Source organism: Sulfitobacter sp. PR48 (assembly GCF_028807335.1).
Taxonomy (GTDB): Bacteria; Pseudomonadota; Alphaproteobacteria; order Rhodobacterales; family Rhodobacteraceae; genus Sulfitobacter.
Genome location: NZ_JARAMM010000015.1, coordinates 1 through 110549 on the forward strand (window position 1 = coordinate 1; position 110549 = coordinate 110549).

General features: G+C 62.6%; 115 protein-coding genes and 2 tRNA genes (1 of these 117 running past the window's edge). 62 read left to right on the forward strand and 55 right to left on the reverse strand.

The features are described from left to right. Nucleotides 1-91: 91 nt before the first annotated feature. Entirely contained in the window at nucleotides 92-484 is a 393-nt protein-coding gene (locus PVW51_RS18115) for a RidA family protein (RefSeq protein ID WP_274576492.1), read from the reverse strand. A gap of 103 nt (nucleotides 485-587) precedes the next feature. On the opposite strand from PVW51_RS18115, the gene PVW51_RS18120 reads away from it, so the two are divergent. From PVW51_RS18120 to lpxB, 7 genes are all read left to right on the forward strand, one after another. Next, on the forward strand, nucleotides 588-713 hold the full coding sequence (locus PVW51_RS18120; protein WP_268873838.1) for a hypothetical protein: 126 nt from the start codon (nucleotides 588-590) through the stop codon (nucleotides 711-713). Nucleotides 714-965: 252 nt separating this feature from the next. Then, nucleotides 966-3215 (forward strand): outer membrane protein assembly factor BamA, encoded by a 2250-nt coding sequence (gene bamA, locus PVW51_RS18125; protein WP_274576505.1) that lies wholly within the window; start codon nucleotides 966-968, stop codon nucleotides 3213-3215. A gap of 4 nt (nucleotides 3216-3219) precedes the next feature. Further along, nucleotides 3220-3798 (forward strand): OmpH family outer membrane protein, encoded by a 579-nt coding sequence (locus PVW51_RS18130; RefSeq protein ID WP_274576508.1) that lies wholly within the window; start codon nucleotides 3220-3222, stop codon nucleotides 3796-3798. A 65-nt stretch (nucleotides 3799-3863) separates the two neighbouring features. Further along, entirely contained in the window at nucleotides 3864-4334 is a 471-nt protein-coding gene (gene fabZ / locus PVW51_RS18135) for a 3-hydroxyacyl-ACP dehydratase FabZ (protein ID WP_269366309.1), read from the forward strand. Continuing rightward, the gene (gene lpxA / locus PVW51_RS18140; RefSeq protein ID WP_274576521.1) at nucleotides 4331-5113 is read left to right on the forward strand and encodes an acyl-ACP--UDP-N-acetylglucosamine O-acyltransferase; all 783 of its coding nucleotides are present in this window, start codon (nucleotides 4331-4333) and stop codon (nucleotides 5111-5113) included. The genes fabZ and lpxA overlap by 4 nt, the downstream gene beginning before the upstream one ends. Next, nucleotides 5110-5910 carry an LpxI family protein gene (locus PVW51_RS18145; RefSeq protein WP_274576524.1) on the forward strand — a complete coding sequence of 267 codons (801 nt, stop codon included), beginning with the start codon at nucleotides 5110-5112 and terminating at the stop codon, nucleotides 5908-5910. Before lpxA ends, PVW51_RS18145 begins: the two co-directional genes overlap by 4 nt. Nucleotides 5911-5963: 53 nt before the next feature. Next, the gene (gene lpxB / locus PVW51_RS18150) at nucleotides 5964-7052 is read left to right on the forward strand and encodes a lipid-A-disaccharide synthase (protein WP_443288417.1); all 1089 of its coding nucleotides are present in this window, start codon (nucleotides 5964-5966) and stop codon (nucleotides 7050-7052) included. Nucleotides 7053-7152: 100 nt separating this feature from the next. Here the strand turns inward: lpxB and mnmA are convergent, their stop codons facing one another. Beyond that, nucleotides 7153-8295: a tRNA 2-thiouridine(34) synthase MnmA gene (gene mnmA, locus PVW51_RS18155; RefSeq protein ID WP_274576530.1), complete on the reverse strand. Its 1143-nt coding sequence runs from the start codon at nucleotides 8293-8295 to the stop codon at nucleotides 7153-7155. A gap of 120 nt (nucleotides 8296-8415) precedes the next feature. Between mnmA and sciP the strand changes: the two genes are divergently transcribed. The 5 genes from sciP to PVW51_RS18180 all read left to right on the forward strand — a co-directional run bounded on the left by sciP (nucleotide 8416) and on the right by PVW51_RS18180 (nucleotide 14023). Beyond that, entirely contained in the window at nucleotides 8416-8694 is a 279-nt protein-coding gene (gene sciP / locus PVW51_RS18160) for a CtrA inhibitor SciP (protein WP_114274495.1), read from the forward strand. A 96-nt stretch (nucleotides 8695-8790) separates the two neighbouring features. Continuing rightward, nucleotides 8791-9498: a response regulator transcription factor CtrA gene (gene ctrA, locus PVW51_RS18165; RefSeq protein WP_269366298.1), complete on the forward strand. Its 708-nt coding sequence runs from the start codon at nucleotides 8791-8793 to the stop codon at nucleotides 9496-9498. A 98-nt stretch (nucleotides 9499-9596) separates the two neighbouring features. After that, on the forward strand, nucleotides 9597-11711 hold the full coding sequence (gene ligA, locus PVW51_RS18170; protein ID WP_274576536.1) for an NAD-dependent DNA ligase LigA: 2115 nt from the start codon (nucleotides 9597-9599) through the stop codon (nucleotides 11709-11711). After that, nucleotides 11708-13798 (forward strand): ATP-dependent DNA helicase RecG, encoded by a 2091-nt coding sequence (gene recG, locus PVW51_RS18175; RefSeq protein WP_274576539.1) that lies wholly within the window; start codon nucleotides 11708-11710, stop codon nucleotides 13796-13798. The genes ligA and recG overlap by 4 nt, the downstream gene beginning before the upstream one ends. A gap of 96 nt (nucleotides 13799-13894) precedes the next feature. Then, the gene (locus tag PVW51_RS18180) at nucleotides 13895-14023 is read left to right on the forward strand and encodes a hypothetical protein (protein WP_269366327.1); all 129 of its coding nucleotides are present in this window, start codon (nucleotides 13895-13897) and stop codon (nucleotides 14021-14023) included. Between the two features lie 229 nt (nucleotides 14024-14252). On the opposite strand, the gene PVW51_RS18185 is transcribed toward PVW51_RS18180, so the two are convergent. Continuing rightward, nucleotides 14253-15650, reverse strand: coding sequence for a methyl-accepting chemotaxis protein (locus tag PVW51_RS18185; protein WP_274576542.1), 1398 nt, complete (start codon nucleotides 15648-15650; stop codon nucleotides 14253-14255). A gap of 50 nt (nucleotides 15651-15700) precedes the next feature. Beyond that, nucleotides 15701-16162 carry an iron-sulfur cluster assembly scaffold protein gene (locus PVW51_RS18190; protein ID WP_274576544.1) on the reverse strand — a complete coding sequence of 154 codons (462 nt, stop codon included), beginning with the start codon at nucleotides 16160-16162 and terminating at the stop codon, nucleotides 15701-15703. 74 nt (nucleotides 16163-16236) lie between these two features. On the opposite strand from PVW51_RS18190, the gene hisI reads away from it, so the two are divergent. Next, entirely contained in the window at nucleotides 16237-16593 is a 357-nt protein-coding gene (gene hisI, locus PVW51_RS18195) for a phosphoribosyl-AMP cyclohydrolase (protein WP_274576548.1), read from the forward strand. 58 nt (nucleotides 16594-16651) lie between these two features. Next, entirely contained in the window at nucleotides 16652-17425 is a 774-nt protein-coding gene (locus PVW51_RS18200; RefSeq protein WP_274576550.1) for a hypothetical protein, read from the forward strand. A gap of 9 nt (nucleotides 17426-17434) precedes the next feature. On the opposite strand, the gene gluQRS is transcribed toward PVW51_RS18200, so the two are convergent. The 5 genes from gluQRS to PVW51_RS18225 form a co-directional block, all read right to left on the reverse strand. Next, nucleotides 17435-18274, reverse strand: coding sequence for a tRNA glutamyl-Q(34) synthetase GluQRS (gene gluQRS, locus PVW51_RS18205; RefSeq protein WP_274576551.1), 840 nt, complete (start codon nucleotides 18272-18274; stop codon nucleotides 17435-17437). Further along, entirely contained in the window at nucleotides 18271-18882 is a 612-nt protein-coding gene (locus PVW51_RS18210; protein ID WP_274576552.1) for a class I SAM-dependent DNA methyltransferase, read from the reverse strand. The genes gluQRS and PVW51_RS18210 overlap by 4 nt, the downstream gene beginning before the upstream one ends. A gap of 9 nt (nucleotides 18883-18891) precedes the next feature. Continuing rightward, on the reverse strand, nucleotides 18892-20244 hold the full coding sequence (trmFO, locus tag PVW51_RS18215; protein WP_274576553.1) for a methylenetetrahydrofolate--tRNA-(uracil(54)-C(5))-methyltransferase (FADH(2)-oxidizing) TrmFO: 1353 nt from the start codon (nucleotides 20242-20244) through the stop codon (nucleotides 18892-18894). Nucleotides 20245-20513: 269 nt separating this feature from the next. Next, entirely contained in the window at nucleotides 20514-21776 is a 1263-nt protein-coding gene (locus PVW51_RS18220) for a cytochrome-c peroxidase (RefSeq protein WP_274576555.1), read from the reverse strand. A 148-nt stretch (nucleotides 21777-21924) separates the two neighbouring features. Continuing rightward, a complete protein-coding gene (locus PVW51_RS18225; RefSeq protein ID WP_274576557.1) occupies nucleotides 21925-22710 on the reverse strand; it encodes an enoyl-CoA hydratase in 786 nt (261 codons plus the stop codon). Between the two features lie 56 nt (nucleotides 22711-22766). On the opposite strand from PVW51_RS18225, the gene PVW51_RS18230 reads away from it, so the two are divergent. After that, a complete protein-coding gene (locus PVW51_RS18230; protein WP_274576558.1) occupies nucleotides 22767-23198 on the forward strand; it encodes a PaaI family thioesterase in 432 nt (143 codons plus the stop codon). A 126-nt stretch (nucleotides 23199-23324) separates the two neighbouring features. Here PVW51_RS18230 and PVW51_RS18235 read toward each other — a convergent pair whose 3' ends face one another. Further along, nucleotides 23325-23555 (reverse strand): DUF1127 domain-containing protein, encoded by a 231-nt coding sequence (locus PVW51_RS18235; RefSeq protein ID WP_269366273.1) that lies wholly within the window; start codon nucleotides 23553-23555, stop codon nucleotides 23325-23327. A gap of 99 nt (nucleotides 23556-23654) precedes the next feature. Here PVW51_RS18235 and PVW51_RS18240 point away from each other — a divergent pair, with 99 nt between their 5' ends. Both PVW51_RS18240 and PVW51_RS18245 read left to right on the forward strand, forming a co-directional pair. Next, complete coding sequence (locus PVW51_RS18240; protein ID WP_274576560.1) at nucleotides 23655-25067, forward strand: aminotransferase-like domain-containing protein; 1413 nt, start codon at nucleotides 23655-23657, stop codon at nucleotides 25065-25067. Nucleotides 25068-25146: 79 nt separating this feature from the next. Next, nucleotides 25147-26148 (forward strand): LCCL domain-containing protein, encoded by a 1002-nt coding sequence (locus tag PVW51_RS18245; RefSeq protein WP_274576561.1) that lies wholly within the window; start codon nucleotides 25147-25149, stop codon nucleotides 26146-26148. Nucleotides 26149-26152: 4 nt separating this feature from the next. Here the strand turns inward: PVW51_RS18245 and PVW51_RS18250 are convergent, their stop codons facing one another. Beyond that, on the reverse strand, nucleotides 26153-26893 hold the full coding sequence (locus PVW51_RS18250; RefSeq protein ID WP_274576562.1) for a FadR/GntR family transcriptional regulator: 741 nt from the start codon (nucleotides 26891-26893) through the stop codon (nucleotides 26153-26155). A 90-nt stretch (nucleotides 26894-26983) separates the two neighbouring features. Between PVW51_RS18250 and PVW51_RS18255 the strand changes: the two genes are divergently transcribed. The 19 genes from PVW51_RS18255 (at nucleotide 26984) to PVW51_RS18345 (ending at nucleotide 46353) form a co-directional block, all read left to right on the forward strand. Beyond that, nucleotides 26984-27784 (forward strand): DUF2182 domain-containing protein, encoded by an 801-nt coding sequence (locus PVW51_RS18255; RefSeq protein WP_274576563.1) that lies wholly within the window; start codon nucleotides 26984-26986, stop codon nucleotides 27782-27784. Nucleotide 27785: 1 nt separating this feature from the next. Next, nucleotides 27786-28493, forward strand: coding sequence for a DUF1326 domain-containing protein (locus PVW51_RS18260; RefSeq protein ID WP_269366265.1), 708 nt, complete (start codon nucleotides 27786-27788; stop codon nucleotides 28491-28493). Further along, nucleotides 28490-28999: a DinB family protein gene (locus PVW51_RS18265; protein WP_274576565.1), complete on the forward strand. Its 510-nt coding sequence runs from the start codon at nucleotides 28490-28492 to the stop codon at nucleotides 28997-28999. Before PVW51_RS18260 ends, PVW51_RS18265 begins: the two co-directional genes overlap by 4 nt. After that, nucleotides 28999-29439: a hypothetical protein gene (locus PVW51_RS18270; RefSeq protein WP_274576566.1), complete on the forward strand. Its 441-nt coding sequence runs from the start codon at nucleotides 28999-29001 to the stop codon at nucleotides 29437-29439. The genes PVW51_RS18265 and PVW51_RS18270 overlap by 1 nt, the downstream gene beginning before the upstream one ends. After that, nucleotides 29439-30542: a dimethylsulfoniopropionate demethylase gene (locus PVW51_RS18275; RefSeq protein ID WP_274576567.1), complete on the forward strand. Its 1104-nt coding sequence runs from the start codon at nucleotides 29439-29441 to the stop codon at nucleotides 30540-30542. Before PVW51_RS18270 ends, PVW51_RS18275 begins: the two co-directional genes overlap by 1 nt. A 108-nt stretch (nucleotides 30543-30650) precedes the next feature. Then, entirely contained in the window at nucleotides 30651-31634 is a 984-nt protein-coding gene (gene acuI / locus PVW51_RS18280) for an acryloyl-CoA reductase (RefSeq protein ID WP_269366256.1), read from the forward strand. Beyond that, nucleotides 31631-32119 (forward strand): hypothetical protein, encoded by a 489-nt coding sequence (locus PVW51_RS18285; protein WP_274576570.1) that lies wholly within the window; start codon nucleotides 31631-31633, stop codon nucleotides 32117-32119. The genes acuI and PVW51_RS18285 overlap by 4 nt, the downstream gene beginning before the upstream one ends. Before the next feature lie 51 nt (nucleotides 32120-32170). Next, the gene (locus tag PVW51_RS18290; RefSeq protein WP_269366253.1) at nucleotides 32171-32590 is read left to right on the forward strand and encodes an HIT family protein; all 420 of its coding nucleotides are present in this window, start codon (nucleotides 32171-32173) and stop codon (nucleotides 32588-32590) included. A gap of 256 nt (nucleotides 32591-32846) precedes the next feature. Then, nucleotides 32847-34511, forward strand: coding sequence for a BCCT family transporter (locus tag PVW51_RS18295; RefSeq protein WP_274576571.1), 1665 nt, complete (start codon nucleotides 32847-32849; stop codon nucleotides 34509-34511). Nucleotides 34512-34633: 122 nt separating this feature from the next. Beyond that, nucleotides 34634-36280 (forward strand): BCCT family transporter, encoded by a 1647-nt coding sequence (locus PVW51_RS18300; RefSeq protein WP_274576572.1) that lies wholly within the window; start codon nucleotides 34634-34636, stop codon nucleotides 36278-36280. Between the two features lie 94 nt (nucleotides 36281-36374). After that, complete coding sequence (locus PVW51_RS18305) at nucleotides 36375-37601, forward strand: aminotransferase class V-fold PLP-dependent enzyme (protein ID WP_274576573.1); 1227 nt, start codon at nucleotides 36375-36377, stop codon at nucleotides 37599-37601. 87 nt (nucleotides 37602-37688) lie between these two features. Continuing rightward, nucleotides 37689-39113 (forward strand): cryptochrome/photolyase family protein, encoded by a 1425-nt coding sequence (locus PVW51_RS18310; RefSeq protein WP_274576574.1) that lies wholly within the window; start codon nucleotides 37689-37691, stop codon nucleotides 39111-39113. Between the two features lie 57 nt (nucleotides 39114-39170). Next, nucleotides 39171-40382, forward strand: coding sequence for an SAM-dependent methyltransferase (locus PVW51_RS18315; RefSeq protein WP_274576575.1), 1212 nt, complete (start codon nucleotides 39171-39173; stop codon nucleotides 40380-40382). 15 nt (nucleotides 40383-40397) lie between these two features. Then, complete coding sequence (locus PVW51_RS18320) at nucleotides 40398-40838, forward strand: TrgA family protein (RefSeq protein WP_274576577.1); 441 nt, start codon at nucleotides 40398-40400, stop codon at nucleotides 40836-40838. Between the two features lie 4 nt (nucleotides 40839-40842). After that, a complete protein-coding gene (locus PVW51_RS18325; RefSeq protein WP_274576579.1) occupies nucleotides 40843-41976 on the forward strand; it encodes an NUDIX domain-containing protein in 1134 nt (377 codons plus the stop codon). Nucleotides 41977-41991: 15 nt separating this feature from the next. After that, nucleotides 41992-43026 carry a cysteine synthase A gene (locus PVW51_RS18330; protein ID WP_274576580.1) on the forward strand — a complete coding sequence of 345 codons (1035 nt, stop codon included), beginning with the start codon at nucleotides 41992-41994 and terminating at the stop codon, nucleotides 43024-43026. Further along, nucleotides 43026-45476, forward strand: coding sequence for a DUF3772 domain-containing protein (locus PVW51_RS18335; RefSeq protein ID WP_274576582.1), 2451 nt, complete (start codon nucleotides 43026-43028; stop codon nucleotides 45474-45476). The genes PVW51_RS18330 and PVW51_RS18335 overlap by 1 nt, the downstream gene beginning before the upstream one ends. Further along, complete coding sequence (locus tag PVW51_RS18340) at nucleotides 45473-46192, forward strand: alanyl-tRNA editing protein (protein WP_274576583.1); 720 nt, start codon at nucleotides 45473-45475, stop codon at nucleotides 46190-46192. The genes PVW51_RS18335 and PVW51_RS18340 overlap by 4 nt, the downstream gene beginning before the upstream one ends. Nucleotides 46193-46263: 71 nt before the next feature. After that, nucleotides 46264-46353: transfer RNA gene (locus PVW51_RS18345), tRNA-Ser, on the forward strand. A gap of 461 nt (nucleotides 46354-46814) precedes the next feature. Here PVW51_RS18345 and PVW51_RS18350 read toward each other — a convergent pair. From PVW51_RS18350 to PVW51_RS18375, 6 genes are all read right to left on the reverse strand, one after another. Beyond that, the gene (locus tag PVW51_RS18350) at nucleotides 46815-47684 is read right to left on the reverse strand and encodes an alpha/beta fold hydrolase (protein ID WP_274576584.1); all 870 of its coding nucleotides are present in this window, start codon (nucleotides 47682-47684) and stop codon (nucleotides 46815-46817) included. After that, on the reverse strand, nucleotides 47681-48748 hold the full coding sequence (locus tag PVW51_RS18355; protein ID WP_274576586.1) for a branched-chain amino acid ABC transporter permease: 1068 nt from the start codon (nucleotides 48746-48748) through the stop codon (nucleotides 47681-47683). Before PVW51_RS18355 ends, PVW51_RS18350 begins: the two co-directional genes overlap by 4 nt. A gap of 10 nt (nucleotides 48749-48758) precedes the next feature. Continuing rightward, the gene (locus PVW51_RS18360) at nucleotides 48759-49748 is read right to left on the reverse strand and encodes a branched-chain amino acid ABC transporter permease (protein WP_114277095.1); all 990 of its coding nucleotides are present in this window, start codon (nucleotides 49746-49748) and stop codon (nucleotides 48759-48761) included. Continuing rightward, a complete protein-coding gene (locus PVW51_RS18365; protein ID WP_274576587.1) occupies nucleotides 49748-50452 on the reverse strand; it encodes an ABC transporter ATP-binding protein in 705 nt (234 codons plus the stop codon). Before PVW51_RS18365 ends, PVW51_RS18360 begins: the two co-directional genes overlap by 1 nt. Then, nucleotides 50449-51216, reverse strand: a complete 768-nt coding sequence (locus PVW51_RS18370; protein ID WP_274576588.1) for an ABC transporter ATP-binding protein — start codon at nucleotides 51214-51216, stop codon at nucleotides 50449-50451. The genes PVW51_RS18365 and PVW51_RS18370 overlap by 4 nt, the downstream gene beginning before the upstream one ends. Nucleotides 51217-51285: 69 nt before the next feature. After that, a complete protein-coding gene (locus PVW51_RS18375; protein ID WP_269366233.1) occupies nucleotides 51286-52491 on the reverse strand; it encodes a substrate-binding domain-containing protein in 1206 nt (401 codons plus the stop codon). A 98-nt stretch (nucleotides 52492-52589) separates the two neighbouring features. Here PVW51_RS18375 and PVW51_RS18380 point away from each other — a divergent pair, with 98 nt between their 5' ends. Beyond that, complete coding sequence (locus PVW51_RS18380) at nucleotides 52590-53192, forward strand: helix-turn-helix domain-containing protein (protein WP_274576589.1); 603 nt, start codon at nucleotides 52590-52592, stop codon at nucleotides 53190-53192. A 465-nt stretch (nucleotides 53193-53657) separates the two neighbouring features. Here the strand turns inward: PVW51_RS18380 and PVW51_RS18385 are convergent, their stop codons facing one another. From PVW51_RS18385 to PVW51_RS18415, 7 genes are all read right to left on the reverse strand, one after another. Beyond that, nucleotides 53658-55001: a sensor histidine kinase gene (locus PVW51_RS18385; protein WP_274576591.1), complete on the reverse strand. Its 1344-nt coding sequence runs from the start codon at nucleotides 54999-55001 to the stop codon at nucleotides 53658-53660. After that, entirely contained in the window at nucleotides 54992-55648 is a 657-nt protein-coding gene (locus PVW51_RS18390; RefSeq protein WP_274576592.1) for a response regulator transcription factor, read from the reverse strand. Before PVW51_RS18390 ends, PVW51_RS18385 begins: the two co-directional genes overlap by 10 nt. Further along, entirely contained in the window at nucleotides 55629-56393 is a 765-nt protein-coding gene (locus PVW51_RS18395; protein WP_274576594.1) for a CDP-alcohol phosphatidyltransferase family protein, read from the reverse strand. Before PVW51_RS18395 ends, PVW51_RS18390 begins: the two co-directional genes overlap by 20 nt. Beyond that, nucleotides 56390-57082, reverse strand: a complete 693-nt coding sequence (locus PVW51_RS18400; RefSeq protein ID WP_274576595.1) for a phosphatidylserine decarboxylase — start codon at nucleotides 57080-57082, stop codon at nucleotides 56390-56392. The genes PVW51_RS18395 and PVW51_RS18400 overlap by 4 nt, the downstream gene beginning before the upstream one ends. Nucleotides 57083-57092: 10 nt before the next feature. Further along, on the reverse strand, nucleotides 57093-57497 hold the full coding sequence (locus PVW51_RS18405; protein ID WP_274576596.1) for a diacylglycerol kinase: 405 nt from the start codon (nucleotides 57495-57497) through the stop codon (nucleotides 57093-57095). Beyond that, nucleotides 57494-59155 carry a phosphoethanolamine transferase gene (locus PVW51_RS18410; protein WP_274576597.1) on the reverse strand — a complete coding sequence of 554 codons (1662 nt, stop codon included), beginning with the start codon at nucleotides 59153-59155 and terminating at the stop codon, nucleotides 57494-57496. Before PVW51_RS18410 ends, PVW51_RS18405 begins: the two co-directional genes overlap by 4 nt. Nucleotides 59156-59322: 167 nt before the next feature. After that, entirely contained in the window at nucleotides 59323-59892 is a 570-nt protein-coding gene (locus tag PVW51_RS18415; RefSeq protein WP_269366325.1) for a YcbK family protein, read from the reverse strand. 315 nt (nucleotides 59893-60207) lie between these two features. Here PVW51_RS18415 and PVW51_RS18420 point away from each other — a divergent pair, with 315 nt between their 5' ends. From PVW51_RS18420 to PVW51_RS18435, 4 genes are read left to right on the forward strand one after another with little or no spacing between them, the layout of a single operon-like run. Then, nucleotides 60208-61821, forward strand: coding sequence for a L,D-transpeptidase family protein (locus PVW51_RS18420; RefSeq protein ID WP_274576599.1), 1614 nt, complete (start codon nucleotides 60208-60210; stop codon nucleotides 61819-61821). Between the two features lie 32 nt (nucleotides 61822-61853). After that, complete coding sequence (lpxD, locus tag PVW51_RS18425) at nucleotides 61854-62945, forward strand: UDP-3-O-(3-hydroxymyristoyl)glucosamine N-acyltransferase (RefSeq protein ID WP_274576600.1); 1092 nt, start codon at nucleotides 61854-61856, stop codon at nucleotides 62943-62945. Nucleotides 62946-62977: 32 nt separating this feature from the next. Next, nucleotides 62978-63235, forward strand: a complete 258-nt coding sequence (locus tag PVW51_RS18430) for an acyl carrier protein (protein WP_269366218.1) — start codon at nucleotides 62978-62980, stop codon at nucleotides 63233-63235. A 6-nt stretch (nucleotides 63236-63241) separates the two neighbouring features. Further along, nucleotides 63242-64450: a beta-ketoacyl-[acyl-carrier-protein] synthase family protein gene (locus PVW51_RS18435; protein WP_274576602.1), complete on the forward strand. Its 1209-nt coding sequence runs from the start codon at nucleotides 63242-63244 to the stop codon at nucleotides 64448-64450. A 25-nt stretch (nucleotides 64451-64475) separates the two neighbouring features. Here the strand turns inward: PVW51_RS18435 and PVW51_RS18440 are convergent, their stop codons facing one another. Together PVW51_RS18440 and PVW51_RS18445 are read right to left on the reverse strand one after the other, a co-directional pair. Continuing rightward, on the reverse strand, nucleotides 64476-64934 hold the full coding sequence (locus PVW51_RS18440; protein ID WP_274576603.1) for a GNAT family N-acetyltransferase: 459 nt from the start codon (nucleotides 64932-64934) through the stop codon (nucleotides 64476-64478). A gap of 77 nt (nucleotides 64935-65011) precedes the next feature. Beyond that, nucleotides 65012-65650 carry an invasion associated locus B family protein gene (locus PVW51_RS18445; RefSeq protein ID WP_269366214.1) on the reverse strand — a complete coding sequence of 213 codons (639 nt, stop codon included), beginning with the start codon at nucleotides 65648-65650 and terminating at the stop codon, nucleotides 65012-65014. A 456-nt stretch (nucleotides 65651-66106) separates the two neighbouring features. Between PVW51_RS18445 and PVW51_RS18450 the strand changes: the two genes are divergently transcribed. Continuing rightward, the gene (locus PVW51_RS18450) at nucleotides 66107-67678 is read left to right on the forward strand and encodes a helicase HerA-like domain-containing protein (RefSeq protein WP_274576605.1); all 1572 of its coding nucleotides are present in this window, start codon (nucleotides 66107-66109) and stop codon (nucleotides 67676-67678) included. Nucleotides 67679-68502: 824 nt separating this feature from the next. On the opposite strand, the gene PVW51_RS18455 is transcribed toward PVW51_RS18450, so the two are convergent. The 8 genes from PVW51_RS18455 to PVW51_RS18490 all read right to left on the reverse strand — a co-directional run bounded on the left by PVW51_RS18455 (nucleotide 68503) and on the right by PVW51_RS18490 (nucleotide 75422). Then, a complete protein-coding gene (locus PVW51_RS18455; protein WP_274576606.1) occupies nucleotides 68503-69807 on the reverse strand; it encodes a branched-chain amino acid ABC transporter permease in 1305 nt (434 codons plus the stop codon). Continuing rightward, nucleotides 69804-70814: a branched-chain amino acid ABC transporter permease gene (locus PVW51_RS18460; protein WP_274576608.1), complete on the reverse strand. Its 1011-nt coding sequence runs from the start codon at nucleotides 70812-70814 to the stop codon at nucleotides 69804-69806. The genes PVW51_RS18455 and PVW51_RS18460 overlap by 4 nt, the downstream gene beginning before the upstream one ends. After that, nucleotides 70814-71278 carry a GNAT family N-acetyltransferase gene (locus PVW51_RS18465; RefSeq protein WP_274576610.1) on the reverse strand — a complete coding sequence of 155 codons (465 nt, stop codon included), beginning with the start codon at nucleotides 71276-71278 and terminating at the stop codon, nucleotides 70814-70816. Before PVW51_RS18465 ends, PVW51_RS18460 begins: the two co-directional genes overlap by 1 nt. A gap of 1 nt (nucleotide 71279) precedes the next feature. After that, nucleotides 71280-72098: an ABC transporter ATP-binding protein gene (locus PVW51_RS18470; RefSeq protein WP_269366203.1), complete on the reverse strand. Its 819-nt coding sequence runs from the start codon at nucleotides 72096-72098 to the stop codon at nucleotides 71280-71282. 7 nt (nucleotides 72099-72105) lie between these two features. Next, complete coding sequence (locus tag PVW51_RS18475; protein ID WP_274576611.1) at nucleotides 72106-72681, reverse strand: hypothetical protein; 576 nt, start codon at nucleotides 72679-72681, stop codon at nucleotides 72106-72108. After that, nucleotides 72678-73325, reverse strand: a complete 648-nt coding sequence (locus PVW51_RS18480; protein ID WP_274576613.1) for a hypothetical protein — start codon at nucleotides 73323-73325, stop codon at nucleotides 72678-72680. The genes PVW51_RS18475 and PVW51_RS18480 overlap by 4 nt, the downstream gene beginning before the upstream one ends. After that, nucleotides 73322-74104, reverse strand: a complete 783-nt coding sequence (locus PVW51_RS18485) for an ABC transporter ATP-binding protein (RefSeq protein ID WP_274576614.1) — start codon at nucleotides 74102-74104, stop codon at nucleotides 73322-73324. Before PVW51_RS18485 ends, PVW51_RS18480 begins: the two co-directional genes overlap by 4 nt. Nucleotides 74105-74228: 124 nt before the next feature. After that, complete coding sequence (locus PVW51_RS18490; RefSeq protein ID WP_269366199.1) at nucleotides 74229-75422, reverse strand: ABC transporter substrate-binding protein; 1194 nt, start codon at nucleotides 75420-75422, stop codon at nucleotides 74229-74231. Between the two features lie 244 nt (nucleotides 75423-75666). Here PVW51_RS18490 and PVW51_RS18495 point away from each other — a divergent pair, with 244 nt between their 5' ends. Together PVW51_RS18495 and PVW51_RS18500 are read left to right on the forward strand one after the other, a co-directional pair. Next, a complete protein-coding gene (locus tag PVW51_RS18495; protein WP_274576662.1) occupies nucleotides 75667-76704 on the forward strand; it encodes a PQQ-dependent sugar dehydrogenase in 1038 nt (345 codons plus the stop codon). Between the two features lie 8 nt (nucleotides 76705-76712). Then, nucleotides 76713-77132 carry a hypothetical protein gene (locus PVW51_RS18500; RefSeq protein ID WP_274576616.1) on the forward strand — a complete coding sequence of 140 codons (420 nt, stop codon included), beginning with the start codon at nucleotides 76713-76715 and terminating at the stop codon, nucleotides 77130-77132. 127 nt (nucleotides 77133-77259) lie between these two features. On the opposite strand, the gene PVW51_RS18505 is transcribed toward PVW51_RS18500, so the two are convergent. Beyond that, nucleotides 77260-78264: a GlxA family transcriptional regulator gene (locus tag PVW51_RS18505; protein ID WP_114277121.1), complete on the reverse strand. Its 1005-nt coding sequence runs from the start codon at nucleotides 78262-78264 to the stop codon at nucleotides 77260-77262. 203 nt (nucleotides 78265-78467) lie between these two features. Between PVW51_RS18505 and PVW51_RS18510 the strand changes: the two genes are divergently transcribed. After that, nucleotides 78468-79838: a class II 3-deoxy-7-phosphoheptulonate synthase gene (locus PVW51_RS18510; protein WP_269366194.1), complete on the forward strand. Its 1371-nt coding sequence runs from the start codon at nucleotides 78468-78470 to the stop codon at nucleotides 79836-79838. A 527-nt stretch (nucleotides 79839-80365) separates the two neighbouring features. On the opposite strand, the gene PVW51_RS18515 is transcribed toward PVW51_RS18510, so the two are convergent. Further along, nucleotides 80366-81082: a PAS domain-containing protein gene (locus PVW51_RS18515; RefSeq protein WP_274576618.1), complete on the reverse strand. Its 717-nt coding sequence runs from the start codon at nucleotides 81080-81082 to the stop codon at nucleotides 80366-80368. A gap of 234 nt (nucleotides 81083-81316) precedes the next feature. Between PVW51_RS18515 and PVW51_RS18520 the strand changes: the two genes are divergently transcribed. The 12 genes from PVW51_RS18520 to PVW51_RS18575 all read left to right on the forward strand — a co-directional run bounded on the left by PVW51_RS18520 (nucleotide 81317) and on the right by PVW51_RS18575 (nucleotide 92149). Beyond that, nucleotides 81317-82207: a YicC/YloC family endoribonuclease gene (locus PVW51_RS18520; RefSeq protein WP_274576620.1), complete on the forward strand. Its 891-nt coding sequence runs from the start codon at nucleotides 81317-81319 to the stop codon at nucleotides 82205-82207. Nucleotides 82208-82210: 3 nt separating this feature from the next. Continuing rightward, entirely contained in the window at nucleotides 82211-82861 is a 651-nt protein-coding gene (gmk, locus tag PVW51_RS18525; RefSeq protein ID WP_269366190.1) for a guanylate kinase, read from the forward strand. Further along, nucleotides 82858-83379 (forward strand): gamma carbonic anhydrase family protein, encoded by a 522-nt coding sequence (locus tag PVW51_RS18530; protein WP_274576622.1) that lies wholly within the window; start codon nucleotides 82858-82860, stop codon nucleotides 83377-83379. Before gmk ends, PVW51_RS18530 begins: the two co-directional genes overlap by 4 nt. Nucleotides 83380-83383: 4 nt before the next feature. Further along, nucleotides 83384-84439 (forward strand): sensor histidine kinase, encoded by a 1056-nt coding sequence (locus PVW51_RS18535; RefSeq protein ID WP_274576623.1) that lies wholly within the window; start codon nucleotides 83384-83386, stop codon nucleotides 84437-84439. Nucleotides 84440-84586: 147 nt separating this feature from the next. Beyond that, nucleotides 84587-85627, forward strand: coding sequence for a substrate-binding domain-containing protein (locus PVW51_RS18540; protein WP_274576625.1), 1041 nt, complete (start codon nucleotides 84587-84589; stop codon nucleotides 85625-85627). A gap of 91 nt (nucleotides 85628-85718) precedes the next feature. Beyond that, nucleotides 85719-87191: a phosphate ABC transporter permease subunit PstC gene (gene pstC, locus PVW51_RS18545; RefSeq protein WP_274576627.1), complete on the forward strand. Its 1473-nt coding sequence runs from the start codon at nucleotides 85719-85721 to the stop codon at nucleotides 87189-87191. Beyond that, nucleotides 87191-88525 (forward strand): phosphate ABC transporter permease PstA, encoded by a 1335-nt coding sequence (pstA, locus tag PVW51_RS18550; protein WP_269366183.1) that lies wholly within the window; start codon nucleotides 87191-87193, stop codon nucleotides 88523-88525. Before pstC ends, pstA begins: the two co-directional genes overlap by 1 nt. A gap of 12 nt (nucleotides 88526-88537) precedes the next feature. Beyond that, on the forward strand, nucleotides 88538-89335 hold the full coding sequence (gene pstB / locus PVW51_RS18555; protein ID WP_114277131.1) for a phosphate ABC transporter ATP-binding protein PstB: 798 nt from the start codon (nucleotides 88538-88540) through the stop codon (nucleotides 89333-89335). Nucleotides 89336-89339: 4 nt separating this feature from the next. Next, nucleotides 89340-90047, forward strand: coding sequence for a phosphate signaling complex protein PhoU (gene phoU / locus PVW51_RS18560; protein ID WP_274576630.1), 708 nt, complete (start codon nucleotides 89340-89342; stop codon nucleotides 90045-90047). Nucleotides 90048-90049: 2 nt separating this feature from the next. After that, nucleotides 90050-90739, forward strand: coding sequence for a phosphate regulon transcriptional regulator PhoB (gene phoB / locus PVW51_RS18565; RefSeq protein WP_114277133.1), 690 nt, complete (start codon nucleotides 90050-90052; stop codon nucleotides 90737-90739). A gap of 217 nt (nucleotides 90740-90956) precedes the next feature. Next, nucleotides 90957-91397: a type II 3-dehydroquinate dehydratase gene (aroQ, locus tag PVW51_RS18570; RefSeq protein WP_274576633.1), complete on the forward strand. Its 441-nt coding sequence runs from the start codon at nucleotides 90957-90959 to the stop codon at nucleotides 91395-91397. Continuing rightward, nucleotides 91394-92149, forward strand: a complete 756-nt coding sequence (locus PVW51_RS18575) for a helix-turn-helix transcriptional regulator (protein ID WP_114277135.1) — start codon at nucleotides 91394-91396, stop codon at nucleotides 92147-92149. Before aroQ ends, PVW51_RS18575 begins: the two co-directional genes overlap by 4 nt. A gap of 406 nt (nucleotides 92150-92555) precedes the next feature. Here the strand turns inward: PVW51_RS18575 and tsf are convergent, their stop codons facing one another. After that, nucleotides 92556-93431 carry a translation elongation factor Ts gene (tsf, locus tag PVW51_RS18580; RefSeq protein ID WP_269366177.1) on the reverse strand — a complete coding sequence of 292 codons (876 nt, stop codon included), beginning with the start codon at nucleotides 93429-93431 and terminating at the stop codon, nucleotides 92556-92558. Nucleotides 93432-93518: 87 nt separating this feature from the next. Then, the gene (rpsB, locus tag PVW51_RS18585; RefSeq protein WP_269366175.1) at nucleotides 93519-94406 is read right to left on the reverse strand and encodes a 30S ribosomal protein S2; all 888 of its coding nucleotides are present in this window, start codon (nucleotides 94404-94406) and stop codon (nucleotides 93519-93521) included. A 229-nt stretch (nucleotides 94407-94635) separates the two neighbouring features. On the opposite strand from rpsB, the gene PVW51_RS18590 reads away from it, so the two are divergent. Further along, nucleotides 94636-95199, forward strand: coding sequence for a PA14 domain-containing protein (locus tag PVW51_RS18590; protein WP_274576635.1), 564 nt, complete (start codon nucleotides 94636-94638; stop codon nucleotides 95197-95199). Between the two features lie 21 nt (nucleotides 95200-95220). Here PVW51_RS18590 and PVW51_RS18595 read toward each other — a convergent pair whose 3' ends face one another. The 3 genes from PVW51_RS18595 to PVW51_RS18605 all read right to left on the reverse strand — a co-directional run bounded on the left by PVW51_RS18595 (nucleotide 95221) and on the right by PVW51_RS18605 (nucleotide 97151). Next, a complete protein-coding gene (locus tag PVW51_RS18595) occupies nucleotides 95221-96054 on the reverse strand; it encodes a lysophospholipid acyltransferase family protein (RefSeq protein ID WP_274576636.1) in 834 nt (277 codons plus the stop codon). Continuing rightward, nucleotides 96051-96815 (reverse strand): GNAT family N-acetyltransferase, encoded by a 765-nt coding sequence (locus PVW51_RS18600; RefSeq protein ID WP_269366169.1) that lies wholly within the window; start codon nucleotides 96813-96815, stop codon nucleotides 96051-96053. The genes PVW51_RS18595 and PVW51_RS18600 overlap by 4 nt, the downstream gene beginning before the upstream one ends. Nucleotides 96816-96965: 150 nt before the next feature. Continuing rightward, entirely contained in the window at nucleotides 96966-97151 is a 186-nt protein-coding gene (locus PVW51_RS18605; protein WP_114277577.1) for a DUF3553 domain-containing protein, read from the reverse strand. A gap of 30 nt (nucleotides 97152-97181) precedes the next feature. On the opposite strand from PVW51_RS18605, the gene PVW51_RS18610 reads away from it, so the two are divergent. Continuing rightward, the gene (locus PVW51_RS18610; protein WP_269366166.1) at nucleotides 97182-97781 is read left to right on the forward strand and encodes a histidine phosphotransferase family protein; all 600 of its coding nucleotides are present in this window, start codon (nucleotides 97182-97184) and stop codon (nucleotides 97779-97781) included. A gap of 123 nt (nucleotides 97782-97904) precedes the next feature. Here the strand turns inward: PVW51_RS18610 and PVW51_RS18615 are convergent, their stop codons facing one another. The 10 genes from PVW51_RS18615 to PVW51_RS18660 form a co-directional block, all read right to left on the reverse strand. Continuing rightward, on the reverse strand, nucleotides 97905-99170 hold the full coding sequence (locus PVW51_RS18615) for a glutamate-5-semialdehyde dehydrogenase (RefSeq protein WP_274576638.1): 1266 nt from the start codon (nucleotides 99168-99170) through the stop codon (nucleotides 97905-97907). Nucleotides 99171-99203: 33 nt separating this feature from the next. Continuing rightward, nucleotides 99204-100310 carry a glutamate 5-kinase gene (proB, locus tag PVW51_RS18620; RefSeq protein WP_274576639.1) on the reverse strand — a complete coding sequence of 369 codons (1107 nt, stop codon included), beginning with the start codon at nucleotides 100308-100310 and terminating at the stop codon, nucleotides 99204-99206. Next, nucleotides 100298-101332 carry a GTPase ObgE gene (gene obgE, locus PVW51_RS18625; RefSeq protein ID WP_274576640.1) on the reverse strand — a complete coding sequence of 345 codons (1035 nt, stop codon included), beginning with the start codon at nucleotides 101330-101332 and terminating at the stop codon, nucleotides 100298-100300. The genes proB and obgE overlap by 13 nt, the downstream gene beginning before the upstream one ends. Nucleotides 101333-101354: 22 nt before the next feature. Then, complete coding sequence (locus tag PVW51_RS18630; protein WP_443288412.1) at nucleotides 101355-101897, reverse strand: GNAT family N-acetyltransferase; 543 nt, start codon at nucleotides 101895-101897, stop codon at nucleotides 101355-101357. A 20-nt stretch (nucleotides 101898-101917) separates the two neighbouring features. Beyond that, nucleotides 101918-102523 carry a LysE family translocator gene (locus PVW51_RS18635; RefSeq protein ID WP_114277146.1) on the reverse strand — a complete coding sequence of 202 codons (606 nt, stop codon included), beginning with the start codon at nucleotides 102521-102523 and terminating at the stop codon, nucleotides 101918-101920. Then, nucleotides 102523-103080, reverse strand: a complete 558-nt coding sequence (locus PVW51_RS18640) for a GNAT family N-acetyltransferase (RefSeq protein ID WP_274576643.1) — start codon at nucleotides 103078-103080, stop codon at nucleotides 102523-102525. The genes PVW51_RS18635 and PVW51_RS18640 overlap by 1 nt, the downstream gene beginning before the upstream one ends. A 93-nt stretch (nucleotides 103081-103173) precedes the next feature. After that, nucleotides 103174-103443, reverse strand: a complete 270-nt coding sequence (rpmA, locus tag PVW51_RS18645; RefSeq protein WP_067295692.1) for a 50S ribosomal protein L27 — start codon at nucleotides 103441-103443, stop codon at nucleotides 103174-103176. An 11-nt stretch (nucleotides 103444-103454) separates the two neighbouring features. Further along, nucleotides 103455-104183 (reverse strand): 50S ribosomal protein L21, encoded by a 729-nt coding sequence (locus PVW51_RS18650; RefSeq protein ID WP_114277578.1) that lies wholly within the window; start codon nucleotides 104181-104183, stop codon nucleotides 103455-103457. Between the two features lie 194 nt (nucleotides 104184-104377). Further along, entirely contained in the window at nucleotides 104378-105190 is an 813-nt protein-coding gene (locus tag PVW51_RS18655) for a DUF2059 domain-containing protein (RefSeq protein ID WP_274576650.1), read from the reverse strand. Next, nucleotides 105190-106035, reverse strand: a complete 846-nt coding sequence (locus tag PVW51_RS18660) for a DUF2059 domain-containing protein (protein WP_114277149.1) — start codon at nucleotides 106033-106035, stop codon at nucleotides 105190-105192. The genes PVW51_RS18655 and PVW51_RS18660 overlap by 1 nt, the downstream gene beginning before the upstream one ends. Nucleotides 106036-106179: 144 nt before the next feature. Between PVW51_RS18660 and PVW51_RS18665 the strand changes: the two genes are divergently transcribed. Beyond that, a tRNA-Ser gene (locus PVW51_RS18665) sits at nucleotides 106180-106269 on the forward strand. A 524-nt stretch (nucleotides 106270-106793) separates the two neighbouring features. Then, a complete protein-coding gene (locus PVW51_RS18670) occupies nucleotides 106794-107051 on the forward strand; it encodes a hypothetical protein (RefSeq protein WP_274576652.1) in 258 nt (85 codons plus the stop codon). Here the strand turns inward: PVW51_RS18670 and PVW51_RS18675 are convergent. The 3 genes from PVW51_RS18675 to PVW51_RS18685 form a co-directional block, all read right to left on the reverse strand. Beyond that, nucleotides 107017-107589, reverse strand: a complete 573-nt coding sequence (locus PVW51_RS18675; protein WP_274576654.1) for a hypothetical protein — start codon at nucleotides 107587-107589, stop codon at nucleotides 107017-107019. The two genes, PVW51_RS18670 and PVW51_RS18675, sit on opposite strands and share 35 nt — an antisense overlap. A 134-nt stretch (nucleotides 107590-107723) precedes the next feature. Continuing rightward, nucleotides 107724-108446: an RlmE family RNA methyltransferase gene (locus tag PVW51_RS18680; protein WP_274576656.1), complete on the reverse strand. Its 723-nt coding sequence runs from the start codon at nucleotides 108444-108446 to the stop codon at nucleotides 107724-107726. Between the two features lie 57 nt (nucleotides 108447-108503). After that, entirely contained in the window at nucleotides 108504-109160 is a 657-nt protein-coding gene (locus PVW51_RS18685) for a winged helix-turn-helix transcriptional regulator (RefSeq protein WP_274576658.1), read from the reverse strand. Between the two features lie 94 nt (nucleotides 109161-109254). Here PVW51_RS18685 and PVW51_RS18690 point away from each other — a divergent pair, with 94 nt between their 5' ends. Next, the gene (locus tag PVW51_RS18690; protein ID WP_269366143.1) at nucleotides 109255-109602 is read left to right on the forward strand and encodes a DUF1428 domain-containing protein; all 348 of its coding nucleotides are present in this window, start codon (nucleotides 109255-109257) and stop codon (nucleotides 109600-109602) included. A 132-nt stretch (nucleotides 109603-109734) separates the two neighbouring features. Here PVW51_RS18690 and PVW51_RS18695 read toward each other — a convergent pair whose 3' ends face one another. Further along, nucleotides 109735-110549, reverse strand: the 3' portion of a protein-coding gene (locus PVW51_RS18695) for a Ppx/GppA phosphatase family protein (RefSeq protein ID WP_274576660.1). The gene runs 307 nt beyond the window's last position; the window shows 815 of its 1122 coding nt (coding positions 308-1122); its start codon lies beyond the right edge, outside the window — the gene reads right to left on this strand; it ends in the stop codon at nucleotides 109735-109737.

The following is a 110549-nucleotide window of genomic DNA, read 5'->3' on the forward strand; positions in this document are numbered from 1 at the left end:
CTGGCTATTCCTGCGCTCTCTTGCCTGGAACTGAGCAATTTTGGACTGAAACGGGTGGGCGACAATGAATGTCAACACGACCTAGAGGTGCTCAGCCCTCCAGCGACGCGATGATCCTGATTTCCACAACCGCGCCGGGACGCCGGATGCCTGCCACCTCCACAGCGGTCCAGGCCGGGTAGGGCGCGGCAAAGATCTCGCGCCGGACCTTGTCGAAGAGGTCGAAGTGGTCGCGCAGGCCGACGTGATAGCTGGTCATCTCCACCACGGCATTCAGATCGACCCCGGCATGGCCCAGAACAAAGCCGATCTTTTCGAATGCCGCGCGAAACTGCGCCTCGGCAGAGGCGGGCATTTGGCCATCGGGGCCCGATCCGGTGGTGCCGGTGAGAAAGATCAGGTTGCCGGAGACAATGCCGGGTGACATCTGCAGCGCCTCGGCGGCGGCCTGGACCTGAGGTGGTATCAACGCATGTTTTGTCACGGGCTTTCCTTTGCGGTTTTCGAATGCCCCGAAAAAGCCGTAATTCGCCCAAATCGGGTCATATTCATCTGTTAAGTGTATCGGGCAATCAAAGGAATGCCCCATGCAAGCCATTCAACGTTCCTATCGCGGCCTGAGCCTTTTGATGGATCTTAACTGGGACCGCGCGCTTTATGTCAGCACAATTGTGCTCGCTCTTGCGGCCGGTGCCTACGTCGGGTCTCTCTGATCTCGGCCATCCCACCACTGAATGATGTTACAACTTTGAAATGCACTGCATGATGTGGTGCATTTTTTGGCGCTGTGCTTTTGACAAAGGCGGATAATCTACGTACTCAGGTTTCCAATGATGTCGCAAAATTGGGTTTGAACCATGAGACTGAGGACGAGGGGCGGTGGTCCTGGCAAGCGGACAGGGGCAGGGCGTGTAGGTGCGTTTTTGCGCGGGGCATCGGTTTATGCCCTTTTGTCAGCAGCTTGGATGGCGCCAGCCGCGGAATTGACCGCACAGGAATACCGTTTCGATTCTGTCGTGATCAACGGCAACGAACGGATCGGTGACAGCGCCATCATCGCCCGGGCCGGAATCAGACGTGGTCAGCCGGTCAGCGGTGGCCAGTTGAACGATGCCTACCAGGCCCTGCAGAACTCCGGGTTGTTCGAAACCGTGGCGATTGAACCGCGGGGCGGCACATTGGTCATCACGGTGACGGAACTGCCAACGCTGAACCGCGTCAGCTTTGAGGGCAACCGGCGGATCAAGGACGAGGTCCTGACCCAGATTGTCCAATCCCAGGAACGCCGTGTCTTCAACCCGACACAGGCCGAAGCGGATGCCGCCGCCATTGCCGAAGCCTATAGCAACGAGGGCCGGATTTCCGCAAGGGTCCAGCCGCGCATCATCCGCCGCGACCAGAACCGCGTCGACCTCGTGTTCGAAATCTTCGAAGGCGACAACGTCGAGATCGAACGGCTGAGCTTTGTCGGCAACCGCAAATATTCCGACCGCCGCCTGCGCCAGGTCCTTGGCACCAAGCAGGCAGGCCTGCTCCGCCGCCTGATCAAGCGTGACACCTTTGTCGAAAGCCGGGTCGAAGTCGACAAACAGCTTTTGCGCGATTTCTACCTGTCGCGCGGCTATGTCGACATGCGCACCACGGCGGTGAACGGCGAGCTTACCCAGGAACGCGACGGCTATTTCGTGTCCTACAACATCACCGAAGGCCAGCAATTCCGCTTTGGTGAGATCAATGTCGTTTCAGAGATGAACGGCGTGGATGCCGCGAAATACCGCAATATCATCAAGATCCGGCCGGGTGTGGTCTATTCCCCGACCCTGGTCGAGAACGATATCGCCCGTATCGAACGGCAGGCGATCCGTGACGGCGTGGACTTCATGCGGGTTGAGCCGCGCATCGACCGCAACGATCGCGACCTGACGCTGAATGTCACCTATGTGATCAGCAGGGGCCCGCGCGTTTTTGTCGAGCGGATTGACATCGAAGGCAATACCACGACGCTTGACCGTGTCATCCGGCGCGAGTTCGACAGTGTGGAAGGCGACCCTTTCAACCCCCGCGAAATCCGGCAGGCCGCGGAACGCATCCGCGCCCTGGGATATTTCGAAAAGGCTGAGGTCAACGCCCGCGAGGGCAGCAGCGGTGAACAGGTTGTCGTGGATGTGGACGTCGAAGAGAAGCCGACAGGCTCTCTCAACTTCGGCGGCTCGTTCTCCAGCAGCGACGGTATCGGCTTCGCCATCAGCTTCGCCGAGCAGAACTTTCTCGGGCGCGGGCAGCGGCTGTCGCTGACGGTCTCGACGGCCGAGGATGCGACCCGCTACGGCGTCACTTTTGTCGAACCCAGGCTGCTGGGCCGTGACCTGTCCTTTGGCCTGACGCTGGACTATGCGGAAACCGATTCTTCCTTCACCTCCTATGACACCAACCGCCTTCTGCTGCAGCCGAAGCTGACTTTCCCGCTGTCGGAAAACAGCAAGCTGCAGGTGCGCTACACCGCCGAAGAGCTTGAAATGCTGCAACGCGAAGTGCCGGTGCATGGGTTGACCATTGCTGATGACATCGCGGCGGGCGCGCTGTTCTCGTCCTCGCTGGGCTATACCTTCAGCTATGACACGCGCCTTTCCGGGCTGGACCCGACATCGGGCGTACTGCTGGAGTTCGGCCAGGATTTCGCCGGGCTGGGCGGTGACAACAAGTTCATCAAGACAACTGCGAAGGTGGTGGGCGAAAGACGCATCTTCAACGAAGACATCACCCTGCGCGCTTCGCTTGAAGGTGGTGCATTGGCCTGGCGCAGCGGCAACAACCGCGTGACAGACCGTTTCCTGCTGTCGCCCTCGATCATGCGCGGCTTTGAATCGGGCGGCATCGGTCCGCGCGATATCGGTGGTACTGCAAACGATCCGCTGGGGGGCAACCTGTATCTGGCGGCACGGTTTGATGTGGAGTTCCCCCTGGGCCTGCCCGAGGAATACGGGATTTCCGGCGGTGTGTTCTATGACGTCGGCAATCTTTGGGATCTGAGCGATGTCAATTACAACGGCGGCACCGTGGTCGGGGAAAGCGGATCCTTCCGGCATGTGGTTGGTTTCTCGCTGTTCTGGGAAACGCCTGTTGGTCCGTTGCAGTTCAACTTCTCCAAGGCGCTGAAGAAAGAAGTCTTCGACAAGGAACAAAGCTTCGAATTCACGCTCCGCACGGAATTCTGATCCGATGGGGCGCTTGGCCCAACATATGGCACTGGTGCTGGCGCTGCTTTGCGCCGCACCGCTGGCTGCCCAGTCGACGGCGGGTCCGGCGGCTGCGCCCGAAAGGGGATCGGTCGTCAGCCCGGTGCTGACCATCGATTCCGAGCGGGTTTTCCAGCAAAGCGATTTCGGCAAGAGGGTTGCGGCGGAAGAGCGCGAAAAGCTCTCGGCGCTGGAAAGTGAAAACCGCGAGATCGAAGCCCGGCTTGAAACCGAGGAACGCGCGCTGACCGAAAAGCGTGCACAGATGACACCGGAGGCCTTCCGGGTCCTCGCGGATGCGTTTGACGCCAAGGTGCAAGAGACACGGAGCGCGCAGGATGCCAAGTTCCGCGAGTTGAGCGCCCAGCTTGACGTTGAAAGAGGCAAGTTCCAGCAGGCCGCGGCACCGGTGTTCGAGCAACTGATGCGCGAGGCCGGCGCTGCCGTGATCCTTGAGCGGCGGTCGGTCTTTGCCAGCGCCACCGTGATCGAGATCACCGAAGAGGCGATTGCGCTGCTGAATGAAACATTGGGTGACGGCGCCGGTGCGGAAGACCGCTGAACCGATATTGCCCCAGTGCCACAGAATTGCTAGCCCTGTACGGTACGTGACGCGAAGGACATATAATGAACCAAGAAAAACAAAGCGCTGACATCCAGATGATCCAGCGTATCCTGCCGCACCGCTATCCGTTTCTGCTGGTGGACAAGGTAAAAGAGATCGACGGAACCGCGTCCGCTGTCGGCTACAAGAACGTGACGATGAACGAACCGCATTTCCAGGGGCATTTCCCCGGCACGCCGATCATGCCCGGTGTCACCATCGTGGAGGCGATGGCGCAGACCGCCGGTGTCATGCTGGGCGTGGCGCTGGATATCGTGGACCGCGACATGCTGATCTATTTCATGTCCATCGACAAATGCAAATTCCGCCGCAAAGTGGTCCCGGGCGACGTGCTGCGGATGGACCTCAAGACCCTGCGCGGCAAGGCGGGTGGCAAGATCTGGCGTTTCAGCGGGGTTGCGACGGTCGACGGCGAAATGGCCGCCGAGGCGGAATTCATGGCGATGGTCGATCTTTCGAAAGAGGCATCATGAGCAACATTCACCCCTCTGCCATCATCGAGGACGGCGCGCAGATCGACGCTTCGGTGCAGATCGGCCCGTTCTGCGTGGTCGGGCCGGAGGTTGTGCTGAAGGCGGATGTGATCCTGAAAAGCCATGTGGTGGTCACCGGCAATACCGTGGTCGGGGCTGGCACCGTGATCTTTCCCTTTGCGGTGATCGGCGAGATCCCCCAGGATCTGAAGTTCCGCGGCGAAAAGACAGCCCTTGTGATCGGAGAGCGTAACCGCATCCGAGAACATGTAACGATGAATTGCGGGACCGATGCCGGCGGCGGCATCACGCGGGTCGGCGATGACGGATTGTTCATGGCAGGCTGTCACGTGGCCCATGATTGCATCGTCGGCGACCGTGTGGTGATGGTGAACAACTCGGGCCTTGCCGGGCATTGCGTGGTCGAGGATGACGTGATCCTCGGTGGTCTCTCCGGTGTGCATCAATGGGTCCGGCTGGGCCGTGGTGCCATCATCGGCGCGATGACCAAGATCACCAATGACGTGATCCCCTATGGCCTTGTGCAGGCCCCCAAGGGCGAATTGGAGGGGCTGAACCTGATCGGTCTGAAACGCAAGGGCGTGTCGCGTGCCGATATCACCGCGCTCCGGGCGGCCTATCAGATGCTGGCACAGGGCGAAGGCACCTTTCAGGACCGTGCCGTGCGGCTGGGCGAAGAGACCGACAGCGATTACGTGCGCCGGATCGTCGCGTTCATCACCGCCGAGACCGACCGCCATTTCCTGACCCCGAAATGACACTGGCGCTGATTGCAGGGCGCGGCAGGCTGCCGGCGCAGGTTGTGGCGGCGCAGGATCGCGCACCGCTGATCTGCGCGCTGGAAGGCACGCCGCCGGACACTCTTGCGGTGGATCTGACCTTCCGCCTGGAAACGCTGGGCTCGTTGCTGATCGAGCTTGGCCAGCGGGGGGTGACGCAGGTCTGTTTCTGCGGTGGCGTGGACCGGCCCGCGCTTGATCCGACGGCGCTGGACGATGAAACCAGGCCGCTTGTCCCGATGTTCCACAAGGCGCTTGCCGCCGGGGACAATGGGGCCCTGCAGGTGATCAAGGAGATCTTCGAACAGACCGGGTTCGAGGTTCTGGGCGCCGATATGCTGGTGCCCGATCTGGTGGCCCTCCCGGGGGTCTTGTCCGACGCCTGGCCCGATGCGCAGATGCGCCGCGATGCCGCGCGCGGCGAGGCGGTGCTGGCGGGTCTGGCCCCGCTCGACATCGGTCAGGCCTGTGTGATCGGGGGGGAACAGGTTCTGGGGGTCGAGGCCATGGGCGGCACGGCGCATCTGCTGGAAACCCTGCCACCCCGCGCCCGGGAGATGAACGCAATTCTCTGCAAGGGGCCCAAGACCGGTCAGATCCGCGAGATCGACATGCCCACCATCGGCCCCGAGACATTGTACGCCGCCCATGCCGCCGGTCTGGCCGGGGTGATTGTCGATGCGGGCGATGTGATCGTGCTGGACCGTGAGGAATGCGTGCGCCTGGCCGATGAATTCGGCCTTGTCCTGTGGTCCCGGCGTGGGGGCGAGGGGTGAAAGTCTTTATTCTTGCCGGTGAACCTTCGGGCGACAAGCTGGGCGGTGCCTTGATGGCCGGATTGAAGGCGTTGCGCCCGGATGTGACTTTTGAAGGGATCGGCGGGCCTGACATGACCGCCGAAGGCCTGCAAAGCCGCTTTGACATGGCCGAGCTCAGCATCATGGGGCTGGCGGAAATCCTGCCCAGGTACCGGTCGCTCAAGGCGCGGATCCGTCAGACCGCTGACGCAGTGTTGCAGATGCAGCCCGATGTGATGATCACCATCGACAGCCCCGATTTTTCCCTGCGCGTCGCGAAACTGGTGAAGGCGCAAAGCAACATCCGGACGGTGCATTACGTGGCCCCCTCGGTCTGGGCATGGCGGCCCGGCCGGGCGGCCCATATGGCGAAATACATCGACCATGTGCTGGCGCTGCTGCCCTTCGAGCCGCCGCTGATGCAGGCCGCAGGCATGGCCTGTGATTTCGTGGGCCATCCGGTGGTTACCGATCCCGTTGCGACGGATGAGGAGGTCAGCGCCTTTCGTGCCGAAAGTGGCATCGGTGACGCGCCTTTCCTCCTGGTTCTGCCGGGCTCGCGCAAGGCAGAGGTGGCGCGCCTTGGCCCGGTGTTCGGCGATGCCCTGGGGCTGCTGCTGGCGCGTCGTCCGCAGATGCGCGTGGTCGTGCCCGCCGCGGTGTCAGTTGCTGACGAGGTGCGCGCGGCAGTGGCGGATTGGCCCGGTGACCCGCTGGTGCTGGACCCGCGCGATGGTGGGGATGCCAGGGCACGCAAGCGCGCGGCCTTCCGGGCAGCCGATGCGGCGCTGGCGGCCTCGGGCACCGTATCGCTGGAGCTGGCGGCAGCGGGCACACCGATGGTGATCGGATACCGGGTGAACTGGCTGACCTTCCGCATCGTCAAGGCGATTGCGCTGATCGACACGGTGACGCTGGTCAATCTGGTCAGCGACACCCGTGTGGTGCCCGAATACCTCGGCCCCGATTGCACGGCGGAGGGGATTGCCGAAGGCCTGCAGGCGGTGCTGGCCAATCCGCAGGCGCAGCAGGCCGCGATGGCGCTCACCATGGAGCGTCTGGGCAAGGGCGGCGAGGCACCGGGTTTAAGGGCAGCGAGGGCGGTGCTGGAGGCGATGTGATCCAAAGGCCGCGCTGACGCGCGATTCGATTCATGAATGAATGAGGAGCGCTGCTCCTCAAACTCCTCGGGATATATTTTGCCAAAAAGAAAAGAGGCGGTCAGCCCTTGTGAATCCAGCCGCCGCCAAAGATGCGGCTGCTGTCGGGGTCGTAGAACACGCAGGCCTGTCCCGGTGACACGCCTTCCTCCGGGGTCAGCAGTTCGACTTCTGCTGTTGTGTCGGACAACGGGCGCAGGATGGCGTCGCGCGGCGGGCGGGTCGAGCGGACGCGCACCGCGATCGGCCATTCGGTGCGCGAGGTCAGGGGCGCATCGCCCAGCCAGTTGATTTCGCGCAGGGGCACGGTGCGGGTGGCCAGCATCGCCTTGGGCCCCACCACGACTTCCTTGCGCTCTGCGTCCAGCTTGACCACGTAAAGCGGATCGGCCAGCCCGCCGATGCCAAGGCCGCGGCGCTGGCCGATGGTATAATTGATCACGCCATCGTGGCGGGCCAGCACATTGCCTTCCGTATCCACGATATCGCCGGGATTGGCGGCTTCGGGCCGCAGCTTCCGGATCACGCTGGCGTAATCGCCGTTGGGGACAAAGCAGATGTCCTGGCTGTCGGGTTTCATCGCAACGCTGAGCCCGTATTTGGCCGCCAGCGCGCGGGTGTCGTCCTTGCTGGGCAGATGGCCCAGCGGAAAGCGCAGATAGTCCAGCTGTTCCGGGGTGGTCGAGAACAGGAAATAGCTTTGATCGCGGCTGGCGTCGGCGGCGGCGTGCAGTTCCGGGCCCTTCGCGCCCATCTTGCGCTGGATATAGTGACCGGTGGCCATGCAATCGGCCTCAAGATCCTTCGCGGTTTCCAGCAGATCCTTGAATTTCACCCGTTCGTTGCAGCGGATGCAGGGCACCGGCGTGGCCCCGCCCAGGTAGCTGTCGGCGAATTCGTCGATCACCGCGTCCTTGAAGACGTTTTCATAGTCCAGCACGTAATGGGGAAATCCCATGTCCTCGGCCACACGCCGGGCATCGTGGATGTCGATCCCGGCACAGCAGGCGCCCTTCTTGGCCAGTGCCGCGCCGTGATCGTAGAGCTGAAGCGTCACGCCGACCACGTCGTAGCCTTCTTCGGCCAGCATGGCGGCCACCACGGAGCTGTCGACGCCGCCCGACATCGCCACGACCACCCGCGTGTCGGCGGGGGCCTTGGCAAAGCCAAGCGAGTTCAGGGGCGGTGTCTGGTCAAGGGGCATTGTATTCTCCGGGGGTTTCCTTGCGAATATAGGAAAATGCGACCTACTCACAAGGGGGGGCTTCATTCCGCGTTAAGGCCGGAACGGCAGATTGGCGAGGTGCAACGACGGAATGATCTGATGTACCTCAAGAAAGTCCATGGACCGCGTTCGGTGACCCTGGCCGATGGGACGGTCCTGTCGCGGGCCGATCTGCCCGCGTCCTCCACCCGGCGCTGGGTGGCATCGCGCAAGGCGGCGGTGGTGCGGGGCGTTGTTTATGGGCTGATCACGCAGGAGGAGGCGCTGGAACGCTACCAGCTGAGCGAGGAGGAGTTCATCGAATGGCTGCGCGCCGTGACCGAGCATGGGGAGGCGGCGCTGAAGACAACTGCGCTGCAAAAGTATAGACAACTTTAAGTTGCTGGTTCTGCGCTGCTACATATGGTAACGGGTAGTTAACCTTTTTTGTTCACGATATTTCGTAAGTACCAGTTCAGAGAGTCGGAGAATGTAATGCGTGTACTGCTTGTAGAAGACGACCCAACGACCTCTCGCAGCATCGAACTGATGCTGACCCATGCCAATCTGAATGTCTATGCGACCGACCTCGGCGAAGAGGGCATCGATCTTGCCAAGCTCTATGACTACGATCTGATCCTGCTGGACCTCGATCTGCCGGACATGAACGGCCATGATGTGCTGCGCCAGTTGCGGGTCAGCCGGATCGAGACGCCGATCCTGATCCTTTCCGGCTCCGACGATACGGAAAACAAGATCAAGGGCTTTGGTTTCGGCGCGGATGACTATCTGACCAAGCCGTTTCACCGCGAGGAACTGGTGGCGCGCATTCATGCGATCATCCGCCGGTCAAAGGGGCATTCACAATCCATCATCGAAACCGGCCAGATTGCGGTGAACCTGGATGCCAAGACGGTCAGCGTGAACAATCAGGCGGTGCATCTGACCGGCAAGGAATATCAGATGTTCGAACTCTTGTCCCTGCGCAAGGGGACCACCCTGACCAAGGAGATGTTCCTGAACCATCTCTATGGCGGCATGGATGAGCCGGAGCTGAAGATCATTGACGTGTTCATCTGCAAACTGCGCAAGAAGCTGAGCGCTGCGACAGGTGGACAGAACTATATCGAAACGGTCTGGGGCAGGGGCTATGTCCTGCGCGATCCCGAACCGTCAGAGGTCAACCTGGCCGCCACCGGCTGAACGCTGCGGGCTGAAAATGAATGTCCACAGGCCCTAGACCTGCCAATCCGGGCAACTTATCTAAAGCGGGATAAGGTGACGTTCGGGGGGCAGGTCTTTTGACATCTGAAATCGAGACTCTGACAGAGGATCAGGCGCGTGCGGCGCTTGCGGAGCTGGCCCGGGCCCTTGCGGATGCAAATACCGCGTACCACGGGGCCGATGCACCGGAGCTTTCCGACGCGGAATACGACAGGCTCAAGCGGCGCAACGCAGAGATCGAGGCGCGTTTTCCACATCTGAAACGGGATGACAGCCCGTCGGAACAGGTGGGGGCCGCCCCGGCAGATGGTTTTTCCAAAGTCACCCATGCGGTGGCGATGCTGTCGCTTTCGAATGCCTTTGAGGCCGAAGATGTGGCCGAATTCGACGGCAGGATCAGGAAATACCTCGGGCTGGGGGACAAGGCACCGCTGCGCTACACCGCCGAGCCAAAGATTGACGGGCTTTCCCTCTCGCTTCGCTATGAAAAGGGGGCGCTGGTGCAGGCGGCCACGCGCGGCGACGGCGCGGTGGGCGAAAACGTCACCGCCAATGCCCGCACCATCGACGATATTCCCGCCCGGATCGACGGCGCCCCCGACCTGCTGGAGGTGCGCGGAGAAGTCTATATGAGCCACGAAGATTTCGAGGCGCTCAATGAACGGCAGGTGGCAGCAGGCGCCAAATCCTTTGCCAACCCGCGCAACGCCGCCGCCGGATCGCTGCGGCAGTTGGACGCCAGCATCACCAAATCACGCCCGCTGCGCTTCTTTGCCTATGCCTGGGGCGCGCTCAGCGCCCCGCTTGCCGACACCCAGATGGGGGCGATCCAGCGGTTGAGCGAACTGGGGTTCTCGACCAACCCGCTGACCGTGCTCTGCGACGGGCCGCAGGAGATGCTGGACCATTACGCAAAGATCGAGCTGCAGCGCGCCACGCTGGGCTATGACATCGACGGCGTGGTCTACAAGGTGGACGACCTGGCCTTGCAGGAGCGGCTGGGCTTCCGCTCCACCACCCCCCGCTGGGCCACCGCCCACAAATTTCCCGCGGAACTGGCCTGGACCCGGCTGGAGGGGATCGACATTCAGGTCGGGCGCACCGGCGCCCTGTCACCGGTGGCGCGGCTGCATCCGGTGACCGTGGGCGGCGTCGTTGTCTCCAACGCGACGTTGCACAATGAGGATTACATCAAGGGTTTTGACAGCAAGGGCGCGGAAATCCGCGGTGGCAAGGACATTCGCGTCGGTGACTGGGTGCAGGTCTATCGCGCCGGTGATGTGATCCCCAAGGTGGCCGATGTGGACCTGTCCAAACGCCCCGGGGACAGCGCCGCTTATGTCTTTCCGCAAACCTGCCCCGAATGCGGCTCTGACGCGGTGCGCGAGCCGGGCGACGCGGTGCGGCGCTGCTCCGGCGGCCTGATCTGCCCGGCACAGGCGGTGGAGAAACTGAAGCATTTCGTCTCCCGCGCGGCATTCGACATCGAGGGGCTGGGCGCGAAACAGGTCGAACAATTCTATACCGATGGCTGGATCGCCGAACCCGCCGATATCTTTACCCTGCGGGACCGCTATGGCTCCGGCGTCCAGCAGCTCAAGAACCGCGAGGGCTGGGGTGAAAAATCAGCCACGAACCTGTTCCAGGCAATTGAAGACAAACGCAATATCGCCTTCTCCCGTTTGCTGTTCTCGCTGGGCATCCGCCATGTGGGCGAGTCGGCATCGAACCTGATCGCGCTGCACTACGGGTCCTGGGATGATCTTGAGGCCGCGATGGACGCCGCCGCAGACCAGTCCGGCCCGGCATGGGAAGACCTGATCGGCATCGACGGTGTCGGGGCGGTCATGGCCGGATCGCTGGTCAACACCTTCGCGCAGGAGCGCGAGCGCGCCTCCATCGACCGATTGGTGGCCCATCTGACCGTGGCCGAGGCCAAACGCGCCGACACCTCGGGCAGCCCGGTGGCGGGCAAGACCGTGGTCTTTACCGGCAGCCTTGAAAAGATGACCCGGGCCGAGGCCAAGGCACGCGCCGAACGGCTGGGTGCCAAGGTGGCCGGGTCGGTCAGCGCCAGGACCGATATCCTTGTTGCCGGTCCCGGCGCCGGGTCCAAGGCGAAAAAGGCGGCGGAACTTGGGATCGAAACCCTGGATGAGGATGGCTGGCTGGCCCTGATCGGCGCTTCATGAAGGGCAGACCCGAAACGCTGTTCCCGCTCTTTGCGGGGCTTGAGACGCTGGAGGGCGTGGGCCCCAAGACCGCGCAGACCCTTGGGCAGCTGGATGTGACCGCACCGCGGGACCTGCTGTTCACGCTGCCCTATTCCGGCATCGACCGCAGCCTGCGCAGCACGGTCAAGGATGCGCATCTGCCCGCCGTGCTGACCGTGGCGGTGACGGTGGGGGCCCATCATGCGGCCCGGACCAAGGGCGGCGCCTACCGCATTCATGTGGAGGATGCGGAAACCAGCTTTCAGCTCGTGTTTTTCCATGCGCGGGGCGATTACTGGATCCGGCAATTGCCTCCGGGCGCGCGGCGCATCGTATCGGGCCGGGTGGAGCTTTTTGACGGGATCCCCCAGATGGTCCATCCCGATTTCGCCGTGCCGGAAGAGGAGGCGGGCGATATCCCGGCTTTCGAGCCTGTCTATCCGCTGACCGGTGGCATCACCCAGAAGCTGATGTTCAAGGCGACCCGCGCCACATTGGCCCGCACCCCCGATCTGGCCGAATGGATCGACCCCGGCCAGAAGGCGCGCGAGGGCTGGCCCGATTTCAAGGCGGCGGTTGCGGCGGCACATGCGCCGCAGACCCTGGGCGATCTGGCCCTGACCGCTCCGGCGCGGGCGCGCCTGGCCTATGACGAGCTTTTTGCCCATCAGATCACCCTGGCCCTGGCGCGGCAGAGGGAGCGCCGCAAGAAGGGCCGGGAGACCATCGGCGACGGCCATCTGCAGGCGCGCGTTCTGGCCTCGCTGCCCTTTGCGCCCACCGGCGCGCAGACCCGCGCGGTGGCCCAGATTGCCGCCGACATGGCCAGCCCGCAGCGGATGAACCGCCTGTTGCAGGGCGATGTGGGCGCGGGCAAGACGCTGGTCGCCTTCCTCGCCCTGCTGGGCGCGGTCGAAGCGGGTGGCCAGGGTGTGCTGATGGCCCCGACGGAGATCCTGGCCCGGCAGCATCTGCAGGGTTTGCAGCCCTTGGCCGAAGAGGCCGGCGTGGTGCTTGAAATTCTCACCGGCCGGGACAAGGGCGCGGAGCGGCAGGCCAAGCTGGCCGCACTTGCCAGCGGTGCCATTCAGGTGCTGGTTGGCACCCATGCGGTGTTTCAGGCCGATGTGACCTTTGCCGATCTGCGCCTGGCGGTGGTGGATGAACAGCATCGCTTCGGCGTGCGCCAGCGGCTGGAACTGGGGCAAAAGGGGCGGCAGGCCGATGTGCTGGTGATGACGGCAACGCCGATCCCGCGGTCGCTGGCACTGGCCCAATACGGCGACATGGATGTCTCCGTGCTGGATGAGAAACCGCCCGGTCGCCAGCCCATCAAGACGGCGCTGGTCAGCACTGACCGGATCGACGAGGTGGTGAACCGCCTGCGCGCGGCGATTGCCGAGGGCCGTCAGTGTTATTGGGTGTGCCCGCTGGTCGAGGAAAGCGAGGTCAGCGACCTGATCGCGGCGGAGGAGCGGTTCAAACGCCTGCGCGCGGCCCTGGGCGAAGGCGTCGTGGGGCTGGTGCATGGCCAGATGCCCCCGGCGGAAAAAGACGCGGCAATGCGCGCCTTTCAGCAGGGGGAAACCCAGGTGCTGGTGGCCACCACGGTGATCGAGGTGGGGGTGGATGTGCCCAATGCCACCATCATGGTGGTCGAACGGGCGGAAACCTTCGGGCTGGCGCAATTGCACCAGCTGCGCGGCCGCGTCGGGCGCGGGCAGGGCGCATCGACCTGCCTGCTGATGTTCCAGCACCCGCTCAGCGAGACCGGGCGCAGGCGGCTTGAGGTGCTGCGCGAGACGGAGGATGGTTTTGTCATCGCGGAAACCGATCTGAAAATGCGCGGCACCGGCGATCTGATCGGCACGGCACAATCCGGGGTGCCGCGTTTCCGTGTGGCGGATCTGGAACGGCAGGCCGGACTGATGGCTGTGGCGCAGTCGGATGCGCGCAAATTGCTGGCGGATGATGCCACGTTGGAAAGCGACAGGGGCAAGGCCGCGCGTGTTCTTCTGTGGCTGATGCGGCAGGATGAGGCCATTCGTTTGATTTCAGTAGGTTAGCGTCGCAACGCCATTTTGTTCGCAAATGTTCTTAAAAAGTTCTTTACAGCCTGTTCATAAAATGAGAACAAAGGAGCAACAGATGCGGAGGCTCCGATGACAATGCTCAAGACACTCAAAACCATCGCGACACGGTCCCAGGATACGTTGCTGCAGGATGCCGTTGGTGCGGCAGCATTGGTTGTCATGCTGGTTGTCGGATTGCACCTGCCGTCATTTGTTTGATTTCTGCCTGCGCTCTCGCGCCGGTCGTTCGACGCATCCGTCCCAATTGATGCGGCTGGGGGCTCTGCCTGTCCTATTCAGCCCAGGGGTTTGCCGCCCCGTCGAACGCCACCGGGTCCCACGTGAGTAACGCGATCCTGCGCCGCCATCCCTTTGGATGTGCGGCGCTTTTTTTTGCGATATGGTGTTTCCGGGCTTCACGGGTCACGTCCGGATGTCACGCAAGGCCTCAGTCATAGCGATAGGCCAGGCGCAGGCCGCCCCAGTGGCGCCCCCCAACCCAGAGCGGGGCAGAGAGGTCTTTCATCAGGGCAAATTCACCACCGCCCATGTCACGGCGATAGACCTGCAGCAGGAAGGGTTCCGTGTTCCGCCCGGCTTTCAACCCGACCCTGTCGTCGAACATCCGGCGGTTGCGGCAATTGGCGGTGTTCCAGACCACGTCATCGCCCTGTGGACGCGAGAATTTCTTGTTGTGGGTTGGCAGATAGCCGTTCACATCGACCGCCGCGCAGAACACGACCTTGGGGTCAAACCTCAGCGCCGGTTCCTGAAAGGCGGGCAGAACGCCATCCAGGAATCTGGTGGCGCGGGTCACCACCTGGGGCGGGTTGCTCCCCTGAACGGGCTGATAGGCGCGGTCAAAGAGCTGATCCAGACCAATGCTGCCCTCTGCCACCGCTTTATTCAGCGCCTCTGAGATTTCGTTGGCGGTCTGCGTGACATAGGCGATAAAGGGCGCATCGACAGAGGCGCCTCCAAGCGCCGCTGAGATCTGCACGATCTTTTCCGAGGCCTCGACCAGATTGTGCATCCGTTTCTTGGTCTCTTCGATCCCGACAGAGGTCTCCTGCACGGTCTCGCTGATATCGGCAACCGCGGGGCGCAGATTCTCGACCGCGTCTTTCGCGCGTTTGGTATTCGCCGCAATCTGCATGCTTTGCCCATGTTCCCTGGCGATGGTTTCTTCCATCTGGCTGAGTGCAGAATCGGTCTCTGCCGAGCGTTCCAGCACCTCGCGGGCATCGCTGGCGACGGTTTCGGCCTCCTTGCCGAGCTTGGCAATCCAGTCCGTCAGGGTTTCGATATTGTCTGAAATCTGCTTTGCCGCCAGGCTGGTCTTTTGCGAAAGGTCGTTGATCGCTTCGGCCACCACCGCAAATCCGCGCCCGGCGTCACCCGCGCGCGCCGCTTCGATCTTGGCATTGATGGCCAGCGTATTGACCTGGGTTGCGATGGTCGCGATCTGGCTGTTGTTGGCCTTTACCGCCGCAAGGGTGCTCGACACGCCGCCGGACCTTGCATGGACCTCTTCGACCCAGCCTGCGACGCTGCGTGTCTTGGTGCCCACATCGCGCATCAGCGTCGCCGAGGATTTGACCGTTTCAAGCGCGCGGTTTGACGTTTCGCTCAACCCTTCGACCAGCCGGGTCGCGTCGCTGTTGGCGGCGGCCATTTCGTCGGTATTCTCGTCAAGTGCGCGCAGGGCGTTCTTCTGGGATGCGCCGTGTTCCGCAACCAGGTCGAGAAACCCGGAAATATCGACAATTTCGTAGCCCAGAGCGGCCGCAGCGACTGCCAATGCATCCATCTGCGTATCAGCATCGAGGCGCATATGCGCTGTCATTTCGTTCTCCGGCCAGTGATTATCCTGTCCCTGAGTTTGCAGAAATTGACTTATAATCCGTTAATTTTCGCGCTGGCATCGGCAGTTTCCGCAGCCTCTGACAGCGCTTCGATCGCCAGCAGGATGGAGGCATGGCGGTTCTTGTAACCGGTGGCCGGTGTCAGGACTTCGAAACCGTCAAAGGGGGCATCGGGCACCGGGCCTGCGTCCTTCAGCATCGCGCGCAGCTGGTTGCGCGCCGTGATCAGTTGCGCGGGTGTCGCCCCGATGGCGGCGGCCCCGGTCACGGCGGCGGCGGCCTGTCCCAGTGCGCAGGCCTTCACATCCTGTCCGAATTCGGCCACCCGGCCGTCCTTCATCACGACATCCACCGTCACGGTAGAGCCGCAGAGCGGCGAACGGCGCTTGACCGTCATGTCCGGCGCATCGAGCCGGCCAAGGTGCGGGATCTCCGACGCCAGTGCCAGTATCCGCGCGGAGTAGAGTTTGATCAGGTCCGTTTCGTCCGACATGCTGTTCCCTTTGCCGCTCAATCCCTACATAAACGCCCGAGCCGAAGATGCAAAAAATTTTACGTGAGGTCCCCATGTCCTTTAGTCCCGATCAAATGGTCTTCAACGATGCCGGTCTGATCCCCGCAATCGCACAGGAAGCCGAGAGTGGCGAGGTGCTGATGATGGCCTGGATGAACGCCGACAGCATCCGCAAGACGCTTGATACCGGGCGGGTCACCTATTGGAGCCGGTCGCGGCAGGAATTCTGGGTCAAGGGCGACACCAGCGGCCATGTGCAGGAGCTGGTGGATTTTCGTTTCGATTGTGACGCCGATTGCCTGCTGGTGCTGGTCCGACAGACCGGGCCCGCCTGTCACACCGGGCGGCGCAGTTGTTTCTACCGCGCGGTCAGGGACGGCGAGACAATCGAGCTTTCCACCCCACTTTGAGTTTTGCCACATCCGCCAAGCTGTTGTAGCCTGAACTTCAGTCATCTGGGGGAATGTCATGTTGTGCAAGATTGCCGGAACCGGTGCGGTGCTTGGCCTGATGGCCGGGCTGATGGGGGCCGCGCAGGCCGAAGGGTTTGATCCGCGTGCGGATTGCGCCACGCTGCTGGGCAATGCCACTCCGGCCGAACAGGTGATGATCGCGGCCTGGACCTTTGGCTATCTCGCGGCCACCGCCGACAACATCCGCCCGGTGGAGACCCGGAACAACGCGGTTCTGTTGGGCAATATCGCAAAGGTTTGTCAGGCCAATGCAGGGGCCAGCCTGCTTGATATCGTTGCCGCCAACAGCAAACCCGCCGCCGCGTCACCCGCCGCCTCCGCCGCCCCGGCACCGGGGAGCGAGGCAGAGGCGCGGGCGCTGTTGATGCAGTATTATGCGCCGGGTGCGGATTACCTCGCGCTGACCCAGGCGCTGCTGCCGACAGAGGCGGAGGTGCGCACGGTCTATGCCGATCCGCTGGGCTCGGCGCTCTGGCGGGATCTGAGCAGCCAGATCGGCCCCGGAACCGCCTTTGGGCCAAAGCCGGATCACAACGACCTCATCGTCGTCTACGCCACGACCCGCGCCCTGGCAGAGAAACGCCCGGTGCTGAATGAATTTCCCGGCGGCTACAAGGATGTGCTGCAGTATTTCAAGGTTGATGTCCCGATCGTGCGGTTCAAGTTCGTGACCCGTGGCGACACCCTGGGCCTGGCGTTTGACGGGCTGATTTACCTGAATGGCCGCTGGGTGATCATGCCCAAGCCTTGGCGCAGCCTTCCGGGTTAACTTTGGCCTCTAAAGGCCTACTTTTTCACGAATATCTTTCGGCGTCGCCCCATCGGCCCGGAACAGGGAAATGGCCCTGGCATCGTCGCGTTTGGCCAGGCGCCGGCCGCTTTCGTCGCGGATCAGCAAGTGGTGGTGATAGACCGGCACCGGCAGGCCCAGCAGCGCCAGCAGCAAGACCTGGATCGCGGTGAAATCAAACAGGTCTTCACCCCGGACAACATGGGTGATCTGCTGTGCCACGTCATCCAGCGCCGAGGCGAGGAAATAGGCGATGACCGCGTCATCCTTGCGGTACAGCACCACATCGCCGATCCGCGACAGGGCGGTTGCCGCCTCGATCCGGTGAAAACCGGCGTTTTTCTCGCCGGTTTCGGTAAATCCGGGAAGATTGCCGCCAAAACGCGCCAGGGCCCGGTCCATATGCAGGCGCAGCGCGTCACCGGGCTGCCAGCTGCTCACATCGCGGTGTTTGCAGGTGCCGGGGTACAGATCGGGAAAGGCTCCTTCCTGCGGCGCGGCGGTGGCGGCGCGGATGTCCTTGCGCGAACAATTGCAGGGGTAGAGCAGGCCCATCTCCCGCAGGCGGGCAAGCGGTGCCTCATAGCTGTCCAGATTGTCCGATTGCCGCAGCACCGGTTCGGACCAGCTCAGGCCAAGCCAGGCCAGATCCTCAAGGATCAGCGCCTCCCACTTTGCCTTGCTGCGCTCGCGGTCGGTGTTTTCCATGCGCAGCAGGAATTCGCCACCGGCCGCACGCGCCATGTCATGCGCCAGAATCGCGGAATAGGCATGGCCCAGATGCAGCGGGCCGGTCGGAGATGGTGCAAAGCGGGTTCTGAAAGTCACGCTTTTTCAAGTACATATACGTTGGACTTCATGCCGATTCCGGGCAGGTGGTCGCCGTGTTCGCGAAACAGCAGCCGCGCCGCGCCGCAATCGGTCCATTCCATCACCCGCGCTTCATAAGCCGGGTCCCGCAACGCATTGTCATTAAGGGAGAAAACGCATTTTCCATCCCGTGGCAGCGCATGCATCAGGTTGTCCAGCATGTGAACCGGTGCCGCGCCACTGCCAATCACGCCCATGGCGGCAATGGCGCTGTACTGACCTTTCGGAATGACCGGCGCGCCCGTGTCCGCGACGACAGAAAGCGCGCGGTAAATGTCCTTCTTGCGCGCTTCGCCCAGCATTTCGGGAGAGAGATCCATGCCGTCGATCACGCTGAACCCGGCCAGCTTCAGCGCAAGGCCGGAGAGGCCGGTGCCACAGCCGAAATCCAGGATCGGCGCGCTCTTGTCGCTGGCGAACCGGGCCAGCGCCGCGGCGCAGCGGCCCGGTGTGGCATAGCCGTTTTCGGCAATCTCGTCCTCATAGCTCGCGGCCCAATCGTCATAGAGCCGGCGCGTCGCAGCCGGATCCTTGGTCCCGTAAGCTTTGTCGAGAAATCCTGTCATGCAATCAGGTTAGGCCGGGACTGCGATCCTGTCCAGCCAGCTTTGCCAGTCCGCCTTGGCGCGGTCGGTATAGGCTTTGTAGCGGTCCTTGCGGCCCCGCCTGCCGCCGCGCAGCCCCTCGACCGGGGGGAAGAGGCCGAAGTTCACATTCATCGGCTGGAAGGTCTTGGCCTCGGCGCCGCCGGTGATATGGGTGACCAGCGCGCCCATTGCCGTCGTGTCGGGGGGCGGGGCGATATCGGTGCCCAGAATCTCTGCCGTGGCCATGCGCCCGGCCAGCAGACCCATCGCGGCGCTTTCCACATATCCTTCGACCCCGGTGATCTGCCCGGCAAAGCGGATGTTGGGCTGGCTGCGCAGGCGCATCTGATCGTCCAGCAAGGTGGGAGAGTTGATGAAGGAATTGCGGTGAATCCCGCCCAGCCGCGCGAAACTGGCGTTTTCCAGCCCAGGAATTGTTTTGAAAACATCGGCTTGCGCGCCATACTTCATCTTGGTCTGGAATCCCACGATGTTATAGAGCGTGCCCAGCTTGTTGTCGCGGCGCAGCTGCACCACCGCATGCGCCTTGACCTCGGGCTGGTGCGGGTTGGTCAGGCCCACGGGTTTCATCGGGCCGTGGCGCAGGGTTTCGCGGCCGCGTTCGGCCATCACTTCGATGGGCAGGCAGCCGTCGAAATAGCCTGCCGTCTCGCCCTCGCGGAACTCGGTCTTGTCGGCCGCAAGCAGCGCGTCGATGAAGGCGTCATATTGCGCCTTGTCCATCGGGCAGTTGAGGTAGGCGGTGCGTTCCTCTTCGGTCTCGCCCTTGTCATAGCGCGATTGCATCCAGGCCTTGGACATGTCGATGCTGTCGAAATAGACGATGGGCGCAATGGCGTCGAAAAACGCCAGCGCCTCGGCCCCGGTGCGCGCCGCGATGGCCTCGGCCAGCTTGCCGGAGGTCAGCGGCCCGGTCGCGATGATCCAATGGCCCTCACTCGGCAGTTCGGTGATTTCGCCATATTCCACCGTTACACGCGGATGCGCCATCAACGCATCTGTCACCGATTGGGCAAAGGGGTCCCGGTCCACCGCCAGGGCGCCGCCTGCGGGCAGTTTGTTGCGGTCGGCGCAGGCCATGATCAGCCCGCCCGCGGCGCGCATTTCCCAGTGCAGCAGGCCCACCGCATTCTGTTCATCGTCATCCGAGCGGAAGGAGTTCGAGCAGACCATCTCGCCCAGAAGGCCCGTCTGATGCGCGAATGTGCCGACCTCGGGCCGCATCTCGTGCAGGACCACGTCGATGCCTGCGTTTGCAGCCTGCCAGGCGGCTTCGGACCCGGCCATGCCGCCGCCCACGATATGAAGTGTCTGTGTCATGACAGCGATGTAGGGCAGGGCGGCGCGACAGGCAACCGCTAGCAGCATGGGATGTGTTGGGGGAATTGCGATGATTTGGGGTCGCCGCTGCGGGAATGGCCGGTCAGTGAGAGGCTGACCTGGAGGGACCTTCCGCCGGCGGCGACCCAAATATCTGTGCACCCTCAGGTGCTGTCAGATTTATGCCCCAAATTCGCCAGATTTGAAAGCAGAAAATCCGTCAACAATCCGGCTTCATTTCGGAAACAGTCTCCGGAGGCGGAACAGGCTTACTGGCTGTCCATCGGCAGGCCGGAGGGCACCGCGCCGGGGGCGCCCAGGGCACCTTGGGCCGCGCGCGCGTCTGTCAGCGCATCGAGAAAGCTCAACAGCTCCGCAATTTCTCCGCCGGTAAGGGCAACATCCCGGATCTCGATGGCGGCCGCGATTCGGATCATTTCCTCGGTGTCGTCCAGGGCGGTAAAATCTTCCTGCTGTGCACCGCCCGGCAACAGCGCCGCGCTGCGGTCATAGCCGGTCAGCCCCGCCAGCGCATCCATGTGATGGCGCAGGATGTCTTCCAGCCGGGCATAGGCGCCGTTGTGACCGTAAGGGGCGGTCAGCGCGACATTGCGCAGCGAAGGCGTGCGAAAGCGGTAGAAATCCGCCGGCACGCCGGTGACCTTGCCGCGCCCCAGGTCAGCATATCGGGCATAGGCGCTGTCGGTGTTCTTGCCCGGTCCGAACTGGGGCATGCCGATGGCGTGAAACCCGTGATCGGTCTGGAAGGGACCACTGTGGCAGGTGCTGCAGCGCGCCTTGCCATAAAAAAGCGCCATTCCGGCAGCCTGAGCGGGCAACAATGGCGTGCCGTCGCGCAGGTAGCGGTCAAAGGGGCTGTCGGTGGCGCGGAATTCAGTGGTGATGAAGGCGGCCAGCGCCTGGGCAATATCGGTGATGTGCAGGTCCTGCACCCCCTGGGCGGCAAAGCGGTCGCGATATGCGGGGATCGCCGCGATGCGTGCGGCCAGGATTGCCCATGCCCCGTCGCTGCCATGGATGCGGCCCGCGTCAACGGCGCTGGCCACGTCGTTTTCGCCTGCCTGGCCCGACATTTCATCCGCCGAGAGGATCGGCAGCATCGCCTGGGCGGCCAGCGCGGAGGGCATGGGTTTTTCCAGCGTCCGCCCTTCGGGCATGCGGATGCCGAACATGGCGCTCTCGCTGCGCTCCACCCGGCCATCGTGGAACATCACGGTGAATTCCCGCGCACCGATGTTGAACAGGGCAGGCGCATTGCGCGGGATGCGCGCATGCGGGCGGTTGTCCTCGCTCGCGATGCGACGGCTGCCCAGTCCAAGCCCGCCCTCGCCGATGGAGAGCGACATGCCGTCCGATGTGCCCAGCGTCGGATGGTGGCAGGTCGCACAGGCAATATTGCGGTTGCCCGACAGGATCGGGTCAAAGAACAGATCACGGCCCAGCAGGATCTGTTCCATCGGAAAGCTGGGAAAATCCGCATCGGTGACCGGCGCGGGCAGGGGATCTGCCATCGCTGTCTGAGCCAGAAAGCCGATAAATACTGCCGTCAGCGCACCGCGCACCCTGTTCCCCCCTGAAGCTTTTGGGCCAATTTGCCCAAAACCCGCGGTGATTTCCAGCCAAAGCTGCAGAAATCAAGGCCAGAAACAGGCAAAAGTGTCACTGATCCCACTTCGGGTCACGTTTGCCGAGAAAGGCATCAATCCCTTCGGCAGTATCATCGCGCAGCATGTTCTGCACCATGACCTCACCGGTATAGGCATAGGCCTCGGCCACAGGCATCTGCAACTGGGCATAGAACGCCTCCTTGCCGATCCTGACGGCAGCGCCGAGCTTTCCGGCGATCTGATTGGCCAGGGCGGCGGTTTCATCGGCCAGCTGTTCGGGCGGAACCACGCGGTTGACCAGCCCAAGCGCGCGGGCACGACTGGCGTCGATGAAATCGCCCGTGGTCAGCATCTCGAAGGCCTGTTTGCGCGGGATATTGCGGCTCAGCGCCACCATGGGGGTGGAGCAGAACAGCCCGATGTTCACGCCGTTGACGCCAAAGCGCGTGCCTTCGGCGGCGACGGCCAAATCGCAGGTGGCGACCAGCTGGCACCCGGCGGCGGTGGCAATCCCGTGGACCTGCGCGATCACCGGCTGCGGCATCGACTGGATGCGCGCCATCATCTTGCTGCACCGCTCGAAAAGATCCCTGAAACCGGCGGCCCCGCCATCCCCGGCCTGGCGCATGGCGGTCATCTGGCGCAGGTCATGGCCGGCGCAGAACGCCTTGCCCATGCCGGCCAGGGTGATCACCCGCGTTTCGGGGTCCGATGCGCAGGTATCCAGCGCTTCCATCAGCGCTGCCAGCATTTCGTCGGACAGCGCATTCAGCCGTTCCGGCGCGTTCATCGTCAGCTGCATCACCGCGCCGTGACGCTGGGTCTCTACAATTGCCATCTTGCCCTCCCGGATCAATCAAGACACCTTGCCCCGCACAGCAGGAGAGGACAAGTATGCCCGCCGTCATGACCGCAGAGCAATTGACCAGCTTCATGAAGGAGGTCTTCGCGCAGGTTGCCGATGATTTCGCCATCGACGACGTGGGCGAGGGCGAGATCACCATGCGCCTGCTGACCCAGGACCGCCACCTGCGGCCCGGAGGTACAATTTCCGGCCCCGCCATGTTCGCGCTGGCGGATGTCGCGGCCTATCTGGTCACGCTGGCGATGATCGGCCCGCAGGCCCTGGCGGTGACGACAAATTGTTCCATTGATTTCATGCGCAAGCCGCAGGCGGGCGTCGAGCTGGTTGCCCGGGCGCGCTTGCTGAAGCTGGGCAAGCAATTGTCGGTCACCGATGTGATGCTGTATTCCGTGGGTCTGGATGCGCCGGTGGCGCGGGCATCGCTGACCTATGCCATCCCGCCCCGCAAGATGGCGGTCTGATCTGCATTCGCAACCGCATATCTCACGCAGTCTGAGCGAGACAGCGGCTACCTGTTTATCCTGAAACGAAAAATGGGCCGGATTGCTCCGGCCCAGTGAAGAGGTCTGGCAGATCCCACAGGGAAGTCAGACCCGCCAGAACACGCGAGACGCCTCGGTATCGGCCTGCTCGGGTGTCAGTCCCACGTCGCTCAGCTGCCATGGCTCAAGCCTTGAGAGGGCGAGTCGTGTGCGGCGGCGGGTGGCCCATTTCGTCACGCAGACCGCGAAGGCAACCGCCAGCTCAGCCACAATCGGCGTGCCAGGTTGCGCCAGGATGCTCAGCGCGTCGGGTGTCGTCGGTCTTGCCTGTGTCATGGGAATCTCCTTCTCGAATAATTGTATTGACACAATATAGCGGACTGCTACAATAAATTGATACAAAAGGCCGTACAAAGACGCTAGGGAAACATTGTAATGGATACAATTTGGTCATCCGAGGGGCTTGCCGGGACGGGGCCCAAGTACAAAGCGGTTGTAACAATGATCCGTGACCGCATCGCGACAAAGGCATTGCAGGTCGACGACAAGCTGCCGCCGGTGCGGGATCTGGCCTGGAAGCTGGGCATCACCCCCGGCACCGTGGCGCGGGCGTACAGCATCCTCACCGATGACGGCACCCTGCGCGCCGAAGTCGGGCGCGGCACCTTCGTGGCGGCGCCGAAAACTGTCGGGCGGCCGCTCAACCTGATCGAAATTGATCCGGTGCCGCATAACACCGGGGGTGACGTGTATCAGGTCAACCTCTATTCGCCGCATCTGCCCAATGGCGGGCAGGCGGAGCTGATCCGAAGGCTGTTGATCGAAGTGGCGGAAGACCCGCCATCTGGCGTGATGCATTACCCGTCGCGGCGCAGCGCGCTTGGCGCGCGGCTGGCGATGGTCCAGTGGTTGCAGGGCACGCCCATCGGCGCGGTGGAGGAAAGCGATATCGTGCTGAGCCTTGGCGGCCAGAATGCGGTGATGCTGATGCTGCAGACCGTGCTGCAGGGCCGCCGCCCCGTCGTCTTTGTCGAGGCGCTGTCCTATCCCGGTTTCCGCCGCGCCGCCGAGGCATTGCGCGCCGATGTCGTGCCGATCGAGATCGACGCACATGGGATCGTCCCCGAAGCCCTTGCCGCCGCCGCCGAACGCCACCCGGAGGCACAGCTGCTATGTACCTCGCCCGAGGTGCACAGCCCCACCTGCGGCTTTACCCCGATGGACCGGCGCGCGGCCATTGTGGCGGTGGCGCGCAAATACGATCTTCAGATCCTTGAGGACGATTGTTACCGCATGGGCCGGGCGGAGGGCGAAGGCTATCGCCAGATGGCCCCGGAGCGCGGCTGGTACATCACCTCGCTGTCCAAATCCATCACGCCGGCCCTGCGCATCGGCTGCATTGTACCCCCCAAGGGGCTGGCCGGGGCGCTGCACCGCACGTCGGAGCACAGTTTCTTTGGTCTGGCCACGCCGATCATCGACCTGACGGCCAAACTGCTGACCCATCCTGAACTGCCCGCCATCATGGATGCCTCCCGCGAGGGGGTGGAGCGCTATGTGAAAGTGGCGGTGAACACCCTGGGCGGTTTTGATCTGCAATGGCGGCGCGATGTGCCTTTTGTCTGGCTGCACCTGCCGCAGGGCTGGCGCGCCAGCGCGTTTTGCCAGGCCGCCGAAAAGGTAGGAGTCCAGGTCCGTGCCGCCGAGGAATTTGCCGCCCGCGATGCCAATGCGCCCCATGCGATCCGCATGGCGGTCAATGCGGGCGTGTCGCTGCGCAGCTTCGAGGCGGCAATGGAACGGCTGCGCGATCTGCTGGAACATCCGCCCGAGCAGATCAACGTCTGATCCGGGCCTCGCGCGAAATTTCTTGGCAGAAGGGGTGCCACTGGCTAGATTTTGATCATTCAGCAAAAGGAATTTGCCCATGCGATTGATCGTTCTCGCCCTTGCCGCCGCCCTCACGGGGCTCACTTCACCGCTGCTTGCCCAGCAGGCCAATGTCTTTGCCCAGGCCGAGATTGACAGCGCCCCCGCCTGTGGCAAGGGGCGCGAGATCGAGAATGGCACAGTGCAGCTTTGCACCTGCAAGGCCACCACGTTCAAACGCTTCGTCTGGGGCAGCGGCCCCTATTCGGGCCATTCCGATGTCTGCACCGCTGCACGCCACGCCGGGGTGATCGGCGAGGATGGCGGCGCATTGGCGGTCGTGGGCCGGCCCGGGCAGAAATCCTATGAAGGCTCGGATGCCAACGGTATCTCCACCAAGCGCTGGGGCCTGTTCCAGTCCAGCTTTGACGTGATGCCGGCGCTGGTGGCGGGGCAGGCGGCGGCCGCGGACGAGCCGGTTCTGGCCTGCACCGGCTTTTCCGCCGATGCGGCGCCCTATACCTGTGCCTGCCCCGAAGGCAGCGATGCGGGCGGATCGGTCTGGGGCAGCGGCCCCTATACCGGCGACAGCGACCTCTGCCGCGCGGCGGTTCATGCCGGTGCGATCCCGGCCACCGGCGGCAAGATCAAGGTGACGGCAGCACCGGGTCAGGACGCCTATGAAGGCTCCAGCCAGAACGGCGTGACCAGCAGCCGCTGGGGGTCCTACGGCCAGAGTTTCGAGGTCGCGGCCGTGGCCGGCGGTGCGATCGCGATGCAAGGCACCTGCAGCACCATGCCCGCCGATGCCGAAAGCCTGGTCTGCGTCTGCGCCGAAAACGCGCCGGTCAGCAAGTCGGTCTGGGGCAGCGGGCCCTACACGGCTGACAGCGACATCTGCACCGCCGCGCGCCATGCGGGGGTTGTGGATGCGGCAGGCGGCAGCGTGACAGCGATCCGGCTGAAAGGGCTGGACGCCTATGCCGGGTCCTCGGCCAATGGGGTGACCACCTCGAAATGGGGCAGTTTCGAACAGTCGATCACCTTCGACCGGAACTGAAGGCTCACGGCGCGGCGCGCGCCTGCGCCCGCTGCGCCATCACGTCCTGGCCCAGGGTCAGCGTATAGCGTTCCAGTTCGGACAGGGCTGCTTCTGTCTCCGGGGCGCTTTGCGCGTCCAGCGCATCCGCGATCTGGCAATGCAGGGCGATGATCCTTTCGCGCGACCGCGCGGTGAAGGTGATCATGTTCATCAGCGGCTGCATCGCTTCGACCGCACTCGCCAACTGATAGGACATCACCGGGTTGCCCGCGCCATCCACCAGGGCGCGGTGAAAGGCCACATCGGAGGCGCAGAACGCCTCGTCGGTCAGGCCGGGCTGGCCCTGCCGGTGGATCTCGGCGCGCATCGTGGCCAGATGATCGGCACTGCGCCGCGCCGCCGACAGGGGCGCGCAGGCCCGTTCCAGCGCATAGCGGGCCTCGCAGGCGGTCTCGAAACTCACGGCATTCATCGACAGCAGCAGGGTGGAAGTGGTGATCTGCTGGCTATAGGCCTCTTCAAAGCTGATCCGGTTCACGAAGGCGCCCCCCGTCGCACCGCGCTGGGTGCGGATCAGCGATTGTGCCGCAAGCCGCTTCAGCGCCTCGCGCACCGTGGTGCGGCCCACCTCGAACTGCGCGCAAAGCTCCGCCTCCGAGGGCAGGCGCTGATCCACGATCAACTGCCCGCTGACGATGGCATCGCGGATCGCGCTGGCAATCTGCACCGACAGATCGGCGGGGCTGGAGGGGTCTATCTTCATATGTCTGACAATTAGGATTTGCTCCGTTTGTAAATGTCTGACATTAAATTGGCAAGAACCTGACTCGGTTTGACGATATATGGGGGAATAATGAATCCTGTCCTGCGCTCAACTCTCTGGCTGGCTTTCTTCGGGCTGGTGCTGGCGGCATGGGCGCTGATGTATGTCATGGCGATGGACATGGACCTCGACCTGCTGGGCCGTCCCGGCCAGATGGGCGACATGATGCGCGGCATGGACCCGCGCATGGACATGTATATGCCGATGGCAAATTTCGGCCCGCTGTTCGTGATGTGGGGGGCGATGATGGCGGCAATGATGCTGCCCACCATGGTGCCGACCCTGCGCAGCTATGAGGACCTGATGGTCAGTGCCGATGGCACGCGGGCAGGGTGGCTTGGCGTGCTGCTTGGATACTTCACCCTATGGCTGGCCTTTGCCGCCCTGATCGCGGGGCTGCAACTGGCGCTGCTGTTCGGCGGGGCAATCGACATGCTGGGCATCGCCCGGTCGCGCTGGTTTGCCGCCGCGCTGTTGCTGGCGGTGGGGCTGTTCCAGTTCACCCGGACCAAGGAAATCTGCCACGGCGTCTGCCATTCCCCGATGATCTATTTCCTTGGCCACTGGCGCACCGGCTTTGCAGGTGGTCTGCGCATGGGGCTGGGGCTGGGTGCGTATTGTGCGGGCTGTTGCTGGGGCTTCATGCTGCTGGGCTTTGCCGGCGGGGTGATGAACCTGGCCTGGATGGGGCTGGCGACGCTTTTCATGGTGCTGGAAAAGCTGCCGCAAATCGGACATCGTGTCACCAGACCCATGGGGGTTGCCCTGATCTGCGGCGCATGTGTCGTGGCGGGCTGGCCCCTGATCATGATACCTTTTCACGGAGGATAAGATGGCCGTCACCAGATTACCGGAAGCAGACCGCCTGCCGATTTCCCAACGCATCGACAGCCGGATGCCCAATCCGGGACGGCGCAGGATGACGCCCACCGACTGGGCGATCAAGGGAGAGCTGTTCCTCAATTGCTCCTGCACCGTGTTCTGCCCCTGCGTGGTGAGCCTGGGCGCGCATCCCCCGACCGAGGGGCATTGCCATGCCTGGATGGCCATCGCCATCGACGAAGGCCATTACGAGGGCGAGGACCTGTCGGGCCTGAACGTCGGCCTGCTGGTCGATATTCCCGGCCGCATGGGAGAGGGCAACTGGAAGGTTGCCGCCTATGTGGACGAGCGCGCCAGCGGCAAGGCCTATAACGGCATCCTGCAGATCTTTTCGGGCCAGGCGGGCGGCACCACGGGGCTGTTCACCATGCTGGTGTCCGAGATCATCGGCGCGGAACGCGCCCCGGTCCAGATCACCCGTGACGGCAACCGCCGTGCGATCCAGATCGGCCGCAAGATCCAGGGCGAGATCGAGACCCTGGCGGGCAAGGATCCGGAGCACCCGGTGATGGTCTCCAATTCGAAATACTGGATGGGCCCCGACATCATCGCGGCGAAGGGTCTGCGCAGCAAGGTGCGCGACTATGGCCGGGTCTGGGATTTTGACGGCATGTCGGCAGAGATCTGCCCGATTGACTGGAAAGGCCCCAAACCATGATTGACGCGGGCTTCGTTCAGATCATGGCCCGCTACAACGCGTGGCAGAACCGTCAGCTGATGGGTATTGTCAACGACATGGACGATGCCGCGCTCGACCATGATCACGGCGCATTTTTCAGCACCATCAGGGGCACGCTGAATCACCTGCTCTGGGCCGATACCATGTGGATGAGCCGCCTGTGCGATGATGTCGCAAAGCCGAAGGTGGCGGGCGATCAATCGACCACCTACACCGAGACCACGGGGGTCTGGCAGGCGGAGCGGTTCCGCATCGACGGGCGCATCCGCATCTGGTCGGAGACCCTGTCGAACATCGACCTGCTGGGCGATCTGACCTGGTATTCGGGCTTGACCAAATCCGAGATGTCAAAGCCCAGGGCGCTTTGTATTGCACATATCTTCAACCACCAGACCCACCACCGGGGCCAGGTCCATGCCATGCTGACGGCAGGCGGTCATGCAGCACCGGTGAGCGATCTTGCCTTCATGCCAGAGGACGCCTGATGCCATCACCCCGAACGATGGACCAGTTGAACAGCGAGCGCGCCGCCTTCTGGGCCGCGCTGGCCGAAGAGATGGCCGAGGCCGACAGCGCAGAGCGGACCGGTCAGGAACAGCACTTTGCCCTGGGCGATGATTTGCTCGACGGGCGCCTGCGCATGGTCATGTCGGTGTCACAGGACAAGACCTCGGTGTATCTCGTGGCACGATCCGACGCGGCAAAACGCTGGGTCAGCACCCATCTTGCCGCGTTGCAAACCGAATTGCGGGCCGCCGGTCCGGGCGACAAAACCAATGTCGCCGCCGGGCGCTGGTTTCGCCGGGACGACAAGAAGAACGTCGTGACCCTGCGCAGCCGCTGGCCGGAGATGCGCCGCTGGCTGCGCGCACAACATGCAACATTTCAACAGGCGGCTTGCGCCGTGCAGAAAGACACTGACTGATGGCCCTGATTTCCCCGTCACGGCGGCTGCGCCGGACCCCGTTTTCCGATGGCGTGGAGGCGGCAGGGGTCTCTGCCTATACCGTCTATAACCGGATGCTGCTGCCCACGGTCTTTCGCAGCGTCGAGGAAGATTACCATCACCTGAAATCGGCGGTGCAGGTCTGGGATGTAGCCTGCGAACGGCAGGTGGAGCTGCGCGGGCCGGATGCGGCGCGGCTGATGCAGATGCTGACCCCGCGCGACCTGCGCGGCATGTTGCCGGGGCGCTGTTTCTATGTCCCCATCGTCGATGAGACGGGCGGCATGCTGAACGACCCGGTGGCGGTGAAACTGGCCGAGGACCGCTGGTGGATCTCGATCGCCGACAGTGACCTGATGCTTTGGGTCAAGGGCATCGCCAACGGCTACCGGCTGGATGTGCTGGTGGATGAGCCCGATGTGAGCCCGCTGGCGGTCCAGGGGCCGAAAGCGGATGAACTGATGGCGCGGGTCTTCGGCGATGCGGTGCGCGATGTGCGGTTCTTCCGCTTCGGGCATTTCGAATTCCAGGGCCGGGACTTGGTTGTCGCGCGCTCGGGCTATTCCAAGCAGGGCGGCTTTGAGATCTACGTCGAGGGCAGCGACATCGGGATGCCGCTGTGGCATGCGCTGATGGAGGCCGGGCGCGATCTGGACGTGCGCGCGGGCTGCCCCAATGGCATCGAGCGGGTGGAGGCGGGCTTGTTGAGCTATGGCAACGACATGACCGACGACAACACGCCGCATGAATGCGGGCTGGGCCGGTTCTGTGACACCCAGACGGCCATCGGCTGTATCGGGCGGGATGCGCTCTTGCGGGTGGCCAAGGAAGGGCCGGTGCAGCAGATCCGCGCCATCGAGATTGCCGGCGACCCGGTGCCGCGCTGCGACCGGGCCTGGCCCCTGATGGCCGGGGCGCGGCAGGTGGGGCAGGTCACCTCTGCCGTCTGGTCACCCGATTTCGGGGTGAATGTGGCCATCGGCATGGTGCGCATGACCCATTGGGATCCGGGCACGCCCTTGCAGTTGCACGGGCCGGATGGAATGCAGGAGGCGATCGTGCGCGAGGGTTTCTGGCTTTAGCGCGGAGGTATCGGTGGCACCGGGGCGCTGCCCCGGACCCCGGGAATATTTGAAGGCCAAAAAGAAATGGGCCGGGAAAAAGGGCGGAGCGCCCGGAAAGGATGAGAGATGTTCAATGCGTTGATCGTGAACAAGGACGACGAGGGCAAGACATCCGCACAGGTGGCGCAGATTGGCCTGGACGATCTGCCGACGGGCGACGTGACCGTGGCGGTGGAATATTCGACCGTAAACTACAAGGACGGCTTGTGCATCGGGCCGGGCGGCGGGCTGGTGCGGAACTATCCGCATGTGCCGGGCATCGACTTTGCCGGGACGGTGGAAGCCTCGGACGACGACCGCTACAAGCCCGGCGACAAGGTTGTGCTGACCGGCTGGCGCGTGGGCGAGGCGCATTGGGGCGGCTATGCGCAAAAGGCGCGGGTCAGGGCCGATTGGCTGGTGCCGCTGCCCGGGGGGCTCGACACCCGTCAGGCGATGGCTGTGGGCACGGCCGGTTTCACCGCGATGCTGGCGGTGATGGCGCTGGAAGATCACGGCATCAAAAAAGGTCCGGTGCTGGTCACCGGTGCGGCGGGCGGTGTGGGTTCGGTCGCCACCGCGATCCTGGCCAATCTCGGCCATGAGGTTGCAGGCGTCACCGGGCGGCCGGAAACGGCGGATTACCTCAAGAGCCTTGGCGCCAGCCAGATTGTCGCCCGCGCGGAGATCAACGAAACCACCAAGCGCCCCCTGGAGGGCGAGACCTGGGGCGGCTGCGTGGATGCCGTGGGCGGCGCCATGCTGGCCCGTGTGCTGGGCCAGATGGAATATGGCGCATCCGTTGCCGCCGTTGGCCTGGCGGGGGGTGCGGCCTTGCCTGCCACGGTGATCCCCTTCCTGCTGCGCGGCGTGAACCTGCTGGGCATCGACAGCGTGATGCAACCCTATGAGAACCGTCTGCGCGCCTGGGAGCGGATCGCGCGGGACCTGCCGATGGACAAGCTGGAGGCGATGGTTCAGCCCGCCAAACTGAGCGATCTGCCCAGGCTGGGGGCGGATATCCTCAAGGGGCAGGTGAAGGGCCGGGTCGTGGTAGATGTGAACGCATGACCCTGCGCGCTGTTGCCGTGCCGCAATATGCCTTTCTGTCCCGCCATGTGGGGCAGGGGGCGACCTATACCGATTGCTATGAGGTGGTGGTGCCCGGTCAGGTCGATCTGGCGCAGTTCATCTGCCGTTTCTACACCAGCTGGCTGTTCCGGCTGGAGCGGCTGGTGCTGTCCCTTGCCCTGCGCCGCCGCATCGCTGATGCCGAGGTGGCAGCGCTGGCGGCGGGGGCGGAAGCATTCGCCATCTGGCGGGTGGAGGCGCGTGGCGCGCGGCAGATCCTGCTCTCTGACCTGCGCGGCAGCACCTGTTCCTGGCTGGCGGTGGCCCCCGGCGATGGCGGCGGCACGCAGCTGCTTTTCGGCTCTGCCGTGATTGCGCGTCCGGGGCGCGAATTGTCCCGGATCGTGCGCATCCTGACACCTTTTCACAAGGTCTATGCGCGCGGGTTGCTGCGGGCGGCGGCAGCGCGGCTTGCAAAGGGGTGACGGCGGCAAAAGATCGTCTTACAACGGGCCGAACCACTTCAGGAGAACCCGATGACCGCCTATGATGACCAGAATATCTTTGCCAGGATCCTGCGCGGCGAAATCCCCAGCTTCAAGGTCTACGAAGATGACGAGACCCTGTGTTTCATGGACATCATGCCGCGCACCGACGGGCATTGCCTGGTGATCCCCAAGACGCCCTGCCGCAACATCCTGGATGCGACACCGGCGCAGCTGGCGGCCTGTATGGCGACGGTCAGCAAGGTGGCGAATGCCGCGAAAAAGGCCTTTGCCGCCGATGGCATCACCCTGCAGCAGTTCAGCGAAGCCGCAGGCGGGCAGGAGGTGTTCCACCTGCATTTTCACATCCATCCCCGGCACGAAGGCCTGCCGATGCGGCCACCGGGCAAGATGGGCGACATGGATGTGATCAAGGGCCATGCAGAGAAGATCGCAGCGGCGATTTCATAAGGGAATCAGCCGTTTTCCGGCTCGAATCGGCGGATGATACCGACCTAATTGATTTCAAATGCGTCAGGACGGGCGTCAGCGGCGGGTGCCAAGCGGTGCCGTTTGCCCGCAATTTTGCCGAAATTTCTTGCAAGCACCTTGCCCAAATTTGAGCACATCCCGGTAAGCTATTGAGAGCAAAGGTTTCCTTTTGCTTTGTGTTCCATGGATCGGGCCATAGGCTTTGTCACATAACAATAAAACAGGGACATATGCTATGGCGCTTAGACCTCCACTGATGAAGCTGCCGATCAAGACTGCGGACAGCGGTTTTTATCGCGGCTTCAGCATCGACGTGACCATCACGGCCAAGATCATCATTGGTCTGCTGGTGATCTGGGCCGTCGCCTTTCCCGAGCAGGCAGGCCGTATCCTGTCGGAATTCAACGGGTTCATCCTGACAAATTTTGCCACCTGGTACGTCTGGGTCATGGCGCTGTTTGTCATCACCTGCCTGGTGCTGGCGATCTGGCCCGCGGCGGGGCGGCTCAAGATGGGATTGCCGGACGACAAGCCGGAATTCAGCAACTTTTCCTGGTTCTCGATGATGTTCGGTGCCGGGATCGGGGTCGGGATGCTGACCTGGGCGGTGGCCGAGCCGATCTATCACTTTGGCAACAACCCGGATGTGATCCAGGGCTTTGCCGCGGGCAAGGGCGAGGACAACATCCTGAACGCCTACAAGTGGTCCTATCTGCACTGGGGGTTCACCGCCTGGGCCTCTTATGCGATTGCCGGTCTGGGGCTGGGCTATTTTGCCTATCGCCGGGGGCTGCCGCTGACCATCCGGTCTTCGCTGACACCCTTGTTCGGCAAGTCGCTGTCGGGGCCTTTCGGGCATCTGATCGACATCGTGGCAGTCGTCGCCACCATCCTTGGTGTGGCGCAGACCCTGGGGTTCGGCGTGAACCAGTTTGTCGACGGGATGAGCCGGATCGGCGTGGGTGATTGGCTGACCGGTGACGATGGCCAGCCTTCGTCCATCGGGATCATCTTTTCGATCATCGTCATCATGGGGGCCTCGACTCTCTCGGCGCTGTCGGGGGTGGGCAAGGGCATCAAGTGGCTGTCGAACATCAACATGGCGCTGTCGATCTTCCTGCTGGGATTCCTGATGATCTTCGGCTCGACCTTCTTCGGGCTCTGGACCTTCTTTGTCGGGATCTGGGAGTATGTGATCGCGCTGCCCGGCATGATGTTCACCGTCTATGGCGGGGAGAATCCGGTGGATATGGACCTGGCCGGATGGCAGGGCTCCTGGACCGTGTTCTACTGGGCATGGTGGGTTGCCTTCGCACCCTTCGTGGGCCTGTTCCTGGCGCGCATCAGCCGGGGGCGGACCATTCGCGAATTCGTGCTGGGCGCGGTCTTTGTGCCTGCGCTGATGTGCTTTGTCTGGTTCGCCTGGGCCGGTGGCACGGCGATTGACCTGGAACTGACGGGTCAGGCCGGTGGCAAGATCTTTGAGGCCACGGATGGCGGCAAGATCTTTGCCATGACGGACATCCTTCTGGGCAATGGTACGCTGGGCTGGCTGATGGCCGTGGTCATCGTGATCCTGCTGATGACCTACCTCGTGACCTCGGCGGACTCCGCTGTGCTGATCGTGAATACCATCAATGCCGCAGGCGACGAAGGGCCCAAGGCGCGTCCGCATATCATCTTCTGGGGTGTCGCCCTGGGGGCGGTGGTGGCCGCGCTGCTGCTGATCGGCGGGATCGGCGCGATCCAGACCGCCATGGTCATCGGCGCGCTGCCGTTCTCTCTGGTGATGGTCCTGATGGCGGTTTCGCTGATCAAGGCGATCTTCAACGACGGCAAACGCGCAGCATCGGGCGTGACGACCTATTCCGAAGAAGTGGAGGCAACTCCGGCGGAATAAGTGTTTAAAATCAACCGGAGGGGCCGGTATCCTGCCGGGCCCTCTGACCTAAACCGGGTTGCGCTCAGGTCGCCACCTGTTAGTCATCCCGGTTCACACAGAACAGAAACAAGGGGACAGTGATGGTTGATGAAACCACAAATCAAGGCATACCCGAACCAGAAGGCGTGTCGGATGTCATCGACACGCAATACGAAATCGGCCAGGACAATATCGACGGGTCCATCGGTAAATTCGGGTTCGACATTCACAATCCGGTATTTGCCATATCGGCGGTCGCGATTGTCGCATTCGTATTTTACACATTGGCACTGCCGGAACAGGCCGCGTCGGCATTCTCCTGGATGTTCGGCTTTACCACCAAGAATTTCGACTGGTTCCTGATCGGGGCCGCCGACCTGGTGGTGATCTTTGCGCTCTTGCTGATTGTGACGCCCTTCGGCTCCGTCCGGCTGGGCGGCGCGGATGCGGCACCGGATTACACCTACATGGGGTGGTTCGCGATGCTGTTTGCCGCGGGCATGGGCATCGGGCTGATGTTCTACGGCGTTTCCGAACCGCTGACGCACTTCTCGACCTCCTTCGGAGATACGGCTGTTGCTGAAAACGGGCTGCGCACGGATTGGGCACCGCTGGGTGCTGCCACCGGGGATGAGCCGGGTTCTGTCCGTCTGGGCATGGCCGCCACGATCTATCACTGGGGGCTTCACCCCTGGGCGATCTATGCCACCGTGGCGCTGGCACTGGCGCTGTTCACCTATAACAAGGGCCTGCCGCTGACCATTCGTTCGGCTTTCTATCCCCTGCTGGGCGAGCGTATCTGGGGCTGGCCGGGGCATGTGATCGACATCATCGCGGTATTCGCAACCCTGTTCGGTCTGGCAACATCACTGGGCTTTGGCGCGACACAGGCGAATGCCGGTCTGAACGAGCTGTTTGGCATTCCGATCAGCAAAACCACCGAAGTTGTGCTGATCACCGTGATCACCGGTGTTGCGCTGGTGTCGGTTGTCCGCGGCCTGGACGGCGGTGTCAAGATTCTGTCCGAGATCAACATGGGTCTTGCCGGTCTGCTGGCCTTGTTCACCCTGATCGTGGGGCCGACGGCTTTCCTGTTCGCCTTCTTCTGGGACAGCCTGGTCGCCTATGTCGAATATCTGCCGGCCCTGGCGAACCCCTTCGGGCGCGAAGACGTCAACTTTTCGCAAGGCTGGACAGCGTTCTACTGGGCCTGGTGGATCAGCTGGTCGCCTTTCGTGGGCATGTTCATCGCCCGCGTCAGCCGGGGCCGCACGGTGCGTGAATTCGTCATCTGCGTTCTGCTGATCCCTTCCATGGTCTGCGTGATCTGGATGTCGATCTTTGGCGGCACGGCAATCAACCAGGTGCTGGCGGATGCCTACACCGGGGCGCAGGACGCGGAACTGCCGTTGCAGCTGTTCAAGATGCTGGATCAGCTGCCGCTGGCCTCGATCACCTCCTTCATCGGCATCGTGCTGGTGATCGTGTTCTTCGTGACCTCGTCGGATTCGGGCAGTCTGGTGATCGACACGATCACGGCGGGCGGCAAGATCGACGCGCCAATGCCGCAGCGGGTGTTCTGGTGTCTGTTTGAAGGTGCGGTTGCCATTGCCCTGCTGCTGGGCGGCGGATTGGCCGCGCTGCAATCCATGGTGATCTCGACCGGGCTGTTGTTCACCGTTGTGCTGCTGTTGATGTGCTACTGCATCTTCCGTGGCCTGCAAAGTGAGCGCAGCAAGGCGCGCTGACGCTCCGCCATAACGACAAGACAGGGGCATCCCGCCGGGGTGCCCCTTTTCTTTTGGCTTGACCTTGCGCGCGGCTGAGGCGAACCCTTCGCCCATGACACAACTTGATACCGCCTGGGTGCGCGCGCAGTTTCCCGCCTTTGCCGAACCATCGTTGCAGGGGCAGGCCTTTTTCGAAAACGCAGGGGGTTCCTATACCTGCCAGCCGGTGATTGACCGGCTCACCCGCTATTATACCCAGCGCAAGGTGCAGCCCTATGCGCCCTATGCCGCCAGCCAGCTGGCCGGGGCAGAGATGGACGAGGCGCGCCAGCGGCTGGCCGCGATGCTTGGGGTTGAAACCGACGAGCTGAGCTTTGGCCCCTCGACCACGCAGAACACCTATGTCCTGGCCCAGGCCTTTGGCCAGATGCTGGAACCGGGTGAGGCGATCATCGTCACCAATCAGGATCACGAGGCGAACACCGGACCCTGGCGCAGGCTGGCGGAGCGGGGGATCGAGCTGCGCGAATGGTGCATTGATCCCGAAACCGGCCGGTTGAACCCGGATGATCTGGAAAACCTGCTGGATGACAAGGTGCGGCTGGTCTGCTTTCCGCATTGCTCCAACGTGGTGGGGCAGGTCAATCCGGTGGTGGAGATCACCGCATTGGCCCATGCCGCCGGTGCCTTTGTCTGCGTCGATGGCGTGTCCTATGCGCCGCATGGCTTTGTCGATGTGGGCGCGCTGGGGCCCGACATCTATCTCTTCTCGGCCTACAAGACCTTTGGGCCGCATCAGGGGCTCATGGTGGTGCGCCGGGCGCTGGGTGCGCTGTTGCCGAACCAGGGGCATGTCTTCAACGGCGGCACGCTTTACAAACGCTTCACGCCTGCCGGGCCGGACCATGCACAGATCGCCGCCTGTGCCGGGATGGCCGATTACATTGATGAGGCCTATCGCCACCACATCGGCGGCGATGCCCCTCCCGTGGCGCGGGCCGGGGCCATGCATGACCTGATGCGCGCCCATGAAACGGCGCTGTTGCAGCCCTTGCTGGACGCGGTGAAAAGCCGCAATTCGGTGCGCCTGATCGGTCCCGCGACGGCCGGGAACCGCGCGCCGACCGTTGCCCTGGCCCTGAACCGCCCCGGTGAGGAGGTCGCCGCCGATCTGGCACAGCATGGCATCATGGCGGGCGGCGGCGATTTCTATGCGGGCCGCGCACTGGGCGCCATGGGGGTCGACCCGGCAAAGGGCGTCCTGCGGCTGAGCTTTACCCATTACACCTCTGCCGCAGAGATGGATCAGCTTTTGACGGCCCTGGACAAGGTTTTGTGAAACCATAGTCTTTTTGTGAAACCAAAGCCTTGCCTCATCCGTGTCTGACCTAACTCTCTGTGAAGGAGAGTGGCAAAGACAGGTGAGATGAGCGACAATAAACCGATCCTGATGTGGTTCCGCCGCGATCTGCGGCTGAGCGATCATGCGGCCCTGACGGCTGCCTGCGACAGCGGGCGGCCGGTGATCCCCGTGTTCATCCATGACGACCTGTCCGAAGGGCTGAAGGCCGCGCCGAAATGGCGGCTGGGTCTGGGCGTGGTGCATCTGGCCGAAAGGCTGGAGGAAAAGGCGAGCCGGTTGATCCTGCGCCGCGATCACGATGCGCAGGCGGCGCTGAACGCGCTGATCGGGGAAACCGGGGCCGGGGCCGTCTATTGGTCGCGGCTTTACGATCCCGACAGTGTTGCGCGGGACAGCAGGATCAAACAGAACCTGAAGGAGCGCGGCATCGAGGCGCGGTCATTCGGCGGGCATCTGATGTTCGAACCCTGGACGGTCGAAACCGGGCAGGGTGACTTCTACAAGGTCTTCACCCCGTTCTGGAACAATGTGAAGGGCAGGGATGTGGATGCGCCGCTGAGCACGCCCGCGCGCATCCCCGCGCCGGACAACTGGCCCGGGGGTGACGCGCTGGCAGACTGGCGCATGGGTGCCGCGATGCAGCGCGGTGCCGATGTGCTGCGCCCCTTCGCGCGGCTGGGCGAGGATGCGGCGCAGGCCCGGCTGGGTGCCTTCATGGCGCAGATCGTCGCGGATTATGACGAGAGCCGCGATATTCCCGGTACGGATGGCACCTCGAACCTGTCGGAAAACCTATCGCTTGGGGAAATCAGCCCGCATCAATGCTGGCACGCAGGGCTGCGCGCGCGAGAGGAAGGCAAACGGGGGGCCGAAACCTTCATGAAGGAGCTGGTCTGGCGCGAGTTTGCCTATCACCTGATGCACCACACCCCGCGCATCCTGACCGACAACTGGCGCGTGGATTGGGATGCCTTCCCCTGGCAGGAGGACGCACGCGCCGCCGAAGTCTGGGCCTGGAAAAAGGGGCGCACCGGCATCCCCTTTGTCGATGCCGCGATGCGCGAGCTTTACGTGACCGGGCGGATGCACAATCGCGGCCGGATGATCGTGGCCAGCTATCTGACCAAACATCTGATGACCCATTGGCGCATCGGGATGGACTGGTTCGAGGACTGCCTGATCGACTGGGACCCGGCCAGCAATGCGATGGGCTGGCAATGGTCGGCGGGGTCAGGCCCGGACGCGACTCCCTATTTCCGGGTCTTCAACCCCGAAACCCAGATCGACAAGTTCGACAGGGACCGCAGCTATGTCAGCCGCTGGATCGCCGAGGGGCGCGCAAACCCGCATGACGACGCGCTGAAGTTCTTTGACGCGATGCCGCGCCACTGGGGTCTGTCCCCAGACGATGACTACCCCGCGCCCATCGTCAGCGCCGCTGACGGACGGGCGCGTGCCTTGCAAGCCTATGAGTCCCGCGACTTTTAATAATTGTTAATCCCGCCACCCCGGCTAAAATTGGTCGGCGCATCAGATGGAGTGGGCATGATCCATACCAATACCGAAGGTCAGACTGGCCTGCCGCGATATTTTTCCCATGTCTTTGGCATGGCACAGCAGATGCAGAACGGGCGCTGCGATTTTCACCTGAGCGATGGCCGGGTGTTCCGCGCCGAAGGGGCCAATCCCGGCCCGGTGGCTGAACTGCACATTCACAGCGATGATCTGTTTGCGCGGCTGATCCGCGAGGGCGACCTGGGCTTTTGCGACGCCTATCTGGATGGCGACTGGTCCACGCCCGATCTGCAGGCCTTCATGGACCTTGTGCATGCCGGCAACGAGAACGTCTATGACGGCTTTCCGGGGCAGGGGCTGGTGCGGGTGTTTGAAAAATTCCGCTTCTGGCTGCAACGCAACCACAAGGGGCAGGCGCGCAAGAACATCAGCTATCACTACGATCTGGGCAATGAGTTCTATGCGCTCTGGCTGGATGACACGATGACCTATTCATCGGCCCTGTTCCAGGAGGGCGCACAGGCCTCGCTTGAGGCGGCGCAGACCGAGAAATACAAGAGCATGGTGGATCAGATGGGGGTCAAACCCGGCGACCATGTGCTGGAGATCGGCTGTGGCTGGGGCGGTTTTGCCGAATATGCCGCCAAGGAGCGGGGGCTGCGGGTCACCGGGCTGACCATCAGCGAAGAGCAGTTCAAGTATGCCAGGGAACGCATTGAAAAGGCGGGGCTTTCCGATCTTGTGGACTTCAAGCTGCAGGATTACCGCGATGAGCGTGGCCATTACGACGGCATCGCCAGCATCGAGATGTTCGAAGCGGTGGGCGAGCAATATTGGCCGGTCTATTTCCAGACCCTGCGCGAGCGGCTGAAACCGGGCAAGGCCGCGACACTTCAGATCATCACCGTCGATCACCGCCGCTGGCCGGTTTACAAGCGCGGCGTGGATTTCATCCAGAAATACATCTTTCCGGGCGGCATGCTGCCCAGCCCCAAGATCCTGCGCGAGCAGGTGGAAAAGGCAGGGCTGATTGTCGACAAATCCGTGGAATTCGGCAAAAGCTACGACATCACCCTGCGGCGCTGGCACCTGGCCTTCAACGACAAATGGGATCAGATCGGGGCCATGGGCTTTGACGAGCGGTTTCGCCGGATGTGGAATTTTTACCTCACATCCTGCGCTGCGACATTTGACAGTGGCAATTGTGACGTGACGCAGATTACGATCAGGCGACCGGGTTGATCTGAAGGGACCAAAATGCCGACCGCCGCAAGACTTGTTGCTGCCGCTTCTCTGGCGGTCCTGGCCTATGTGATCTCGGGCATGGTGATGCCCCTGATGCCCGAAAGCACCGATTTCGGCTATTTCATTCCGGTGAACATCGTTCTGGGTCTGGCCTGCGGCTGGCTGGTGATTGGCCCGCGTGCGGGGCGCGGCACCACGGCGGCGATCAACAACGGGCTGACGGGTGTCTTTGTGCTGATGCTCTGGGGTGTCGGGGTACAGGCCATCAACGAGATGGTACGTCTGGCCATGCGCAACCGCTATGATGACGCTTTTGAAGCCATCGTGGCGGTGTTTCAGATCGGCGCGGAATATGTGGTGATCATCGCGACGGTTCAGATCGGCGTGACCTTGGTCATCGGCGCGGTCATCTGCGGTCTGTTGACGGAATATGCCAGCAGGCATTGGAAGTAACCACGTGAGAAACCTGTTCTTCTACGGAACCCTGCGCCACGAACCCCTGCTGGAGATCGTCCTGGATCGTCCGGCGGACAAGCTGGACCTGCAGCGGGCATTCCTGCCCGGATATGCCGCCTTTGCGGTGACAGAGGGGCCGTTCCCCCTGATCAGCCCTTGCAGGGAAGGGGCCGCAGAGGGGCTGATCCTGCGGGGGCTGAGCGATGAGGACGTGGCACGGCTGGATTATTACGAGGGCAGTTTTGCCTATGATCTGGTCGAGATGGTGCTGGCCGACGGGGAGACGGCCGAAGTCTACCTGCCGGGGCCGGAGCGCTGGACGCCGTTTGGCCCGTGGTCGCTGACGGAATGGGAACGTGACTGGGCGGCGCTGAGCTGCGAAGCGGCGCGGGAGGTGATGGGATATTTCGGCAGCCGCAGCCGGGATCAGGTTGCCGCCATGTTCCCGATGATCCGCAAACGTGCCCAGTCGCGGCTGAATGCCGCCCGGTCACGCCACGGCGCGCGCACCAAATCCGGCAGGACCGTGATCGAGGACCGCAACCGCGCCTATGCGCATTTCTTTGCGCTGGATGACATGAAGGTCCGCTTCGAGCGTTTCGATGGCAGCATGTCCGGGGTGGAGGACCGCGCGGTGTTCATTGCCGCGGATGCCGCAATCCTGCTGCCCTATGATCCGCTGCGCGACCGGGTGCTGCTGGTTGAACAGATGCGCATGGGGCCGCTGGCGCGCGGCGACCGGACGGTCTGGCAGCTGGAGCCGATCGCGGGCCATATCGACCTTGGCGAAACCCCGCGTGCGGCGGCGATCCGCGAGGCGCAGGAGGAAGCGGGCCTGACCCTGAAGGCCATCGAACCGATTGCAGAGGTCTATGCCAGCCCCGGCAATTCCACCGAATTCTATTATATTTTCCTCGGCATCGCGGATCTGCCGGATGCGGCCGAAGGCGTCGGCGGCCTGCCCGAAGAGGGCGAGGACATCCGCGCGCATGTCCTGTCCTTTGACGATCTGATGGATCTGGTCGAGGGCTTTGGCGCGGCCAATGCACCGCTTGGCCTTGCCGCCTTCTGGCTGGCGCGGCACAGGGACCGCTTGAGGTTGGCAGGCACGGCGGATACACCAGAGGCGACATAACCTTTGGGGGCATTCATGCACGTTGCATCTGATCTGGCACAGGCCATCGGGAACACACCGCTTATCAAGCTGCGCAAGGCCAGTGAGCAAACCGGATGTGACATTTACGGCAAGGCCGAATTCATGAACCCCGGCCAGTCGGTCAAGGACCGCGCAGCGCTTTATATCATCCGCGATGCGATTCAGAACGGCACGCTGAAGCCCGGCGGCACCATTGTCGAGGGCACCGCCGGGAATACCGGCATCGGCCTCGCGCTGGTGGGGGCGTCGATGGGCTTCAAGACCGTCATCGTCATGCCCGAGACCCAGAGCCAGGAAAAGAAGGACATGCTGCGCCTTGCCGGGGCAGAGCTGGTGCTGGTGCCTGCCGCGCCCTACCGCAACCCCAACAACTTTGTGCGCTATTCCGAACGGCTGGCGAACGAGCTGGCGCGCAGCACCAACGAGGGCGTGATCTGGGCCAACCAGTTCGACAACGTGGCCAACCGTCAGGCGCATATCGAAACCACCGGGCCCGAGATCTGGGAACAGACCGGCGGCAAGGTTGATGGATTCTGCTGCGCGGTCGGCTCCGGCGGGACTTTGGCAGGGATCGGCATGGCGCTGCAGCCCAAGGGCGTGAAGGTTGCGCTGGCGGACCCGGACGGCGCCGCGCTGCACAGCTATTACACCACCGGTGAACTGCACGCCGAAGGCAGTTCCATCGCCGAAGGCATCGGGCAGGTGCGTATCACCAGGAACCTCGAAGGGTTCACCCCTGATTTCAGCTACAACATTCCCGATGCGGAAGCCCTTCCGGTGGTCTTTGACCTGCTCCAGCACGAGGGGCTATGCTTGGGCGCATCATCCGGTGTGAACGTCGCCGGTGCCATCCGCCTCGCGCGGGATATGGGGCCGGGCCATACCATCGTGACGATCCTCTGCGACTTTGGCACGCGCTATCAGTCCAAGCTCTTCAACCCCGACTTCCTGCGTGAAAAGGGTCTGCCGACACCCGACTGGCTTGACCGCGCGCCGGCATCCATTCCGGGTGTGTTCGAGGAATTGTGATGGGCCGGTTTGCGCGGCTCTTCACGCGGCTGGCGATTGTCCTGTGTCTGATCGCCGGTGCGGCCTCCGCGCAGGACAGTACGTTAAGTGCGGCTGTTCCCAACTTTGACAGGTGGGAGCCACTGGCGCGGTCCGCCGAAAACGCAATCGAGCAAAAGCGCGGGACCGATGCAACGCTGGAGGCGATGCGCGGCAGGATCGCGGAGTATCGCAGTGAATTCGACAATGCGCGCAGCATCAATGCCGCCCGGATCAAGACCCTGCGCGAACAGATCGCGGCCCTTGGGCCCGCGCCCGATGAGGCAACCGCGGAAGCCGAACCGCCGGACGTGGCCGCACAGCGCACGGCGCTGAACGATGAACTCAGCAGCCTTCTGGTGCCGGTCCAGCGCGCCGAGACGCAATATGTCCGCGCCAACAGCCTGGTCGGGCAGCTGGATGCGATTCTGCGCGAACGCCAGACACGGCAATTGCTGACCGTGACGCCCTCGCCGCTGAACCCGGCCTATTGGCGGCCGGCGCTTGTGGATCTGACCACGGCCCTGGAGGGGTTGCGCAACGAATCGCCAAAAGCGGCCAATGCCCGCACCTGGTCCTCCCTGCGGGAAAACCTGCCGGTGGTGGTCGTGCTGACGGTTCTGGGGCTGGTGCTGATCCTGCGGGGCCGGTACTGGGCCGGCATGATCGTGCGGTCCTTGCAGAAATACGGGGCGCGCGGCTTTGGCATCTGGCGTTTCTTGGTCTCGCTGCTGCGCATCTTCCTGCCGGCCTCGGGGCTGATTGCCCTGGCGCTTGCGATCATCTCCTCTGACCTGCTGGGCCCCAAGGGCGAGAGTATCGTGCTGGTCATCAGTTTTCTGGGCGGGATGATGCTGGGGGTACGCTGGGTCTCTGAACGGGCCTTTTCGCGCGACGATGACGAGGCGCTGCTTTTGCTGTCGCAGGACAAGCGCAAGGAAGCCCGCTTTCATGTGAGCATGATCACGGTGATGATCGTCATCACCGAGCTGGTCGGGCAGATCCTGGACAACAGCAACAGCGCGGCGGTGAGCCGCTCGGTGCTGGTCTTTCCCTGGCTGGTGGTGTCCAGCCTCATGCTCTACCGCATCGGTGTCCTGCTGCGGGGATATGTGGAACCTTCCGCCGCAACGGATGATGCCCTGACAGAGGTCCGCATCAGTACATTCGGACGGGTGGTGCGGGGCCTGGGCACCGGGGCCGTGGTGATCGGGGGGCTGTCGCCCATCCTGCTGGCAGCGGGCTATTTCAAGGCCGTCGACGCGCTGATGCCGCCCTATATCATGACCTTGGTCCTGCTGGGGCTGGTGATGGTGCTGCAGCGATTCCTGGCCGAGCTTTATGGCGTGCTGACCGGGCAGGGCGAGGCCGCGCGCGACGCGCTGATGCCGGTGCTCTTCGGCATGATCCTGCTGCTGCTGGCGCTGCCGGTGCTGGCCCTTGTCTGGGGGGCAAGGGTGACGGAACTGACCGAACTCTGGCAGGCCTTCGGGCGCGGCTTTGCGGTGGGCGATACCCGTATCTCACCCACCGATTTCCTGAGCTTCGCGGTGATCTTTGTCATCGGCTATGCGTTGACGCGGCTGGTGCAATCGGCATTGCGCAGCAATGTCCTGCCGAAGACCAAAATCGACATCGGCGGGCAGAACGCCATTGTCTCGGGGCTGGGGTACTTCGGTATCTTCCTTGCCGCACTGGCCGCGATCACCGGGGCGGGGATCGACCTCAGCTCGCTTGCCTTTGTCGCGGGGGCGCTGTCACTGGGCATCGGTTTCGGCCTGCAGAACATCGTGTCGAACTTTGTCTCCGGCATCATCCTGCTGATCGAGCGCCCGATTTCCGAAGGCGACTGGATCGAGGTTGGCGGCCAGATGGGGTATGTGCGCGACATTTCCGTGCGCTCCACCCGGATCGAGACCTTTGACAGAACCGATGTGATCGTCCCGAATGCCGACCTGGTGTCCGGCACCGTCACCAACTACACCCGCGGCAATACCGTGGGGCGGCTGATCGTGCCCGTCGGCGTGGCCTATGGCACCGACACCCGCAGGGTCGACAAGCTGCTGCGCGAAATCGCCGAAGCCCAGCCGATGGTGCTGGGCACGCCGCCGCCCAATGTCCTGTTCCTGAATTTCGGCGCCGATGCGCTGGAGTTCGAGATCAGGTGCTTTCTGCGCGATGTGAACTGGATGATGGCGGTCAAGAACGAGATCAACCACCAGATTGCCGAACGCTTTGCCAAAGAGGGGATCGAGATTCCCTTTGCCCAGCGTGATCTCTGGCTGCGCAATCCCGAAGTCCTGTCTCCCCGCCGGGGCGCGGCAGTCGAGGTGGCAAGCACCGAAACTGCCGAGAAGGACATCGACCTGCCGGAGGTGCCGGAGGAGGGCAGGACCGCCGAAGCGGACAGACCGGACGACACCACCGCATGACGCAGCCCTTGTTTCTGGACGACCCCTATCTGCGCGATGCGCCCGCCGTGGTCAAAGCCCTGACCGAAGAGGGCGGGATCATTCTGGACCGGTCGGCGTTCTATCCCACCAGTGGCGGACAGCCCGGTGACAGCGGCTGGCTGAACTGGGACGGCCAGAGCATGCCGGTGGCCACCGCGATCAGGGGGCAGGGCGACGACATCATCCTGGTTCCCTCCGAAGCCATGGCCCTGCCGCCGCTGGGCGCCCATGTCACGCAAGTGCTGGACTGGGACCGCCGCCACCGCCACATGCGCCTGCACACGGCGTTGCACCTGCTGACGGCGGTGATCCCCTATCCGGTGACGGGAGCGCAGATCTCGGTGACGCAGGGGCGCATCGACTTTGACATGCCGGACATGACCCAGGACCGCGAGGCGATCAACGCGGCGCTGAACGCCTTTGTCAGCGAGGATCTGGTGATCAGTGATGGCTGGATCACCGGGGCCGAACTGGAGGCCAACCCGCATCTGGTCAAGACCATGGCGGTGCAGCCACCGCGCGGCGCGGAGCGGATCCGTCTGGTGCGCATCGGCGCGCCCGGCGGCCCGATCGACCTGCAGCCCTGCGGTGGCACCCATGTGGCCCGCACCGGAGAGATCGGCGCGCTGCGGCTGGGCCGGATCGAAAAGCAGGGCCGCCAGAACCGCCGGATCCACCTGCATCTCGAAAGCTGAGGGAAGGCGGCGCAAAAGCGCCATTTTCCCTCTTGCACCTCATGTGCCCCCCACGTTAAACCGCCCCTCACGGAGAGGTGGCCGAGTGGTCGAAGGCGCACGCCTGGAAAGTGTGTAGGCGGGAGACCGTCTCCAGGGTTCGAATCCCTGTCTCTCCGCCATTTGCCCCCTACGTCCCATACAGGCGCATTCTGCTACATCCTAACGAAAACGCTGCCCTTCGTTATTTCGGAGGCGTCTTGCTGACCCAACGCGGCCAAACAGCGCGCAATGCGGACGTTCATGTCTGGCGCAGAAAACGGCGGTTTTGAGCCCGAAGTGACGCAAAGCGCAAGCCGGGCCAGCGCCTGCCCGGGGTGGGCGATACTGACCTTGGCACATGCCACTTTATTTCTCAGCATTGATGAGCCCTATCATGGGAACACCCAGCCTCACCAAATCGCCTACCCGACCGGCGGGCAGGCGATGGCCCGGCGCCTTCGGCTTGTTCCGGGCCTGGGTGCTCATGTTTGATGGCAACAATATCCGCATAGCGGCCACTCGCGCTTCCCGCGCACAAGGTCCGGTTTGCGTCGGAAACCCCTGGCACGGGCCGCAGACCAGGTTCAGAGATGCCGCTGGTTCAGGTTGCTTTTGCTTGGGATGCGGCACCCAATCCGCTCAGCGCGGAGCGAAACGCTTCGATGTCCTGCGGGCGGGACAGGGATGGCGCGTGGCCGCAGTCCTGCAGCAGGGTGACCGCCGGTTTCGGGCCGCTCTGGCGCATCCGGTCGAGGATGCCGGGGGTCATCAGGTCTGACCGTGCCCCGCCAAAGACATGGGTGGGGACGGTGATCCGCGCCCAGCGGTCCCAGGCGGTCATTTCCTGCGGGGAATCGGTGAACTGCCGCAGGATGGCGGGGTCGTAGTGCAGGGTCAGCCGCCCGTCCGACCGCCGCCGCAGGGAGGTGCGCGCCATCCGGTGCCAGAAGCTGTCACCTGCCGGGCCAAAGGGGGCATAGGCGCTGCGCAACCAGGTCTCGGCCTGCCTGTACCCGGCAAAATGCGGCGGGGCGCCGACATAGGACATGATCCGCTCCAGCGCGGTGTCTGGCACCTCGGGGCCGATGTCGTTGATGATCAGCCTGCTGATCCGCCCCGCATCCTTGCCCGAGGCGAGGTAGATTCCGATCTGGCCACCCATGGAAGTGCCGAGCCAATCGGCATTCTCCACCCCGTAGTGGTCCATCAGATCGCAGGTGATGCCCGCGAAATACTCAATCGAATATTCCGCCCCCGGCGCGGAGGCCCAGCTGGACCGGCCGCGGCCGATCATGTCGGGGCAAAGCACATGATAGTGGTCGGACATGGCGGCGGCGAGTTCGTCAAAGTCGCGGCCGGTGCGGGCCAGCCCGTGCATCATGATCAGCGCCGGGTTGCCGGGGTTCCCCCATTCGGTGACATGGACCTCGTGATCCATCACCGGGACAAAGCCGAAGCGGGGCGTGGTCATGCCCGCTGTCCCCGCGCCATCAGGGTGCCCGCAATCCCCCTGGGAAAGAAATAGACCAGCAGGATAAAGATGATCCCCAGCCAGAACAGCCAGCGGTCGGGGGCCAGAAGCTCTGGCAGCAGCGGGAGGGCGGCGGTCGCTTCCGATGCTGCCCCCATCAGGTCGCGCAGGTAATATTGCGCCATCACCATCAGTGACGCCCCGATCACCGCGCCCCACATGGTGCCCATGCCGCCGATCACCACCATCAGCAGGATGTCGATCATGATCGCAAAGGACAGGGCGGTGTCCGGGCCGGTGTACTTCAGCCAGACCGCATAGACGGACCCGGCCAGCGAGGCCACAACCGCCGACAGGCAGAAGACAAAGGTGCGGTAGGCGACCACGCGGTAGCCGATGGCCTCGGCCCGTGCCTCATTCTCGCGGATCGCCTTCAGCACGGTGCCCAGCGGCGAGACGGTGATGCGCAGCATCACCAGGAACAGCACCAGCGAGGTGACGAAGACAAAGTAATAGGCCGCAAGCTTGCCGTTCAGTTTCACCCCGAACCAGCGCAGCACCTTGCCGTCTTCGTCCACCGCCAGCTTGGTCGCGGTCTTGAACAGCTCGGGCGTGCGGTAGGTGATGCCATCCTCGCCGCCGGTGATCTGGCTGAGCTGCGAGGCCAGCACCAGCACGACGGAGGCCGCGGCGAGGGTGATCATGGCAAAGAAGATCGCCTTGACCCGCAGGCTGATCAACCCGATGGCGGTCGCAACGATCAGTGACAGCGCGACACCCGCCAGCGTGCCCAGCGCCACCGACTCCCAGCCCGGTCCCATCTGTTTCAGCGCGATGGCCGATCCATATGCGCCAAAGCCGAAGAACATCGTATGGGCAAAGCTGACGATCCCGGTATAGCCGATCAGCAGGTCATAGCTGGCCACCAGCACGATAAAGATGCAGATCCGCGCCGCGACTTCCAGCGCGCGGATGTCCTGGAACAGGAAGGGTGCGAAAAGCAGCAGGGCTGCGATCACCAGCATCGCGGATTTGACGGCGATGGTGCCATAGGTCGGTTTCATATCTTGTCCCTCACTTCACCGCCGGGCGCAGCCCGCTGGGCCGCCACATCAGGATCGCCATCATCAGGATCATGTTCGACGCCAGCGCCAGCTTGGGCGCGAGATAGCCGATGTAATTGGCTGTCAGCCCCACGATGATCGCGCCCAGCAAGGTGCCTTCGATGGAGCCGAGGCCGCCGATGATCACAACGATGAAGACGACGATCATCATCTCGCCCCCCAGTGCCGGGGTGATCAGTGTCTCGTATCCTGCCCACATCGCGCCGCCCAGGGCCGCCAGCGCGCTGCCCAGCATGAAGACACCGATGAACAGGCGGTTGATCTTGAACCCCAGCGCCTCGACCATTTCGCGGTTTTCCACGCCTGCGCGGATCAGCAGGCCGATGCGGGTGCGGTTCAGCAGCACCATCAGCCCGACAAAGACCGCCGCGCCAAGGCCCACGGCAAAGAGGCGGTAGATCTCCATGCTGACATCCCCGACGATCCAGGCACCCTCAAGGAACGCAGGCCGCGGCACGCTGACCGGGGTGCCGCCCCAGACCGCAAGGATGATCTGTTCGCTGACGATCAGCGCGCCCATGGTGATCAGGATCTGGCGCAGGTGGTCGCGGTAGACGGGGCGGATGATCACCGTCTCGAAGAACAGCCCGGCGGCAAGGCCAAAGGCGATGGCCGCCAGCAGCGCCAGCGCCAGCGCGGCGGAGGCCAGCATCCAGCCGCCATCAAGCCAGGTGGAGAGGGCCGCCAGCACCGTGGCCGCGACAAAGGCACCAAAGCTGATAAAGGCGGAATGCCCGAAGTTCAGCACGTCCATCAGGCCAAAGACCAGCGACAGGCCGGAGGCCATGAGAAACACCATCATGCCCATCGACAGCCCCGCCACGGTCAGCGTCACCCAGGACGAGGGCGCGCCGATCAGCACGAAGGCGACGGCAGCCAGCGCCAGCGGCAAAAGGTTCACGCCGCCCAGCCGGCCCAGCGTCTCGGAAACTTTGTTCATCATGCGGAAAGCCCCAGTAGTTGACCCTGCAGGTCGGTGTCGGCGGCAAAATCTGCCATGCTGCCCCGGTGCACCACGCGGCCATCGTCGACCACCGCCATGTCGCGCCCGAGGCTGCGGGCAAAGTTGAAATTCTGTTCGACCAGCAGGATCGTCGTATCCTGCGCAATCTCGCGAAAGGCCTCGCCCATGGCCGCGACGATGGAGGGGGCCAGCCCCTTGGTCGGCTCGTCGATCAGGATCAGGTCGCGCGGTTCGATGATCGCCCGCGCCACGGCCAGCATCTGTTTCTGCCCACCCGACAGGGACCAGGCCTGTTTGGTCCAGAATTTTTCCAGCGCGGGGAACAGCGTGTAGATGCGTTGCAGGCGGGTCTGGTCGAAACGCCCCTTCGCGGTGGCCAGCACCAGGTTCTCCTCGACGGTGAGGCCACCAAAGATACCCATGTTTTCGGGCACATAGGCGATACCAAGCCGCGCGATGTCGGCGGTGGCGAGGCGCGAGATGTCCTGCCCCTTGAACATGACGGAACCGGGCTGCGGCTGCCACAGCCCCATGATGGAGCGCAGCGTGGTCGTCTTGCCCGCGCCATTGCGGCCCAGCAGGACAAAGACACCGCCCTGTGGCACGTCGAAGGTAACGTCGTGCAGCACATGATACTGCCCGATCTGGGTTTTCATGTTTTGCAGGGACAGCAGGGTCATGCGGTCTCCTCCGTTGCGGTGCCAAGATAGACGTCGCGCACGATCTGGCTTTGCATGACCTCGCCGGGCGCGCCATCGGCCAGCAGCTCGCCGTTGTGCAGCACGATGATGCGGTCGGCCAGCGCGCGGACCACATCCATCTTGTGTTCCACCAGCAGAACGGTCTTGGTCGGGTCGGATTTGATTTTCGCGATCAGGTCCAGCACGGCGGGGGCCTGATCCAGCGACATGCCGGCGGTGGGTTCATCGAACATGTAGATATCGGGCTCCATCGCCATCAGCAGCGCAACCTCCAGCTTGCGTTGATCGCCATGGGGCAGGCTGGCGGCGGGCATTGCCGCGCGGTCGGTCAGCTGGGCGGCGGCCAGATAATGTTCGGCACTTTCGATCAGGTCATGGCGGGACAGGGCAGGGCGCAGCAGGCTCCAGCCCGCGCCGGCGCGGGCCTGAACCGCAAGGCGGATGTTTTCCAGCACGCTGAGCTGCGGAAAGAGGTTGGTCAGCTGGAAGGCACGGCCGATGCCGCGCCCGGCGCGGGCGGAGGGGGAAAGGCGGGTGATATCCTCGCCCGATTTCTCGACGCTCCCGGCGCTGGCGGCCAGCTGGCCGGAGATCAGGTTGAAATAGGTCGTCTTGCCCGCGCCGTTCGGACCCACGATCACGGTGGTCTCGCCCGGATGGAAATCGCAGGTGACGGCGTTGACCGCGACATGGCCGCCGAAACGGATCGTCAGGTCACGGGTGGACAGGGACGGGGAGGGCATTTGGGCAATCCTTGGGAATCTCCGGCCCGCCGGAATGGCGGACCGGTTCAGCCTTGCGTTCTTGCGGGCTTACTGGCTGTTGTCGCGGCCGATGGGGATATCCATCTCGTCTGCTTCGATGATGCGGACCAGATCGGGGATCGCCCATGCCACATCGTCATCCACGCGGATCTTGAAGTGCACCATGGATTGCAGCGCCTGGTGGTCTTCGGGGCGGAAGGTCATCTCGCCCTTGGGCGTGTCCCAGGACATGCCTTCCATGGCCGTGATCAGATCTTCGGTCTCGTAGCTTTCGGCGGTTTCCAGCGCCTTCACCACGGCCAGCGCTGCGGCCATGCCCCCGGCGGTGAAAAAGTCCGGCGGCCCGTCGAAACGCTCCTGATGGGTGTCCACCAGCCACTTGTTCACGTCGTTGTCATAGGCTTCGTAGTAGTAATAGACCGCGCCTTCCAGACCGGGGAACCGCTTGTAGGTCGGCAGCACCGGCAGGATGTGACCGCCCATGGAAATCTCGATGCCGTAACGGTCGGGGTCCAGGGCCTTGATCTTGCCCGGCGCGTCACCGCCCCCGGCGATATAGACGAGGATGACCTTGCGCCCTTCCTTGTCCTTCAGCGCATTGAACATGCGTTCCGTCGCGGCGGTGAAATCGGCGGTGCCCTGGGGCACGTATTCCTCTGTCACCACGGTTGCGCCCGAACCGTCAAGCGCTGCCTTGAACGCGGTGATCCCGTCGCGGCCAAAGGCATAATCCTCTGCCAATGTGGCGACATAGAGGTTCTCATCGGGCTGGAGCGCCAGCGCCTGCGCCTGCATGTCCATCGACGAGTTGCGCGAGGTCTTGAACACGTAGCGGTTGCTGTCGGGGCCGGTGAGGCTGTCGGCCACGGCGGGTTCCACGATCAGGATCTTTTCGTATTCCTCGGCAATCGGCAGCATCGCCTGTGTCACGCCCGAGGATGTGGCACCAACCGCCAGCAGCACCTCGTCATCGCCATAGGCTTCGGCCAGAACGGCGCGGGCCACGTCAGGCTTGAACTGGGTGTCCTTGATGATGACCTCGATCGGGCGGCCCTTGACCTCGTTGGTGCCCTTGGTGGCATATTCGAGACCCAGCTCGAAGCCGGTCTGGGCCTGTTTGGAAAAGGCTTCAAAGCTGGAACCGGACAGGCCGTGGATCAGGGCGATCTTGATCGGATCTTCCTGCGCCCAGGCCGCACCCGCCAGGGTGATCGACGTGGCAATGGTGGCGGCGAACCGCGTAAATGTCTTCATGGTATCCTCCCATATCGGCGGCGGTCGCTGTTGTGCGATCCTGACCCGTCGTTTACGTATTTTACAGCATTCAGGATAACCGGAACCGGGGCAAGATCGTGGAAATACCTATTGACGACAGCTATGAGCAGGGCCGCTTTGCCGATCTTGCCTTCAGCTATGCGCCGGTGGGTCTGGTGGTGACGGAGGACCGGGTGATCCGCCAGTGCAACATCGCCTTTGGCGAGATGTTCGGCTATGCCCCCGAAGAGCTCGAAAACCAGGTTTTTGCCATTCTCTATCCGACGGATGCGGAATTCGTGAACATCCGCGACCGGGGTGTCAAACAGCTGCGCGAGACCAACCGCTACTGGGATGAACGGATCATGGCGCGCAAGGACGGGACCTTGTTCTGGTGCCGGGTCCGGGGCCATTCCTTTACCCCCAACGACCCGCTGGCCCGCGCCGTCTGGAGCTTTGCGGACCTGAGCGCGGAGCGCCCCTATTTCCCGCTCACCCGCCGCGAGCGCGAGATCCTGAGCTATCTCTCCGAGGGGCTGACCAGCAAGGAAATCGCCATCAACCTCGAAATCTCGCACCGCACGGTTGAGGTCTACCGGGCCAAGCTCTTGCGCAAGTTCGGGGTCAACAACACCAGCGGGCTGTTCCATTCCATGGGCGGCATCGACGGGGACCATGTGGTGTCCACATCTGATCAATAGCGCGGGCCGGTGCCCTCAGGCCGGGGTTTTCCGCGGCGGGAAGGTCAGACGCCAGACGAAATTGGCCTATCCGTGATCAACTGACCCAAAATGGAAAACCGGACCTTCGTACCGAGCGCAGCGCACGTCAATTCCGTGTCCTGAGTGACTTAACCACACAGGGCAGCGCCTGACCGCGGGTGGGCAGCGGAACGTCCGTGGGTGCCACTTTATTTCTAATCTTTGGCGTGGGGATGATGAACCGCAATACGGTGAGAAAGCGCCCGCCCATGGGGCGGTCGGGCGCTGCCCGGCGGTGCTGCGCACCTTGACTCCGGGCTTTGGTGGACGGCAACTCCGTCCGCTCAGCGGACCTTGCCCCAAGCCGTTTCGAAGGGCCGCTTTAGGTCAGAAATGCGTGACGGTTGGGAAAATATTGCGTGACGCGGCCCCTTGATCGGATTCAGCAAATTCAGCGGCATCAGGTCAAAGGTCGCGACATTCGACAGGGAAGGTCACGGTGACAAGCACACCGGAGTCTGAGCCGGGGCGGGGCGAGCGGATATCAAAGCCGCATCCTGACTGGCTGCACAGCTCCTGAACGATGGTCAGGCCCAGCCCGAACCCTTCGGTTGTGGGCGCGCGGCGGCCAAAGCGGCGCTTGATCATCGCGACTTCCGCCGCGCTGAGCCTGTCACACTCATTGGCAATCGCGATCTGCCCCGGCGTGGCAGCATTGACCGTGACGGGGCCGGACCCGTGTTTCAGCGCATTGTCGAACAGGTTGTTCAGGATGATCCCCAGGGCATCGGGGTCAAGGCGGCAGGGCCAGGGGGCGGTGGTTGGCTGCAGGATCAGCTTGTCCGGCTCTGCCACGCCTCCGCGCAATTCGCGCAGCAGCATGTCGATGACCGGCGCGATGTCTGTCACCGGGGCATTCCGGCCCAGACCCGATTGCGCCCGCGACATTTGCAGCAGCCGTTCGATCAACCGGACCAGACGTTTCAGGCCGGTCTCGATCTCGCCCGCCCGCGCGGCCAGTGCCGGGTCCCGGGCCATGGCCTTCAGGCGCTGCGCCTGGGCCATCGCGATGGCGACCGGGGTGCGCAGCTCATGGGCCGCATTTGTGGCAAAGGCCCGTTCCGCCTCCAGCGCGGTGTCAAGGCGCGCCAACAGCCGGTCCAGCGTGTTGATGGCCGGTTCAATCTCCGCAAAGGCATGTTTGCGGCTGATCGGCGACAGGTCGTGTTCGCTCTTGCGCGCGATATCCGCGCTCAGCGCCGTCACCATCCCGGCCGAGCGGCGCACCGAGAGATAGGCCGCGGCATAGGACAGGCCGCCCAGCAGGAAAAAACCCAGCACCACCGCCGACATGACATCGAAAAGCGCCTCGTTGCGTTCGACCAGCGGCTCCGCCACGACGATGCGCAGCCCCGGCACCACGTCGGATGCCAGCAGGATCACCCGGAAGCCGTTCAGGCTGGTGATCCGCTTCGGTGGCAGCTCGGCCGTGGAAAAGGCAAGGGGTTCGGCCAGCGCGGACCTGTCCGTCACCACACCATCGGCATCCAGAAACCAGAAGCGCACCCGTTCTTCCGGGGCAAGGCCGGTTTCCTCAAAGCTGGCATTGGCCTGCGTTCCCGACAGCTCCCTGATCTGCAACAACAGCTGTGCCTTGTTTGACAGCGACAGGTCCAGCAGCTCGTCGTATTCCTCTTTCACCAGGCTGTAGACGATGACGCAGCCGATCAGAACCGCAACGATGCCGGGCAGCGCAAGTGCCGTCAGAAGGCTGCGCAGCAGGCTGTGACGCGGCGGGATCAGGGGCATAGCGCATAGCCCAGGCCGCGATGGGTCACGATGACGTCTTTGCCCAACTTGGCGCGCAGCCGGCTGATATGCGCCTCCAGCGCGTTGCTTTCGACCTCTTCGCCAAAGGCATAGAGCGCGGCCTCAAGGCTTTCGCGCGGAACCACGGCAGCCCTGCGCCGCACGAGGGTTTCAAGGATCTGCCATTCCCGCGTGGTCAGCCGCAGGGGCACATCGGCGCGCCTGACGCTGTGCTCGGCCAGGTTGATCGACAGCTCGCCGAGGACGACGACCTGCGCAAGAGTCTCCTCACCCCGGCGGCAGATGGTATGGATGCGCGCCTTGACCTCATCCAGGTCAAAGGGCTTGATCACATAATCATCGGCGCCAAGGTTCAGCCCCGTGATCCGGTCGGAAACCTTGTCCCGCGCAGACAGGATCAGCACCGGGGTGTGAACCCGCCGGTCGCGCAGGGATTTCAGAAAGCTCAGCCCGTCGCCATCCGGCAGTTGCAGGTCAAGCAGGATGACGTCAAAGGGGCTGGCACGTTCCGCGCTTTCCGCATCGGCGATCGTGTCGAACCATTCCACCAGATGCCGGTCGGCGGCCAGGTGTTCCATCAGGGGGCCAGCCAGCGCCGCCTCGTCTTCAATCAGCAGAATGCGCATGTTCCGGCGACACCTTGCAATGCCTCTTATGGGCCCGGTACGAGAATGGCAGCGCCAGCAGATAGACGCAATCTGCCAGGATCAGGGTGGGCCAGGGATAGACCAGCAGGCAGACCACCAGCACCACCGCCGCCACCATCACGAAGGGCAGATGGCTGCGGCGGATCGAAGCATGTTTGATGGAAAACGTCGGGATCGTGCTGATCGCCAGCAGGCCGATACAGATGATATAGCCTGACCGCAGCACCGGCAGATCGGTGTTCTGCCAGCCGTAAAGTTCCATGAAAACGGGCATCAGCGCCAGACAGGCTAGCGCCGGGGCCGGTATGCCGACAAAATAGCTCTCCGTTTTCAGCGTGACCCCGCTGGCACGCATGGACAGGTTGAACCGCGCCAGCCGAAGGGCGCAGCAGACCGCCAGCACCAGGATCGACAGCCAGCCAAGGCTGGCCAGCGGCGTGCCCAGATAGAGGGTGTGATAGATCAGCACCCCCGGCACGATGCCGAAGTTGAAAAAGTCCGCCAGCGTGTCCAGCTCCGCGCCAAAGGGGCTGGCACTGTCGAGAAAGCGCGCCAGCTTGCCATCTGCCGCGTCCAGAAACACCGCCAACAGGACAAAAGCCAGACCGGTTTCAAGCCGCCCTTCAAGCGTCATGCGAATGGCGGTCATGCCCGAGCAGATCGCAAAGACGGTGACGATGCTGGGCACCACATGGCGCAGCTTGATCCGGTTGCGCTGCGTCACTCGGCGATGCCGATACGCGCAGCGGCATCGCCCTTGAGATCAGCGAGGATGGTTTCACCCGCAACGGCGGTCTGGCCCACGGCAACCAGCGGCTGCACGCCCCGCGGCAGATAGACATCCAGCCGGCTGCCAAAGCGGATCAGGCCAAAGCGGTGCCCGGTGCCAAGCCCGTCACCCTCCTTGACGAAACAGACGATCCGCCGCGCAACAAGGCCTGCAATCTGCACAACGCCGATCAGCGCGCCATCGGGCGTTTCGATGGTCAGGGAATTGCGTTCGTTGTCTTCGCTTGCCTTGTCCAGCGAGGCGTTCAGGAACTTGCCATGACGGTAGACGATATTGGTCACCTTACCGGCCACGGGCGCGCGGTTCACATGGCAGTTGAACACATTCATGAAGACCGACACCCGCGTCAGCGGTTCGGACCCCAGCGCCAGATCGGCACTGGGCACCACATCCTCGATCAGGGACACAACGCCATCGGCTGGCGATATCACCAGGCCCTCCTGCTGCGGGATCACCCGCACCGGATCACGGAAAAAGTAATAACACCAGACAGTTGCCCCGACCCCAAGCCAGAACAACGGCTGCCAGACCAGCCCCAGCACCACTGTGATCGCGGCAAATACCGCCACGAATTTCCGGCCTTCACGGTGCATCGGCACGGCCACGATCTTGAGCATGTTCATCGGCTCTCTCTCACTCTCCAACGAAAGAACGCAGCAGCACCGCGCCCAGGAAAACGCCGTTGGCACAGAGCAGACACATCGTCGCCAGTGACCCCAGATCCTTGGCATCGCGCGCAAACGCGGCCCAGTCGGGGGCTAGATGATCGACAATGCATTCGACCGCCGTGTTAAGCGCCTCAGTGGCGATCAGGCAGAAAAACAGGATCAGCAGAATCGCGTAATCCGTCATTTCGGCCCCAGCGATGGCCAAAAGCCCGAATCCCAAAAGCAGAGCAAGCACGATATGCCGGAACGCCGCCTCTTGCCAGAGCCTGCGGAGCCCGGCGCAGGAATAGCCCGCCGCCGCCCAAAGATGCGGCAGCCCGGTGACGCGTGGTGGTTTCGGACGGGGCGAATTCGGGGGGGCGACCGTCATTTCTGCGCCACCCGTTGCGATCTGTGGCAGGGGGCGAAGATGTCCAGCGCCGGGTCACGCTCGCGCGTCGAGATGTCCAGCATCCCCAGCAGGGAGTGGAAGAGGTTGTCATGCGACAGGGCAACATCGGCGTGCTGTGACAGGCAGGCGCCATCCAGATTGAACTGCGTCTTGAACCCCTCCGACATCCACAGGACCATCGGCACCGTGGTTTGATAGGCAGGTGCCATGAAATAGGGCGACCCGTGCAGGTAAAGGCCAGATTCTCCCAGCGATTCGCCATGGTCGGAGACATAGATCAGCGCGGTGTTCAGGTTGGATTTCTGATCCAGCAGGTCGATGGTACGGGCCAGCACGGCGTCGGTATAGGCGATGGTATTGTCATAGGCGTTGGTGATTTCCGCCGCCGTGCATTCCTTGAACTCTGCCGTCCGGCAGGCCGGTTTGAACCGCTCGAACTCCTCCGGATAGCGCAGGTAATAGGTGGGACCATGGCTGCCGATCTGGTGCAGGACCAGAACGGTATCTTCGGTGATCGTGTCGGCAAAGCTTTCGAGCGCCCGCATGAATATCCCGTCCATGCATTCGCCCGAGGCGCAGAATTCGACATTTTCGGTGTTGGTAAAGCTGCGGCTTTTCAGACGGCGGGCCAGCCCCTTGTCGCCGGTGTTGTTGTCCCACCATTCGACATGCAGACCGGCGTGGTCCAGCACATCCAGCACGTTCTGGTGCGAGACACCCTTTTCATAGGAATATTCCTGCCGCGTGAAGCGGGAGAACATGCAGGGCAGGGAGACAGCAGTTGCCGTCCCGCAGGAGGAGACATTGGCAAAGTTGATCACATCCCGCCGGGCCAGCATCGGGGTGGTATCCCTTTCATATCCGTTCAGCCCGAAATTCTGCGCCCGTGCGGTCTCGCCCGCCACAACGATGGTGAGCACCGGTTTGCGGCTGCCCTCATAGGATGGTCCGCGATGCGCGTCTTCCCCGATCGGCTGCACCGTGACATCGGCGGTGGCAGAGATCATCCGCGCATAGCGGATGGCGCCAACCATCGGCGCGAAGGGCTGGAAGCTGCTCATCAGGTCTTTGCGTTCGCGAAAGACGGCGGCATAGGATTTCAGGTCAGCCATCAGGAACCCGGCACAAAGCGCCAGCGTCAGGGCAAAGCAGACAGCGGGCAATGCCAGGGTGCGAAGCAGGCTCTGACGCTTGATCCTAATGGCGAAAAGCGCCAGCGCGGGCAGGATGCCGGTCAGACCCACGTGGGTGACAAACCCTGCCGTGATCAGGTGTTTCGATTCCGTGACCGTGGTCACCATGACATTCTGGATCATGTCGCGGTCAATGATCACCCCAAGCTGATCCATGTAATAGGAGGTCACAGCCCCCAGGATCAGGACAAATGCGAGGAATGGTTTGACCACGTAAGGAAAGGAAAACACGCTTTGCACCGCCAGCGCGAGGCAGAAGACCGCCGCGATGAACCCCGCAAAGGACAGCATATGCCCGGCAAAGACATCCGATCCGATCCGCCAGAAGGTCGCGTTATGCACCGCGAAGACAAAGATCGCCGTCACAAGGCTCAGCCCCAGCGGGGTAAATTCGGGGCGCTTTGCCCATGCGCTGCGCAAAGTATCCGTTCGGGAAAGGGTCATGAAGTGTTGTCCGCATTGTTGTTCCCTGCGGTCTTGACCAGTGCAACCTTACGCGAACCTTACGAACTGCGTCCTGACGCCGGATCAGGGCAATGCGTTGCGCCAAAATGCAAAAAACGCCCCAGGGGGCGCTTTGCAGATCGGACGGGAAGGGGGGCTTGTCGGGGTCAGCCGCCCCAGCTGCGGACCTGGCCGCAATCCATATGGACGAAGTTGGAGCCGGAATAGCGCCCGACGCCGCCACCGTGGCAGGCCATCGCCGCCTTGGCCATCTGGTTGACCGACCGCGAGGCAAGCCGCAGATCGGCTGCCTGGCCGCGCATGTGCAGCGAATTCTTTGCCACCCCGCGCGAGCGAGAGCGCAGCATCGCGTTTGTCTGCGGGCTGCGGTAGCCGGACAGCAGCATGTAGGGTTCGTTCACGTCCAGCAGGTTGTGCGATGCCGCCATGATGTCGACGGTGCGCAGGTCGATGTTCTTGACCAGGTCATTGCGCCAGTCGCGCATGAAATAGGTAATCTCCTGCACCGCGTCCTTGATGTACTCACCTTCGATCCAGTAGATCATGTCGATGCGTTCACCGGTGCGCCCGGAATACATGCGAATGCGCCGGATATCCCCGCCACCGCGCAGGAAACCTGCCGCATTTGAATATGTTGGTGCTGATGCTACCGCAGTTGCTGCGAATGCGCCAAGGAGGGCGCGCCGGGTCATACCCGAAGAGCTGATGCCTGTCATGATCTCTGTCCCGTCGTCTCTGCCTGTGGCCATGATGTTACATGGGCCGTTCATCTCTTCCCTAGATGCAACATCGTTATTGCATAGTGAATTTTCATTACCAAGGGCTGAATCCATAAGGTTCCCGCTATCCGCAATTTTAGGCGAAATTTTGCGCATTTTTTGATTATGTGGCTCTGACGCCACGGGCCGCAGGTGCCTTTTTCGCATCATATGGGCGACAGATTCACCACCTGTTGCAAATGTGAATGGACAGTTCCGCGGCAAGCCCCGAAAACTGAATCCGCTGTATGTTCATATTTTCAGGGGGTATTCATGACGCGATATTTTACGGGCAACCGCCGCACATTGCTGATCGCGGCGCTTGCGATTGTGATCACCGGTTTCGGGCTGGTCCGGCCGGTTCAGGCGCAGGTCACCGCATTCAAACAGGCCGTGGCAGAGGCTGCCGCCGATGATGCTGATATCGCAGAATTCTACCGAAACACATCCTATACCCCGATCTGGACCGCTGCCGACGATGCCAGCCGCGCCCGTCGCGCCGAACTGATGCGCGCGATCCAATCCGCCGCCTCTCACGGGCTGCCGGTGGCACGCTATGATCCCGCAGCGCTTCTGGCCCGGCTGAGCAGCGTGCGCTCGCCCCGCGACCGGGGCCTTGCCGAAGTCGAGATGAGCAAGGTTTTCCTGACCTATGCCCGTGACATCCAGACCGGTGTTCTGAACCCCAAGCGGATCGACAGCCGCATCGTACGCGAGATTCCCTATCGCGACCGTGGTGCCTATCTTTCGGGCATCGCCATCTCCAAACCCGCCGCCTTCTTCCGGGCGCTGCCGCCGCGCAGCATGGAATACAACGCCCTGCTCAAGGAAAAGGTGGTGATGGAAAAACTGCTGGCGCAGGGGGGCTGGGGCCCCCAGGTTGCGGCCAGCAAGCTGGAACGCGGCGCGACCGGCCCTGCGGTGATTGCCCTGCGCAACCGGCTGATCGCGATGGACTATCTTGAGCGCAACAACGGGCGGACCTTTGACCAGGCCATGACCGATGCAGTCAAGCAGTTCCAGATCGACCATGGGCTGAACGACGATGGCGTCGTCGGGGGCGAAACCCTCAAGCAGATCAACGTGGATGTGGAGACACGTCTGCAATCCGTGCTGGTGGCGCTTGAGCGTGAACGCTGGTTCAACACCGAGCGCGGCAAACGTCACATCCTGGTGAACCTGCCCGACTTCACCGCCAAGATCATCGACGACGGCGTGGTGACCTTCGAGACCCGTTCGGTTGTCGGCGCCAATCAGGGGGACCGCCCGACGCCTGAATTCTCCGACATGATGGAACATATGGTGGTGAACCCCAGCTGGTATGTCCCGCGCTCCATCGTGACAAATGAATATTTGCCCGCGCTGCGCCGCAATCCGAACGCAGCAAGCCACATCATCATCACCGACAGCAGGGGCCGCAGGGTCAACCGTGGCGCGGTCAATTTCTCGCGCTACACGGCGCGGAACTTTCCCTATTCCATGCGCCAGCCGCCCAGCCGTTCCAACGCGCTTGGTCTGGTCAAGTTCATGTTTCCCAACAAGTACAACATCTACCTGCATGACACGCCGGCCAAGAGCCTCTTTGCCCGCGACGTACGCGCCTTCAGCCATGGGTGCATCCGCCTCGCCGATCCGTTCGATTTCGCCTATGCGCTGCTGGCGCGGCAGTCGGATGATCCCGAGGGGGATTTCCAGCGTGTGCTGCGCACCGGCGCGGAAACCAAGGTCAAGCTGGAGCAGCCGGTGCCGGTGCATATCATCTACCGCACTGCCGTTACCAATGCGCGTGGCCATACCGAATACCGGGCCGACATCTATGGCCGGGACGCCAAGATCTGGAATGCGCTTGCCAATGCGGGGGTGGTCTTGGGCGGCGTTCAGGGTTAACTCTGGCCCTGCATCACGCAGGGGGTGAACGCATGGGCCACACGGTCAGGGAAATAGCCGACAGCATCGGCGCGCGCGCCGAAGGTGATCTGGATCTGGTGATCACCCGCGCGGCGGAACCTGCCAGCGCGGGGCCGGATGACCTGGCCATGGCCTCCACCCCGAAATATGCCGAAATGCTGGCGCAGGGGCAGGCGCGTGCCGCCATGCTCTGGCCCGGTGCCGACTGGCAGTCGATGGGGCTGCGCGCTGCCATCCTGCCGGACCGACCGCGCTTTGCCATGTCCGGCCTGACCCGGATGCTGGATCAGGGGCAGGGCTTTGCCACCGGGATCCATCCTGCCGCCATCATCGACGACAGGGCCGAACTGGGCGAGGGGGTCAGCGTGGGCCCGCTGGCGGTGATCAGCGCAGGCGCGCGGATTGGCGCAGGCTCCGTGATCGGCCCGCAGTGTTTCATCGGCCGGGACGCGCACCTGGGCCCCGACTGTTTTCTGCGCGAACAGGTCAGCATCGGCGCAAGGGTGCGGATCGGCGCGCGGTTCATCGCGCAGCCGGGGGTACGGATCGGCGGCGACGGATTTTCCTTTGTGACACCTGAGCCAAGTGCCGTGGAAAACGCCCGCAAGACGCTGGGCGACCAGGGTGATGCCAAACCGCAGGCCTGGGCGCGCATCCATTCGCTGGGGGCTGTGACCATCGGCGATGATGTGGAAATCGGCATGAACACCACCGTGGACAGCGGCACCATCCGCGACACGAGGATCGGCAATGGCACCAAGCTGGACAGCCAGATCCAGATTGGCCACAACGTGGTTGTGGGCAATGACACGCTGATCTGCGCCCAGGTCGGCGTTGCCGGGTCTTCGGTGATCGGCAACAACGTGGTCCTGGGCGGACAATCAGGCGTCAGCGACAATATCTTTATCGGCGATCGCGTGATTCTGGGGGCCGCAACCAAGGCACTGTCGAATGTGCCCGCCGGCCGCACGATGCTGGGCTATCCCGCCACGCAGATGGAAAATCAGATGGAAATCTACAAGGCGCTGCGCCGTCTGCCCAGGTTGCTGCGCGACGTCGCCGCGCTGAGAAAGATGGTTTCCAAATCGTCTCAGGATGGCTAAAGCATCCCCGTGCATTGGATGGGAAGAACGTCATGGACATCAAGGATCAGGTCATCGCCATCATCGCGGAACAGGCCATGTTGGAACCGCAGGATGTGACGCCGGAGAGCACGCCAGAGGATCTCGGCATTGACAGCATGGGGCTGGTGGAAAGCATTTTCGCCATCGAGGAAGCCTTTGACATCTCCATTCCCTTCAACGCCAATGATCCCGGCGCTTCGGATTTTGACATCTCGTCGGTGGCCACGATCATCGCAGGCATCGAACGGCTCAAGGCCGAACAGGGCTGAGATGACATGAAACGTGTCGTCATCACCGGCGCCGGCACCATCAACGCCCTTGGCCACAATGTGCCCGATACGCTGGAAGCGATGCGCGAAGGCGTTTGCGGCATTGGTCCGTTGTCCTTCCGCGACGTGGAGCGCCTGCAGATCCAGATCGGCGGGCAGGTGCGCGGCTTTGACGCCGAAGGCCGGTACAACCGGCAGCAGATATCGCTTTATGACCGGTTCACCTTGTTTACCCTGGCCGCAGCCCGTGAGGCCATCGAGCAATCCGGGCTGACGTTTTCGGGTGAGCTATCCGCCAAGGCAGGCGTCGTACTGGGCACGGCCGGCGGCGGCGTGTCGACCTGGGACGACAATTACCGTGCCGTCTATGAAGAGGGCAAGAACCGGGTGCATCCCTTTGTCGTGCCCAAGCTGATGAACAATGCCGCCGCCTCCCATGTCAGCATGGAATGGAACCTCAAGGGGCCGTCCTTTACCGTCTCCACCGCCTGTGCCTCCTCCAACCACGCGATGGCTCAGGCCTTTGCCATGGTGCGCTCTGGCATGGCCCCGGCGATGATCACCGGCGGATCGGAATCGATGTTGTGCTTTGGCGGGGTCAAGGCCTGGGAAGGGCTGCGCGTCATGAGCCGCGATGCCTGCCGCCCGTTCTCGGCCAATCGCAACGGCATGGTGCAGGGCGAGGGGGCCGGCATCTTTGTCTTTGAGGAAATGGAACATGCCCGCAAACGCGGTGCCGAGATCCTTTGCGAAGTCATCGGCTTTGCCATGACCTCGGACGCGAGCGACATCGTGATGCCGTCAAAGGCCGGTGCCGCCCGTGCGATTGCGGGCGCGCTGGAGGATGGCCGGATCAACCAAGAAGAGGTCGGCTATATCAACGCGCATGGCACCGGCACGGCGGCCAATGACAAGACCGAATGCGCGGCGGTGGCCGATGCCTTCGGTCCGCAGGCGGACAAGCTGATGATATCCTCCACCAAGTCGATGCATGGTCACCTGATCGGCGGCACCGGTGCTGTGGAACTGCTGGCCTGCATCATGGCCCTGCGCGACGGGGTGATTGCCCCCACCATCGGTTATGAAGAACCCGACCCGGAATGCGCCCTGGATGTGGTGCCGAACACCGCGCGGGAGGCCAAGGTCAATGTGGCGCTGTCCAATGCCTTTGCCTTTGGCGGCATGAATGCGGTTCTGGCCCTGCGCAAGGTCTGAACCCGCAGGACCAGAAGGCCGGGACTTACAGCGAATATCGTTTGCAGATCAGCCCGTCCGGTGTGCGGTAGGTCTCGAACCCCATGGCCTGGTAATATGCCAGCCCTTCCGGGTTGTCGGCGGCGATGCTGGCGTCGATATGTTGCAGCCCCGCGGCCTTTGCGGCCTCCAGCGTGGCGCTGAACAGGGCCCGGCCCACGCCACGACGCGCAGCCTCGGGGCGGATGTGCGTGCCGATGATGCCCCAGCCGGGGGTCACATCATAGATGTTTCCCTTGCGTGCCAGTTTCAGCGACTGGAACCCCAGAACCGTCTCATCGGCATCCTCTGCCACTGAGCAGCGGATCCCGTCGGGGTCTTCAAGATAGTGCCGGCGCACGAAATCTGCATCGCTGGGGTTGCGCCGCTTGCCCAGTTCGCGCAACCGGGTCAGGAAATCGCTCATTTGCCGGACATCCCGGATTTCCGCCTGTCTGATCTTCACACCATGGCTCCTTCTGCAACAGAAAGGGCCGCCTCCCGGCAGCCCTTTTGTAATGTTCTTCCGGGGCTTTGAGCCGCTTACTGGTCGATGACCGAAGACTTGTCAAAGCTCGCCGTGAATCCATCCAGCGACAGGGTCAGCTTGACCTGCTGATCGGGGGCCAGCGCCGGCACGATGGTGATGATCGCTTCTTTTCCGCGCTTGAAGGCGGCAACGTCATCGGCCGTCAGGCCCAGCCGCACATAGCATCCCACCGGGTTGCAGAAGGCATAAGGGTAGCGCCGCGCCTTGCCGCCATCCACCGCGACGGTCAATTGCTGGGGCAGGGCGGTTTCCAGCGGCACAACAATTGTTGCCCCGGCTACGGCCTTGCCACCATCGGGCAGGCGGAACAGCGAAAACTCGGCGACAGGTGCACCCTGGCCGTCATCCAGAAGCTGGTACATCTGGCAGGGTTCGCTGCCATCCTCACCCTTGATGCAACGCATTTCCCAGGCGCCGACGACTTCCTTGGTATAGGGTTTGCCGATCTCCGGCTCGCCATCGGCATTTTCGCCAAGGCTCAGCTGATCTTCGATCTTGGGGGCCGTGCCGGTGCCGGGTGTCGCCTCCTGCTCGGTGGCTGGGGGCGTTTCTGTCGTCTGTGCAAATAGCACTGCGGGGGCCGCGCAGGCCAAAGCCAGGGCGACGGGCAGGGCAGTCAGAAATCTACTCATGTCAAATCCACGATTGTTGCGTTACTGCGCTCTACCATGAAGCAAAAACAATGTCAGTGGGTCGGCAAGGAAAAGTGAAACCGCGCACGCAAATTCCCGCTGATCTGCCCTGGGTGCCGCCCGGCCCGGAAACGCAAAAAGAGGACGCATGGCGTCCTCTTTTCACCTTAGTTCTCTCCCCGTCGGACTGGGCCGACTTATTGCCGCGACGTTACGAAAGCGCCGCTCGCGGGTCAACAGGAAAAACGGCAAAGATTTGCCGGTCCGTATTGACACCTGTTCGCAAGGCAAAAAGGGCCGCACCCGAAGGCGCGGCCAGTCTGACAGGGAGGATGCCCGTGACCAAAAGGACAATGATCAGGGCAAGAAGACTATGGCGCAGGGGAGTTAAGATTGTATGCTCATCGCTGAGAAATTTCGGCGGCAGCAGGGCTGCTGCGCCACAAGGGGCACCATGTGACACAAGACATCTTTATCGGCGGCGGCGGTGCGGATTATGCCACCCCGCAATTCCTGAACATCGGCTATGCCAACCGCCACGGGCTGATCGCGGGCGCCACCGGGACCGGCAAGACGGTGACACTGCAAATTCTCGCCGAAGGGTTTTCGGCGCAGGGTGTGCCGGTCTTCCTGTCGGACGTCAAAGGCGACCTGTCGGGGCTGGCGCTGTCAGGTTCTGCCGCGCACAAGCTGCACGAGGCCTTTACCAGCCGCGCCGAAAAGATCGGGTTCTCCGACTACAGCTATAGCGCCTTTCCGGTCACCTTCTGGGATCTTTACGGCGAGCAGGGCCATCCGGTGCGTACCACGGTCTCGGAAATGGGGCCGCTGCTGCTGTCGCAGCTGCTTGGCCTGAGCGAGGCCCAGGAGGGTATCCTGAACATCGCCTTCCGGGTCGCGGACGAGGATGGCTTGCCGCTGCTGGACCTCAAGGACCTGCAGGCCCTTCTGGTCTGGATCGGCGAGAACGCCCATGACCTCAGCCTGCGCTACGGCAATGTCTCCACCGCTTCTGTCGGCACGATCCAGCGCCGCCTGCTGGTGCTGGAAAATCAGGGCGCGGCAGACCTCTTTGGTGAACCGGCACTGGCACTGGAAGACATGATGCGAACCGATCAGGACGGGCGCGGGATGATCAACATCCTGGCTGCCGACAAACTGATGGGCGCGCCGAAACTCTATGCCACATTCCTGCTTTGGTTGCTTTCGGAACTGTTCGAGGAGCTGCCCGAGGTCGGCGACCCCGACAAGCCCAGGCTGGTCTTCTTCTTCGACGAGGCGCATCTTCTGTTCGACGATGCGCCAAAGGCATTGGTGGACAAGGTCGAACAGGTGGCGCGGCTGATCCGCTCCAAGGGGGTTGGGGTCTATTTCATCACCCAGAACCCGGCTGACGTGCCGGAAGACATCCTGGGCCAGCTTGGCAATCGCGTCCAGCACGCGTTGCGCGCCTTTACCGCGAAAGACCAGAAAGACCTGCGCCTCGCCGCCCAGACCTATCGCGACAACCCTGCCTTCAGCACCGAAGAGGCGATCCGCGAGGTTGGTGTCGGCGAGGCGGTGACCTCCATGCTGCAAAAGAAGGGGGTGCCCGGGATCGTCGAACGCACGCTGATCCGCCCCCCGTCGTCACAGCTCGGGCCAATCGACCCCGCTGAACGGGCGGCCCTGATGACCTCATCCCCGATGGCTGGCAAATACGACACCAGGCTGGACCGTGAAAGCGCCTTCGAGATCCTGCGTGCCCGCGCCGACAAGGCCGCTGCCGACGCCGCGAGGGCCGAAGCGGATGCCGCAGGGGCCGAGGAACAGGCACAGGATGCCGAGACCCCTGCCTTGCGCGAATTCAACAATGCGCGGCGCTATGCGGGCAAGGGGGCCAGCCGACCGGCCCCGCGCGGGAAGGACAAGAGCTGGTCGCGTGAGATCGGCGGCGCTGTCGGCAGTGTCTTCATCAAGGAACTCAAGGGCACGACAGGCCGCCGCATCGTGCGCGGCATCCTGGGCGGTCTCTTCAAGGGGCGGTAGGCGCGCCGGGCAGAGCCGTGGACGGTGCTTTCGGTGCGCAGCAACCCGGACTTTTCAAAAAGTCCGGACCGGAGTTTTCAGAAACTCCGATACGCGAACAGCGCGGGTCTATGTCGATCATGGAACCCGAGGCCGCAACAAGCCGCCGTATTCTGGGCGGTCTCTTCAAGGGGCGGTAGGTGCACCGGGCATAGCCGTGGACGGTGCTTTCGGTGCGCAGCAGCCCGGACTTTTCAAAAAGTCCGGACCGGAGTTTTCAAAAACTCCGATACGCGAACATCGCGGGCCTAAGTCGATCATGGAACCCGAGGCCACGACAGGCCGCCCTGTTCTGGGCGGTCTCTTCAAGGGGCGATAGGCGCGCCGGGCAGAGCCGTGGACGGTGCTTTCGGTGCGCAGCAACCCGGACTTTTCAAAAAGTCCGGACCGGAGTTTTCAAAAACTCCGATACGCGAACAGCGCGGGCCTATGTCGATCATGGAACCCGAGGCCGCAACAGGCCGCCCTGTTCTGGGCGGTTTCTTCAAGGGGCGATAGGCCCGCCGGGCAGAGCCGTGGACGGTGCTTTCGGTGCGCAGCAACCCGGACTTTTCAAAAAGTCCGGACCGGAGTTTTCAAAAACTCCGATACGCGAACAGCGCGGGCCTATGTCGATCATGGAACCCGAGGCCACGACAGGCCGCCGTATTCTGGGCGGTCTCTTCAAGGGGCAATAGGCGCGCCGGGCAGAGGCGTGGGCGGTGCTTTCGGTGCGCAGCAGCCCGGACTTTTCAAAAAGTCCGGACCGGAGTTTTCAAAAACTCCGATACGCGAACAGCGCGGGCCTATTTCTCCGGTATCAACCCGCGTGGACTGAACCGCAGCACCAGCAGCAACACCAGACCCATCGTCAGCAGGCGCATGTGCGAGGCGCTTTCCAGCAGATGCGCGCGCAGGGGGGAATGCAGATCCATGCCCGAGGTGATGAGGTTCATCAGCCAGAAGCCCATCGGCTCCACCTGCACCCAGAGGAACCAGATCAGGAACCCGCCCAGCACCGCGCCGAAATTGTTGCCCGATCCGCCCACGATCACCATCACCCAGATCAGGAAGGTAAACCGCAGCGGCTGGTAGGTGCCCGGCGTCAGCTGGCTGTCCATGGTGGTCATCATCGCACCCGCGATCCCGCAGATGGCAGAGCCCAGGATGAACACCTGCAAATGCCGCGCCGTGACATCCTTGCCCATCGCCTCTGCCGCGACTTCATTGTCGCGGATGGCGCGCAGCATGCGGCCCCAGGGCGAATGCAGGGCGCGTTGCGACATCCACATCAGCACGATCAGAACAATTGCGAACAGCGCGATGTAAAGCACCTTGACCCAGAGGGTCGAGGCCTCCACCGCGTTGAATCCGAAGCCCGCCGCGCGTTCGACAAATGCGGGCGAGTTCTGAAGGTCGATCTCGTAGGGCACGGGGCGCGGCACGCCGATCACGTTCTTGACCCCGCGGGTCAGCCAATCCTCGTTCTTGAGCACGGCAATGATGATTTCCGCGATGCCCAGCGTGGCAATGGCCAGATAGTCCGACCGCAGGCCCAGCGCCGTCTTGCCGATGATCCAGGCGGCCCCGGCGGCAAAAAGCCCGCCAACCGGCCAGGCCAGAAGCACCGGCAGGCCGAGCCCGCCCAGATAGCCGGTTTCGGCCGGGTTGATCGCCTCGATCCGCTCCACCGAGGGGTCCAGCAACGCCCGGAACAGGAAGAACCCGGCCACGAGAATGACGATGACCACAAGGCTGCGCCGCCATCCTGCCGCCAACCGGCGCATCACCAGGATCGTGGCAAAGATCGTCAGCGCCCCCAGCACCAGCGCCCCGATCACGCCAAAGCCACCGGCGGCAAAGGCCCCCTCGGTCGGGGGCATGCCGACCAGCACCGCCGCCAGACCGCCCAGGGCGACAAACCCCATGATCCCGACATTGAACAGCCCCGCAAAGCCCCATTGCAGGTTCACCCCCAGCGCCATGATCGAAGAGATCAGCCCCATGGCGATGATCAACAGGGCCGAGTTCCAGCTTTGCTCGAAACCCACGTAAAGGATCAACAGCGCGATAATCCCGAAAAGAGCGGTGTTTTTCAGTGTCGCATTCATACCGACTGCCCCTTGAAAAGTCCGGTGGGTTTGAACAGAAGCACGATCAGCAGGATCACGAAGCTGACCGCGAATTTGTAATCCGTGCTGAGCAGTTGCACGAGGCCCGAAGGCTCAAGGCTCTCTGGCATCAGGTAGACCAGGATCTTCTTCCAGGCATAGGTGATCGTCACCTCGGAAAAGGCGATCACGAAACCGCCGGCGATGGCCCCCAGGGGGTTGCCGAGACCGCCGACAATGGCGCTGGCAAAGATCGGCAGCAGAAGCTGGAAATAGGTGAAGGGTTTGAACGTCTTGTCCAGACCGTAAAGCACCCCGGCGATCGTCGCGAGCCCGGCGACAATCATCCAGGTGATCATCACCACCCGCTCGGGGTTGATGCCCGACAGCAGCGCCAGATCCTCATTGTCGGAATAGGCGCGCATCGACTTGCCCGCGCGGGTCCGGTTGAGAAACCAGAACAGCAGGGCAACCACGATGATCGCGGTCACGATGGTGATGCCCTGGGTGGTCTTGAAGGACAGCCCCTCGTCCAGCCCGGTGGCACTCTTGAATTCGCGGGCCGAGATGATGAACCGTTCGCCATCCAGGAAATTCTGATCATCCGCCCCGATGATGAACCGGGTGATGCCGTTGTAGATAAAGGTCACCCCAAGCGAGACGATGACCAGGATCACCGGCTTTGCCTTTTTCTCGCGGTAAAAGCGATAGACCACGCGGTCGGTGCCCAGAAGCAGCAGGATGGTCAGGCCAATGGCAAAGGGCAGGGCGAGCAGGGCCGTGGGCAGCGGGCCCAGCGAGATGCCCCAGCTCTGGAACAGCCATGTCAGCAGCACCGCCGACATCGCCCCCATTGCCATCGTGTCGCCATGGGCAAAGTTGGAAAACCGCAGGATACCGTAGACCAGCGTGACCCCCAGCGCGCCAAGTGCCAGCTGGCTGCCATAGGCCACACCGGGGACAAAGACGTAATTCAGGAATGCAATCAGTGCGTTGAGAAAATCCATCAGAGTGAAAGCTCCATGTAGCGGCTGTAGGGCGCGCCAGCCTTGTAAGCGCCAAAGGCGGCGCAGTCGGTGAACCCGTGCCGTTCGTACAGCCTGTGCGCGGCTTCCAGACCCGGTTGCCCGGTCTCCAGCCGCAATGTCGGTATCTTGCGGTCGCGGGCGACGGCCATCAGATGCGAAAGCAGGGCCTGGGCAACACCGCGTCCGCGCGCTTTTTCGGCGACGAACATGGATTTGACTTCGCCATACTCCCGGTAATCGGCAAGCGCCACGCACCCCAGCGCGCTTTCGCTGTCTTTCGCCAGGAAAAAGTCGATATGCGGCGCGGCCAGTTTCTCCACCGACAGGAAATGATTTGCCTCGCTGGGGAAGAGGCTTTCCATCAGGGCATGGCTCGCTTCCAGCAATTCTCGCGCCTGCGGCATACCCGGATCAGCGACAGTGATTGTTATTTCTTTCGACACCTCAGCCCCCCAGAAAGCTCTTGCGGACTTCCGGGTCGGCCAGAAGCTCCTTGCCGGTGCCGGTATAGGCATTCGCCCCCTGCACCAGAACATAGCCCTTGTCCGCAATCTCAAGCGCCTGGCGGGCGTTCTGTTCGACCATCAGGATCGGAATGCCGGTGCGTGCCACCTCGATGATCCGGTCGAACAATTCGTCCATCACGATGGGGCTGACGCCCGCGGTGGGTTCGTCCAGCATCAGCACCTTGGGCTGGGTCATCAGCGCGCGGCCCACGGCGACCTGCTGGCGCTGGCCGCCCGAGAGTTCGCCCGCCGCCTGACGGCGCTTTTCCTTGAGGATCGGGAACAGGTCATAGACCTGCGCCATCGTATCGCTGAAATCGTCGGTGCGGATAAAGGCACCCATCTCAAGGTTTTCCTCCACCGTCATGGAGGTGAAGATGTTCGAGGTCTGCGGGACAAAACCCATGCCCTTGGCGACCCGGTCCTGCGGCGACAGGTCGGTGATGTCCTCGCCATCCAGCCGCACATGACCCTTGCGCATGTCCAGCATCCCGAACACCGCCTTCATGCCGGTGGATTTGCCCGCGCCGTTGGGGCCGACGATCACGGCGATTTCGCCACGATCCACCGCAATGGTGCAATCATGCAGGATGTCAGGGCCATTGCCATAGCCCGCCGTCATACCGTCCCCGATCAGGAAGGGGCCACCGGGGGCGGGATGGGCCTGCCCCTTGTGCTTCGGGATCACGCTGCCTTGCCCCTTGGGGTTGGCAATCGACACGTCCTTGTTGCCGCGGTCACCGTATGGATCGCTCATATCAGCCTCATTCCTTGCTGGCCGCCTGGGGCGGCGCGTAATCTTCGGCGCAGGACACCGCATCCGCGCAATTGTCCCGCAGCAGCGCCACGAGGTCGCGCGATGCCGCGTCGAGTTGTTCGACGGATGTTTCGTTCGGGGCCTGCAGCCACAGCATGATCCGCGCCGCGCCCACCTGCGACAGCATCACGGCCTGCAGATAGGGCTCTCCCTCCCAGACATCGCGCTGAAGGTGGCGCAGGACGGTGGCATCCGGGAGGGTCAGCTTGTCAGCGATCAGAACCTCGGACGGAACTTCCGCATCGGCGGCAACCCATTCGGCATAGGTGGTATAGACCTCTTCAAGCGTGGCCAGATTGTCGGTAATCTCGTGGCCCGGCCATTCTTGCGTGAAATCAAGCACGTAGTTATCCAGCAGCAGGGTGGCGCCATCGCCGTACTGATCCCAGACAGCGGCTTCCCATGGGGTGCCGCGGTCGCACATCCAGATGTCCTGGCTGAGCTGCGCACAGGCCGCAGCCGCCTGGGGCAGGGCCACCAGCGCCGTGCCCAATGCCCATGCGATGGTGCGCAAGCTGATCACGAGTCGCTGTCCTCGACGGTGATCCGGTTTGCGGCGATGAAACGGTCGTGCAGGGCACGATGATCGTCGGTCAACTCGGATCCGATGGACCAGGTCAGGAACTGGACCGCGTGATGGTCCATCAACACCGCGCTATTGATATAAACCACATTGAGGCCCTGGACACGCAGGCCATAGATCATGGTTTCGCCCGGCACCTCATCCACGGGTTGATCAAACACGTCGATCACCGGCACCTCGCTTGTCGGCACGCCGACCGCATCTGCGGCACTGGAGATGATCAGGGCGCGATAATCCTCGCGTTCCATCCCGTCCGCCCGTCCGATGTTCTCGTAAACGATCCCGGCATAATTGCGGCTGTCATGCTGAAAGATGCGGGTGAATTCGGTTCCGGTTGTGCTGGTGGGTCGCCAGTCAAGAATACTGCCACAAAAGCCAAGGACGGTGTTGATGGGAAGGCATTTACTATCGGTCTCGGCTGTACTGGCAAAACGCCAGGTCCGGTCGCTCAGCAATTCCACGCGCTTGCCGCCCAGAATGGTTTTTCCGATCACATCCGCCGTACCGCCAGCCGTCTGCGCGCTGGCGGGGCACTGCAGCAAGGCCGCAGCCACAACAAACGGAAAGGCATAGGAAAACTTCACGCCCCCACCTTGTCCTTGTTCTTCAATCCTGTCCCCAGATAGGCCTCGATCACATGTTCATTGGCCTTGATCTCGTCCAGCGTACCCTGGGCCAGCACATGGCCCTCCGCCATGCAGATCACCGGATCGCAGAGGCGGCCGATGAAATCCATGTCATGTTCGATGACCACGAAAGTATAGTTGCGTTCCTTGTTCAGGCGCAGGATCGCGTCGCCGATGGTGTTGAGCAGGGTCCGGTTCACGCCGGCCCCCACTTCGTCCAGGAACACGATCTTGGCATCCACCATCATGGTGCGGCCCAGTTCCAGCAGCTTTTTCTGTCCGCCCGAGATCTGGCCCGCCTTCTGATCGGCCAGATGCTCGATGGTCAGGAATTCAAGCACCTCGTCCGCCTTGGCCTTCAGCGCGCGCTCCTCATCGGCGATGCGTCTGGTGCCGAACCAGGTGTTCCACAGGGTTTCACCGCTTTGGCCACCGGGCACCATCATCAGGTTCTCGCGGCAGGTCATGGAGTGAAATTCATGGGCAATCTGGAAGGTGCGCAGCAACCCCTTGTGAAACAAAGTATGCGGCGGCAGACCTGTGATGTCCTCGCCATCCATGTAAACGCGACCGGAGGTCGGTTTAAGAACGCCTGCGATCACATTGAAAAGAGTGGTCTTTCCGGCACCGTTCGGGCCGATCAACCCGGTGATGGAACCTGCTTCGATGGTCAGGCTTGCCCCGTCCACGGCGTGAAATCCACCAAAGTGTTTATGTATGTCGTCAACGACGATCATAAATCCATCCCCATGTCGGCCCTGTTCCGGGCACTTATCCGGCCCTGTTTCGGGCGCTTATATTTTGGATACAGCCCGGCATATGCGCCGGGCTGCACCTGTTTCCAGTCAAACCAGTCTGGCCTTACTTGTAGCCGATGGTTTCGTTCACGCCATTCTTGACTTCGATCATGCGGTAGGTCCCGGCAGATTCACCCGGTCCGATCAGTTCGACCGCAGAGGCACCGACATAGTCGATATCTTCGCCGTTCTTGATCAGTTCCAGCGCCTTGCCCAGCTCACCGGGGAAGATTTCGATGCCGGGGGCGTTGGCGACCTCAAGGATTTTTTCCTTGTAGGCGGCCGGGTCTGTCGAATTGGCGGCCTGCATGGCCAGCAGGAACAGCGCCGCCGCATCATAGGATTCAGGAGTATAGGGCGAGGTGCCATCAAAACCGGCTTCTTCCGCCATTTTGGTGAATGTCTCGATCCCGTTGCCCTGCGAACCGGCGATCTGGCCATAAGAGCCGTCCAGATCCGGACCGATGGTCTTGGGCAGGTTCTCACCGATCATGCCGCCGGGCAGACCGAATGTGTCCCATGCGCCCGCGTCCAGTGCGGATTTGATGATGCCCGCACCACCCTGATCGAGGTAACCCGCAACCACCAGCAGGTCACCACCGGCAGAGGCCAGCGCGCCGACTTCGGCGGAATAATCCGCTTTGCCGTCTTCATGGGCCGCCACGATGGTCACTTCGCCGCCGATCGCCTTGAAGGAGGATTCGATCGCGTCGGCCAGACCCTTGCCATAGTCGTTGTTGGTATAGGTCAGGGCGATGGATTTGACGCCACGCTCCTGCAGGATTTCCGCCATCACTTCACCTTCACGCGCATCGGAGGGCGAGGTGCGGAAGAACAACCCGTTGTCTTCCATGGTGGTCAGGCCCGGCGATGTCGCGGAGGGCGAGATCATGACCATGCCGTTGGGGATCGCGACGTTCTGCAGCACAGCGCCGGTCACACCGGAGCAGTCCGCCCCGATCAGCCCGTTGATCCCTTCGGCAATCAGACGTTCGCCGCCGGAGACGGCCAGGCCGTTGTCGATACAGCCCGAGTCCGCACGCGCGCTTGTCACGGTCGCACCATCCAGCAGCATGCCGCTGTCGGTCACTTCCTTCATCGCCAGTTCGGCACCAGCGGCCATCGGACCGGTCAGCGATTCAATCGGGCCGGTAAAGCCGAATTCAATGCCGAGTTTCACTTCCTTCGCATGCGAGTCGGCAAAGGCCGTTGTTGCCACGAGTGCCGCAGCCGTTGAGGCCAAGAGCATCTTTTTCATGAGGTTTCTCCCTATTGGAACATGATGTTCGCAAGAAACGTAGGCAAAGGCTTGCGAAAAGAAAAGGAGTTTTTCCTCAGTAGAATAGCGCCAAACAAGCGGAATTGACCGGGCCGAGGTGGAATATTTCGCCGCGAAAGATACATTTTCCGAAAATGACGGTCTGAACAGGGGATTTGCCGTGCCGATTCCGAAAAACTTTACCAATTTCCTGCATCCGGCGATTTTCGGGGCGCTCTTGCCTATGTCGGTTGCCGCACAGGAAAATTGGTCAATTCAACCTGTGGTCACTGATCTGGACACCCCCTGGGCGGTGGCGCCCATGCCGGATGGCGCGGTGCTGATCACCGAAAAGGACGGTCGCCTGCTGTTGCAGCGCGACGGCGCCCGTCACGAGGTTGCAGGCGTGCCGGCAGTGGAAACCGGCGGGCAGGGCGGGTTGCTGGACATCACCCTTGCGCGGGACTTCGACCAGTCGCGCACGCTCTTTCTGACCTACGCCAGGAAACAGGGCAGCGGCAGCGGCACAGCTTTGGCCTCCGCCCGGCTTTCGGATGACGGGCAAAGGCTGGAAGACCTGACCGAGCTTTTTGCCATGAAACCCGGCAGCAGCGGCGGCCGCCATTTCGGCAGCCGCGTCGTCGAGGCGGCGGACGGCAGGCTTTTCATGACCATCGGCGAGCGGGGCGACCGGCCGGCGGCACAGGATCTGAGCCGTCACAACGGCTCAATCATACGCATCAACCGCGACGGGTCGGTGCCGGATGACAACCCCTTTGTCGGGCAGGCGGGGGCCTTGCCCGAGATCTGGTCCTATGGTCACCGCAATCCGCAGGGGGCCGGCCTCGGCCTTGATGGCGATCTCTGGGTCTCCGAACATGGTGCCAAGGGCGGTGATGAGGTGAACCACCTGCGCAAGGGGGCGAACTATGGCTGGCCGGTCATCTCCTACGGGCGGCATTATTCAGGGGCAAAAATCGGCGAAGGCACGGCCAAGGCGGGTATGGAACAACCTGCCTATTACTGGGACCCCTCCATCGCGCCTTCCGGTCTGATGGTCTATTCCGGCGCGCTGGACGCGGATCTGCGCGGCGACATCTTTGTCGGGTCGCTCAAGTTCGACTATATTTCCCGGCTCAGCGGCGACCCGCTGCAAGAGGTGGCGCAGATCAAGGTGCCCGAAACCGCGCGCGTGCGCGACATCGTGGAGGGGCCTGATGGTGCAATCTGGTTTATTTCGGTGGGCAAGGGTACGGTTTACCGGATGACCCCTGAAAAGTGAGAGCGACAATGCGTCTGTTTGCCATTTTGCTGAGCCTGATTTCCTGTCTGTCCACCGCTGCCCATGCGCAGGAGAACGACAGCCTGTTCGCGGACTACGAGGCCTATGCCGCCTTTGTCGACCGCCATGTGATGCACCGCGATTTCATTCCGCTGATCCAGCGGCTGGGCGGGCGGGACGAGTTCACGCCCGAACAACTGGCCGCCAACCAGAGGCAGCTGGAAGGCGCCTGGCCACGCGATTTTGTCAAGGTTTCGGTGTTCAAGGAAATCGACCTGGGGGGCGGCATCCGGCAGGAAGGCCGGATCTATTGGACCGGCACCAGCTATGCGTTCTTCTACGCCATGCTGCACCAGCGCGAGGATGATCTGGCGGTCATCACCTTCCTGCTGAATTCCAGCAGCAAACCGATCATGGACCGGTTCTGACAAAAGCGGGGCAAGGCGTCGGCGCGCCGCGCTGAACGCTGCCCGCAGCGCATTTGGAGCGCTGCGGGGTTATGTACTTCAGGCATAAAGAAGCGAAGAAACGTGCTCTTTCTCCCGCCTCGCGCGGTCAGATTGACAGGCGCGCGGCGTGGCTGCCCCGTTCGCGATAGGGGGTCGTGTCGTAATGCGCCCGGTAGCATTTGGAAAAATGCGACGGCGAGGCAAAGCCGCAGGCCAGTGCCACGTTGATCACGCTCATGTCGGTCTGCATCAACAGGTTGCGCGCCTTTTGCAGGCGCAACTCCATGTAGTACCGTTTCGGACTGCGGTTCAGGTAGCGCCGGAACAGCCGCTCCAGCTGCCTTGTGGACATGCCGACATCACGGGCAAGAACCGACGGGCTGATCGGCTCTTCGATGTTGGTCTCCATCATCTGGATGACCTGGCTGAGCTTGGGATGGCGCACCCCGATGCGGGTCGGCACGCTGAGCCGCTGGGTGTCCTGGTCGGTGCGGATCGAGGAATAGATCAGCTGGTCGGCCACCGCATTGGCCAGGTCTTCGCCCTGGTCGTCGGCAATCAGTTTCAGCATCAGGTCGATGGAGGAGGTGCCGCCCGCTGTCGTCAGCCGGTTGCCGTCCACCACAAAGACGGATTTGGTCAGCTGGACCTCTTCGAACTCCTCGGCAAAGCTGTCCTGGTTTTCCCAGTGAATCGTTGCGCGCTTGCCGTCCAGCAGCCCGGCCTTTGCCAGAGTGAAGGCCCCGGTACAGAGCCCGCCTACGGTCAACCCCTTGCGGGCCTCGCGGCGCAGCCAGCTCAGCACCTTCTTGGTCGTCGCATCCTGCACGTCGATCCCGCTGCACACGAGAATGGTGTCATCCCGCGCCATCTCATCGAGGTCGGCATCAAGCTGGAACACGGTTCCGGCAGAGCAACAGGCGCTGACGCCGCCTTCACCGATGGTGATCCATGAATACAACTGCCGCTCGCCCATGCGGTTTGCAATGCGCAGGCATTCGATAGCCGTGGAGAAACACAGCAGGCTGAACTGATCCAGCAGCACGAATACGAAACGCCGTGGCTTTCCGGTCTCTGGCGGTATGCGGGTGGCCGGGCGCTGTGGAGACATCGCGGGCGTCCTTTTTCTTGTTGGTGGGCGCGGCTCTTGTGCCGTCACGTTACAATACCGACACAATCTGCCGCAATCTTAGGTCACGGGATTCGATCTGGGTCAAGAGGTCGAAATTGGGTTCTGGCCACCGCGCGCGTCCTTTTGTATAGAAAAGGTCTTTGATAGCGCTGACAAACAGCGCGCGGGACCGGAGAGATGACATGACCCAATGGAGCAAATCAAGCTGGCGCAGCAAACCGCGAGTCCAGATGCCCGATTATCCCGATCAGGCCGCATTGAACGCGGTCGAGGCACAACTTGCGCGGTATCCATTGTTGGTCTTTGGCGGTGAGGCCAGGCGGCTCAAGAAACTTCTTGGCGCGGCAAGCCGGGGCGAGGCCTTTCTCCTGCAGGGGGGCGATTGCGCCGAGAGCTTCGAGCAATTCAGTTCGGACGCCATTCGCGACACCTTCAAGGTGATGCTGCAGATGGCCGTTGTGCTGACCTATGGCGCCAAGGTGCCTGTGGTGAAGGTGGGCCGCATGGCAGGACAATTCGCCAAGCCGCGCTCGGCCCCCACCGAGGTTGTGGGCGGCGTGGAATTGCCCAGCTACCGGGGCGATATCATCAACGAGCTGGAATTCACGCCCGAGGCGCGGATCCCCAACCCCGAGAAGATGCTGCGCGCCTACACCCAGGCGGCAGCGACGCTGAACCTGATCCGGGCTTTTTCGACCGGGGGTTATGCGGATGTCCACCAGGTTCACGGCTGGACACTGGGCTTTACCGACGGGGAGAAGGCGGCGAAATACCGCGAGATCGCGAACCGCATTTCCGACACGCTTGATTTCATGTCGGCGGCGGGCGTCACGGCGGATACCGCTCATACCCTGCAAACGGTTGAATATTATACAAGCCACGAATCCCTGCTGCTGGAATATGAAGAGGCGCTGTGCCGTCAGGACAGCCTGACCGGCAAGTGGCTGGCAGGTTCGGGCCATATGATCTGGATCGGCGACCGCACCCGTCAGCCCGATGGCGCCCATGTGGAATTTGCACGGGGCGTGCAGAACCCGATTGGCCTGAAGTGCGGGCCAAGCATGACCACGGATGACCTGAAAAAGCTGATGGCCACGCTGAACCCCGAAAACGAGGCAGGGCGCCTGACCCTGATCGCGCGTTTCGGGGCAGGGTCGGTGGGCGACCACCTGCCAAAGCTGATCCGCGCGGTGGAACAGGAAGGGGCAAATGTGCTTTGGACCTGCGACCCGATGCACGGCAACACCATCAAGTCCTCGACCGGCTACAAGACGCGGCCCTTCGACTCGGTGCTGCGCGAGGTGCGCGAGTTCTTTGACGTGCATGAGGCAGAAGGCACCGTTCCCGGTGGCGTGCATTTCGAGATGACCGGACAGGATGTCACGGAATGCACCGGCGGCGTGCGTGCGGTCAGCGACGAGGATCTGAGCGACCGCTACCACACCGCCTGCGATCCGCGCCTGAACGCCAGCCAGTCGCTGGAACTGGCCTTCCTGGTGGCAGAGGAACTAACGGCGCGCCGCGTTGCCCAGTCCGAAGCCGCCGCCATCTGATCGCGGCAGCGGCCCCCGGGCCATGCTTTCAATGTAAACGCCGCCGGCCAATGGTCGGCGGCGTTTTTCGTCCGGGATGTCAGATGACAGGCAATGCGGGCCTTTGATTACATTGCTGCTTCAACAGGGCAGGAATCAGACCCTGATTGTGAGAACTGCAATGAAGGTCGGGTCCTCTTGAACCTCGGAGGCGAAGCGCAAGCCGGGCCAGCGCCTGCCCGGGGTGGGCGATGCTGACCTAGGCTCATGCCACTTTATTTCTCAACCTTGATGAATCTCATCGGGGACACAGAATGCCTCACCAAATCGCCTACCCGAGGGGCGGGCAGGCGATGGCCCGGCGCCTTCGGCTTGTTCCGGGCCCGGGTGCCAGTGATCGACGGCTGCAATGTCCACGCAGCAACCATTCGTCAGCCTGTCGATGAAGGTTTTCTCCATGACTATGCCGGTTGTAGGTGTCGATCCTGGCGGACCGGCTATGTTGAAAGCCCCGGATCATGGCTGTCGGTTTGCGCCGGGCCGGGCCGTCAGTCTTCGGATTTGACCAGCCGCAGGTAGGGGGGGCGCCTGTCCGTCGGCCTGACCTGCGCCGCAGATGGTGCCTCATAGGTGGCAACCGGTGCCGCAAAGCCCGGAACCGGCTCCGGCGTGGTTGGCCTCTGCCGATCCGGCTCAGGCGCGGGTCCGGCCTCCGAACCGGGCAACAGCAGAGCGAATTCCCTGTCCAGCACGTCAAAGCGCCGGGGGGCCAATCCGATCTTGCCCTTGAACACCAGACACCCCAACAGGCGGCTGACATCGCCCAGATCGCTTTTCAACGGCAGCAGGAGCATCCGTGCCTCCCCCTCCGGCCGGCCTTCCGAACCCGGTGATGTCAGGCGAAACCGGCTCGTGCCCGGTGCCTGAAAAACCTCTTCAAGGGTTTCCGAGATCAATTGCCGCGCGCCGGGGTTGAACAGGGCTGTCAGCGGCATGCCACGCACTTCCATGCCCATCAGGTCATTCAGATGGCTGCCCGCGATACGCAACCGCGCGATGCCCGGCGCGACCCGTTCCACGATAAACGCGTTTTCAAGCGCGCCCTCGATCCCGCGCGGGTCGATTTCAGAGCGTTTCGGTACGATGCGCGCTCCGCGCAAGGCTTCCCAATAGGCTTCGACCTGCGCGATGGCGGCATAACCGGTTTCTGGATGATGGTCTGACATTTCAATGACATTCTGCGATTTATGGTCTGACTTGTCCATGCAACACCACCTTCGATTATTCGGCCGGGATCGCAACGGGGTACAGCGCCAGCCACAGCCTGTTCCCGTGACAGCGTCACGAGCTGTGCGTTCAACTCTATTCTAATTAGCCTGAATTGCCGGGCAGCGGGGGAAATTCTTAAGCATTGGTTAACACCGCGCCGGATGGGCTTGCCCCGCCGTGCCGTTTCGACCTATCCCGGTGCGGAACTCAAACTGCAAGGGCCGCCTTTCATGATCCATTCGATGACCGGTTTTGCCGCGCGTGCAGGCGCTGACGCGCCCTATTCCTGGGGCTGGGAGATTCGCGCAGTGAACGGCAAGGGGCTGGACCTGCGCCTGCGCGTGCCGGACTGGATCGAGGGGCTGGAGGCCGAACTGCGCAAGAAACTGGCTGCGGTGGCGGCGCGGGGCAACGTCACCTTTAACCTGCGCGTCACCCGGGAAGAGACCGCAGGCCGGCTGGAAGTCAACGAGGCCCAGCTTGAAACCGTGCTGGAAGCGCTGCACCGGATCGAAGCGCGGGCGATGGATGCAGGGATATCGCTGGCCCCGTCCAAGGCCACCGATATCGTGACCATGCGCGGTGTGCTTGAACAGGCCACGACGCAGGACGACACGGCACAGCTTTGTGCGGCATTGCTGAAAGATGTGGACAAGGTGCTGGCCGATTTCGCCGCCATGCGCGCCAGCGAGGGCGCCGCCCTGGCCAGGGTGCTGGAAAACCAGCTGACCGAGGTCGAAAACCTGACTGCCGCGGCGGCAAAGCTGGCCGAGGGGCGCAAGGACGAGATGGCGCAGAACCTGCGGCAGAACCTGGCCCGCATTCTGGACAATACCGATGGGGTGGATGAAAGCCGTCTGGCCCAGGAACTGGCGCTGATTGCGGTCAAATCCGACATCACCGAAGAAATCGACCGGCTGGGCGCGCATATCGCGGCCGCGCGCGCGCTGCTGGCCGAGGGTGGCCCGGTGGGGCGCAAGCTGGATTTCCTGATGCAGGAATTCAACCGCGAAACCAATACCCTCTGCGCCAAGGCGCAGCATACGGAGCTGACCCGCGTCGGCCTGTCGCTGAAGGCCGTGATCGACCAGATGCGCGAACAAGTACAGAATGTGGAGTAGACCATGACCCAGCAGCCAGAAAGGCGCGGACTTCTTGTTATTCTCAGCTCACCGTCCGGGGCAGGTAAATCCACGCTGGCCCGGCGGTTGATGGCCTGGGATGCCTCGCTGAAGTTCTCTGTCTCCGCTACCACGCGGGTCCCGCGCAAGGGCGAGGTCGAGGGCAAGGATTATTTCTTTGTCTCGGAGGAGAACTTTCGAAAGTGGGTCAAGGAGGGCGAGTTGCTGGAACACGCCCATGTCTTCGGAAACAACTACGGCTCTCCCCGGGGGCCTGTTCAGGAAGCCATCGAAGCGGGCCGGGACGTGCTTTTTGACATCGACTGGCAAGGCGCCCAGCAAATTCAGAAATCGGCACTTGGCTCGCACACGCTTTCCATTTTCATCCTGCCACCCTCCATTCTGGAACTGCGCCGCAGGCTGATCAGCCGGGGGCAGGACACCGAAGAAACCATTGCCAAGCGGATGCGGAAAAGCTGGGATGAGATCAGCCATTGGGACGGCTATGATTATGTGATCGTGAACGACGACCTCACGGAAACCGAAGAAAAGCTGAAAACCATCATCCGTGCCGAACGCATGCGGGTGGCGCAGCAGCCCCGGTTGCTGGATCATGTGCGCAAACTGCAAACCGAATTCGAGGATCTGACATGACGCTCTATGCACTTGGCGACAAGACCCCCAAAGTCCACGGCAATGCCTGGGTGGCACCGGATGCGAATGTGATCGGCAATGTGGTGCTGGAAGACGAAAGCTCGGTCTGGTTTGGTTCCACGCTGCGCGGTGACAACGAGGTGATCCATGTGGGCCGGGGATCAAACGTGCAGGAAAACTGCGTGTTCCACACCGACATGGGCTATCCGCTGACCATTGGCGAAAATTGCACCATTGGTCACAAGGTCATGCTGCATGGCTGCACCATCGGGGACAATACGCTGATCGGCATGGGGGCCACGATCCTCAATGGCGCAAGGATCGGGCGCAACTGCCTGATCGGTGCGGGCGCGCTGATCACCGAAGGCAAGGAGATCCCTGACGGTTCGCTGGTCATGGGCGCGCCGGGCAAGGTGGTGCGGCAGCTGGATGAAGAGGCGATCGCGAAATTGACCACCAGCGCAAGGCATTATGCCGAAAACGCCGCCCGGTTTGCCAAAGACCTCACAGCGCTCTGATGCGATGACCGAAGCACCGCTGCTGCCTGACCTGATCGCCGCCCTGCCATTGCCGACCCTGGTCATCGACCGGGCAGAGCGGATCGCGGCGGTGAACCCGGCGGCCAAGGCGCTGGTCGGGGCGCATACCGTGGGCCGCCACTTTGTGACCGTGCTGCGCCAGCCCTCGCTGGTGGATGCGGTGGAGCGTTGCATCGAGGACGGGAAGGGGCGGCACGCGCAATTCCTGGTCGACGAGGCGGGCAAGGATGTGACCTATGACGTCACGCTCAACCCGGTCCAGGGTGCCGGGCTGCTGATGGTCAGCTTTCAGGACATCACCCCGCAGGCGCAGGCTGGGCAGATGCGGCGCGACTTCGTGGCCAATGTCAGCCACGAGCTGCGCACGCCGCTGACCTCGCTGATGGGGTTTATCGAGACGCTCAGCGGCCCGGCGCGCGACGATGCGGCCGCGCGGGACCGGTTTCTGGCGATCATGCAGACCGAAGCGGGGCGCATGAACCGTCTGGTGGGCGATCTGTTGTCCCTGAGCCGGGTGGAAGCCGAGGAACGGGTGCGCCCGACCAGGCAGATCAACCTGGCCGAAGTGCTGCAGACCGCGCTGCGCAACCTCAATCCGCTGGCTGTCGAAGCGGGGGTCACCCTGCGCCCTGACTTCGGGGCGGAGGCGATCCCGATTCTGGGCGACGCGGACCAGATGTTGCAGGTCTTTACCAACCTGATCGAGAACGCGATCAAATACGGGGGCGACGACCGACCGGTCGAGATCACCGCAGAAACCAGCCTGCGTGACCCGGCGTTGCGCGGGCCATCGGTGCGCATTACGGTCAGCGACCATGGGCCCGGCATCCCGTCGCATCACATTCCGCGCCTGACCGAACGATTCTACCGCGCCGACAACCACCGCAGCCGTGCCCTGGGCGGCACCGGGCTGGGACTGGCAATTGTGAAACATATTCTCAACCGGCACCGGGGGCGGCTGAAAATCACCTCCGAAGAGGGGCAGGGCGCGTCATTCTGCGTTATCCTGCCCCGAGATGTAGTGGTGAGCGACGGCTGAACGCCAATATATCACTTCTTTCTCCAAATTCTTCCCGTGTCATAAAACCGTAACAAAACCTTCACAAAAGGTATAAGCGCGCCACCTAAACGGGCCGGGAGACCACCCATGGGGGAGGTCGTAGAATGTATGAAAACAGGAGACATCATGTCACTGACAAAACTCACCACATCCGCACTGGCCATCGCCGCGCTTTCCGCTTCGGCTGCCGCTGCGCGTGACAACGTCCAGGTTGCAGGTTCGTCCACCGTGCTGCCCTATGCTTCGATCGTTGCAGAAGCCTTTGGCGAGAACACCGACTTCCCGACACCGGTCATCGAATCGGGCGGCTCCTCTGCCGGTCTGAAGCGGTTCTGCGAAGGTGTGGGCGAAAACACCATCGACGTGGCAAACGCCTCCCGCGCAATCCGCGAAAAGGAAATCAAGGCCTGCGCCGAGAATGGTGTCACCGACATCATGGAAGTGCGCATCGGCTATGACGGCATCGTGTTTGCCTCGCAGATCAGCGGCCCGGCCTTCGCAGCCTTCGAGCCTGCCGACATCTTCAACGCCATCGGCGCGAAGGTGCTGAAAGACGGCGCCATCGTCGACAACGATTACAGCAGCTGGGCCGAGTTCAACAGCGACCTGCCCGATGCAGAAATCGCAATGTTCATCCCCGGCACCAAGCACGGCACACGCGAAGTCTTTGAAGACAAGGTACTGCTGAAAGGCTGCGAAGACACCGGTGCAATGCAGGCCATGCTGGATGGCGGCATGAGCGAAGACGACGCCGAAGACGCCTGCCTGGACGTGCGTCAGGACGGCCGTTCGGTCGACATCGACGGTGACTATACCGAGACCCTGGCCCGTATCGACGCCAACACCAATGGCATCGGCGTGTTCGGTCTGGCGTTCTACGAGAACAACCAGGACAAGCTGAAAGTGGCGACCATGGGCGGCGTGGCCCCCTCGACCGAAACCATCGCTTCGGGTGATTACCCGGTGTCCCGTCCGCTGTTCTTCTACGTCAAGAAGGCACATATCGGCGTGATCCCCGGCCTGAAGGAATACGCACAGTTCTTCATCTCCGACGAACTGGCCGGCCCTTCCGGCCCGCTGGCCAACTATGGCCTGGTGTCCGACCCGCAGCTGTCCGACACGCAAAAATCCGTCAATGAAGAAGCGACAATGGGTTCCGGCTCCTGAGCCTGTCGCTGACCTTTCGTAGCCGGGGGCGGCCCGACGCCGCCCCCGCGCAGTTTCGATAAAGAAATTCCACCCACAGGCGGGGCACGACATGCCGATACTCTGGCTCTTTCTCATCGTTTCAGGCATCGCCATCGCCGGATATTACATTGGCACGGCGCGGGTGATGCGCAGCGCGGGCGGTGACCGGCGTCACATGCATTCGCTGCCTTCCTACTACGGGGGCAATGTGGCGATCAAAGCCGCCGTTCCCGCCCTTCTTCTGATGCTGGTCTGGCTGCTGGTGCAGCCGATGATCGTCAACAATTCCGTCTCTGCCCTGATCCCGGACAGCGCCATTGCCGACAGTTCTTCGCGCGGGCTGGTCCTGTCAGAGGTACGCCGCGCGGCTGACGGCATGGACCGAGCGCTGGCCCAGGGCACCATGGATGCCAATATGGCAAATGACCCGCAGGCCGACCCGGATGAGGTCACCAGCCGCCTGCAGGACGCGGGCGCCATCGTGACATCGCAGATCACCCAGCCGGTTCTGAACGCCGCGCAAAGCTACCGGATGCAGAACCAGCGCGGCAACCAGTTCATGAGCGGTGTTGTCATTGTCCTGGCATTGTTGGGCGCGCTTTGGGGGCTGCGCGGCGCACAGGCCGATTTCCGGGCGCGCAACGTGGTTGAATCGGCGGTAAAGATGCTGCTGATCGGTGCCGCCTCCATCGCGATCCTGACGACACTGGGCATCGTGCTGTCGCTGGTTTTCAACACCATCGAATTCTTCCGCCTTTACCCCGCCAGCGACTTCTTTTTCGGCACCAACTGGGCGCCGAGCTTTTCGGGCAGGGGGGGCAGTTCCGACCTGGGTGTGCTGCCGCTGCTCTGGGGCACCTTCTATATCTCGCTGGTGGCGCTGGCGGTGGCGATCCCCATCGGGTTGTTCGCGGCGGTCTACCTGTCGGAATATGCCAGCAACTCCGTGCGCTCCGTCGCCAAGCCGCTGCTGGAGGTGCTGGCCGGCATTCCAACCATCGTCTACGGGCTTTTCGCGCTGCTGACGGTTGGTCCGCTGCTGGTCTCGGTCTTTGGCCGCGACGGGCTGGGCATCATGCAGGCGGGCACCGCCGTGATCACCGCCGGTCTGGTCATGGGCGTGATGCTGATCCCCTTTGTCAGCTCGCTGTCCGACGACATCATCAATGCCGTGCCGCAGGCGATGCGCGATGGCTCATATGGCCTTGGAGCGACCAAGTCGGAAACCATCCGCCAGGTGGTCCTGCCCGCCGCCTTGCCCGGCATCGTCGGTGCGATCCTGCTGGCAGCCTCACGCGCCATCGGCGAAACCATGATCGTGGTGCTGGGGGCAGGGGCCGCCGCACGGTTGTCCCTGAACCCCTTCGACGCGATGACCACCGTCACCGCCAAGATTGTCAGCCAGCTTACCGGGGATGCGGATTTCGCCAGCCCCGAGGCGCTGGTGGCCTTTGCGCTGGGGATGACATTGTTTGTCATCACCCTCGCCCTCAATGTTTTCGCGCTCTACATCGTGCGCAAGTACCGGGAGCAATATGACTGATGTCTGATGCAAGCCTCAGCAGCGGCGCTGCACCCAAACCGCGCGGAAAATCCCTGCTGGTGCAGGATGCGCGTACCCGCAAACGCAACGCAGCCGAAAAACGGTTCCGGGCCTATGGCATGACCGCCATCCTGATCGGGCTGTTCTTTCTGGTGGTCCTCGCGGTTTCAATCATCCGTTCCGGCGTGCCGGCCTTTACCCAGACGGTTGTGGATGTGGACTTTACCCTGACGCAGGAACAATTCACCGCCGCCGAAGGGGAATTGTTCAAGACCAAGGCCTATGAGGGGCTGCTGATCGAACAGATCCGCGACACCCTGGAGGCGCGCGGCCTTGAGGTGGCGTTCGATGCGGGCGCGATTGAACGCCTGCTGGGCAAGCCCGGCGGCACCCTGCGCGAACATTACCGCGCAAACGAACAGGATCTGGGCAGCCCGGTGAACTTCAAGCTGGCGGCAGCATCAAGGGTCGACGGCTATCTGACCGGCCGCGTCACCCGTGAAGCGCTGCAGGACAGCCGTTTCATGCAGGCCTCCGACCTGGACCTGATCGACGCGCTGGTCAGCGCCGATATCATCACCCGTGCGTTCAACTGGAACTTCATCACCGGGGCGGATTCGGGCGTGGACAACCCCGGCGGTGCCGGCATCGGCGCCTCGGTCATCGGCTCCTTCTTCATGATGCTGGTGGTGCTGGCGCTGTCGCTGCCGATCGGTGTCGCGGCCTCCATCTATCTTGAGGAATTTGCGCCGCAGAACCGGTTCACCGATCTGATCGAAGTCAACATCTCGAACCTCGCGGCGGTGCCTTCCATTGTCTTTGGTATCCTTGGTCTGGCGGTCTTTATCCAGTTCATGCATCTGCCGCAGTCGGCTCCGCTGGTGGGTGGTCTGGTGCTGACGCTGATGACACTGCCGACCATCATCATCTCCACCCGCGCCTCGCTGAAATCCGTGCCACCCTCGATCCGGGACGCGGCGCTGGGGGTAGGGGCCTCAAAGATGCAGGCGGTGTTTCACCACGTGCTGCCCCTGGCGATGCCGGGCATCCTGACGGGCACCATCATCGGCCTTGCGCAGGCCCTGGGAGAGACGGCACCCCTGCTGCTGATCGGCATGGTCGGCTTTGTCGCGCGGGGCTATCCCGATGGCGTGCTGGCCGGTTTCACCGAGCCGAACTCGGCCATGCCCGCGCAGATCTACACCTGGGCCGCCCGTGCGGACGCCAGTTTTTACGAGAAAGCATGGGGCGGGATCATCATTCTTTTGATATTCCTGCTGACCATGAACATCATCGCCATCATCCTGCGCCGCCGTTTCGAGCGCCGCTGGTAAGGAGACAGTCCGATGAAAGACAATCATATTGCGGAGAATGAAGTGGCCACCAAGAACATCAAAATCGCGGCCCGGGACGTGCAGGTCTATTATGGCGACACCCATGCGATCAAGGACGTCAACGTCGAGATCGAGGACAAGACCGTCACCGCCTTCATCGGGCCGTCGGGCTGCGGCAAATCGACATTCCTGCGCTGCATCAACCGGATGAACGACACCATCGATGTCTGCCGCGTGGTCGGCGACATCCTGATCGACGGCGAGGACATCTATGACCGCAAGGTGGATCCGGTGCAGCTGCGCGCCAAGGTCGGCATGGTGTTCCAGAAACCCAACCCCTTTCCCAAGTCGATCTATGACAATGTGGCCTATGGGCCGCGTATTCACGGGCTGGCCCGCAACAAGGCCGAACTGGACGACATCGTGGAACGCGCCCTGCGCCGCGGTGCGATCTGGAACGAGGTCAAGGACCGGCTCGATGCGCCGGGCACCGGCCTGTCGGGCGGCCAGCAACAGCGCCTGTGCATCGCACGCGCCGTGGCCACGGAACCCGAAGTGCTGCTGATGGATGAACCCTGTTCGGCGCTGGACCCGATTGCAACCGCACAGGTCGAAGAGCTGATCGACGAGCTGCGCCAGAACTATTCGGTGGTGATCGTCACCCACTCCATGCAGCAGGCCGCCCGCGTCAGCCAGAAGACGGCCTTTTTCCATCTGGGCAACCTTGTGGAATTTGGCGAGACCGACAAGATCTTCACCGCCCCCGAAGACCCGCGCACCGAAAGCTACATCACAGGCCGGATTGGATAATATCATGCAAGATCAACACATTGCGTCAGCCTTTGATCGCGATCTGGAGGCGGTTCAGGCCCAGATCATGAAGATGGGCGGATTGGTTGAAGATGCCATCCGCAACGGGGCCTTGTCCCTTGAAAGCCGGGACGAGGAACTGGCCGAAAAGGTCAGGGCAGGGGACAAGGTTATCGACAACCTTGAAATCATGATCAACGAAAGCGCCGCCCGGGTCATCGCCCTGCGCGCGCCCACCGCGATTGACCTGCGTCTGATCCTGAGCGTGATCAAGATCAGCGCAAACCTTGAGCGGATTGGCGATTACGCGAACAACATGGCAAAACGCACCGGCGTGCTGTCGCAGATTGCCCCGGTCAACGACAGCGCGGGTGCCATCCGCCGCATGGCGCGCACGGTCGAAGCCATGCTCAAGGACGCGCTGGACGCCTATATCCAGCGCGACGCCGAACTGGCGGCCGACATCATCGAGCGTGACCAGGAAGTGGATCAGATGTACAATGCGCTGTTCCGCGAATTCCTGACCTTCATGATGGAAGATCCGCGCAACATCACGGCCTGTATGCACCTGCATTTCATTGCCAAGAACGTCGAACGCATGGGTGATCTGGTCACCTCCATCGCCGAGCAGGTGATCTATCTGGTCACCGGCCAGCACCCCGATGAAGACCGGCCCAAGGCCGACCACACATCCATGCCAACCGGGAGTTGAAGATGTCCGTGACCCAACCCCAGGTCCTGCTGGTCGAAGACGAACCGGCGCAGCGCGAGGTCCTGGCCTATAATCTGGAAAGCGAAGGCTTTGCCGTGCGCCGTGCCGAGAACGGCGAAGAAGCGCTGCTGATGGTGTCAGAGGCGCGTCCGGACCTGGTGATCCTCGACTGGATGATGCCGCTGATGAGCGGCATCGAAGTCTGCCGCCAGCTCAAGACCCGGGACGAGACCCGCGACATTCCGATCATCATGCTGTCGGCACGCTCCGAAGAAGTCGACGCGGTGCGCGGGCTTGAAACCGGGGCGGATGATTATGTCGTCAAACCCTATGCGCTGCGCGAGTTGATGGCGCGCGTGCGCAACCAGCTGCGCCGGTCACGGCCGGCAGCCAGCGGTGCCGAGCTGACCTTTGACGACATCCGCCTTGATCCGGAACGCCACCGCGTGAACCGCGCCGAAAAGGAACTGAAGCTGGGGCCGACGGAATACCGGTTGCTGGTGACCTTGCTTGAAAAACCCGGCCGCGTGTTCAGCCGCGATCAGCTGCTTGACCATGTCTGGGGTCGCGATATCTATGTCGACACGCGCACGGTGGATGTTCACATCGCAAGACTGCGCAAGGCGCTGACGGTCCACGGCGGGCAAGACCCGATCAGAACCGTACGCGGCGCAGGTTACGCGCTGGGCTGAGCCGCTGTTTTCAGCGGCCAGTTGCGCGCAAAGGCATGTTTTGCGGCCTCAGGGGTAATCATTTATTTACATAATACTGATTATAGGATTTGTGGACACCGTTAAAGGACCGTCAGAAGACATCTGTTCGATCCCATCCTGACCTCTCCGCTTGTTGAATGCTGGACTTTTTGACGCTTCCATCGTTAATAATGCACATCTCATCAAGGGTTTGTGTATGCCGTCTGTCCTGATCCTCAATGGTCCGAACCTGAACCTGCTGGGCACACGCCAGCCGGACGTCTACGGCGCGACGACCCTGGCCGACATCGAGAAGATCTGTGCCGAGGCGGCAGCGGCACTGGGGCTTGAGGTCGCCTTCCTGCAAAGCAACCATGAAGGCGCGCTGCTGGACGCGATCCATGCCGCCAAGGGCGTTCATGGCGGCATCGTGCTGAATGCCGGTGCCTATACCCATACCTCTGTCGCGCTGATGGATGCCATCGCCTCTGTCGAATTGCCGGTTGTGGAGGTTCACCTGAGTAACATCCACGCCCGCGAGACATTCCGCCATCATTCCTACATCGCGCCCGTGGCCATCGGACAGATCTGCGGCTTTGGTGCCAAGGGCTATCTGATGGCGCTGGACGCACTTTCAGAAAGGCTTGTAACATCATGAGTTTACGAGAGTATCTTCATGCCGTTGCCCGCTGCCCGAGCCTTGAGGAGCTTTGGGATCTGCACACCAGCAAGATGGACAGCTACGGTTTCGACCGGCTGATCTATGGCTTTACACGCTACCGCACCTCGACATCCCTGGGCGATCCGGAAGACTTCGTCATCCTGACGAACCACAGCCGCGCCTATACCGATGAATTCCTTGGCGGTGGCCTCTATTTCCACGCGCCCATGGTGCATTGGGCGCTCAAGCATGAAGGTGCCTGCAGCTGGACCGTCCTGCACGACATGGCGCGCGAACGGGCCATGACCCCGGCAGAGGAACGCGTGATCGACTTCAACCGCCGCATGAACGTCACGGCGGGCTATACCGTCAGCTTCAAATCCATCTCGGCCCGCTCCAAGGGGGCCATCGCCCTGACCGCGAAACCGGGCATCTCGCAGGATGAGGTTGATGCGCTTTGGGCCCAGCATGGCAATGACATCAAGCTGATGAACGAAATCGCCCATCTGAAGATCCTGACCCTGCCCTACCACTCGCAGCGCCGCGCCCTGACACCGCGCCAGCGCGAGGCGCTGGAATGGGTCGGTGATGGCAAGACGATGCAGGACATCGCGGTGATCATGGGGCTGACATCGGCCACTGTGGAAAAACACCTCAGACTGGCCCGCGAGGCGCTGGCAGTGGATACGACGGCCCAGGCCGTACTCAAGGCGTCATTTTCGAACCAAATGTTTGTTCTGGACGCATAGATTCTGACGAATCTGACGCGTCGCGTGAAATATTCCCCTTGATTTGACCACAAGGTAAGGAATCCCTGACTGGCTCAAAGCCACGAGTTGACCCAAAGTAACATTGTTCCTGGCAAACGGTTTGACCGCAGGGACAAGGCCTGTAAACCCTTGTTATAACAAGGCTCTTTGCAGGTGCCGGTTACAGTCGGGCGTATTCTTCCGCCCGGCTGTCCGGGGTCATAACGCCCCTGCTCCTCCCCGAGCGTTCCGTCACCGGGCGTTGGGCGGACCTTGAACATCAAGGTCCGCCCGCTTTCCCTCAGCAGCTCCGCCAAACTCCCGCGCAGATGCAAAAAGGGCGGCACCCTGCGGCACCGCCCTTTTCAATTCCGATCGCTTCGCCGTCCATCTCAGGACGCGGTGCTTAGCCTTTGGCGGCCTTGGCCACTTCGGCGGCAAAGTCTTCCTTGACCACTTCGATGCCTTCGCCCACTTCGAGACGCACGAAACCGGTGATGGTGGCGCCAACTTCCTTGGCAGCGTCGCCCACGGTCAGATCCGGGTTCACGACAAAGGACTGGTTCAGCAGCGTGACTTCGGACATGTACTTTTTCATCCGGCCCACGATCATCTTTTCGATGACCTGCTCGGGCTTGCCGCTTTCGCGCGCAATGTCCATCTGAACCTGCTTTTCCTTCTCGACCACGGCCGGGTCCAGATCGTCTTCGGACAGGGACGCGGGGTTGACCGCCGCGATGTGCATCGCAACCTGCTTGCCGAACGCATCGTCGCCGCCGGTCATCGCGACCAGAACGCCGATCTTGCCCATGCCGGGTGCTGCCGCGTTGTGGACATAGGAAACCACGGTTTCGCCGTCCACAGTCGCCATGCGGCGCACGGACATGTTTTCACCGATCACGGCAACCGCGTCTGTCACGGTCTGCTCGACGGTCTTGCCGCCCATGTCCGCCGCTTTCAGCGCGTCGACATCGGAAACGGAAACGGCGACATCGGCGATGCCCGCGACCATTTTCTGGAAATCCGCGTTCTTGCCGACGAAATCGGTTTCGGAGTTCACTTCAACCGCGACGCCATGGCCACCTTCGACCTTGACCGCAACCAGACCTTCGGCGGCGGTACGGCCCGATTTCTTGGCGGCTTTCGCCAGACCCTTGGTGCGCAGCCAGTCAACGGCGGCTTCCATGTCGCCGTCGTTCTCGGTCAGTGCCTTCTTGGCGTCCATCATGCCTGCGCCGGTGCTGTCGCGCAGTTCTTTTACCATAGATGCTGTGATTGCCATCTTTGGGTGCTCCTAATTTCTATCAAACGATTGGGGCAGGTTTCCCCTGCCCCATATGTCAGGCGTATGTCAGTCTCGTGACAATACTCAGCCTTCGGCTTTCTCAGCGGCCTTGGCTTTGGTTTCCTGCTTGGATTCCAGATCCAGCGGCGCGTCCTTGGCCATTGCGTCATCCGACACGGTCTCGGAGGAGGCATTGCCGACCTCGACACCGGTGCTTCCCTCGGTCAACGCTTCTTCGGCCGGGGCTTCTTCCATGGCGCCGATGTCGACACCTGCGGCACCCAGCTGGGCCGACATGCCGTCAAGTGCCGCGCGCGATGCCAGATCGCAATAAAGCGCGATGGCACGGGCCGCATCGTCGTTGCCGGGGATGATATAGTCGATCCCGTCGGGCGAGCAGTTGGTGTCAACCACGGCCACAACCGGGATGCCCAGCTTGTTGGCTTCGGCAACCGCCAGCGCTTCTTTCTTGACGTCGATGACAAAGATCAGGTCAGGGCGACCGCCCATTTCACGGATACCGCCAAGCGAGGCTTCAAGCTTTGCCTGATCGCGTTCCATGCCCAGGCGCTCTTTCTTGGTCAGACCTTCAAAGCCACGCTCGGATTGCTCGTCGATGGACTTCAGACGGTTGATCGACTGGGACACGGTCTGCCAGTTGGTCAGCGTGCCGCCCAGCCAGCGGTGGTTCATGTAGTATTGCGCGCATTTCTCTGCCGCTTCCGCGACGGGCTGCTGCGCCTGACGCTTGGTGCCGACGAAAAGAACGCTGCCGCCCTTGGCGACGGTATCGCGGATCGCCTGCAGCGCCTGGTCCAGCATCGGAACAGTCTGCGTCAGGTCCATGATGTGGATGCCGTTGCGCGCGCCATAGATGAAGGGACCCATGCGGGGGTTCCAGCGCTGCGTCTGGTGGCCGAAGTGTACGCCTGCTTCAAGCAATTGGCGCATGGAGAACTCAGGAAGAGCCATGTCTTTATACCTTTCCGGTTTAGCCTCGTCGGGGGTATGACAGCACATGCTGACAACCGGCGGACGCTTGAGGATGTCTCCCCCAAGGGCCCAACCCCGACTGCGGGATTAAGTGGCCGTGCTATAGGCCAGCAGCGCGTGCTGTGCAAGGGATAAACTCTATGTCATCGGCATGGACAGGCCATGTGCTTTGCCGCAAACTCAAATCAAAAAATCAAGGGAGTATCCAATGTTGAAATCCACCGCGCTGCTGGCAATTTTCGCCCTGGCCGCACCCGGCTTTGCCCAGACGCTGACCCTGACACCCGCGTCCCCGCAACCTGCCGACGGCTCCCTGAAACAGGGGCTGGCCGTTGATTATGCCTATTACAGCGTCCGGTCGCTGGACGAGGCAAGGGGCAAGCTGGACCATGCCAAGGCCGGGCCGCCGCTGGCCGGGTTTTCCTATCTCGATACCGATCCGGGCGATAACGCCCTGACATCAACCAGCGCCGAAAAGGTGCTGGCCGCCATCCAGGGCTATATCCGGTTTGACGCCCCCGGCACCTATGACATCGAATTCATCAGCAACGACGGGCTGCAGGCCAGCATCGGCGGACAGCAGGTGGCCCTCTTTGACGGTGTGCATGGCTGCGAATCCGCTGGCGTGACCTCGGTCGCGGTGCCGCAGGCCGGCTGGTACGAGGTCGAGGCCACCTATTTCCAGCGCAAGGGCTCTGCCTGCCTGCTGATGGACTGGGGCCAGTCGGGCAATATGGAACCGGTGCCGGACAGCGCCTTCGCCCACAAGTAATTCACCAGGGGCAATGCGGTATCAGCCGCGGCCCAGAAGCGCTTGATGGCCCGCGCGCACCGCCTGTTCACAGGCCAGGGCAAGCGCCTTTCGGTCCGGCATCTCGCTGACGCGCAGCGCCGGGTGAAACACCACCTGCACCCTGCCCTGCTTTGCGGGCGCCAGGGTGTGGATCAGATGGGTCCCGAAATCCATGTCGCCCCACCAGCCGTAAAACCGCGCATCGGTGCCCTGTGGCGCATGATAGACCACGCACACCGGCTGCACCTGGATCTGATCGCGCAATTCCGGTGCGAAAAAGCTCTGGAACAGCGTGGTCTTGAACGGCAGCACCTGTCTGCCATCGGTGCTGGTGCCCTCGGGAAAGAACAGCAACTTGTGACCCGCCAGCAGGCGCTTTTGGAACAGCACGGTCTGTTCGCGTGCCCGTGCCGGATTGCGTTCGATGAAAACGGTCCCGGTGGCGCGCGCCAGCCAGCCGATGCCGGGCCAGCCTTCCACCTCTGACTTGGACACGAAATAGACCCGTTTGGCCGCATTCAGCACAAAGATGTCCAGCCATGAGGCATGGTTGCACACCACCGCCCCGCGCCCCGTCATCGGCCTTCCCGAGACCTCGTGACGCAATCCGATGATGCGCAGCGACATGCGACAGACCCATTGGGTCACATGGGGGGTCACGGGCCGGTTCGCCCCGCAGACCGGCCGCTCCACCGCACGCAGGATCAGTTTGATCAGCAAGCCGCCGAAAACCACCACGATCAGGGCGATGACCCGCAGCACCACCCGAATCCAGCCCGATATCGTGATCCGGGGATAGGCCGGCGGTACACCGCTGTCCCAGGCGGTTGTCATGCGCCGGTGGCCCCATAGATGCGGGCCTGCCGGGTGTTGATCTGGGTGGTGTCCATGATCAGGCAGACATCGACCGTGTTGAAGGCATGATCCACATACGCCCCCTCGCCCACACATCCGCCCAGCCGCAGATATGCCTTGATCAGACTGGGAATCTGGCGCATCGCTGCCTTGCGATCAAGTTGAGCTTCGTCCAGCAGGTTCATGCTTTGAAAGGATTTCTCCAGCGCACGAACCCGCAGTTCCGGCGGCGCCAGATGGCGTTCATGCAGCAGGCTCAGCGGTGCGGCCAACCGGTCCATATCGGTGCCATGAAAGCTGGCCACCCCGAACAGGATCTCGACCCCGTTCGCCTTGACGTATTGCGCAAGAGCGGACCACAACACATGCATCCCGACCCCGCCACGATAGTCTGGATGCAGGCAGGAACGACCCAATTCCAACAGGTTACGACCCGAAGCTAACAAAGGCGACAGATCGTATTCCGCGGCCGAATAGAACCCGCCAGCCTCGACCGCCTTTTCCGCCCGCATCAGGCGATAGACGCCCACCACCTTGTCCGAGCGGATGTCCGTCAACAGCAGGTGTTCAAAGAACGGGTCCAGGTGATCGCGCTCAAGCTTCTCATCATGATCGACAAGCGGGCCGCTGCCGCCCAGCTCGGTGACAAAGACATCATAGCGCAGACGCTGTGCCGCATGCAGATCTGCAGGCGTTTTCGCAAGACTGACCGAAAAATCCGCCGCATGTGCCTGAGCCATCTGCCTGCCGTCGCTGTTGAAATACCCTGGCCGTCTGATAGGCAATGCGCAGGCCAAGCGCAATCCTTGTGCCCTGGCAGCAAATGCCGCATCATTAACTTGTGGTTGCAGGACTTGTTATGTGTTCCCGCGTTAACCTTTTGAAAAGGATCATGGGTCATCAAAGACCGGCATCAACCCGACCCGAAAGCTGTCTATGACGATTTTGCCCACATCCCTGAAATTTACCGTCACTTTGCCGCCGATGTTGCTTTGCACCTGTCCGATCCCCCAATCGGGCCGCTCGGGATGGGTCACCAGCATGCCGGGGGTCAGAATGGCATTCAGATCGTCCATGGTTCTGCCCCTTTCGGAAAGGCTGTCATGATGTCCGACACGCATTTTGATCTTGTCGCTTTGATCGGCAGCCGGATCTGCCATGATCTGATATCGCCTATCGGCGCGATCAACAACGGGCTGGAACTGCTTCAGATGGCGGGCAGCGCCACCTCGGGCCCGGAAATGTCCCTGATCGGTGAAAGTGTCGGCAATGCCTCTGCCCGGATAAGGTACTTCCGGGTCTGCTTTGGCGTGGCGGGCGATCAGCTGATGGGCCCTTCGGAAATCACCTCGATCCTGCGGGATCTTTACGGCGCAACCCGGCTGAGCGTGGAATGGCAACCAGATCAGGCACAGGCCCGCGCTGCGGTGCAGCTGGCCTTTCTCGCGATCCTCTGCCTGGAAAGCGCCCTGCCCTATGGCGGGCATGTCACGGTCGCGCAGGATCAGGGGAACTGGACACTGACAGCCCTGGCCGACAAGCTGAAGGTCGATCCGGCGCTTTGGTCATTGCTTGCCCCGGGCAACGCACGCAACGGCCTGCAGCCCGCACATGTGCAATTCGCTCTGCTGCCCCTGATTGCTGCCGACGCGGGGCGGCAGGTGGCGCATCAGGTGACCGACACCAGGCTGACCATCAGTTTCTAAATCGTTATGCGAAAAACCTGGCTTACGTAACGCTGCCTGAAATCGAAGATTTCAACGCGTTACGTAATGCCTGAAGGTTCTGGAATTTCGTCAGACGCGATAGGCAAAGCCGCCCGAAACGCCTTAGCTTCGCACGGTTCCGTCGCCTGTGACGATATATTTGAACGAGGTCAGCTGCGCCGCGCCCACCGGGCCGCGCGCATGCATCTTGCCGGTTGCAATGCCAATCTCGGCCCCCATGCCGAATTCGCCGCCATCCGCAAACTGGGTGGAGGCGTTATGCATCAGGATCGCTGAATCGAGCCGCTCCATAAAGGTCTGAACCGCCGCCGCATCCTCGGTCACGATGCAATCGGTGTGGTTCGACCCATAGCTGCGGATATGGGCGATGGCGTCCTGCACGTCATCCACCACGCGGGCGGCCATGATCATGTCCAGGTATTCGCGGCCCCAGTCGTCTTCCTGTGCAGCGATGGTGCCCGGAATCCTGGCCAGTGACGCATCCACACGCATCTCCACCCCGGCATCCACAAGGGCGCGGATGATGCCCTGGCCGATGGTGTCGGCGACATCGCGGTGGATCAGCAGGCATTCGGCAGCGCCGCAGATGCCCGTGCGCCGCGTCTTGGCGTTCAGGACAATGCGCAGCGCCTTCTCCGGATCCGCCGCCGCGTCGATGTAGATATGCACGATCCCTTCAAGGTGGGAGAAAACGGGCACACGCGCCTCGCGCTGGACCAGCCCCACCAGCCCCTTGCCGCCACGGGGCACGATCACGTCGATGGTATCGGTCATGGTCAACATCTCGGACACCGCAGCGCGGTCGCGGGTCGGCACCAGCTGCACCGCATCTTCGGGCAGTCCCGCCGCGCGCAGCCCTTCCTGCAGGCAGGCATGGATGGCGCGGGCGGAATGAAAGCTCTCCGAGCCGCCGCGCAGGATCACCGCATTCCCGGCCTTGAGGCAGAGCGCACCGGCATCCGCCGTCACATTGGGCCGGCTTTCATAGATTACGCCGATGACACCCAAAGGTGTCCGCACCCGTTTGATATGCAGGCCAGAGGGCTGATCCCACTCCGCAAGGGTCTCTCCCACAGGGTCGTCCTGTGCGGCCACGCTGCGCAGCCCCGCCACCATGCCCTGAATGCGGGGCTCATCCAGCATCAGCCGGTCCAGCATCGCCTCTGACAGGCCCTTTTCCCGGCCATAATCCATATCCCGGGCATTGGCCGCCAGAATCTCCGCCCGCGCGGCCCAGACCGAATCCGCAGCGGCATTCAGCGCGCTTTGCTTGGCCGCGGACGGGGTCGAGGCCAGCTCTGCCGCCGCCGCCTTGGCCCGCTTGCCGATATCCGCCATCAATTCTGAGATGTTTTCCATATCTTTCATGGTCTTACGCCCATACCCTAAAGTAACTCACCATCACAGTGCCATATCGTCACGATGAATCAAAGCAGCCCGACCGGGATAGCCCAGAATTTCCTCGATCTTTGCGCTTTGATGTCCCTTGATCTGTGCCGCCTCAAGCGCCGAATAGCGCGTCAGACCGGTGCCGATGCTATGGCCCCGTGAATCCAGCATCGAAATGCTGTCCCCCCGCTCGAACGTGCCGGTCACCCCCGTGATGCCGGCAGGCAGCAGGGATTTGCCGCGTGACATTGCCGCCACCGCACCCGCATCCAGCGTCACGGAACCACGCGGTTTCATCGCGGCAATCCAGCGCTTGCGGGCCGCCTGCGGGTCGGAATGGGCGGTAAACCAGGTGGCATTTGCGCCATTCTGCAAGGCCAGTAGCGGGCGCTGCACGGAGCCTTCGGTGATCGCCATGGCACAGCCCGCCGCCGTGGCGGTGCGTGCCGCCATCAGCTTGGTCTTCATCCCGCCCTTGGACAGGCCCGACCCGGCATCGCCAGCCATCGCCTCGATCTCCGGGGTGATCTGTTCAATCCTGTCATAGCGCGTGGCCCTGGGATCATCGGCGGGATTGCCGCTATAGAACCCATCGACATCCGACAGCAGGATCAGCTGATCCGCGCCAACCGTCACCGCGATCTGCGCCGCCAGACGGTCATTGTCGCCAAAACGGATTTCATCAGTGGCCACAGTGTCATTTTCGTTCACGATCGGCACAACACCCAGGCCCAGCAGGGTTTCCATGGTTGCGCGGCTGTTCAGATAGCGCCTGCGGTCGGCGGAATCCTCAAGCGTCACAAGGACTTGCGCCGTGGTGATGCCATGGGGTTGCAACGCCTCCTCATAGGCGCGGGCAAGGCGGATCTGGCCCACGGCCGCCGCCGCCTGCGATTGTTCCAGCGCCAGCGTCGTCAGGGGCAGGCCCAGCACCCCGCGCCCAAGGGCGATGGAGCCGGAGGAAACAAGCACAACATCGGCCCCTAACCCCTTGAGCCAACGCACATCTTCCGCAAGGGCATGCAGCCAGTCGGCGCGCAGCTGGCCGGTGGCCCGGTCCACCAGGAGGGCCGAGCCGATCTTGATCACCACACGTCTGGCAGCGGTCAGGGTTGCCATGGCGCGACCTCTTCCGCGGGTTTGTGCCGCAGGCGGTCATCATCGATCTGGCCCCGCAGGCTGCGCAGCACCTCTGTCACGCCTTCGCGGGCCACACCGGACATCTGCATGACCGGCCCGCCGCTTTCTTTTTCCAATATTTTACAAGCCTCTGCGCGCTCTTCTTCATTCAGTGCATCAATCTTGTTCAGCACGGTGACGCGGGGTTTATCCGCCAGATCGCCGCCATAGGCCTCAAGCTCGGTGATGATGGTCCTGTAATCTTCCGCAAGGGTGCCGGAGGTGCCATCGACCAGATGCAGCAGTACCGCGCAGCGCTCGACATGGCCCAGGAACAGATCGCCCAGCCCCCGCCCTTCGGAGGCCCCCTCGATCAGGCCCGGAATGTCGGCCACAACGAATTCGGTGTTGTCCACGCCCACAACCCCCAGATTGGGGTGCAAGGTGGTAAAGGGGTAATCCGCAATCTTGGGCCGCGCGTTGGAGGTGGCCGCCAGAAACGTCGATTTCCCCGCATTGGGCAGGCCCAGCAGCCCCACGTCCGCAATCAGCTTCAGCCGCAGCCAGAGCGTGCGTTCGACACCATCCTGCCCCGGATTGGACCGGCGTGGCGCCTGGTTGGTGGCGGATTTGAAATGCAGGTTGCCCCAGCCGCCATTGCCACCGCGCGCCAGTTCGACGCGCTGGCCCAGTTCGGTCATATCGACCAGCACCGTTTCCTGATCCTCGTCCAGGATCTCCGTGCCCACGGGCACCCGCAGCACGATGTCCTCGCCATCCTTGCCGGTGCGCTGCTTGCCCATGCCGGGCTGGCCGTTCTTGGCAAAGAAATGCTGCTGGTAGCGAAAGTCGATCAGCGTGTTCAGCCCGTCCACAGCCTCGGCCCAGACCGAGCCGCCACCGCCGCCGTCGCCGCCATCCGGCCCGCCGAATTCGATATATTTCTCGCGCCGGAAAGACACGCAGCCCCCGCCGCCCGCGCCGGAACGGATATAGACTTTGCACAGGTCGAGAAATTTCATGGCGGGGCCTTTCGGGACGACGCTACAGCTTGCGGCTATAGGTCCATGTGGGTACGGCAGCATCGCGTGCCAGACAATAGGTTTCGGCATCGCCGAGATAGACAAATCCGGCGTTGGTCAGCACCTTTGCCGATGCCGGGTTGTCATGGAAGACAGAGGCAAACATCGCCTGATTGCCCTGTGGGTTTGCGGCAACCAGCGCCTGCACCGCTTCGGAGGCCAGATGGCTGTTCCAATAGGCCGGTGCCACCCAATAGCCAACCTCGGACTGGCCGCGGTCCAGATGGGTGAGCGATATCAGCCCCATCACCTCTGCGCCGCCGGTCTTGAGACCATCCATCGCCCAGACATCCTCGACCCGCGGGATCGCCAGCGACCGCGTGATGAAGGCATCAATCGCGCCGGGGGGCAGCGGATGCGGGATGCTGGACGTGGACAGCGCCACCCGCGGATCACCCGCAAAAAGCTCGATCAATCCCTTGTCGGACCGCCGCAGCGGACGCAGGTCAAACCGCGCCGTTTCGATCACGGGTTGGTTGATGATGGGTTCCATTTGCACAATCATGTTCCTCCTCCGAACATCACTCAAACTGCCCGGCTTGCGAACAGAACAAAGAGAACAGAAGCAACGGTCAGCGCTGCCAATGTCCACATCAGATAGGGTTCCGCAGGGCTGCCTGCCAGGGTTCTGGCAATCCGGTCGCCCGCCAGGGTCCACAGCGGGTGCAAGATGACCTGCAGCGCCAGCAGTATGGCCGCAATGGTTAACGTCGCATTAAGCGGTGGCGTGCCGGGACCGACAAAGGCGGTAAATCCGCCGATGATCATCGCCCAGGCCTTGGGGTTCAAAGGATGCACGATCAGCCCGGCGACAAAGCCCGGCGGCTTGCCCAGATCACGCCCCTGCCCCAGCCGCAGGTTGGCGACCTTCCAGGCCAGCCAGATGATGTAGGCCGCCGAAACATACTTGAGCACCTCAAAGACCCAGGGCGCGCGGGCGCTCAATTCCATCAGGCCAAAGCCGACGGGCCAGATCACGAATTGCTTGCCCAGTGCCACACCGGCGACAAAGGGCAAAGCGGCGCGAAAGCCAAAGCGCGCGCCGGTGCCCATCAGCGCCATGTTGGCAGGCCCCGGGGTGCCGATCTGGCTGGCGGCAAAGACGACAAAGGAAGTTACAGCAACTGACATCAGGCCGCCGCCCCCTTGGCAAAGTCAGGGGCCAGGACCCCCATGATCACGTCATCGTGCCAGCTGTCGCCCACCCGCGCGGCCTGACGCTCGCGGCCTTCCTCGACAAAGCCGGCCTTGCGATAAGCAGCGATGGCACGGGCGTTATAGGCCAGCACGCGCACCGACACCCGGTGCAGCGCCAGCGCGCCAAAGGCATGGGTCAGCAGCAGCCTGACGGCCCGTGTCCCCAGCCCCTTGCCCAGCAGTTTCGGGTCCAGAATCCCGATCGCCAGGCTGGCCCGGCGGTCATGGTGGTCCAGCGAATGCAGACGCAGCGCGCCGATCATCCGGCGTTTGTGCTCGATCACCCATGCCAGCGGCTCAACCTCTTGGGCATAAAGCCACTTTTCCGCATGTGTCTTGGTGATTTTCGGCACGTTTTCAGGATCGGCCCCGAACATGTGATGGATTTCCGGCGTGTTGCCCAGCTTCAGCCGGGCCGCAGCATCCTGCGGCCGGGGTGGCCGCAGCCGCAGAATGCCATCGCTCAGAACGGGGCGCTGTGATGTGGTCATGACACCGCTCCTTTCTGGATGGCGGTCAGAGACAAAAAAGGGACCGGCGTTTCCGCCGATCCCTGAAATTTTTTCAAACCTTGCGGGTACGGCTTATTCAGCGGCCTCGGCGCGTGGCAGGACCGAAATGAAGGTGCGGTTTTTCAGACCCTTGTGGAAGGTCACGGCACCATCGACGGTTGCAAAGATCGTGTGATCCTTGCCCATGCCGACACCGGCCGCCGGCCAGAACTTTGTGCCGCGCTGACGCACGATGATGTTGCCGGGAATGACGGCTTCGCCGCCGTATTTCTTGACGCCAAGGCGACGACCGGCTGAGTCGCGCCCGTTACGGGATGAACCGCCTGCTTTTTTATGTGCCATTTGGTCTCTCCTTAGCCTTTGGTCAGTTCTTTGGCCTGTGCGATCCAGTCTTCACGACCGACACGACCCTTGAACGACAGTTTCTCTTCAATAGCTTCAACGTCCGCTTCTGTCCATGCGGCGATCTGCGCGAAGGTTGTGATACCTTCACCGTGCAGCTTTTCGACAATCACGGGGCCAACGCCGGAAATCTGCGTCAGGTCATCGCCTGCCGCTTCGGCTTTCTTGGCTTTGGGCGCGGCTTTCTTCTCTGCCTTGGCAGGTGCCTCTTCCTTGGCCGCTTTGGCCGCCTTGGCAGGCGCATCGGCTTTCTTGGCTTTTGCGGGCTTTGCAGCCGCGTCTGCCGATTTGCCGGAGAGCGCTGCAACAGCTGCTGCCGAAACAGAACCGGTGCCGACCGCTGCCATCACCTTGGATTTGCCAGCGCCGGAGGCCATGATCTCGGTGATCTTGACCAGCGTCAGCTTCTGACGGTGTCCCTTGGTGCGCTTGGAAGAGTGCTTCCGGCGACGCTTGACGAAGTGGATGACCTTTTCGCCCTTGATCTGATCAACGACTTCGGCCTGAACGGCAGCGTCCTCGATCAGCGGCGCGCCAACCTGGGGGGAATCGCCGCCCAGCATCAGAACATCATTGAATTGAACAGTTTCACCGGCACTTGCCGCAATACGTTCCACCCGAAGCATATCGCCAGAGGCTACTTTATATTGCTTACCGCCAGTCTTGATGACCGCAAACATCGCGTCTTCCTTCATTTTGCCGCGTCCTGTGGTCCCCGGCTCCGGGTGTTTCGGACCGGCATCGCAGCCGCGTCCACCTCGAACAGCGCGCCCTTGGGGCGTCATTAAAACAGATCCCACGCGAGAACCCTCGCCGGGATGCGGGCTTATCGGTGGATCGGGGCCTCAAGTCAAGCGGGTTTTTACCGCCGGCGTCAAAGCTCCTGCGCCGTCATGTTCAGCGCCACCGCGCGTCCCAGCGCATAGGAAATATCCTCATAGGCCGCGCCGAATCCGTCGAACAGACCACGGTTCATCGCCTGGCCTGCGGCGGTGTTGCCAAAGTCGATATAGGCCTGCATCTGTACGTCCGTCAGCGGCGAATAGGACATCAGCAGATAGCCGAAAAGCCAGCCTTCGGTATCCTCGCGGATCGCCTCGGCCTCGCCGTTGACATCGGCCAGCATCTCCTCCTCTGACATATCCAGCCCGTTGCCATCCGCAAGGCCGCGCATGAACTGGAAGTTGGAGTTCATGGCGGTGGTCACGTTACGCTCCAGCATGTCGCCATCGGCCACCAGGCGGCGCAGCATCGCGAGGCGCGGGTCATCGGTCTGTGAAAGTTCGGCAAAGCGCAGGCGCGCGGCCTGTTCGACATCCGGGTCCCGGATCGTCACGCGGGCAGAGTTTTCAAGCGCAATGATCTGGCTGCCCAGGTCGGAAGCGAAAAAGTCTATCGCCTGCTCCAGTTCCTCGCCTGACAGCTCTTGCCCCAGGGCCTGCCGCACAGCCTCCACGATGCGGGCCGGGTCATAGATCGCCTCGACCTGCACCTGCCAGCCCGCGCCGCCCTGCCCGTTCAGCATGTCGGCATTCAGGTCTTCGGCGCTGTCCAGCCCTTCGTCGCGCAGGATCACCGCGATTTCGTCCAGGCGCAGCACATCGACCAGCACCGACAGGCGCGCATCCGCATGGGCAGGCAGCGCCAGCGCCAGAAGCAGCGGCCAGAGCAGGAAGGCGCGGCGCATCACAGGTCCGTGCTCGGTTGCATGCCGGGCAGACGCGCGGCCACGGCCTCGAACCGGTTGGCCATGATTTCATACTGGACCGCGTTCATCAGCGCATAGACCTTTTGCATCCGCGCGTCCTCCAGTGCCTCGGCATAGGCTTCGACCTCGGCGTCGGAAAAGGCCTGATAGGTATAGGCGGCATTGATCAGCGCGCTGGCGGCGAGCGACTGGCGCATCTCGTCTTCCTGGCTGCGCATGGCTTCGCGCAGGTCGGCCTCATCCATCTGCAATTCGATCACCCCGGCACCGGCCGCGGCCATCAGGAAACGCACCTGCACCTCCTGGATCGCCCTGAGCGAGGCGCCTTCGGCATCCGTCGCCTGTGTCAGCCGTTCCAGCAGCGCGATGCGGGGGCTGTCGATTTTCCGCAACCCTTCCATGATCGCGGCACCGCTTTCGGTTTTCAGCCCGTCCTGTTCCTCCATATGGCTGTCGTTTTCGACCGCAACCAGACGCTGGCCCAGATCACTGGCATAGAAATCGGCGGCATGGGTCAACAGATCGTCGCTGAGCGTCTCGCCCAGGATGTCCATCGCCATCTCCTGCATGGTCTCGGTTGCAAAGACCTCGTTCACCAGCCGCGACCATTCGGAGCCGAAGGCATCCGCCTCGATCCCCAGCATGGCGGGCGCGTTGTCTGCCGACAGGCGAATGCTCTCCAGCGCCACGTCAAAGCCGGTGATCTCAAGATATTCGCGCAGCTTTGCCGCATCAGCGGCCCGTGCAGGCGGGGCAAAGGCCATCAGGACAAGGGCGATTGTGGTGGTCAGGGCAATCAGCGAGGGGCGCAGCGCGGCAAGCATGGGACAAGTCCTTTCGTTCGGTTACCCTGAACTTAGGCCGTCTTGCCGCCGCCGCAATGAAAATTCCCGTGTGGGCGGGCAACCGGCAGATGCCCCCTTGCCTGCGCGTCCAAACCCCACTAAACGGGCGCTCCAGACCCCCGCGGAGAGGTGCCGGAGTGGTCGAACGGGGCGGTCTCGAAAACCGTTGAGGGTGCAAGCCTTCCCAGGGTTCGAATCCCTGTCTCTCCGCCATTTGGCCAGATTGAACTGTCAGGGTTCAGGCCAGACCGGTTTTGTATCGGATCACTGACCCAACGCACCGGCGCCATGTGCAAGGCGGATGTTCATGATTACTGCGGCGGAGGTTGGGAAGAGCCCAAAGTGACATGAGGCGTCAGCCGGGTATCGCTCGACCTGGAGGGCGTTCCAGACCAATATGCGATGGGAAACGTTTCAGCCCGCAGACCGGATCATGGCTTGGCTGACGGTGCAAAATCGCCCTCCGGGGGGAGGTCGGGCGATGCCCGGCTGACGCCGGGCGGAGTCACTTGGGGGGTATTCACCGCGCCAATGGCACGGCAACCCCGTCCGCTCTGCCGACTTTGATCCACACCGCGCCGCAGGTCCGCTATGGTCGCAACCGCTTGCCAATCGGGTCAGGATTTCCCGGCTTGAGGACCAGACCCCGCACAATGAAAGCGCGAAGCTGCCGCGCCTGCGCCAAACTAAGGGCCCTATCGCATTGCAATGATCGCGCCAGAAACAAAGGCGCAGGCATGACAAAGGTTCATGATCAGATATCGTCCGGACGGGCCAGACTTTTCGAGTTGCACCGGCAGTTGCTGCGGGCGGGCGATGCCGTGCAGGCCGCAAAGCGCCATCGCATTCCGCTGCTGGACGACGCCAGCGCCAGCCGGTTCAGGGACGCAGCAATTGCATCCCTGAAAGCCCGGGACCCGGCGGCGGCAACCGGCACCCCTGGGGAAATGCGCGGCATTCTCAGTAAAAAGCGCTGGCGGCCAGACCAATTGTGACCGCGCCGATCACCTCGCCGCTCGCAGGGTCCGTGAGGGTAAAGGAAACCTGCCCCTGATAGGTCTGGGTGCTTTCGTCCAACTCGATCTCATCGACAAAAACCGCCCCGGCGCCTGCGCCGAATGTCTTTTGAAACTTGGCTTCATCGCCTTGCCAATAGTCCGATGTCACCGCGCTGGTCGCGACATTCAGACCGCGGTTGTCCATGACAAATGCCTCGGTGATGCGCCCCTCTGCAAGCGCCACCTGCTCGCGCAGGAAATCGGACAGCGGATTGTTCAGCACCGGGGCGATCACCGGCGCGTCGGCGACGCCCACCTGCCCGCGCCAGGCGGTATCCATCGCCTCGATGTCGGCAGCGCTCAACCCGGCGTGACGGCCATTCTGGTCCTGCACCGCGGCAACGATCCGGGGCGCATTGATCCAACTTGCCAGATCGCCGGCGATGTAATCGGCCATGGCTGGTGGCACCTCTGCGGCATGGCAAAGGGTTGCTGTCAGGATCGACAGCGACAAACAGGTTGAACGCAGAAACATGAGGGCATCCTTGATCAAACGCCCGATACGGATAGACCGGGCCAGCCCTGCGGAAGCTAGCCTGCAGTGTTTAAACTTGGGTAAATGAGATCCGGCAAGGCGGCGTCACGCGGGGCTTGACGGGGCTCACCCGATCAAACCTGCCCCTTGAACCCCGTCGCCACGACAAATTTTTCCGAACTGTCGGACCGGCTGGCCGGGGGTTTGATGTTGGCCACCTTGGTGAAGCGCTGCTTGAGCAGTTTCTGCAAGTCCCCCTCGGCACCGCCTGCCAGCACCTTGGCGACAAAGGTGCCGCCCTCCTCCAGCACGTCAAAGGCGAAATAGGCCGCGGCTTCGCACAGGGCGATGATCCGCAAATGGTCGGTCTGCTTGTGCCCCGAACTGCTGGCCGCCATGTCCGACATCACCACATCGGCCTTGCCGCCGAGCCATTCCTTGACCTGCAGATCCGCATCATCTGCCATGAAATCAAGCACATGCAGCTCGCAGCCCGCGATCGGCTCCATCTCTTGCAGGTCAATGCCCAGAATCGTGCCGACCTGTTTGTCGGACCGCTCCCCCAGCACGTTGCACCGTTTGACCGCAACCTGGCACCAGCCGCCGGGTGCCGCACCCAGATCAACGATGCGCGCGCCCGGCACCAGAAAGCGATACTTGTCGTCCAGTTCCATGATCTTGTAGGCCGCGCGCCCGCGATAGCCTTCGGCCTGCGCCCGCTTCACGTAGGGGTCGTTCAGCTGCCGTTGCAGCCAGCGGGTGGAGCTGAGCTTGCGCCCGCGCGCGGATTTGACCTTGACCTTGAGCTCGCGCTGTCCGCGACCTGAGGTGTTCTTGCCCGAGGGTGTCTTTGCCATGCTACCAATCCGAGTTTCACGCCACCCATAAAGGCTTTGCGCGGTTTTCACCAGAGGTCAGCCGCGCGGAACCGGTGCCGGCAGCACAAAGAAGCTGGCAAAGCGGCGCAGCAGCGCAGGGTCGCCGGTGACCTGCAGCCCCTCTGCCGCCTCTGGGGCGAGGCCGCCGTAAACCACAGCGGCCAGCGCGGTGGGGTCACCGGACAGCTGCAGGTCCGCCGCCGGTGCCGTGCCGGCCTTGACGCAGAGCCGCCCCTCCGAAATGCGCAGCACCTGCGGCCTGCCGTCAAGATCAAGCTGCACCACCATCTGAACATCCCCTGCCCGCGCCGGGTCGAACATGGTTTCGAACGACATGCCGACCGATGCGGCACTCATCGGCCTGCCCCCCGCCATCTGCGGCGAGCGCACCGCCCAGCGGCCCAACTCCATGATCAGCGGCTTCAGCGCCGCGCCCCAGTCGGTCAGGGCATAGACGGTGGTATTGGCCGGATGTGGCAAGCCGCGCCGGGTGATGATGTGGTCGCGTTCCAGATCCGCAAGCCGGGTGCTGAGGATATTGGAACTGATGCCGGGCAGCGCCGCCTTGATGTCGGAAAAGCGCAGCGGCCCCGGCACCAGTTCACGCACGATCAGCAGCGCCCAGCGTTCGCCGACAAGCTCCAGCGCATGGGCTGTTGCACAGCCGTCGTCATAGGGTTTCTTGCGCGCCATTCCGCTTGCCTGGTTGTTGATGAAATTCTGGTGGTTGTTTTTTTGAACCATGTAGGTCTTTATTTGAACATAACCCTTCTGAACGGAGCATCCAATGGCCTATTACGATATTTTCCTTGCCCCTGTATCTGCGGAAAAACGCGCGGATTATGACGCGTTCCTCAAGGCGTCACATGCCATGATCCTCGGATATGGTGCCACGCAGGTCGTGGATCTCTGGGGGGATGACGTGAACGATGGCAAGCTGACCTCCCTGCCGATGGCGGTCAAGCTGGAGGAAGGAGAGGCGGTGACCGCCGGTTGGATCATCTGGCCTTCGAAAGAAGTCCGCGATGCCGGCTGGGGCAAGATGATGTCGGAAGAGCCCGAGATGGAACTGCCTTTCGATGGCAAGCGCATGATCTTTGGCGGTTTTGCCGAAATGCTGGTCTCGGGCAGCTGACCCGGACGAAACGGACCCGGCTGGCGGCACGCCCCGTGGCTGCGCCGGGTCACCCTCACGCCTGCCTTTCGGGGGCAGGCGTGGCAGCGGCGCCGGTTGCACGATCATGAAGCAAACCATGCTTCAATGCTCTCAGTAGGCGCCGTCCTCCAGCACCCCATCCGCGCTCATCTGGGCATAGAGCAACCCTTCGCGCAGGCCCCTGTCGGCGACCGACATCCGGTCGGTGGGCCAGCACCGCATCAGTGCCTGCAGGATCGCGGCACCCGACATGATCAGGGCGGACCGGTCCTGCCCGATGCGCGGATCGGCGCGCCGTCCGCCCGGCCCCATCGCAAGATAGGAATGGATCACCCGGTCGATCTGATCCGAGGTCATGCGCAGCCCGTCCACCTTGGTCCGGTCATACCGCTTCAATCCCAGATGGCTGGCCGCAACTGTCGTGACGGTGCCCGAGGTGCCGACAATCTGGAAATTCTCCTGCGGCTGGGCCGATTGGTACGGGGTGAAATCGGTCAGGTTTTCCTCGAAAAACCAGCTCATCAGGGCGAAACGCGCGGCATCGTCCTCCACATCGGAGAACTGGTCGCGCAGGGTGGCCACGCCCAGCGGCACGCTGATCCAGTCCACCACCCGCGCGGCGGGGATGTCGGATACCGCCTGCTGAAACCCGGTGTGCAGGCGCATGATGGATTGCGCACGGTCCTTGCGCGGCACCTTGGAAATGTCGATCCAGACCAGTTCGGTCGAGCCGCCGCCGATGTCGACCACCAGCAGGTTCTCCGTCTTGCGGTTGACAAGCGGGGCGCAGGAAATCACCGCCAGCCGCGCCTCTTCCTCGGGTTTGATGATGTCCAGCCGCAGACCGGTCTCGCGCTGGATGCGCTTCATGAAATCGGCACCGTTCAGCGCCCGGCGGCAGGCCTCGGTCGCGACCAGACGCATGC

What these genes read in the sequence shown, in the direction of transcription:
- PVW51_RS18120 (WP_268873838.1), top strand. Translation starts at nt 588, where the DNA reads ATGCAAGCCATTCAACGTTCCTATCGCGGCCTGAGCCTTTTGATGGAT.
- bamA (WP_274576505.1), top strand. Translation starts at nt 966, where the DNA reads ATGGCGCCAGCCGCGGAATTGACCGCACAGGAATACCGTTTCGATTCT.
- PVW51_RS18130 (WP_274576508.1), top strand. Translation starts at nt 3,220, where the DNA reads ATGGGGCGCTTGGCCCAACATATGGCACTGGTGCTGGCGCTGCTTTGC.
- fabZ (WP_269366309.1), top strand. Translation starts at nt 3,864, where the DNA reads ATGAACCAAGAAAAACAAAGCGCTGACATCCAGATGATCCAGCGTATC.
- lpxA (WP_274576521.1), top strand. Translation starts at nt 4,331, where the DNA reads ATGAGCAACATTCACCCCTCTGCCATCATCGAGGACGGCGCGCAGATC.
- PVW51_RS18145 (WP_274576524.1), top strand. Translation starts at nt 5,110, where the DNA reads ATGACACTGGCGCTGATTGCAGGGCGCGGCAGGCTGCCGGCGCAGGTT.
- lpxB (WP_443288417.1), top strand. Translation starts at nt 5,964, where the DNA reads ATGGCCGGATTGAAGGCGTTGCGCCCGGATGTGACTTTTGAAGGGATC.
- mnmA (WP_274576530.1), bottom strand. Translation starts at nt 8,295, where the DNA reads ATGCCCCTTGACCAGACACCGCCCCTGAACTCGCTTGGCTTTGCCAAG.
- sciP (WP_114274495.1), top strand. Translation starts at nt 8,416, where the DNA reads ATGTACCTCAAGAAAGTCCATGGACCGCGTTCGGTGACCCTGGCCGAT.
- ctrA (WP_269366298.1), top strand. Translation starts at nt 8,791, where the DNA reads ATGCGTGTACTGCTTGTAGAAGACGACCCAACGACCTCTCGCAGCATC.
- recG (WP_274576539.1), top strand. Translation starts at nt 11,708, where the DNA reads ATGAAGGGCAGACCCGAAACGCTGTTCCCGCTCTTTGCGGGGCTTGAG.
- PVW51_RS18180 (WP_269366327.1), top strand. Translation starts at nt 13,895, where the DNA reads ATGACAATGCTCAAGACACTCAAAACCATCGCGACACGGTCCCAGGAT.
- PVW51_RS18185 (WP_274576542.1), bottom strand. Translation starts at nt 15,650, where the DNA reads ATGACAGCGCATATGCGCCTCGATGCTGATACGCAGATGGATGCATTG.
- PVW51_RS18190 (WP_274576544.1), bottom strand. Translation starts at nt 16,162, where the DNA reads ATGTCGGACGAAACGGACCTGATCAAACTCTACTCCGCGCGGATACTG.
- hisI (WP_274576548.1), top strand. Translation starts at nt 16,237, where the DNA reads ATGTCCTTTAGTCCCGATCAAATGGTCTTCAACGATGCCGGTCTGATC.
- PVW51_RS18200 (WP_274576550.1), top strand. Translation starts at nt 16,652, where the DNA reads ATGTTGTGCAAGATTGCCGGAACCGGTGCGGTGCTTGGCCTGATGGCC.
- PVW51_RS18210 (WP_274576552.1), bottom strand. Translation starts at nt 18,882, where the DNA reads ATGACAGGATTTCTCGACAAAGCTTACGGGACCAAGGATCCGGCTGCG.
- trmFO (WP_274576553.1), bottom strand. Translation starts at nt 20,244, where the DNA reads ATGACACAGACACTTCATATCGTGGGCGGCGGCATGGCCGGGTCCGAA.
- PVW51_RS18220 (WP_274576555.1), bottom strand. Translation starts at nt 21,776, where the DNA reads ATGGCAGATCCCCTGCCCGCGCCGGTCACCGATGCGGATTTTCCCAGC.
- PVW51_RS18225 (WP_274576557.1), bottom strand. Translation starts at nt 22,710, where the DNA reads ATGGCAATTGTAGAGACCCAGCGTCACGGCGCGGTGATGCAGCTGACG.
- PVW51_RS18230 (WP_274576558.1), top strand. Translation starts at nt 22,767, where the DNA reads ATGCCCGCCGTCATGACCGCAGAGCAATTGACCAGCTTCATGAAGGAG.
- PVW51_RS18235 (WP_269366273.1), bottom strand. Translation starts at nt 23,555, where the DNA reads ATGACACAGGCAAGACCGACGACACCCGACGCGCTGAGCATCCTGGCG.
- PVW51_RS18240 (WP_274576560.1), top strand. Translation starts at nt 23,655, where the DNA reads ATGGATACAATTTGGTCATCCGAGGGGCTTGCCGGGACGGGGCCCAAG.
- PVW51_RS18245 (WP_274576561.1), top strand. Translation starts at nt 25,147, where the DNA reads ATGCGATTGATCGTTCTCGCCCTTGCCGCCGCCCTCACGGGGCTCACT.
- PVW51_RS18250 (WP_274576562.1), bottom strand. Translation starts at nt 26,893, where the DNA reads ATGAAGATAGACCCCTCCAGCCCCGCCGATCTGTCGGTGCAGATTGCC.
- PVW51_RS18255 (WP_274576563.1), top strand. Translation starts at nt 26,984, where the DNA reads ATGAATCCTGTCCTGCGCTCAACTCTCTGGCTGGCTTTCTTCGGGCTG.
- PVW51_RS18260 (WP_269366265.1), top strand. Translation starts at nt 27,786, where the DNA reads ATGGCCGTCACCAGATTACCGGAAGCAGACCGCCTGCCGATTTCCCAA.
- PVW51_RS18265 (WP_274576565.1), top strand. Translation starts at nt 28,490, where the DNA reads ATGATTGACGCGGGCTTCGTTCAGATCATGGCCCGCTACAACGCGTGG.
- PVW51_RS18270 (WP_274576566.1), top strand. Translation starts at nt 28,999, where the DNA reads ATGCCATCACCCCGAACGATGGACCAGTTGAACAGCGAGCGCGCCGCC.
- PVW51_RS18275 (WP_274576567.1), top strand. Translation starts at nt 29,439, where the DNA reads ATGGCCCTGATTTCCCCGTCACGGCGGCTGCGCCGGACCCCGTTTTCC.
- acuI (WP_269366256.1), top strand. Translation starts at nt 30,651, where the DNA reads ATGTTCAATGCGTTGATCGTGAACAAGGACGACGAGGGCAAGACATCC.
- PVW51_RS18285 (WP_274576570.1), top strand. Translation starts at nt 31,631, where the DNA reads ATGACCCTGCGCGCTGTTGCCGTGCCGCAATATGCCTTTCTGTCCCGC.
- PVW51_RS18290 (WP_269366253.1), top strand. Translation starts at nt 32,171, where the DNA reads ATGACCGCCTATGATGACCAGAATATCTTTGCCAGGATCCTGCGCGGC.
- PVW51_RS18295 (WP_274576571.1), top strand. Translation starts at nt 32,847, where the DNA reads ATGGCGCTTAGACCTCCACTGATGAAGCTGCCGATCAAGACTGCGGAC.
- PVW51_RS18300 (WP_274576572.1), top strand. Translation starts at nt 34,634, where the DNA reads ATGGTTGATGAAACCACAAATCAAGGCATACCCGAACCAGAAGGCGTG.
- PVW51_RS18305 (WP_274576573.1), top strand. Translation starts at nt 36,375, where the DNA reads ATGACACAACTTGATACCGCCTGGGTGCGCGCGCAGTTTCCCGCCTTT.
- PVW51_RS18310 (WP_274576574.1), top strand. Translation starts at nt 37,689, where the DNA reads ATGAGCGACAATAAACCGATCCTGATGTGGTTCCGCCGCGATCTGCGG.
- PVW51_RS18315 (WP_274576575.1), top strand. Translation starts at nt 39,171, where the DNA reads ATGATCCATACCAATACCGAAGGTCAGACTGGCCTGCCGCGATATTTT.
- PVW51_RS18320 (WP_274576577.1), top strand. Translation starts at nt 40,398, where the DNA reads ATGCCGACCGCCGCAAGACTTGTTGCTGCCGCTTCTCTGGCGGTCCTG.
- PVW51_RS18330 (WP_274576580.1), top strand. Translation starts at nt 41,992, where the DNA reads ATGCACGTTGCATCTGATCTGGCACAGGCCATCGGGAACACACCGCTT.
- PVW51_RS18335 (WP_274576582.1), top strand. Translation starts at nt 43,026, where the DNA reads ATGGGCCGGTTTGCGCGGCTCTTCACGCGGCTGGCGATTGTCCTGTGT.
- PVW51_RS18340 (WP_274576583.1), top strand. Translation starts at nt 45,473, where the DNA reads ATGACGCAGCCCTTGTTTCTGGACGACCCCTATCTGCGCGATGCGCCC.
- PVW51_RS18350 (WP_274576584.1), bottom strand. Translation starts at nt 47,684, where the DNA reads ATGACCACGCCCCGCTTCGGCTTTGTCCCGGTGATGGATCACGAGGTC.
- PVW51_RS18355 (WP_274576586.1), bottom strand. Translation starts at nt 48,748, where the DNA reads ATGAAACCGACCTATGGCACCATCGCCGTCAAATCCGCGATGCTGGTG.
- PVW51_RS18360 (WP_114277095.1), bottom strand. Translation starts at nt 49,748, where the DNA reads ATGAACAAAGTTTCCGAGACGCTGGGCCGGCTGGGCGGCGTGAACCTT.
- PVW51_RS18365 (WP_274576587.1), bottom strand. Translation starts at nt 50,452, where the DNA reads ATGACCCTGCTGTCCCTGCAAAACATGAAAACCCAGATCGGGCAGTAT.
- PVW51_RS18370 (WP_274576588.1), bottom strand. Translation starts at nt 51,216, where the DNA reads ATGCCCTCCCCGTCCCTGTCCACCCGTGACCTGACGATCCGTTTCGGC.
- PVW51_RS18375 (WP_269366233.1), bottom strand. Translation starts at nt 52,491, where the DNA reads ATGAAGACATTTACGCGGTTCGCCGCCACCATTGCCACGTCGATCACC.
- PVW51_RS18385 (WP_274576591.1), bottom strand. Translation starts at nt 55,001, where the DNA reads ATGCCCCTGATCCCGCCGCGTCACAGCCTGCTGCGCAGCCTTCTGACG.
- PVW51_RS18390 (WP_274576592.1), bottom strand. Translation starts at nt 55,648, where the DNA reads ATGCGCATTCTGCTGATTGAAGACGAGGCGGCGCTGGCTGGCCCCCTG.
- PVW51_RS18400 (WP_274576595.1), bottom strand. Translation starts at nt 57,082, where the DNA reads ATGAACATGCTCAAGATCGTGGCCGTGCCGATGCACCGTGAAGGCCGG.
- PVW51_RS18405 (WP_274576596.1), bottom strand. Translation starts at nt 57,497, where the DNA reads ATGACGGTCGCCCCCCCGAATTCGCCCCGTCCGAAACCACCACGCGTC.
- PVW51_RS18410 (WP_274576597.1), bottom strand. Translation starts at nt 59,155, where the DNA reads ATGACCCTTTCCCGAACGGATACTTTGCGCAGCGCATGGGCAAAGCGC.
- PVW51_RS18415 (WP_269366325.1), bottom strand. Translation starts at nt 59,892, where the DNA reads ATGACAGGCATCAGCTCTTCGGGTATGACCCGGCGCGCCCTCCTTGGC.
- PVW51_RS18420 (WP_274576599.1), top strand. Translation starts at nt 60,208, where the DNA reads ATGACGCGATATTTTACGGGCAACCGCCGCACATTGCTGATCGCGGCG.
- lpxD (WP_274576600.1), top strand. Translation starts at nt 61,854, where the DNA reads ATGGGCCACACGGTCAGGGAAATAGCCGACAGCATCGGCGCGCGCGCC.
- PVW51_RS18430 (WP_269366218.1), top strand. Translation starts at nt 62,978, where the DNA reads ATGGACATCAAGGATCAGGTCATCGCCATCATCGCGGAACAGGCCATG.
- PVW51_RS18435 (WP_274576602.1), top strand. Translation starts at nt 63,242, where the DNA reads ATGAAACGTGTCGTCATCACCGGCGCCGGCACCATCAACGCCCTTGGC.
- PVW51_RS18445 (WP_269366214.1), bottom strand. Translation starts at nt 65,650, where the DNA reads ATGAGTAGATTTCTGACTGCCCTGCCCGTCGCCCTGGCTTTGGCCTGC.
- PVW51_RS18455 (WP_274576606.1), bottom strand. Translation starts at nt 69,807, where the DNA reads ATGAATGCGACACTGAAAAACACCGCTCTTTTCGGGATTATCGCGCTG.
- PVW51_RS18460 (WP_274576608.1), bottom strand. Translation starts at nt 70,814, where the DNA reads ATGGATTTTCTCAACGCACTGATTGCATTCCTGAATTACGTCTTTGTC.
- PVW51_RS18470 (WP_269366203.1), bottom strand. Translation starts at nt 72,098, where the DNA reads ATGAGCGATCCATACGGTGACCGCGGCAACAAGGACGTGTCGATTGCC.
- PVW51_RS18485 (WP_274576614.1), bottom strand. Translation starts at nt 74,104, where the DNA reads ATGATCGTCGTTGACGACATACATAAACACTTTGGTGGATTTCACGCC.
- PVW51_RS18490 (WP_269366199.1), bottom strand. Translation starts at nt 75,422, where the DNA reads ATGAAAAAGATGCTCTTGGCCTCAACGGCTGCGGCACTCGTGGCAACA.
- PVW51_RS18495 (WP_274576662.1), top strand. Translation starts at nt 75,667, where the DNA reads ATGTCGGTTGCCGCACAGGAAAATTGGTCAATTCAACCTGTGGTCACT.
- PVW51_RS18500 (WP_274576616.1), top strand. Translation starts at nt 76,713, where the DNA reads ATGCGTCTGTTTGCCATTTTGCTGAGCCTGATTTCCTGTCTGTCCACC.
- PVW51_RS18505 (WP_114277121.1), bottom strand. Translation starts at nt 78,264, where the DNA reads ATGTCTCCACAGCGCCCGGCCACCCGCATACCGCCAGAGACCGGAAAG.
- PVW51_RS18510 (WP_269366194.1), top strand. Translation starts at nt 78,468, where the DNA reads ATGACCCAATGGAGCAAATCAAGCTGGCGCAGCAAACCGCGAGTCCAG.
- PVW51_RS18515 (WP_274576618.1), bottom strand. Translation starts at nt 81,082, where the DNA reads ATGGACAAGTCAGACCATAAATCGCAGAATGTCATTGAAATGTCAGAC.
- PVW51_RS18520 (WP_274576620.1), top strand. Translation starts at nt 81,317, where the DNA reads ATGATCCATTCGATGACCGGTTTTGCCGCGCGTGCAGGCGCTGACGCG.
- gmk (WP_269366190.1), top strand. Translation starts at nt 82,211, where the DNA reads ATGACCCAGCAGCCAGAAAGGCGCGGACTTCTTGTTATTCTCAGCTCA.
- PVW51_RS18530 (WP_274576622.1), top strand. Translation starts at nt 82,858, where the DNA reads ATGACGCTCTATGCACTTGGCGACAAGACCCCCAAAGTCCACGGCAAT.
- PVW51_RS18535 (WP_274576623.1), top strand. Translation starts at nt 83,384, where the DNA reads ATGACCGAAGCACCGCTGCTGCCTGACCTGATCGCCGCCCTGCCATTG.
- PVW51_RS18540 (WP_274576625.1), top strand. Translation starts at nt 84,587, where the DNA reads ATGTCACTGACAAAACTCACCACATCCGCACTGGCCATCGCCGCGCTT.
- pstC (WP_274576627.1), top strand. Translation starts at nt 85,719, where the DNA reads ATGCCGATACTCTGGCTCTTTCTCATCGTTTCAGGCATCGCCATCGCC.
- pstA (WP_269366183.1), top strand. Translation starts at nt 87,191, where the DNA reads ATGTCTGATGCAAGCCTCAGCAGCGGCGCTGCACCCAAACCGCGCGGA.
- pstB (WP_114277131.1), top strand. Translation starts at nt 88,538, where the DNA reads ATGAAAGACAATCATATTGCGGAGAATGAAGTGGCCACCAAGAACATC.
- phoU (WP_274576630.1), top strand. Translation starts at nt 89,340, where the DNA reads ATGCAAGATCAACACATTGCGTCAGCCTTTGATCGCGATCTGGAGGCG.
- phoB (WP_114277133.1), top strand. Translation starts at nt 90,050, where the DNA reads ATGTCCGTGACCCAACCCCAGGTCCTGCTGGTCGAAGACGAACCGGCG.
- aroQ (WP_274576633.1), top strand. Translation starts at nt 90,957, where the DNA reads ATGCCGTCTGTCCTGATCCTCAATGGTCCGAACCTGAACCTGCTGGGC.
- PVW51_RS18575 (WP_114277135.1), top strand. Translation starts at nt 91,394, where the DNA reads ATGAGTTTACGAGAGTATCTTCATGCCGTTGCCCGCTGCCCGAGCCTT.
- tsf (WP_269366177.1), bottom strand. Translation starts at nt 93,431, where the DNA reads ATGGCAATCACAGCATCTATGGTAAAAGAACTGCGCGACAGCACCGGC.
- rpsB (WP_269366175.1), bottom strand. Translation starts at nt 94,406, where the DNA reads ATGGCTCTTCCTGAGTTCTCCATGCGCCAATTGCTTGAAGCAGGCGTA.
- PVW51_RS18590 (WP_274576635.1), top strand. Translation starts at nt 94,636, where the DNA reads ATGTTGAAATCCACCGCGCTGCTGGCAATTTTCGCCCTGGCCGCACCC.
- PVW51_RS18595 (WP_274576636.1), bottom strand. Translation starts at nt 96,054, where the DNA reads ATGACAACCGCCTGGGACAGCGGTGTACCGCCGGCCTATCCCCGGATC.
- PVW51_RS18600 (WP_269366169.1), bottom strand. Translation starts at nt 96,815, where the DNA reads ATGGCTCAGGCACATGCGGCGGATTTTTCGGTCAGTCTTGCGAAAACG.
- PVW51_RS18605 (WP_114277577.1), bottom strand. Translation starts at nt 97,151, where the DNA reads ATGGACGATCTGAATGCCATTCTGACCCCCGGCATGCTGGTGACCCAT.
- PVW51_RS18610 (WP_269366166.1), top strand. Translation starts at nt 97,182, where the DNA reads ATGTCCGACACGCATTTTGATCTTGTCGCTTTGATCGGCAGCCGGATC.
- PVW51_RS18615 (WP_274576638.1), bottom strand. Translation starts at nt 99,170, where the DNA reads ATGAAAGATATGGAAAACATCTCAGAATTGATGGCGGATATCGGCAAG.
- proB (WP_274576639.1), bottom strand. Translation starts at nt 100,310, where the DNA reads ATGGCAACCCTGACCGCTGCCAGACGTGTGGTGATCAAGATCGGCTCG.
- obgE (WP_274576640.1), bottom strand. Translation starts at nt 101,332, where the DNA reads ATGAAATTTCTCGACCTGTGCAAAGTCTATATCCGTTCCGGCGCGGGC.
- PVW51_RS18630 (WP_443288412.1), bottom strand. Translation starts at nt 101,897, where the DNA reads ATGATTGTGCAAATGGAACCCATCATCAACCAACCCGTGATCGAAACG.
- PVW51_RS18635 (WP_114277146.1), bottom strand. Translation starts at nt 102,523, where the DNA reads ATGTCAGTTGCTGTAACTTCCTTTGTCGTCTTTGCCGCCAGCCAGATC.
- PVW51_RS18640 (WP_274576643.1), bottom strand. Translation starts at nt 103,080, where the DNA reads ATGACCACATCACAGCGCCCCGTTCTGAGCGATGGCATTCTGCGGCTG.
- rpmA (WP_067295692.1), bottom strand. Translation starts at nt 103,443, where the DNA reads ATGGCACATAAAAAAGCAGGCGGTTCATCCCGTAACGGGCGCGACTCA.
- PVW51_RS18650 (WP_114277578.1), bottom strand. Translation starts at nt 104,183, where the DNA reads ATGTTTGCGGTCATCAAGACTGGCGGTAAGCAATATAAAGTAGCCTCT.
- PVW51_RS18655 (WP_274576650.1), bottom strand. Translation starts at nt 105,190, where the DNA reads ATGCGCCGCGCCTTCCTGCTCTGGCCGCTGCTTCTGGCGCTGGCGCTG.
- PVW51_RS18660 (WP_114277149.1), bottom strand. Translation starts at nt 106,035, where the DNA reads ATGCTTGCCGCGCTGCGCCCCTCGCTGATTGCCCTGACCACCACAATC.
- PVW51_RS18670 (WP_274576652.1), top strand. Translation starts at nt 106,794, where the DNA reads ATGACAAAGGTTCATGATCAGATATCGTCCGGACGGGCCAGACTTTTC.
- PVW51_RS18675 (WP_274576654.1), bottom strand. Translation starts at nt 107,589, where the DNA reads ATGTTTCTGCGTTCAACCTGTTTGTCGCTGTCGATCCTGACAGCAACC.
- PVW51_RS18680 (WP_274576656.1), bottom strand. Translation starts at nt 108,446, where the DNA reads ATGGCAAAGACACCCTCGGGCAAGAACACCTCAGGTCGCGGACAGCGC.
- PVW51_RS18685 (WP_274576658.1), bottom strand. Translation starts at nt 109,160, where the DNA reads ATGGCGCGCAAGAAACCCTATGACGACGGCTGTGCAACAGCCCATGCG.
- PVW51_RS18690 (WP_269366143.1), top strand. Translation starts at nt 109,255, where the DNA reads ATGGCCTATTACGATATTTTCCTTGCCCCTGTATCTGCGGAAAAACGC.